We start from the raw sequence: 109,733 nt of genomic DNA on the forward strand, positions 1-109,733 counted from the left end.
GGAACGGCGAAAGTGCCGAGCCGCGTGCCCGCCGCCAGCAGATCCCGCGACTGGTAAATCATCACCGGGTTGGTGTGGCCCTGCGGCTCCCTGAAGCGATCCGAATCGATCGGCTTGTCCGACCAGGTGCGCACGTACTTGTAGGTCGTGGTGCGCTCCTCGCCGCCGCCCAGCCGGGTGCGGCTCTCGCTGTGGGTCTCCTCCTTCCACTGATACACCTCGACATGCCGCTCGAGGCGCACGCCACGGACCCGGACGGCGAAGTCGGGATCGTCCACGGGGCCGGCGGTCGAGAGCATGCCGCTGACATGGATCAGCCTGCCGTCGTTCGCGGGATCGACCTTGTCGGCCGAAACGCTGCGCACGATGCTCGCACCCTCGGTCAGTCCCTGCGCCGTGCGGATCGCCCGGCCCTCGTTCCAGAACAACAGGCCGATCGATACGACGACCAACACAAAGCCCATCAGCACGCCGACGACCGCCTGCCCGAGGCGGGCGAACCACGATGTGTTGGTGACCTGTGTCACCTGATCGATGCCGGGTTGTTCCATTGAAGCTGCCCTCGAATTGGGCGGGGAGACTAGAATCACCATCCTCCCCATTCAAATGCAGGCTATCGCATATGAGACAAAGGTCCCTCGCTTACGCTCGGGATGACACCGTTTGTTTGATCGGCGTACTGCGCAAATCCCAACAAAATTGTCATCGCGGGCGGGGTAACCCCCGCCCTGGAGCGTAAGCGAGGGACCTTTCGCCTTATTCAAATGGGGAGTTGCCGGGCTGAGATTCGCTCAGCCCTAACGCCGCGGCCAGACTCTCGGGAAGAGGTCGCAGGTCATCGGGGCGCCGGCGGCGAGGTCGGGCGTGTGGGGGAACTGGAAGGTGCCGGGGCGCGGGTCGTAGCGCGCGTCGTCGCCGGTGTAGCGCAACGACAGGCCGCGCCGGCGGGCGCCCGGCGTGTCGTTGCCCGGTGCGCCGTGCACGATCATGGCGTGGAAGACGAGGCAGTCGCCGGGTTCCATCTGCCACGAGCGGATGTCGTATTTGCTACGGTCGGCGTCGATGTCGGGGATCTGCACGAGGTCGCTCGACGTGAACTTGACCTCATGGCCCTTGCGAAACGGCGTCGGCCGGTAGTTGACGCCCCAGCGATGCGAACCGGCGATGAACTCGACGGCACCGTTGCTGAGGTCGATGTCGTCGAGGGCGATCCAGACCGAGGCGATCTGCCGGCCGGTGACGGGCCAATAGGGCTGGTCCTGGTGCCACGGCGTCGGATGGGCCGTGCCGGGCTCCTTCACGAAGAGCTGGTCGTAGAAGAAGTCGGCGCCTTCGGAGCGCATCAACGCGGCGGCGATCTCCCCGGCGGGAGACGTGAGCGCGGCGAGGCGGAAATCGTTGTCCCGCCGCCACATGAACATGTCGCCGAAGAATTTGCCCGCGGTGCTGCCTTCCGCGAAGTTGGTCGCGTTGGGGCCGGGCTTCAGGAGGTCGCGTTCGACCGCCTCGCACAGGATTCCGACCCACACGGCATCGAAGGCGCCGCGCAGGCAGACGACGCCGTCGCGTTCGTACGCGGCGACGTCGGCTTCAGTGACGGAGATCAAGCGTTCTGCAGGACGTGGACGGCGCGATCGGCGAGCAGGTCCTTGTTCTTGGTGGCATAGGCCTTCATGTGCTCCGACGCGCCGTGGGCCTTGAGGTCGTCCATGGTTTCCCACTTCTCGATGACGACGAACGTGTCGGCGCCGAACTTGGCGAACGGGCCGCCGTCGGTGTCGACGGTCGCACCGTACTCGATGCAGCCCTTCTCGGCGTGCACGGCCGGGACGTTGGCCTTGAAGTTCTTGAGGACTTCGTCGCGCTTGCCGGGCTTGGCGGTGATGATCGCGATGACGTGGATCACTGGTCTCTCTCCCTGGAAATATACGCTTAAGCGGCGCGGCCGTGTCTTAGCAGACGACCGGGCAGCTTGTCGTTGGCCGCGACGGTGTCTTTGTTGTCCTGGCGGATGAGTTTGCCGTTGACGATGACGGCCTCGATGCCGTTCGCCTCGGACACCAGACGGTCGGCGCCGGCCGGCATGTCGTGGACGCGCTTCAGCGGACCGGGAGCCACGGTCTTCGGATCGAAGACGACGACGTCGGCGGGACGGCCCTCGGCCAGCACGCCGCGGTCGGTGATGCCGAACATCTCGGCCGGGCGCTGCGTGAGATTGTGCACGGCTTCCTCGATCGTGAAGACCTTGCGGTCGCGCACCCAGTGGCCGAGCAGGTGGGTCGAGTAGCAGGCGTCGCAGAGCTGGCTGGCATGGGCACCGGCGTCCGACAGTGCGATGATCGTGTTCGGATCGGTGATCAGCTCGGCCACTTCCTTCTCGTCGAAGTTCATGACGGCCATGCGGAAGCGGGTCTGCAGGTCGTCGGCCAGCGAGATGTCGAGGGCGAGGTCGACCGGATCCTTGCCGAGCTTGGCGGCGGCCACGGCGAGCGGCATCTCCTCCAGCTCACGATGCGACGGCGACCAGGCGATGACGACGCGGTCCCACCACTTCTGGAACAGCGGCGTCACCTCGCTGCGCAGCTTCTCGCGCCAGGCCGGATCGGCATAGGCGCGGCGCCGGGCGCCGGGTTCCCTGGCGTCGGCTTTCGCCAGCTCGTTCATGAACGGCATCACGTCGAAGATGAACGGCTCGGCGAAGGTGACCTCGAAGTTCAGCGGCCGGCAGCTCACCTGCGGGATCACCATGGCGCCCGACTTGCGCTGCTCGGCGGCGAGGTCGAGCTGCTTGCGATGGCCGCCCGGGCCGTAGAGGTGGGAGAGCAGGGCGGTCCAGGTCACGGGGATGTTGTACTTGCGGCTGACCTCGGCCATGTGGCGGGTCGAGAAATCGCGGCCGATGGTGATCTGCATCAGGCCGCGCTTCAGCTCGCCCATCACCGAGACCAGCGAGTCCATCTCCTCGGGCGTCGCCTGGCGGCTGGGCACCGGCTTGCCGCCGTAGCCGCTGTGGCTGACCGAGACCGAGGTGCCGAAGCCGATCGCGCCGGCGTCCATCGCCTCGCGCACCAGCACCTTCATCTTGCCGATCTCGTCGGCCGTGGCGGCGCGCTCGGTCGATTCCTCGCCCATCACGTAGAGGCGCAGCGGCGTATGGCCGAACAGGGCGGCGACGTTGATGGCGGAGCCGCGCTTCTCCAGCGTGTCGAGATATTGCGGGAAGGTCTCGAACGGCCACGCCGTGCCGAGGCCGGCTTCCAGCGCCTCCAGGCTCATGCCTTCGACCTTTTCCAGGGTCTGCATGATGATCTTGCGGTGGATTTCCTTGGTCGGCGCGACGCCGAAGCCGCAATTGCCGATCACCGTGGTGGTGACGCCGTGCCACGGCGAGATGGTGAGCATGCGATCCCACAGGATCTGGGCGTCGTAGTGCGTGTGCACGTCGACGAAGCCCGGCGAGACGACCTTGCCCGTGGCGTCGATCGTCTGCGTGGCGGGGCCGTCGGCCTTGCCGATCGCAACGACCTTGCCGTCCTTGATCCCGAGATCGCCGACGAAGCCGGGTTTGCCGGTGCCGTCGACGATGGTGCCGCCGGTAATCTTGAGGTCGAACGTCATGGCCACTCCGGGGTAAACGTCCGTTCATATTGGCGTGAGCGTTCGCCACGGGCAATGCCGCGCTTGCATGGCTAAGGCGCGCTGCTACGTTCCGCCCGGTTCGGGAGGATTTTTGAATGGCCAAGCACAAGATCGCATCAATTCCGGGTGACGGAATCGGTAAGGAAGTTCTGCCGGAAGGCGTGAAGGTTCTGGAGGCCGCCGCGCGGCGCTTCAACTTCGAGCTCGAGTTCACCGATTTCGACTGGTCGTGCGATCGGCTGGTGAAGACCGGCAAGATGATGCCGGACGACGGCATGGAAACCCTGAAGGGGTTCGAGAGCATCTTCTTGGGCGCCGTGGGCTGGCCGGGCGTACCCGACCACGTGTCGCTGTGGGGGCTGCTGATCCCGATCCGTCGCGACTTCGACGAATACGTGAACCTGCGTCCCGTGCGCCTGTTCGAGGGCGTGCCCAGCCCGCTTGCCAACCGCAAGCCGGGCGACATCGATTTCTGGGTCGTGCGCGAGAACACCGAGGGCGAGTACAGCTCGATCGGCGGCCGCATGTTCCAGGGCACCGACGACGAGATGGCCATTCAGCAGTCGATCTTCACCCGCAAGGGCGTCGACCGCATCCTCAAATTCGCCTTCGACTTCGCCAGCACGACGAAGAAGAAGCACGTGACCTCGGCCACCAAGTCGAACGGTATCATCCACACGATGCCGTTCTGGGACGAGCGCTTCGCCGAGATGTGCAAGAAGTACCCGAACATCAAGGCGGACCAGTATCACATCGACATCCTGACGGCGCATTTCGTGCGCAACCCGGACTGGTTCGACGTGGTGGTCGGCTCCAACCTTTTCGGCGACATCCTGTCCGACCTCGGCCCCGCCCTGACCGGTTCGATTGGCGTGGCGCCGTCGGGCAACATCAACCCGGAGCGCAAGTACCCGTCGATGTTCGAGCCGGTGCACGGTTCGGCACCTGACATTGCGGGCAAGGGCATCGCCAATCCGATCGGCCAGATCTGGTCGGGCGCCATGATGGTCCGCCATCTGGGCTATCCCGAGGCCGCCGAGGCGATCGAGCGGGCCATCGCGGCCTCGCTGGTCGAGGGCGGTCCCCGGACCAAGGATCTGGGCGGCAACGGCGACACTAAGACCGTGGGCGCTGCCATTGCAGAGCTGGTGCGGACAGTGTAGCAGCCGCGTTACACAGTTCTGCTTGGGAGGATCCCGATGAAGAGACGCAACCTGCTGGCAGCCGCGGCGGCCGCCACCCTGGCTGCCGCGCCGCTCGGCGCGATGGCCCAGGCGCCGTATCCCAACAAGCCGATCACGGTCGTCGTGCCGTTCGCGGCCGGCGGCCCGACCGATGCGCTGGCCCGCGTGCTGACCGCCCGCATGGGCGAGGCGCTCGGCCAGACCATGATCGTGGACAATGTCGGCGGCGCCGGCGGCACGATCGGCGTCAACAAGGCGGCCAAGGCGACGCCGGACGGCTACACGATCCTGTTCACGCACATGGGCACCCTCGCGGTGAACATCGCGCTCTACAAGACGCTGCCCTACGACAGCCAGAAGGACCTCGAGCCGGTCGGCCTCGGCGGCACCAACCCGATGGTGCTGGTCACCAAGAAGGACCTGCCGGCCAAGGACTTCAAGGAGTTCGAGGCCTATGTGAAGGCCAACCAGAAGAAGGCGCAGTACGGCATGGCCGGCATCGGCGCCGCCTCGCATCTGGGCGGCCTGATGCTGAACAGCATGATGAAGGTCGACGTGCTGGAGATTCCCTACAAGGGCACCGGTCCGGCGCTGAACGACCTCGTCAGCGGCCAGTTCGACTACATGGTCGACCAGGCCGTGAACGTGCTGCCGCAGATCAAGGGCGGCAACATCAAGGCGCTGGGCGTCAGCACGCTGAAGCGCCTGCCGCAGCTTCCCGACGTCCCGACGATCGACGAGGCCGGCCTCAAGGGCTACGAGGTCACGATCTGGAACGGCTTCTTCGTCGCCAAGGGCACGCCGAAGGATGTCGTCACCAAGCTCAACCAGGCGCTGGTCACCGCGCTCGGCGACGAGAAGGTGCGTGCGCGCCTGATCGAGCAGGCCGTCGATCTGCCGGAAGCCAAGGACGCGACGCCCGAAGCGCTTGCCGCCCAGCTCAAGGCGTCGATCGACAAGTGGGTGCCCGCCATCAAGGCCGCCGGCGTCGAGCCGCAGTAACAACGACCCCTGACATCCGACCTCGTGTCGGGAAACGGGCCGCCTCTTCAGGCGGCCCTTTTTCTTTTGGGGGTAGGCGTCGAGGGTGCGCTGGCCAATTCGGGCAAGCTCCGCAACAGGCTCTCCGTGCGTTCGAGCGGCTCCATCGCGAGATGCGGGAGGATGATCGGGTCGCCGGACAGGATGTCCGCCTCGATGGCCTTGCGAACCTCGGCTGGCTTGTTCGCCCGCAGCGCCTCGATCACCGCGCGATGCGCGTGGCGCGGCTTGCCGAGCTTGCGCACCGGCATGTCGAAGATGTGCTGCTTCGGATCGGCGAAGATGTGGCGGTGATAGGGGCCGGTCCGCAGCCAGATGTTCTCGATCATGCCGCGCAGCGCGGGCAGTCCGGCCGCGTCGTAGAGGCGGAAATGGAAGGCGCGATTCTGGATCGTGGCCTGGCGCGGATCGCGCGCGATCTTGGCCTTGTCGAGCAGGTGATGAATCTCTTCCAGCTCATCGGCCAAGGCCACACCGGCCTGCCGGGCCGCGGCTTCGGCCGCCATGCCTTCGAGCGTCATGCGGATGGCCCGCAGTTCCAGGAACTCGGCGCAGGTGAGGAGGGGGACGGTGATGGTGCGGCCGGGGCCCACACTCAACACGCGCTCGGCGACGAGCTGCAGCAAGGCTTCGCGCACCGGCGTGACGCTGGCGTTCAGGCGCTGCGCCACGTCCCGGAAGGTGAGGCGCGCGCCCGGCGCGAGATCGCCCAGCACGATGGCGGAGCGGATTTCACGCAGCACCTGGGTGGAAAGACTGACGTGTTCGACGTGCTGCAAGGCGGCACCGCTTCCCTGGTTTGCTTTGACATCGGCGGCGACGCCGATCCAAACTGTTACATGTTATAACAAGATGCGCTCCAGCCGGCCGTTGAACAAGTCGGAGTTTCTGGCGAATAAACGAAACAAACGAAATAAACGAATCAGACGAATCGGGGGAGGCGTCCCCCCTGAATCAGGTGTTCTGGCGATCATCGACGGATCAATGCTGTTCGGCGGCGCTTGTCAAAAGCCCATTTCAACAGCCTTTTAGGGAAAGGAACGGCCTCATGACCGTCGCCATCAAGCAAATCCACCCTGTGTTCGTGGGCGAAGTGTCCGGCGTCGACCTGACCAAGCCGCTCAGCCGGGAGGAAGCGGTGACCATCGAGGAGGGCATGAACCGCTACGGCGTACTCGTCTTCCGCGACCAGAACATCACCGACGAACAACAGATCACCTTCACGAAGAATTTCGGCGAGCTCGAGGTCAAGGCCAGGCCGGGCAACATCCGCAAGGCGTCGGAAAACCGGCTCGGCGCCGGCATCGGCGATCTCTCCAACCTGACCAAGGACGGCAAGATCATCGAGGCCACCGATCGTCAGTGGTTCTTCAAGCTGGGCGACCGGCTCTGGCATTCCGACAGTTCCTACGCGGTGATCCCGGCCAAGTTCTCGGCCCTGTCGGCGCGCGCCATCCCGACCTGGGGCGGCAACACCGACTTCGCCGACATGCGCGCCGCCTACGACGCGCTGGACGAGCGCACGAAGGGCGAGGTCGAAGACCTGATCTGCGAGCACTCGCTGATCTACTCGCGCGCCGCCGTGGGCTTCACCGATCTCACGCCCGAGGAAATCGCCAGCTTCAAGCCGGTGCTGCAGCGCCTCGTGCGAACGCATCAGGCGACGGGCCGCAAGTCGTTGTTCCTGTCGTCGCATGCCGGCGCCATCGTCGGCTGGACGATCCCGGAAGCGCGCTCCTACCTGCGTGAGCTGACCGAGCACGCGACGCAGCGCGAGTTCGTCTACTCGCACCAGTGGCGGCAGTACGATCTCGTCATGTGGGACAATCGCGCGACCATGCATCGCGCCAAGCGTTTCGACCGCAACGAGGTGCGCGACATGCGCCGCACGACTTTGGGCGGCGATCGTCCGACCGTGGAGCAGCAGGCCGAAGCGGCCTGACCTCGGCGAGAGCCAAGACAATCACAAGGCCGGCCAACGAAGCCGGCCGTATGGGAGGAATGAAATGCATCGCCGGAGCTTGCTCGCGGCCGCCCTCGGGGGCGTGCCTTTTGCGGCCGCCTGGGCCCAGGACTATCCGTCACGCCCTGTCAAAGTCGTCGTCGGTTTCCCGCCGGGCGGCGGCACTGACCTCGTCGCGCGACCGCTGGCGGCGAAGGTCCAGTCGCTGCTCGGCCAGTCCTTCGTGATCGACAACAAGGGTGGCGCCAATGGCGGCGTCGGCCTGGAGATCGTCGCGAAGAGCCCGCCCGACGGCTACACGATCGGCCATGTGAACAGCAGCGTCGTTCTCACCAATCCGCTGCTCTATCGCAGCCTGACGACCAACGTGGAACGCGACCTTGCGCCGATCTGCACCTGCGCCGATTCGGCCGTGGTGCTTGCGATCCCGGCCGACCTGCCGGTGAAGAACCTCAAGGAATTCGTGGCGCTCGCGAAGGAGCAGCCCGGCAAGCTCAACTTCGGCTCGGGTGGTCTCGGCAGCGTCGATCATCTCAGCTTCGAGGTGGTGAAGCGCCAGACCGGCATCGACTTCCTGCACGTGCCTTATCGCGGCGGTGGGCCGGCCTTGGCCGACATGCTGGGCGGCCGGGTGCAGCTCATGATCTCGAGCTTCGGCATGTACAAGGGCCAGGTGGATGCCGGCAAGGTCCGCATCATCGCCGTGCTCTCGCGCGAGCGTCATCCGGCGCTGCCGGACGTGCCGACCGCCGTGGAGCAGGGGTGGCCCAATCTTGTCGTGTCCGTATGGCAAGGCGTCGTCGCACCGGCGCAGACTCCGGTTGCGATCCTCGATCGGCTAGAGGGAGCTTACCGTCAGGCCGTCGCCGATCCGGAAGTCAGCGCGCTGCTCGTGAGCCTGGGCTACTTCCCGATCTTCCGCGGCCGCAAGGAAACCGCGACGCTAATTCGTGAAGAGACCGCGCGCTGGTCGGCGATCATCAAGGAGCTGGGCATCCAGCTCGACTAGGCAGGAATGCCCAGCGTATCGAAGCCGATCTCGACGGAGCGGCGGGTATTGCCGCCGTCGTCGCGCAGGGCCAGCAGCAGCTTGCGCTCCCACCAGTCGATGTCGACCACGCCGAAGTTGGTGGCGGCATAGATCGCACCGAGGCGGTTGGGACCGGGTTCCTTGGCCGCCCAGTAGACCATGTTGAGGCCGCTCGATGTGGCCTCGTACAGCGGATAGAGCCCGTCGGGCGTCTCGCGATAGAGCGCGCCGATGTGGCGGTCGCCCGACAGCAGCACGACGCCCTTGGCGCCGCTGGCGCGGATCGTGTCGATCAGCTTCTGTTTCTCCAGCGGGAAGTTGCCCCAGCGCTCCCAGCCATGGCCTTCGGCCAGGACCTGTGTGCTCGACACGATCAGGCGCAGTTCCGCTGGCTTGCGCAGCTCCTCGGCCAGCCACGCCCATTGGTCGGCGCCGAGCATTGTCTTGGCGGGATCGGAGTCGGGAACGTACCGCTCCTTGCCCGGCGCCCCGCGCTGGTCGGTGGGTTTGAGGGCCGAACGGAACCAGCGCACGTCGAGAAGGATGACCTGCACGCGCATGCCCTGCGGCCCAATGATCCGGGAATCGTAGATGCCGGGACGGGTGCGACGGATGTCGGTCTCGGAAACCTTCCAGAAGTCGAGGAACAGGTCCTTCGCCAGCCCCTTGTGGGCGAACTCGACGCCGCCGTCGTTGAGGCCGTAATCGTGATCGTCCCAGACGGCGAGGTGGCTGACCGTGCCGCGCAGCTTCGCATAGCCTGAGATCTGCGACGCCTCGTCGTAGGCCCGCTTCAGATTGTCTGCACCCGAGGAGTTGAAGTCGCCATAGACATTGTCGCCGGCGAAGATGAACAGGTCGGGCCGGTAGGCGAGAATGGGATCCCAGATCGCCTGCGGCATGGTCTGGTTGGCGCAGGAGCCGAAGGCGATGCGCGACAGGGGCGGTTGGCCCTGCGACAATGCGGTCGCGGGCGCCAGGGACGCTGCGGCGAGAAGTTTGGAAAGGGTGCGTCGCGTGAACATGTCAGCCACCGAAAAGCCAGTATCCGATACCTAGTTTGCAGCTCGATGAAACGCCATCTGAAACGCGCCCTCGAACTCCTGTTCGTCCCGATCGCCGCGGCGATCGTGTTCTTCGAGGAGGTGCTTCTCCACTCTCTCGGCGTGGCGATGGCGGCCATCGCGCGGCTGCCCTGGATCGCCCGGCTGGAAGCCTGGTTGGCGCGCCTGCCGCCCTGGGCTGCCCTGATCACCTTCGTCGCGCCCTCGACGCTGGTCCTGCCCGTGAAGCTTGCGGCCGTCTGGTTCGCGCTGCACGGCAAGTTTGCGCTGGCAACGGTCTCGATCGTGGTCGGCAAGATGGTCGCGACCGCTCTGGTCGCCCGGCTCTACAAGGTGCTGCGGCCGACCTTGATGCGCCTCTCCTGGTATCTGGGAGCTGAGACCTGGCTGTTCACCTGGCGCGACCGCATCTACGGCTTCGTCCGCGCCCTGCCGCTGTGGCAGCGGACGGCTGCCATGATCCATCGCATGCGTGCCTGGCTGTCGGGTCTTATTGCGAGCCTCTTCGCACGCCAGTAGTCCCGAACTGCCTTGCTTCGCGGCGCAGGCAATCGAGGAACTGCTCGACTGAACGCGACGCGGGCATCAGGGCCGGCAGGAGCACCCCGACGTGGAACAATGTCCGGGGCTGCCAGGGCACCACGGCCAGCTTTCCGGCGCCAAGGGCCGCCGGCGTCAGCGGATCGGAGATGGTCACACCGGCACCCTGAGCGACGAGGCGGCAGGCGAATTCAAGCGAATCGACCACGATCCTCGGCTGGAGGGTGATGCCCTCTGCCGCGAACATGGTCTCGACGTCGTGGCGCAACTGGGTGCCTGGGCCCAGCACCACCACGGTCTCGGTGGCGAGGTCACGGGCCCCGAGGGACTTGCGGCGGGCGAGGGGATGTCCGGCCGGCAGGGCGACGACCGCCGGCAGGCTGAGCAACGGCTGGGCATCGATCCCGGGATTGTTCAGCGGCAGGGCGCCGATCCCGAGATCGAAGGATTGGTTGGCCACCGCTAGTTCGAGTTCGCGGCGATGAACGATCGCCACGTCGACCTCGACCTCGGGATGCTGGCGCTGGAAGCGCGCCACCGCCGGCGCCAGCAGGCTGGCGGCGAAGCGCGGCATGCTCACGATCCGCAGACGGACCCGGCTGCCGCCTGCCACGCGCCGGGCGACCTGGGGCAGGTCGTCGATCGCCACCAGGACGCGCCGCACCTCGGCGAAGAAGGTCGTACCCTCCGCGGTCGGCACCAGGCGCATGCGGTCGCGGTGGAAGAGCGTCAGCCCAGTCTCATGCTCCAGCCCCGAGAGCAGGCGGCTTGCGGCGGACTGGCTCATGTTCAGCGACTTGGCGGCGGCGGCGAGGCTTCCCTGTTCCATCACGCGCAGGAAAAGGCGGAGCGCCTGCAGCTTCACGTCTGACCTCTTGCGGAAATCACAACAACCCGTCGTCGATTTGCATTTTATACATGCATGGGTCGCTGTCACTCTTCGCAGGTCATCTGCATGGAGGAGTGTGACCCATGACCGTTCGCCCGCCCAACATCGTTCTGATCCTTGCCGACAATCTCGGATGGGGCGAACTCGGCTGCTACGGCGGCGGTGTCCTGCGCGGCGCACCGACGCCGCGGATCGACGCGCTGGCTGCGGAAGGTCTCACCTGCCTCAACTTCAATGTCGAGAGCGACTGCGTGCCGACCCGCTCGGCGCTGATGACGGGCCGCCATCCGATCCGCACCGGGGCCATGCAGTCGGTGCCGGCCGGCCTGCCGCAGGGGCTGATCCCCTGGGAGATCACGATCGGACAACTCCTGCAGGACGCCGGCTACGCGACGGCCTGCTTCGGCAAGTGGCATCTGGGCGATCGCGAGGGGCGGCTGCCCAAGGATCGCGGCTTCGACGAATGGTACGGAATTCCGCGCACCTCGAACGAGGCCATGTTCACCGCGGCACCGGGCTTCGATTCCACGATCGTGCCGATGCCCTATGTGATGGAAGGCGTCAAAGGCGAACCGACGCGCGATCTCGCAGTCTACGATCTCGAGCAGCGGCGCCTGATCGACGGCGAGCTCACGCGGCGGACGATCGACTTCATGCAGCGCCAGTCGCAAGCGGGGCGCCCGTTCTTCGCCTATGTGCCGCTGACGCAACTGCACTTTCCGACCCTGCCGCATCCGGACTTCGCCGGCCGCACCGGCGCCGGCGACTTTGCCGATGCAATGGCCGAGATGGACCATCGGGTGGGCGAGATCGTGGATGCGATCGATCGCCTGGGCCGGCGTGAGGACACGCTGGTGTTGTTCGGCAGTGACAACGGCCCGGAGTTCCGGCGACCGTGGCGCGGCACGGCGGGGCCGTGGCGTGGCACCTATCACACCGCCATGGAAGGCGGGCTCCGCGTGCCGTTCATTATGCGATGGCCGGGCCGCATCGCGCCGCGCCGTTCAACGGACGTGCTGCACATCACCGATCTCTATCCGACCCTGGCGAAGCTCGGCGGCGCCAGCCTGCCGACCGACCGTGCCATCGACGGCATCGACCAACTCGATTTCTTCCTGGGCGAGCGGCCGACGTCGGCGCGCGAAGGGTTTCCCTACTACATCAAGACCGAACTCCGGGCCGTCAAATGGCGCGACTGGAAGATGCATCTCATGTGGGAGGTCGAGCCCAACGAGGGGCCGATCAAGCTGGAGACGCCCTATCTCTTCAATCTCGTGAAGGATCCCAAGGAGGAGACCGACGCGAACATGGACGAGGGCTGGGTGCGTGGTCCGATCCGGCGCCTGATCGAGGCGTTCCAGTCGAGCCTCAAGATCCATCCGCCGATTCCGCCGGGTGCGCCGGACGATTTCGTGCCGGGTGGGAGGGCGTGAGCATGAGACGCGCGCTCCTTCCGCTCCTTGCCGGCTGCCTAGCGCTTTCGGCCTTCGCAGCGGCGGCGCAGGATTGGCCAAGCAAGCCGATCCGCATCGTCGTGCCCTTTCCCTCGGGCGGGACCACCGACACGGCGGTACGGCCGCTGGCGGACCGGCTGTCGCAGCAATTGGGCGTCTCCGTCGTCGTCGACAACAAGCCGGGGGCGGCTGGCCGTATCGGCTACGAGTTCGCGGCCAAGGCGGCGCCCGACGGTTACACGCTGCTCGCGGGGACCGACAGTCTCGGGCTGCAGCCGCATCTCGAGCCGCCGCCGAACTACGACCCGATCCGCGACTTCGCGCCGATCGCCCAGCTGTCGTCGCAGCCGCTGGTGATCGCCGTGCATCCCTCGCTCGGCGTGACCACGCTGCAGCAGCTCGTCGAACTCGGCCGTACGAAGCGCGACGCCATCGGCTACGCCACGTCCGGGATCGGCTCGTCGCAGAACTTCGCCGGCGAATGGTTCGCGCGTGTCTCGGGCCTCAAGATGCTGCATGTGCCGTATCGCGGCGGCGGCCAGGCGGTGAACGATCTTCTTGCGGGCCAGGTCCAGCTCGCGGTCCTCGGGATCGCGCCGCTGATCCCCCATCAGAAGACGGGCAGGCTCCGGATCCTCGCGGTGACCACGGCGGAGAGGTCGCCTGCACTGCCCGATGTGCCGACGCTGCGGGAGCTGGGTTACGACGTCGTCGTCGACCAGTGGATGGCCCTGCTGGCGCCGGCGAAGGTGCCGCCCACGATCCTGGCCCGACTCAATGCCGAGGTGAATACGGCGCTGGCTGATGCCCGGCTGCGCGCGACCTACGAGGGAGCGGCGATGCGGCCTGTCGGCGGCAGCGCGGCGGACCTCGGCAAGCTGCTCCAGGGCGACTATCAGCGCTTCGGCAAGCTCACCAAGGAATTGAACTTCAAGGCAGAGTAGGGCGGCCTTTCGCTCCTCGGCTCGTGACTTTTGAGGCTGAGTGCTGCGCCCTCTTGGGCTAGGCTTTGGGCCATGACCGAAATCATCCCCCTGAAAGCACCGTTGGGCGCCCGCATCGAGGGCGTGGACCGGGCTCGCGCCGCCGAACCCGAGACAGCAGCGTTGCTCGGCCGCGCCCTTGCCGAGCATCTGCTGGTCGTCATTCCCGGTAAGCCCATGACGCCAGAAGAGACGCGCGATTTCTCGAAGGCCTTCGGTGAACCGCAGAGGCAATTGCTGCGCTACAAGCGCAGCGGCGCCGTGCCCGACGTGTCGGTCATGGTGAGCACGTTGATGGCCGACGGCACGACCGACAAGACGGCCATCCGCGCCGAGGACTGGCATACCGACGATTCGTACTTCGCGGTGCCGGCCAAGGCGACCTTGCTGCACAGTATCGAGATCCCGAGCCATGGCGGCGCGACTTGGTTCTGCAACATGCATTCGGTGTTCGAGGCGCTCCCCGAGGCGACGCGCAAGCGCATCGTCGGCATGAAGGCGATCCACGGCTACGACACGGTGCGCGCCCGCAACCGGCCGTCGGCACGCACGCCGGAGGAGATCGCCGAAACGCCGGATGTCGAGCATCCGCTGGTGCGCACGCATCCCGAAACGGGCCGCAAGTCGCTCTATCTCAATCCCAACCGGCTGGACCGCATCGTCGGGCTGGAGCGCGCCGAAAGCGATGCGCTGCTCGACGAGCTGGCCGACGAGGCGCGCAAGCCGCAGCATCATCACGGCCATGTCTGGACCGCCGGCGACATCGTGGTCTGGGACAATCGTGCCACGATGCATCGTGTCGTCATCGACTATCCGATGGGCGAGAAGCGGATCATGCACCGCGTGCTGATCGAGGGCGACCGGCCCTACTGATGAACCTGCCGGCTCCGTCGCGCCGGCCCTCGCTGGCGGGCGGTCTGGTGCTCGCCTTCTTCACGGTCATGATTTGCCTGCTGGCGGCGGAGATGGCGCTGCGGTGGCGCACGTCGGCCGACCTTCTCTGGCACTTTCCGAACTTCATCCACCTCGACCTGCAGTCGGACGAATCGGAACGGCCGCAGCTTCGCTACGACCGCGAGCTGGGCTGGGACCTGCGGCCCGGCGCCTCCGGTCTTCTGGCCGGCAAGCCGATCTCGATCTCGGCCGACGGCCTGCGCAACCATGCATCCGGCGTCAGAGCCGGCAGCGGCCCGACCATGCTTGCGATAGGCGATTCCTATACCGAAGGCTACGCGGTGGCGGACGACGAGAGCTGGCCCGCCCATCTCGAACGCGACACCGGTCGTCGCGTTCTGGCCGCCGGCGTGCGCGATTATGGGCTGGATCAGATGGTCCTCAAGGCGGAGCGCCTGATCCCCATCGTGAAACCCGGCGCCGTCGTGCTTGCCTTCATCGCTTCCGATATCGACCGCGCCGGGCGCTCGGTCCACAACATGCGGCACAAGCCCTATTTCGGGACGGCCGGCACAGGGCTCGAGCTGCGCAACGTGCCGGTGCCGACCACGCCGGTTGCCGGTCCCGATACGCTGGTGCGCCGCGTGCTCGGCCATTCCTATCTGCTTCACTTCTTCATGAACCGGGTGGGCGCCTATGAACTCTGGCATGGCGACGCCGTCGAAACAGGGGAGGACAGCGATCTCGTTTCGTGCCGGCTGATGGACCGGTTCGCGGCTCTGGTGCGGCGCGAGAAAGTCGACGCATTGGTCGTCGCGTTTCGCCGCTACGAGGACTGGGCCTGGCCGGGCAATGGAAAGATGCAGGACCGGCGTGTTGCCGCCGTCCTCGACTGTGCAAACAAGGCGGGTCTCAAAACGCTCGATACCCGGGAAGCCTTCGAGAAGGCCGGAGTCGCACAGGATCCCGAAGCCTTCTTCACCGAATGGCACTTCAACGACAGGGCCAATGCCCTGGCCGCACGGTTGATTGCGGCCGCTCTCTAGCGGCGCAGCTTGGCGAGAAAATCCATCATCTCGACCGCCGCATCGTGGCGACTTTCGGAAGAAATCAGCGCGTGGTCCATTCGCGGCACAACGCGTATTTCGGCACCGCGATAGTGCGCCAGCGCGTCGGGCTCCAGGGTGAACTCGCGCCGGAACATTTCGAGGTCCACCTTCGCCGGCGAGAACAGGAACAGCGTCCTGACGCCGCGCGCGGAAAGATCCGAAAGGGCCGACTGGGCGAAAGACATCTTGCGGATGAGGCCAAGGACCCGACCCAGGCGGCGGGTTCCCAGCCGCAGGGAGCGCAGGCCGCGGACCCAGAGCGAATGCAGCGTCCTGCGAATATTGACCCGCCCATGAAGCAGGGTGCTCCAGCTCTGCGGACTCGCCACCTTGCGGAGATAGAACAGGGGCGTCCGCTGGCGGTGGTGCAGGTAGGTGATCTCGTTCGGCCGGCTCGGCAGGGAGAAGAGCGGCTGATTGACCAGCATCAGGGCGCCGATCCGGCGCTCGACCAGCGCCGCGTGGAAGGCATGATAGGCGCCCGAGCAGATGCCCTGGACGGTGAATTTGCGGAACCCGCGGGCATGGAGCACGTCGATCATCGCGCGAATGTCGGACGTGCGGTCCGCGAAGGCATGGCTGATGATGTTTTCCCGGCTGCGTGAGCCGAGACTGTCCCCCAGGCCGGCGAAATCGGCCCTGAAGGTGGAGAAACCGGAGCGGGCGAGGCGGCGTGCGAATTCGACGCCCTGCCGGGCCGCGCCATAGCGCGGATCCCGCCCGCCATTGACGATGATCACGATGTCCCTGGAAGGCCCGCTCTCCGGATCGCAGACGATGCCGAACAGGCGCTGGCGCGAACCGAAACGCAGGGTCGTCTCCAGGCAGCCGCCCGGCCGCAGCCTGGCCGTGACCGGTATGGCGGGTGGTGGCTGAAGCCTTGCCGTGGATACCGGCAAGGCGGGGAAAGCCCCGGTCACCCAGTCGATCACGTCCCGAAAGGAGGGGAGCTGCACGGCATCGAAAGTGGGATGTCCGACCAGGGAATCGAGATCGTTGCTCCAGCCGCCTGTCGTCACCTCGACATCGGCGCGTCGCCAGGTTTCCAGGCACTCTTCGATCAGCCTGGTTTCCGCGCGCGCGAACACCGCCACTTTGTGACCGGCGGCCGGGGGCGTTCTGCGAAGGTCGGTGGCGGAGATCTGTTCGATCGTGGCGCTGTTGAAGCTGAACTCACCGACCTCGATCCCGCCCGACGGCAGGACGTGACCGCCATGCAGCTCGGCATCGAGCGTCAGTTCACGGATGTAGGAACGTCCGCTCACCGTCGGTTCGAAGAACAGGAGGCCGGCGATGTCATCGCGGCGTGAGGCCGTCAGTGTCGCCAGCATGGCGCCGACGCGCATGCCGCAGATCACGAGTTTCCGCGCGCCGCTCTTCGACTTCAGCCAGTCGGCCGCCGCGTCGACGCTCTCCCGCCAGGCCATCCAATGGCCGCCCGCACGCTCGACGGGCTGGTCGCAGGAATCGCCGGTGCCGGGATACGCCAGGCGAACGGTCCAGTAGCCGGCCCGTGCCAGTTCGTCGGCAAGCACCCGGAGGGCGCAATAGGCCACCAGCTCGTCCCCGAGCAAGCCGGGGCAGATCAGAACTGCAACGTCACTGCGACGAGCATCGACAGGCGTGTGTAGCCATCCGAAGCAGTCGTTAACCGCAATCGGCGTCATACCTTCCCTTTACAGCCCACGCGCAACTTCCGGGTAAGTCCCACCAAACCCCGAAGTGCCTGCAAATTGATTTTTCCCCAAGGCAAGAATATCCTAAACCGCAGGAATTGCTTGCGAATTTTCGATTCGAAAAGGTGGGAGTTGTCGGTGTCCTCGCCGCTGAAGGTTCGCGTGAGATTGGTCCTGAAAACTGCCGGATCCCTGCAAAAAGGGATCGAGAGCCTCCGGGACGATGCCGACCTCCATGCGGCCGGGCTGACCTCGCACGCCACCGTAAACCTCATGCTGGCCCTCGAGGAGGCTTTCGACATCGAGTTTCCCGACCGGCTGCTGCGTCGAAAAACCTTTTCCAGTATCGAAGCCATCGCCGGGGCGCTTGCCGAGATCGGTGTGCGAGACGAGGCGGCATGAGCCCGCGGCTCGCCGCGGCGCGCGCGGTGGGAATCGAAATCGCCGCCCGGCATGCCGACGACGTCGATCTGCGGGCCCGTTTTCCGGTCGAAGCCCTGGCGGCGCTGAAGGACCGCAAGCTGCTCGGCATCCAGGTGCCCAAGAGCGACGGAGGGCCCGGCGCCGGGATCGCCGAGGTCGTGTCGATCTGCCACGAACTCGGGCAGCACTGCGCCTCCACGGCCATGATCTACGCGATGCACCAGATCCAGGTCGCGTGCATCGTCCGCCATGCCGGTGACAATCCCTGGCAGCACGCTTTCCTGAAGCGGCTGGCCGGCGAGCAACTGCTTCTCGCGTCGGCGACGTCGGAAGCGGGCACCGGCGGCGACGTCCGGTCGAGCCTCTGCGCGCTGGACGAGACGCGGGGGCGCTTCACGCTGATCAAGCAGGCGCCCGTGATCTCGTATGGCGAGGACAGCGATGCGATCCTGGTGACGGCGCGCCGCACGCTGCAGGCGCCGGCGTCGGATCAGGTGATCGTCGTGGTGCCGCGGGCTGGCGTCGAACTGCAGCCGCAGGAGACCTGGGACACGCTGGGCATGCGCGGCACCTGCTCCAGGGGCTATCGCCTGACGGCGGAAGGCGAGAGGGCCCAAGTGATCCCGGCGCCCTACGCCGATGTGTCGGCGCAAACGATGCTGCCGACCTCGCATCTCGTGTGGAGCTCCCTGTGGCTTGGTATTGCCACCGATGCGCTGGCGCGTGCGCGGGCTTTCGTGCGCGCGGAAGCCAAAAGGAAGCCGGGCGTGACGCCGCTCGGTGCAGCGAGGTTGGCGGAAGCGCTGGTTGACTTGCAATCCATGAAGAACGATCTCGTGACCTGTCTCCGTCGATACGAAGCGGCCCTCGGGTCGGATGACATTCTGTCGGCGCTGCCGTTCGCCGTCGCGATGAACAATCTCAAGATCGCAAGCTCGCAGGCGGCGGTGAAGATCGTCGGACACGCGCTGCAGATCTGCGGTCTCGCGGGGTACCGCAACGATTCGGCCCACAGCGTGAGCCGCCATCTGCGCGATGTGCATTCGTCGATCGTCATGGTGAGCAACGACCGCATCGCCGCGAACAATGCCAACCTGTCGCTGGCGCTGCGGGACGAACCGGAGCTTCTGGCATGACGGACCCCGTCTCCGTTGCCTACAGGGCCTTCCGGGATGAGTTGCTGGCCCATGGTCTGCTGATCTCCATGGGGGTCGACGGGCTGTTTGGGCGGGGTAGGACCTTCGAGCATGTCGTGGAGCGCCTGAACGCCGCGATCGGCGCCGTCGGCGATCCGGACGGGCCCGAGATCATGCGGTTCCCGCCAGGTATCGGCCGCCTGCAGCTCGAGAAGAGCGGCTATGTCGGGAATTTTCCGCATCTGGCCGGCACCGTGGCAAGCTTCTCGGGCACCGACCGCGATCACGCGGTGCTCCTGGACAGGCTGTCGAAAGGCGAGGACTGGACGGAGGCCCAGCGGCCGACCGATGTCGCGCTCACACCGGCGGCCTGCTACGGCGTCTATCCCGCGATTGCCGCGCGGGGACGGCTTCCCGCCGAGGGCGCCCTGGTCGACGTCTACACCTGGTGCTTCCGCCACGAGCCGTCCATCGATCCGGCGCGCCTGCAGATGTTCCGACAGCGCGAGCATGTCCGCATCGGCACGCCGCAGCAGGTCGCCTCGTTCCGCATGCTGTGGCTCGAGCGGGCGCGTGCCCTCATGGAGTCGTTCGGGCTGCCGGGAGAAATCGAGGTGGCGAACGATCCTTTCTTCGGCAGGGCGGGCAGGCTCCTTGCCTCCAGCCAACGCGAGGCGAATCTCAAGTTCGAGCTTCTGGTGCCGATCGTGGCGGAGGGTCCGCCGACGGCCTGTGTCAGCTTCAACGACCATCGCGACCTGTTCGGCCGTGCGTGGACCATCGAGACGGCGACAGGAGATAGGGCGCACACGGCCTGTGTCGGCTTCGGCGTCGAGCGCCTGACGCTCGCTTTGTTTCGTCACCATGGCTTCGCGGTCGCGGATTGGCCGAATAGCGTGCGCGATGTCCTCGGACTCTGACGCGGTCGATCTTCTCGGCCTCGATCCCGCGACCTGGCGGCCGAGCGCGCTCCATGGCGGCGACCGGATCTGGCCCGAGACCAACTGCTATATCGACGTTTGGGTCGAATTGCTGCCGGCGCTCGGCCATCCGGTCGAGGCCGCGCTGTCCTTTACGGTGCTGCAGGACTTCGAGGGCGACCAGTTCACCTTCTTCAAGTTTCCCCTGGAAGATATGCAGACCCTGTTCGGCCTCTCCGTGCAGGAACTGGCCATCTACGAATCGGTCGAGGCCCAGGCGATGGCGCAGCTCCGCCGCGGCCGCCCGGTGCTGGTCGAGGTCGATGCCTTCTGGCTCCCCGACGCGGGCGAGGCCTATCGCAAGGGGCATGTGAAGACGAGCGTGGCGGTGATCGCGCTCGATCCGGGAAAGCGGCACCTCGGATACTTCCACGGCACCGGATACTACGAACTGGCAGGCGAGAATTATGACGGCCTGTTCCGCAAGCCGACGGTCCTGTTTCCCTATGCCGAGTTCGTGAAGCGCGACGGCAGGGCGCTCGATGGCGCGGCGCTTGTCGACGCATCGCTCGCGCTCCTGCGCGGCCATCTGAAGCGTCGCCCGCGCGCCAATCCGGTGAAGGCATGGCAGGCGGCGCTGCCGTCGCATCTCGACCGATTGGCCACCCGCGACATGGCCTATTTCCACCTTTACGCCTTTAACCTGCCGCGCCAACTCGGCGCCAATTTCGAGATGCTCGGCACCTATCTCCAGTGGCTCGGTACAAACGGAATCGGTGGTCTGGCCGAGGCCGCGGCGGCGAGTCGGCGTATTGCCGAAGCCGCCAAGGCCGTACAGTTCCAGCTCGCACGCATGGCCCATCGCCGGAAGTTCGATGCGGAGGCCGTCGGGCTGCAGCCGCTCGCGGATGATTACGACCTCATCTTCGCCGTACTCGAGGCGCGGTTCGACTGATGGAGGGCTGGCAACTCGCCTGTACGACACCCGGGTTGGTGCAAATGCCGGCGGACCTGCCTTCGTCGCTGGAGTGGATCGCCGCTCCGGTGCCGGGCACGGCGGCCCAGGCCCTGCGCAATGCGGGCCGCTGGACCTTGGAGAAACCGGCGCCGCTGCACGACCAGGATATCTGGTATCGCACCCGCTTCAGCGGGATCGGGCGCCGGTCGCTGCGCTTCCACGGCCTCGCGACCCTGGCGGAGGTCTGGCTGAATGGCCGGTCGATCCTCCTATCCGACAACATGTTCCTCGCTCACGAGGTCGAGGTCGACCTGGCTGGCGACAACGAACTCGCCATCGTTTTCCGTTCGCTGGACGCCGAACTCGCGCGGCGCAAGGGCAGAGCGCGATGGCGCACCATGCTGGTGGAGAACAACGCTCTGCGCCAGGTCCGCACGACGCTGCTGGGCCACATGACCGGCTGGCAGCCGCCCGTGCATGCCGTGGGACCGTGGCGCGCCATCGAGCTGGTCGAGCGAACGGGTGCGCCGCGCGTGACGGCGAAACGGATTCGCTCCACGCTCGATCGTGACGACGGCCTGCTCGACGTGTCGCTCGACGTCGATTGCGATGGCGCGCGACCGGAGGCCCGGCTGACCGTTGCCGGCATCGATGCACCGCTCGAATGGGCCGGCGAGGGGCGGCTTCAGGGCCGGATGCGCCTCCCGGACGTCGAGAAGTGGTGGCCGCACACGCGTGGCACACCCTCGCTTCATCGTGTTCGCGTCGCCATCGGCGATGTCGGGATCGATCTCGGCCAGGTTGGCTTCCGGACGATCGATATCGACCGAGGCAGCGACGGTCGGGGCTTCGCGCTTCGCGTCAACGGTGAGGCGATCTTCGCCCGCGGGGCCTGCTGGAGCACCGCGGACCTCGTCACCCTGGGAGGCGATCGCGAGACGTTGGAGCCATGGCTGCTTCAGGCGCGCGATGCGCACATGAATATGATCCGCGTCGGCGGGACGATGGTCTACGAGAGCGACGATTTCTTCGCCCTGTGCGACGAGCTCGGCATCCTCGTCTGGCACGATTTCATGTTCGCCAGCATGGATTATCCGATCGCCGACGCCGCCTTCCGCGCAAGTGTGGAGCAGGAAGCCGATCAGTTCCTGGCGCGAGCGCAGCCGCATCCGTCGCTTGCCGTCCTGTGCGGTGGCAGCGAGATTGCCCAGCAGGCATCCATGCTCGGCTTGCCGCCGTCACTGTGGAGCAGTCCGCTCTTCGACGAGATTCTGCCAGGCATCGCCAAGGCCCGTTGCCCGAACGTCGTCTTCATCGCGCAATCGCCCTGGGGTGGAGACTTGCCTTTCCAAGCCGATACGGGCGTGTCGCATTACTATGGCGTCGGTGCCTACAGGCGGCCTCTCGAGGATGCACGACGGGCCGATGTCCGGTTCGCCGCCGAATGCCTCGCCTTCGCGAACACGCCTTCCTCGGTAGCGCCTTCCCGAGCTTCGGATATCGTTCCGCGCGACCGCGGCGCCGACTGGGATTTCGGCACGGTGCGCGATCACTATCTGGGACAGCTCTACGGTGTCGAGGCCGCGACGCTGCAGGCCGAAGATCCGGTTCACTATCTCAGGCTGTCACGCGCGCTGTCGGCGGATGTGATGGAAACCGTCATCACCGAATGGCGGCGCCCGGCATCGCGCTGCGCCGGCGCACTGGTTTGGATGCTGAAAGACCTGAGCCCGGGACCGGGCTGGGGCGTGATCGAGTCCGAGGGGATCCCCAAGCTCGCCTGGCACGGACTGCGCCGCGCCTTTCGACCGATACAGGTCGCACTAACCGACGAGGGTTTGAACGGCCTTGGCGTTCACCTGATCAACGAAACCGCCGCGCCGGTATCGGCGAAACTCTCATTGCTCTGCCTGCAGACGGGCGACGTGGTCGTGATGCGACGGGAGTGCGAGGTCGAGATGCCGCCCCGCAGCGCCCGAACGATGACCTCGGCCGAGATCGTCGGCTCGTTCTTCGACATCACCTATGCCTACCGCTTCGGCCCGCCGCCGCTCGACGTTGCGGTCGTGACCCTCGACGACGCCACGACGGGCGTGCGTTTCAGCGAAGCCGCGCACTTCCCGCTGGGGCGAGCCGCGATGGCGCACGATCCGGGCCTGTCGGCAAAGCTGGAACGGGACGGGGCAGGTTGGGCTGTCGCAATCCAGGCGGAGAGCTTTGCTCCCTGCATCCAGATCGAAGCGTCACATCATTACCCCCAGTACGAGGGCTTCCATCTGCTGCCCGGCGAACAGCGGCGCGTGAAGCTGCTGCCCGTCGGCGAGGCAGGCGGTGGGCCGCCGGCCGGCGAGGTTCTTTCCGTGACGCCGAAGCGGGTCACGGCCTGCCGCTTCGGCTAACGCACCGCGCCTGACTTGCGAAGCGCATCGATCTCCGCGTCGCTGTATCCGGCACCGGCAAGGACGGCGTTCGTATGCTCGCCGAGCGTCGGCGCATGCGTTTCCACTTCGCGCTCGCCGCCCGAGAACTTGTTCGCCCGCCTGGAGCGGCGGATGCGCCCTTCGCTGGGATGATCCTCGGGCTGAAAGAAGCCGACGTCGCCGAGATGCGGGTCGGTCAGCAGGTCGTCGATCGTGTTGTAGCGCGCGGCCGGCACGTCGAGCTTGTCGAAGATGACCAGCCATTCCGCCGTCGTCTTCTGCGCAAGGCCATCCTTGCGGACGATGAAGTACTCGGCAGCATTCTTCGTGCGCGAGGCGGCGCTGTCGAAGCGCGGATCGGTCTTGAGTTCGGGCCGGCCGATCGCGTCGAAGAAGGCAAAGGCCTGCTGGTTGGTATTAGGACCGACCGTGATGTAGCCGTCCCTGGTCGGCAGCGGCCGGTAGTCCGGGCTCAGCAGGCGATTGTCGCCGCTCGGGCCGACCGGCGGATCGAAGGTCGCGGCGCCGAGATGCTCGCTGGAGACGAAGGACGCCATGTTCTCGAGCATGGGCACGTCGATCGCCTCGCCGCGGCCCGTCTTCTCGCGCCGATAGAGGGCGAAGCCGATGCACTGGGCGGCGATGAGCCCGGTCGTGTGGTCGCTCATAACCATCGGCACGAAGCGCGGCTCGCCGGTGGCGCGCTCCAGCGTGCCGGCGACGCCGGACAGGCTCTGCACGATGGGATCGTAGGCGGGGCGATTGTAGTAACGGCCGCCGCGACCGAAGGCGAGGATCGAACAGTGGATCAGCTTCGGATTCTTCGCCGCCAAGCTCGCATGATCGAGACCCGCACGGGCCAATCCCTCGGGCCGTACGTTGCTCACGAACACGTCGGCCTTTTCGATGAGGCGATGGAGCGCCGCCAGCCCGTCCGGCTTCTTGATGTCGAGTACGATCGACCGCTTGTTGCGGTTGAAGTTGATGAACTTGCCCGACATGCCGGGATTGCGGCTGCCCTGCGCCATGGTGCGCAGGAGATCGCCGCCCGGCGCCTCGACCTTGATGACCTCGGCGCCGTAGTCGGCCAGGGTGCGCGTGCAGATCGGACCGACGACCACCGTCGTCATGTCGACGACGGTCACGCCGGAGAGGGGACCTCCGCTCACGCCGCGAACTCCAGGTCCATCTCGCCGCAGAGCACGCCGTTCTTGTCGGCGGCCCAGAGCTTCAGCTTGCCGTCTTTCTGCTCCTCGCCGCGCACCTCGATGAGGTCGCCGACCCAGAGCGGATGGACGAGGCGGGCGGTGTAGCCGGTCAGGTTGCCCTTGGCATGCTTCAGTGCGGCGTCGACCATGAGGTGCATCGACAGGCCGCCGTTGGAGACGATCGCCGGATAGCCTTCCTCGCTGCGCGTGTAGTCGCCGTCATAGTGGATGCGGTGCGCGTTCCAGGTGATGCCGCCGTAGCGGAAATTGAGCGTGTTGGTGAGCTGCGTCGTCTCGGTCCAGGCCTGGTCCTTGCGCGCCTGCGCGGCCACCGTGGCGGTGGTCTTCTGACCCGGCGGCACGGCGGGACGGTAGATCGCGTCGAACGTGTCGGTGGCGATGGTCTTGCCGCCCTGTTCGATCGTGTGGCGCATCGTCAGCACGAAGATGTCGCCCGAGCGGCCCGTCTTCGGAATGATGTCGGCGACCTCGGCCTTCTTGATCGCCGGTTCGCCGGCTTTCAGCAGGCCCGTGATCTGCACGCGGCGGCCGGCGCCCATGCGGCGCGGCATCGGGATCGGCGGCAGGACGATGCCCTTGTTGGGATGGCCGTCGGGGCCGAGTTCGCCCTGGCGGACGATCTCGGCGAAGAAGACGGTGAACCAGTGCGGCGGCAGTTCCTGGCCGCGCTTGATGCTGTCGGGATCGACATCGAAGGTCGCGGCGACGCGGCGGACGGCCATCATGCCGATATCGTCCTCGACCGTGCGCACCCGCCCGATCCAGGGCCGCAGTGTCTCCATCGCTTCGTCCATCCAGCCCATGTCAGTTCCCTCAGAGGTTTCGCGGCGCATCCTCTAACAAAAAAAGAAGGGCCCGCAACAGCGGGCCCTTCCGTGATCCGAAAGCTCGGAGAAGATCAGATCGAGTAGTACATCTTGTATTCGATCGGGGCCGGCTGGTGTTCCCAGTTGTAGACCTCTTCCCACTTGAGTTCCATGTAGGCGTCGATCTGGTCGTCGGTGAACACGCCGCCCTTGGTGAGGAACGAGCGATCGGCGTCGAGGGCGTTGAGGGCCTCGCGCAGCGAGCCGGCGACGGTCGGAACCTTGGAAAGTTCTTCCGGCGGCAGGTCGTACAGGTTCTTGTCCATCGGGTCGCCCGGATGGATCTTGTTGTTGATGCCGTCGATGCCGGCCATCAGCATCGCCGCGAAGGCGAGGTACGGGTTGGCCGACGGGTCGGGGAAGCGGACCTCGACGCGCTTGCCCTTCGGCGAGGACGCGTAGGGGATGCGGCACGAGGCCGAGCGGTTGCGCGACGAGTAGGCCAGCAGCACGGGCGCCTCGAAGCCCGGGATGACGCGCTTGTAGGAGTTGGTGCTGGCGTTGGTGAAGGCGTTCAGCGCCTTGGCGTGCTTGATGATGCCGCCGATGTAGTACAGCGCCGTCTCCGACAGGTCGGCATAGCCCGAACCCGCGAACAGCGGCTTGCCGTCCTTCCAGATCGACTGATGGGTGTGCATGCCCGAGCCATTGTCGCCATAGAGCGGCTTCGGCATGAAGGTCAGCGACTTGCCGTAGCTGTGGGCGACGTTGTGCAGCGTGTACTTGTACTTCTGCACGTTGTCGGCGGTCTTCACGAGCGTGTCGAAGCGGAAGCCGAGTTCGTTCTGGGCCGGGGCCACCTCGTGATGGTGGATTTCCATGACGATGCCCATGTCGGTGCAGACCGACATCATCTCGGCGCGCAGGTCGTTGTGCGTGTCGACCGGCTGCACCGGGAAATAGCCGCCCTTGACGCCCGGACGATGGGCCAGGTTGCCACCCTCGACGGCGATGCCGGTGTTCCACGGCGATTCGTTCGAGGAGATGCTGTAGAAGCTGCCCTGCATCTGGACGTCATAGCGGACGTCGTCGAACACGAAGAACTCGAGCTCGGGGCCGAACACGGCGGTGTCGCCGATGCCCGACGACTTCATGAAGGCTTCGGCGCGCTTGGCGGTCGAGCGCGGGCAGCGCGCGTAGAGCTGGCCGGTCGAGGGCTCGACGACGTCGCAGTTCACGATCAGCGTGGTCTGGGCCGAGAAGGGGTCGAGCACGGCGGTCGAGGGATCCGGCATCAGGATCATGTCGGACTCGTTGATCGCCTTCCAGCCGGCGATCGAGGAGCCGTCGAACATCACGCCGTCCTCGAAGGTGCCTTCGTCGGTGGCGGACGCCATGCGGGCCGTGTGCTGCCACTTGCCGCGAGGATCGGTGAAGCGGAAGTCAACGAACTTGACGTCCTTTTCCTTGATCAGCGCGAGAACCTGTTTGGCATCCATTGTCGATCGTCCCTCTACTTGTGGTTTACTGCTTCAGCCCCCAAAGGCCGGGTCCTCATACGGCTGCGTCACCACGCTCACCAGTACGAATTCGAATCGCGTCGTCGATGCTCGACACGAAAATCTTGCCGTCGCCGATGCGACCGGTATGCGCGGAACTGCGGATCGCCTCGACTGCCTTTTCCACCATCTCATCCTCGATGATGAGTTCGAGCTTCACCTTCGGCAGGAAGTCGACGACATATTCGGCGCCGCGATAGAGTTCGGTGTGGCCTTTCTGCCGGCCGAAGCCCTTGGCCTCGAGCACAGTGATGCCCTTGAGGCCGATCTGGTTGAGGGCGTCCTTCACCTCATCGAGCTTGAAGGGCTTGATGATCGCTTCGATCTTCTTCATTTGGCTTGAGACACTCCGGACGCAGACACCGGGCCCCTCCCGGTGGGACGGCCCGTATGACACACAGGGAAGCACATTCCATGCCAAGATTTTCCACAGGTTGGCGCGGGAAATCTGAATTCACTCTGTCTGTTTAACGGGCGGATTGATCGAATAATCATCAAATGAATGAACAATCGTTAGGCAAAAGAGAATTCTCCATGAAACCCGCAAATTCGACCATGTCCGGCCTTGGGACGACGGTGTTCGAAGTCATGTCGGCGCTCGCGCGCGAGCATAATTCCGTCAACCTCGGCCAGGGCTTCCCCGACGACAAGGGACCGGACGAGGTGAGGGCGGCGGCGGCGGACTACCTGCTGAACGGGCACAACCAGTATCCTCCGATGATGGGCATCCCCGAGCTGCGCCAGGCCGTGGCGGAACATGCCAAGCGGTTCCAGGGGCTCGACATCGACTGGCAGAACGAGGTGCTGGTCACCTCCGGCGCCACCGAGGCTTTGGGCGATTGCCTGTTCGGCCTGATCGAGCCGGGCGACGAGGTCGTGCTGATCGAGCCGCTCTATGATTCCTATCTGCCGATCGTGCGGCGGGCAGGGGGTGTGCCTAAATTGGTCCGCCTGGAGCCGCCGACATGGCGGTTGCCCAAGGAGGAGCTGGCGGCGGCGTTTGGGCCGAAGACCAAGCTCATCCTTTTCAACACGCCGATGAATCCCTGCTCGAAGGTCTTCGACCGCGAGGAACTCTCCTTCATTGCCGAGCTTTGCCTCAAGCACGATGTCTACGCGGTCTGCGACGAGGTCTACGAGCACATCATCTTCGACGATCTGCGGCACATCTCGCTGATGACCTTGCCGGGCATGCGCGACCGTACGGTGCGGATCGGCTCCGCCGGCAAGAGTTTCAGCCTCACGGGCTGGAAGGTGGGCTACATCACGGCGGCTCCGGAACTGATGAAGGCGATCGCCAGGACGCACCAGTTCATGACCTTTACGACACCGCCCAACCTTCAATGGGGCGCCGCGACGGGGCTGCGGCTGAAGGACGGCTACTTCTCCACTCTGGCGGCCGACATGCAGCGCAAGCGCGATCGGCTGGGCAGTGCCCTGGCAAAAATCGGCTTCGATGTACTACCGGCGCACGGGACTTATTTCGTCACCACCGACTTCAGGCCGCTTGGGTTCAACGGCTCGGATGAGGATTTCTGCCGTCACATCACCGTAAAGGCCGGGGTGACCGCGGTTCCGGTCAGTGCCTTCTATCAATCCCAAGCCGCACCGCGGTACTTCGCGCGCTTTTGCTTCTGTAAGCACGACGCCACGCTGGACAGCGCCATCGAGCGTCTGGGTGCCCATTTTGGGGGGTAACCTCTGGTATTTGCAGTTTACCGACCTTAGGATGCAATTGTCGCCCTATTTTGGGATGTGGTTCCCTCTTTTGGGGTAGATGAGCGCGCGAAGGTATAGAGTTACTGCATTGGCATTGCCAATATCCAGATATCCGATCCTTATCGGCCCCGCATGGAATCCCAGCGCGAGTTCGCTGCCGACATGAGCCCGATTGACGACCCTGTGTCCGAACGGCCGGCTCCCAAGGCGATCCGGATCGATGGTCGTCGTCTGCGCAGCGAACGGACAAAACAGCTCATCATCGAGGCCTATCTGGCCCTCCTGCGGGAGAATCCGCTGACACCGTTGCCCACGGCGACCGAGATCGCGGCCCGGGCAGGCTATTCGGTTCGGTCCGTCTTCGAGCGTTTCCCCGACCTGCATGCGCTGAGAGTGGCGGCGGCGGATTATGGCCTCGCGCATGCGGCGGCGCTTGCGCCGGCGCGCGACATCGACGGCGACCGTGCCACTCGGATCAAGTCCCAGGTCGAGACCCGGGCTGGCACCTGCGAGCGCGGCGTCGCCTTGTGGCGGGCGCTGCTGTTCAACCTCGATGAGAACGACGCCCTCAAGATGCGGATAAGGATGGCGCGTGAACGTACGATCGAGCGCCTGGAAATCATGTATCGGCCGGAATTGTCCGTGCTCTCCGCGATCGAGCGCCGGAATCTCCTGATCGCCCTTGAAGCCGTGACGGACATCGAAAGCTGGTCGCGCCTGCGCGACATGTACGGCCTCTCGTTCGCAGAGGGCTGCGCCGTGTGGATCCGGGCTATTGACCGGATCCTGCCGCCGACGCCGAAGGACGCGTCTTGATGAGTTCCCGGCCCATCAAGATCGATGGTCGCCGCCTGCGCAGCGAGCGGACCAAGCAGCTGATCATCGAGGCCTACCTCGCGTTGGCCCAGGATCTGTCGCCGCGTGTTCCGACGGCTGCCGAGATTGCCGAGAAGGCGGGCTATTCGGTGCGGTCGATCTTCGAACGGTTTCCCGATATCCGCGCCCTCCAGGTGGCGGCGGTCGACTATTCGATTGCACAGATATCGGCCCTGGCGCCGCCATGGGGGGCCGACGGCGACCGCAAGACCAGGATCGAGGCGCATGTCCAGACGCGCGGCCAGACCTGCGAGCGCTGGCTGCCGCTATGGCGGTCGCTGATCGTCAATCAGGGTGACTCGCCGGAATTGAAGTCACGCATCCGTCTGGCCCGCGACCGCGTAACAGCCCGCATGGAGCTGATGTTCGCGCCCGAGTTCGCCATGATGCCGCCGGAAGAGAAGCGGCAGATGCTGATCGCGCTCGAAGCGTTGACCGACGTCGAAAGCTGGGCCCGCATGCGCGAATTCTTCGGCCTGTCCGTGGACGAAGCCTACCTTGTGTGGACGCAGACGATCGACCGGCTGCTGCCCAAGAGTTCGAGCGGGGCAACGTGATGGAGCGGGGCGGGCGGACTTCTGCCGTCTCCGCCAGGCCCGGGCCCGTGGATGGGCGGCGGCTGCGCAGTGCGAGGACGCGGCAGCTCATCATCGAAGCCTATCTCGCGCTGCTGCGGGAAAGCCCGCAGATCCCGACCGCTGCCTCGATCGCCCAAAGGGCCGGATACTCGGTCCGCTCGGTCTTCGAGCGCTTTCCCGACCTGCATGCGCTGCGCGTCGCTGCGACCGACGAGGCGCTGCTGAAGGCATCCACCCAGGTCGCGACCCGGCCTGCCGTCGGCAATCGGCAGGATCGGCTGAGAACGCATGTGGAGACGCGCGGCAGGGTCTGCGACGAATGGCTTCCGCTGTGGCGTGCGCTCATCGCCAATCAAGGCGATTCACAGGATCTCAAGGCGCGGATACGCCTGATCCGAGAGAGGGTCATCCTGCGCCTCGAGGAGATGTATGCGCCGGAACTCTCGACGCTCCACGAGCGTGAGCGGCGCTACTCGGTCCTTGCCATGGAAGCGCTGGTCGATTTCGAGAGCTGGGCGCGCATGCGTGAGCAGTTCGGATTGTCGTTCGAGGAAGCCTGCGACGTCTGGATCAGGGCCATCGATAGACTTCTTCCGCCGACGCCGCCTGTTTCTTGACGCTCCGTCCGCTGGAGCGTAGGAAGGCGCGCTCTTCGGGAGCGATCCTCGATGGCGGCCGTAGCTCAGTTGGTTAGAGCGCCAGATTGTGATTCTGGATGTCGCCGGTTCAAATCCGGTCGGCCGCCCCAATCGCCCGCACAAGATGCCGTTCAGGCCTGAATTGCGCGATCTTTTTCCCCGCGACGAACTTGCTCTCCTGACCTGCGCCGAAATGGCGAAGGCCGATGCCTTTGCCATCGCCGGCGGCGTGCCCGGGCGGGAGCTCATGGAGGCCGCGGGCAGGGCCGTCGCCGCCGCTGTGATGGAACGCCATGCGCGGTGTCCCGCTCTCGTTTTATGCGGACCGGGCAACAATGGCGGCGACGGCTTCGTGGCCGCGCGGCGCCTGCTGGAGGCCGGATGGCCCGTCCGTCTCGCTCTTTTCGGGAAGGCCGAGAACCTCAAGGGTGACGCCGCCTGGGCCGCGGGGACCTGGACCGGAAAGGTCGAGCGCTGGTCGCAAGTCCTGCTCGACGAGGCGCCTCTCGTGATCGATGCCATCTTCGGTGCCGGCTTGAGCCGGCCGGTCGACGGCGAGATCACTGCAGCCATCGATCTCGTGAGCAGCCGGAAGCTCCCTGTCGTCGCCGTCGATGTGCCGACGGGACTCCACGGCGATACCGGCGAAATCCTCGGCCGAGCCTTTCACGCGGAGACGACCGTGTCGTTCTTCCGGGCAAAACCCGGCCACTACTCGGTCGAGGGGTTGCGCCGCTGCGGCCGGCTGCGGATCGTCGACATCGGGATTCCGGCGTCCGCCGTGAGCGCTATCGCACCGCAGGCCTGGCTGAATGCGCCGGCCCTGTGGGCGCATCTGCTGCGGCGCGACGATATCGCTGACCACAAGTACGCGCGGGGACATCTCACGATCCTTGGGGGACCTCATGCCACGGGGGCGGCTCGCCTTGCCGCGCTGGCCGGCCGCCGCGTGGGCGCGGGGCTGGTCACCATCGCGGCCTTTCGGTCGACAATGCCGGCGCTGCAGGCCGCCGAGCCCGGTAACCTCATCGTCGAAGCCGACGATGGCGCGATGTTCGCCCATCTGCTGGCCGACGAGCGGCGCAATGCCATCCTGATCGGGCCCGGCTCGGGCGTGATCGACCGGACGAGGGACGCGGTCCTCTCGGCCCTGGGCGCCCGGCGTCGTGTCGCTCTGGATGCCGATGCCATCACCGTCTTCGCGACGGATCCGCAGCTTCTCTTCGGCAGCATTTCAGGTCCGACATTGCTCACGCCGCATGAAGGAGAGTTTCGCCGGCTTTTTCCCGATCTCGCCGGCAAGGAAGACAAGCTGGAGCGGGTGAGGCGGGCGGCGGCGCGCAGCGGTGCGACGATCCTGCTGAAGGGGCCCGACACGGTGATCGCGGAGCCGGGCGGGCGCGCCGTCATCAACGTCCATGCCTCGCCGGCTCTTGCCACGGCCGGGTCGGGCGACGTGTTGGCAGGGCTGATCGGGGGGCTGCTGGCGCAAGGTCTGACGCCCTTCGCGGCGGCTTCCGCCGCGGCCTGGCTCCACGGCGAATGTGCCCTGCAGTTCGGCCGGCCGGGGCTGATTGCCGAGGATTTGCCGGCTCTGTTGCCTTATGCACTTCAGTCGGTGTCGTCCTTTAATTGACCGCCCGACAGGCGCGGGCTAAGAGCGGCGCGATTCGGCCTTCGCGGCGCGCCCCGACGGCTCTGGATGTTGTTTGGGCAGGCTTCGGGCGGGCGTGGTGGAATTGGTAGACACGCGAGATTTAGGTTCTCGTGCCGCAAGGCGTGGGGGTTCAAGTCCCTCCGCCCGCACCAGGAAATGGAAGTGAGACAATGCAAGTTACGGAACTCTCGACTGAAGGCCTGAAGCACCAGTTCAAGATCGTGGTCCCTGTCGGCGACCTCACGTCGAAGATCGACGAGCGTCTTGCCGAGATGGCGAAGACCGCGGCCCTGCCGGGCTTCCGTCCGGGCAAGGTGCCGGTGAGCCTTCTGAAGAAGCAGTATGGCCAGGCGCTGTTCGGCGAGGCGGTCGAGGCGGCCGTCAACACCAGCACGGCGAAGGCCATCGAGGATCGCGGCCTGAAGCCCGCGCTGCAGCCGCGCGTCGACCTGAAGCAGCTCGAAGAGGGCAAGGACGTCGAATTCGAGGTCGTGGTCGAGGTGCTGCCGGAGATCGGCAAGCTCGACTTCTCGGGCATCGAACTGGAGCGTCTGAAGGCCGAGGTTCCCGAGAAGGACATCGACGAGGCGCTGGAGCGCATCGCCAAGGCGAACCGCGAGCAGAAGCCGGTCGATCCGCCGCGCCCGGCGCAGAAGGGCGACGCGATCAAGCTCGACTTCGTGGGCTCGGTCGATGGTGTCGAGTTCCCCGGCGGCGCGGCCCAGGACTATGTGCTGGAGCTCGGCTCGGGCTCGTTCATCCCGGGTTTCGAGGATCAGCTGCTGGGCGCCGAGGTCGGCAAGCCTGTCGACGTGAAGGTGACCTTCCCGGCCGAGTACGGCGCGCCCGAACTCGCCGGCAAGGACGCCGTGTTCAAGTGCACGCTCAAGGAAGTGCTTGAGTACGTCGACAAGCCGGCGGACGACGAGCTGGCGAAGAAGAACAACTTCGAGAACCTGGAAGCCATGCGCAAGGCGATCGGCGAGCGGATCGGCCAGGATTACACGCAGATCTCGCGCACCATGATCAAGCGCCAGCTCCTCGACAAGCTGGCCGAGGCCCACAAGTTCGCAGTGCCGGAAGGCCTCGTCGAGGGTGAGTTCGACGCCATCTGGCAGCGCGTCGAGGAAGCCAAGAAGAAGGGCGAGAAGCTCGAGGGCGACGAGGAGAAGATGCGCAAGGAGTACCGCGAAATCGCGGAACGCCGGGTGCGCCTTGGCCTGCTGCTGGCCGACATCGGCCGCTCCAACAGCATCGACGTGACGCCGGAAGAGCTGAACCAGGCCGTGATGCGCGAAGCCATGCGCTACCAGGGCCAGGAGCGCCAGGTCCTGGAATTCTTCAGCAAGAATGCCGAAGCGAAGGACCAGCTCCGCGCGCCGATCTTCGAGGAGAAGACGGTCGATTTCATCCTGGAACTGGCCAAGGTTTCGGAGAAGTCGGTTACCCCCGAGGAACTACTCAAGGCCGCCCGCGAAGCGGACGAGGAAGAGCCGGCGGAGACAGCGGCAAGCTGATCTGTTGACCTGATCTCGAGCCGGTGGCCTTGAACAGGGGCACCGGCGCTGCCACTTTCTACAGGATTGTTACTCATGGGGGCTACGCGATGATTCGCGACCGCGATCCGCTGGAAGTTCATAACAACTACTACGTGCCGATGGTGGTCGAGCAATCGGCGCGCGGCGAGCGTGGCTACGACATCTGGTCGAGGCTGCTGAAGGAGCGGATCATCTTTCTGAACGGTCCGGTCGAGGACCATGTGGCGGGCGTGCTCTGCGCCCAGCTGCTTTACCTCGAGGCCGAGAACCCGACGAAGGATATCTCGTTCTACATCAACTCGCCCGGTGGCGTGGTGACGTCGGGCATGGCGATCTACGACACCATGCGCTACATCCGCCCGCACATTTCGACCCTGGTCTATGGCCAGGCGGCATCGATGGGCTCGCTTCTGCTGACGGCCGGCGAAAAGGGCAAGCGCTTCGCCCTGCCGAACGCCCGGATCATGATCCACCAGCCGTCGGGCGGCGCCCAGGGCCAGGCCACGGACATCGAGATCCACGCAAGGGAGATCCTTGCGACGCGGTCACGTCTTAACCAGATGTATGTGGAACATACCGGCAAGCCGATCGAGGTCATCGAGCATGCCATGGAGCGCGACAAGTTCTTCGCACCCCTGGAAGCCAAGGAATTCGGCCTTATCGACGACGTGCTCGAGAAGCGGCCGACCCCGACAACCATCCAGGCTGCTGCCTCCTAAAACAGCAGTCGCGACCAATTGTTTCCTGTTCGCACGGCGACACACCATATTTTGATGTTGTCGCCGTCCGGGCGGCGCGTTTAACATAGGCTTGTGAGCGGGCCCTCAGGTCGCGGGGCCCCCCAAGCGGAGGTACGTTACCGACATGCCAGCCGCCAAGTCCGGGGGTGATTCCCGTAACACCCTGTATTGCAGCTTCTGCGGCAAGAGCCAGCACGAAGTCCGCAAGCTCATTGCCGGGCCGACCGTGTTCATCTGCGATGAATGCGTCGAGCTCTGCATGGACATCATCCGGGAAGAGAGCAAGACAACCCTCGTCAAGTCCAAGGACGGCGTGCCGTCTCCCAAGGAGATCCGCCAGATCCTCGACGACTATGTCATCGGGCAGGATAAGGCCAAGCGCATCCTGGCTGTCGCCGTGCACAATCACTACAAGCGGTTGAGCCACGGCGGGAAGTCGAACGAAGTCGAGATCGCCAAGTCCAACATCATGCTGATCGGCCCGACGGGCTGCGGCAAGACCCTGCTGGCCCAGACGCTGGCCCGCATGCTGGACGTGCCGTTCACCATGGCCGACGCCACGACCCTGACCGAAGCCGGTTACGTCGGCGAGGACGTCGAGAACATCATCCTGAAGCTGCTGCAGGCTGCCGACTACAACGTCGAGCGGGCGCAGCGCGGCATCGTCTACATCGACGAGGTCGACAAGATCAGCCGCAAGTCCGACAACCCGTCGATCACGCGCGACGTGTCGGGCGAGGGCGTGCAGCAGGCGCTGCTGAAGATCATGGAAGGCACCGTCGCCTCCGTGCCGCCGCAGGGCGGGCGCAAACATCCGCAGCAGGAGTTCCTGCAGGTCGACACGACCAACATCCTGTTCATCTGCGGCGGCGCCTTCGCGGGCCTCGACAAGATCATCTCGATGCGCCGCCAAGGCACCTCGATCGGCTTCGGTGCAGAAGTGCGCGGGCCCGAGGATCGCCGCACTGGTGAGATCCTGAAGGACCTGGAGCCGGAAGATCTGCTGCGTTACGGCCTCATCCCCGAATTCGTGGGCCGCCTGCCGGTGGTCGCCACGCTCGAGGACCTCGACGAGGTCGCGCTGATCGAGATCCTGACGCGTCCGAAGAACGCGCTGATCAAGCAGTACCAGCGGCTGTTCGACATGGAGAGCGTGAAGCTCAAATTCTCCGATGACGCCCTGCGTGCGGTCGCCCAGAAGGCGATCCTGCGCAAGACCGGTGCCCGCGGCCTGCGCTCCATCATGGAGACGGTCCTGCTCGACACCATGTACGACCTGCCGTCGCTCGACGGGGTCGAGGAAGTGGTGATCAACCGGGAAGTGATCGAAGGACGTGCGCAACCGCTTTACGTGCACGGTGAGCGCAAGGAAGGCATTGCTGCCGCTCCGGCCTGAGTTTTGCTGCGTTGGCGATAACCGTCGCCGGCGGTCTTCCCGACGGGTCTTGAACAACCCTCTGTTCAGGCCAATCTCTGATAACGAGTGCGCGCGTTCGCGGGCCGTGGATTGCCCACAGGGGATCCCCGGCCACGGCGCGGGTAGCTCTAACAGTGTACGTTGCGAGGCATCATGAACGCCCCCACTCAAGGAACCGTCTACCCCGTCCTGCCGCTGCGCGACATCGTCGTGTTCCCCGGCATGATCGTTCCCCTCTTTGTCGGCCGCGAGAAGAGCGTCAAGGCGCTCGAAGAGGTCATGAAGGACGACAAGCAGATTCTGCTGATCGCCCAGAAGAACGCCAGCCAGGACGATCCCGGCCCCGAGGACATCTACACGATCGGCACGCTCGGCACCGTGCTGCAGCTCCTGAAGCTGCCCGACGACACCGTCAAGGTGCTGGTCGAGGGCGGTCGCCGCGTGAAGATCACCGGCTACAACGACCGCGCCGATTTTTTCGAGGCGCGCGCCGTCGACATGGAAGAGTCGGCCGGCGAGAGCGCCGAGCTGCAGGCGGCGGCCCGCACCGTGGTCTCGGAATTCGAGAACTATGTGAAGCTGAACAAGAAGGTGCCGCCGGAAGTCGTCGTCTCGATCAACAAGATCGAGGAGCCGGCGAAGCTTGCCGACACGATCTCGGCCCACCTGGCACTCAAGGTCGCCGAGAAGCAGCAGCTCCTCGAGCTCGACTCCGTGTCGAAGCGGCTGGAGCGCATCCTCGGCCTGATGGAAGGCGAGATCGGCGTCCTGCAGGTCGAGAAGAAGATTCGTAATCGCGTGAAGCGTCAGATGGAGAAGACGCAGCGCGAGTACTATCTGAACGAACAGATGAAGGCGATCCAGAAGGAGCTTGGCGAGACCGAGGACGGTCGCGACGAGGTCTCCGAGCTGGAGAAGCGCATCAAGAAGACCCGCCTCAGCAAGGAGGCGCGGGAGAAGGCCAACGCCGAGCTGAAGAAGCTCCGGACGATGAGCCCGATGTCGGCCGAGGCGACGGTGGTGCGCAACTACCTCGACTGGCTGCTGTCGATTCCGTGGCGCAAGCCCACGAAGATCATCAAGGACCTGAAGTACGCCGAGGAGATTCTCAACGCCGATCATCACGGCCTCGAGAAGGTGAAGGAGCGCATCCTCGAGTATCTCGCGGTCCAACAGAGGGTCGACAAGATGAAGGGCCCGATCCTGTGCCTGGTCGGCCCTCCGGGTGTCGGCAAGACCTCGCTGGGCAAGTCGATCGCCAAGGCCACGGGCCGCAACTTCGTGCGCATGTCGCTGGGCGGCGTGCGGGACGAGGCGGAAATTCGCGGCCATCGCCGGACCTACATCGGCTCGCTGCCGGGCAAGGTCATCCAGTCGATGAAGAAGGCGAAGTCGTCGAACCCGCTCTTCCTGCTCGACGAGATCGACAAGCTCGGCGCGGATTTCCGCGGCGACCCGTCGTCGGCGCTGCTCGAGGTCCTCGACCCCGAGCAGAACACGTCGTTCAACGATCATTATCTCGAGATCGACTACGACCTGTCGAACGTGATGTTCATCACCACGGCCAACTCGCTGCGCATGGCGCAGCCGTTGATGGACCGCATGGAGATCATCCGTCTCGCCGGTTACACCGAGGACGAGAAGGTCGCGATCACGCGCAAGCATCTGATTCCCAAGCAGGTCGAGGCGAACGGTCTCAAGGAGAACGAGATCGAGATCCACGACGACGCAGTGCGCGACCTCGTGCGCTACTACACGCGCGAGGCGGGCGTCCGTAACCTGGAGCGCGAAATCGCCAACCTGGCGCGCAAGGCCACCAAGGAAATCCTCATGAAGGGGACGACCAAGGTGAAGATCGGCCGCAAGAATCTCGACAAGTATGCCGGCGTCCGGCGCTTCCGCTTCGGCGAGGCCGAGCTCGAGGATCTGGTCGGCATCACGACGGGCCTGGCCTGGACCGAGGTCGGCGGCGAGCTGCTGCAGATCGAGGCCGTGCTGGTTCCGGGACGTGGCCGCATGAGCGTCACCGGCAAGCTGGGCGACGTGATGCAGGAGTCGGTGCAGGCGGCCAACGCCTATGTCCGCTCGCGGGCCCATGTGTTCGGCATTAAATCGAGCATCTTCGAAAAGCGCGACATCCACATCCACGTGCCGGAAGGCGCGACGCCGAAGGACGGTCCGTCCGCCGGCGTGGGCATGGTCACCTCGATCGTGTCGGCGCTGACCGGCATCGCGGTGCGCAAGGAAGTGGCGATGACCGGCGAGATCAGCCTGCGCGGGCGGGTCATGCCGATCGGCGGTCTCAAGGAGAAACTGCTGGCCGCGCTGCGCGGCGGTCTCAAGACCGTGCTCATCCCCAAGGAGAATGAGCGCGATCTGCCGGAGATCCCGGACAACGTGAAGAAGGGCCTGGAGATCGTGCCGGTTTCGACGGTGGACGAAGTCCTCGCCCGTGCCCTGGTGAAGCCGCTGGCGCCGATCGAATGGGTGAACGACCTCGACGCGGTCGCCGCCAAGCCGGTCGAGCCGACAGAGGCCGCCCGGGCGCACTGATCGTCCTCGACCGAACGAAAACGCGAAGCCCCGGAGCAATCCGGGGCTTCGTCATTTTTGGCCCAGATTGTGCCTTCGGGCCTGTCAAACTACAAAATATGGTATTGGCCGTTGACGCCGTTTTCCGCGGGACCTTACACTTGGACTCGCCCGATCACGTAGAGGCTCGCCCGTGAACAAGCACGATTTGATTGCCGCCGTCGCCGCGTCGACGAACCTTTCCAAGGTCGATGCCGCGAATGCCGTCGATTCGATCCTCACGGTGATCACCAAGTCGCTCAAGAAGAAGGAAAAGGTCCTTCTGGTCGGCTTCGGGACGTTCCAGGTGTCCAAGCGCAAGGCGGGCGAGGGGCGCAATCCCCAGACCGGCGAGAAGATCAAGATTCCGGCCGCGAACGTGCCGCGCTTCAAGGCCAGCAAGGCCCTGAAGGATGCGATCAACTAGGCTTTTCACACATCGCTGTGCTACTACCCACGATGGGCGATTAGCTCAGCGGTAGAGCATTCCCTTTACACGGGAGCGGCCGGCGGTTCGATCCCGTCATCGCCCACCAACTGCCATGGCCGAGCGGGGGGAGCAGCGGCGTGACGCAGATCGAGAGCGCGCTTGGGGCGACCCAGGTCGCGGTGCGTTGCGGGCCGCCGCCTGCCTGGGTCGAACATGCGCCGCACGCCGTGCCGCCGGATACGAGCGCCGCGCGGTTCGTCGACAACGGCCTCTGCCGGCTTCTGTCCGAGAGCCAGGTCAATCTCTGCCTGCCCGAGCGGCAATGGCACTTCCGGCGCGTCCAGAAGGTGCTGACCCGCGCCGGCGCCGAACGTGTCTCGCACTTCGGGGTTGAGTTCGATCCTGCCTACGAGCAGGTCGAGGTTCATCAGGTGCGCATTGTGCGCGACGGGCAGGCTATCGAGCATGCCCGTGCCGACGCGTTCCAGACGTTCCGGCGCGAGACGAACCTCGAAATGCTGATGCTCAACGGACGGCTGACGGCGTCGCTGCTGATTCCCGACGTGCGTGTTGGCGATATCGTGGAGACCGCGCTGACGATCACCGGCAGCAATCCGGCGCTGAAGGACAAGTTTGCCGGCTGGGTGGTGTTCGGCGACGTCGAGCCATTTTATCAGTACCGCCACCGTCAGCTGCGTCCGGTCGATCGCCACGTTGCCTGCAAGCCGTTCAACGGACCGCCGGCGGCAACGACCACGCTCACGAACGGCATCGAGGAGGCGCGCTGGGCCCTGGAAAATCCGGCAGAGCGTGAGATCGAGGAGTATGCCGTGCCGTGGCAGCTCCATGTTCCGATCCTGCAGTTCACCGAGTTTTCGGCGTGGTCGGACGTGTCGCGCCTGTACGCCCCCTACTATGAATCCGCCGACATTCCCGAGGGGCTCGCCGGCGAGATCGACCGACTGGCCGCACAATATCCGGAGCCGGCAGATCGCGCCGTCGAATGGCTGCGCTTCGTGCAGCGGGAACTGCGCTATTTCGCGTTGTCCTTCGGCGAGGGCGGACTGGTGCCGCGTGGCCTGGCAATCATCTGGTCCAGCCGGTTCGGCGACTGCAAGGATGCGGCCCAACTCTATGTCGCCGGCGCCCGCCGCCTGGGATTGGAGGCCTGCGCCGCGCTCACCTCGACAGCGTACGGCATCGGCCTGCCGGATTTCCTGCCGGCGTCTGACCTGTTCAACCACTGCATCGTGCGGCTGCGACTGAAGGGGGGGAGCTATTGGCTCGATCCGACCTGCCCCGAACAGGCCGGCCGGCTGGAAATGCTGACTCAGGTCCATTCCGGATGGGCATTGCCGCTTTCGGGTGAGGCCGATGAGCTCGAGCCGATCGGCTCCGACGAGCCGGTGCTGCAGGTCAATATCGAGGACGAGGTCGAGTTCGGCCCCAAGCCCGACTCGCCCGCGAAGCTGACACGGCAGGTCGAGTTCTATTCCGGATCGGCCGATGGCATGCGCCACAGGTTCGCGAATGGCGGCTCCGGTGACTACGAGAACGCCCAATTGAAGGATCTGCAGGCGATCTGGCCGCGTATCCATCGAACTGGCGACATAGACGTGCGCGAGGGCCGACCGGTCAATTGTCTGACCGTGATCCTGCGCTATGAGATTCCCGATTGCTGGAAGGCGGAAGGGAAGCTGCTGGGGTTCCAGATCCACGACTTCGTGGTGGCAGGTGCGCTGGGTACGCTCAAGTCGGTCGAGCGAAAGGGCGATATCCTCCTGGGGGGACCGCGGAAGTTCAGCCATCGCATCACCCTGAGAATGCCGCGCAAGTGGAGCGGCGAGGGGTGGAGCCGTGGTGAAGAGGCGGAGGGCCTTTCCTTCTTCAACCGTCTGCGGCTCGAGGGGCGTACGCTCATCAATGAGCGGGCCATCACCGTGTCGAAGTGGTCGATGCCCGCCGCCGGCGCCAGCGACTACATGCGTGTCGTCGAGGCGATGCACACCAACGTACTGAGTATCATGGCGCGCAAGCGCTTCGGCCGGATCGTCTCGGCGGCGTCAGGCGGCTTCAGCCTCAACTTCGGCAGGCTGTGGCTGGTCTGGGTCGGCATCATGGTCGTGGCGACGATCCTGAAGGCCATGGGCTCCAAGTAAGCCAGCGCCGCAATGCCGCATCGGGGTGGGTGGTCTGCCGCCGTCGCCTGCAGGATGGGCAGGATGGTCCCGCAGCAGGCGGTCGGAAAGAGCGGACAGAATCGCATGAAAGTCAGGCGGGCCAGCGTTTTACGTTTCCCTTGAATGTAGAAATTCGAGGGAGGTTGGCGAGGCGAAATTGGTGCGAACGACTCGCAACATTGGCCTCGCCAATGCGAACCAGGCAGTCGTCATATGCTACGCGAAAATTCTCTGAAAAATCCGGCACTTACGGACAACTTAGCAGCTGCGGTATGCTTGACACCCAATAGGGTGTCCTTTATCTCTCCGCGCGCCGTTTGGGGCTGAAAGCGGGCGTAGTTCAGTTGGTTAGAATGCCGGCCTGTCACGCCGGAGGTCGCGGGTTCGAGTCCCGTCGCTCGCGCCAGCCCAAACACTGGCAGCCCAAAAAAACAGGGCGCAAGGGGTGGCGATGGAAGCTCTTCTGCGGGAATACCTGCCAATCCTGATCTTCCTCGGATTAGCCTTCGGGCTAGTCTGCGCCATGCTCGGCGGGTCGTATCTGATCGCCCGCCAGAATCCGAATTCGGAGAAGCTGTCGCCGTTCGAATGCGGCTTCGCGCCGTTCGACGATGCGCGCGGCCAGTTCGACGTTCGCTTCTATCTCGTCGCGATCCTCTTCATCATCTTCGACCTCGAAGTCGCGTTCCTGTTCCCGTGGGCGGTGGCGCTGGGTGATATCGGCGTCTTCGGCTTCTGGTCGATGATGCTGTTCCTCGGCGTGCTGACGGTGGGCTTCATCTACGAATGGCGTAAGGGAGCCCTGGAATGGGAGTGATCACCCCGACCAAGCCCAATACGGCCGCCGAGGCGGCGCTGTCGCGGGCGCTGAACGACGAACTGGCCGACAAGGGCTTCGTCGTCGCCCAGCTCGACAAGCTCGTGACCTGGGCGCGCACCGGATCGATGTGGGGCCTGACCTTCGGCCTCGCCTGCTGCGGCGTCGAGATGATCCACTGCTGGATGAGCCGCTACGATCTCGACCGGTTCGGTTTCGCGCCGATGCCCAGCCCTCGTTCGGCCGACGTGATGATCGTGGCCGGCACGCTGACCAACAAGATGGCGCCGGCCCTGCGCAAGGTCTACGACCAGATGGCCGAGCCGCGCTACGTGATCTCGATGGGCTCCTGCGCCAACGGCGGCGGCTACTATCACTACAGCTACTCCGTCGTGCGCGGCTGCGACCGCATCGTGCCGGTCGACGTCTACGTGCCGGGCTGTCCGCCCACGGCCGAGGCGCTGCTCTACGGTGTGTTGCAGCTCCAGAAGAAGGTCCGTCGCACGGGCACATTGGTGCGCTGATGAGCGAGACCCTCAAGGAACTCGCAGACCATATCGCCCAGGCACAAGCGGGTGTGGTGTCGAAGACGGAAGTACGTCTTGGCGAGCTGATGCTCGAGGCTGCGCCGGACAAGGTGATCGCGCTGCTGACCTACCTGCGTGACGATCCGAAGTGCCTGTTCAAGCAGCTGATCGACATTTGCGGCGTCGACTGGCCCGAGCGCGAGAAACGCTTCGACGTCGTCTACAATCTGCTCAGCCTGAAGAACAACCAGCGCATCCGCGTGAAGGTGGCGACCGACGAGACGACGCCTGTGCCGTCGGCCGCCTCGGTCTACAGCTCGGCCGGCTGGTTCGAGCGCGAGACCTACGATCTTTATGGTGTCTGGTTCTCTGACCACCCCGATCTGCGCCGCATCTTGACGGACTATGGTTTCGAAGGTCATCCGCTGCGCAAGGACTTTCCGCTGACCGGCTTCGTAGAGCTGCGCTGGGACGATGTGCAGAAGCGCGTCATCTACGAGCCGGTGAAGCTCGCCCAGGAATTCCGCCGCTTCGACTTTCTCAGTCCTTGGGAAGGCGCGCCGCAGGTCTTGCCGGGTGACGAGAAGGCCCAGGAACAGGCCGCTGCGCCGCCATCCGCACCGGCCTCTGCGCCGGCACCTCCGCCGGCCAAGGCGAACTGACATGTCCGACGTCGAAATCAAGACACTGACGATGAACTTCGGGCCGCAGCACCCGGCGGCCCACGGCGTGTTGCGTCTCGTCGTCGAGATGGACGGCGAGATCGTCGAGCGTTGCGATCCGCATATCGGCCTGCTGCATCGCGGCACCGAGAAGCTGATCGAGTACAAGAGCTACCTGCAGGCGGTGCCGTACTTCGACCGGCTCGACTACGTGTCGCCGATGAACCAGGAGCATGCTTACGCCCTGGCCGTCGAGAAGCTGCTGGGCATCGAGGCGCCGGAGCGCGGCCAGTACATCCGTGTGCTGTTCTCCGAGATCACGCGCATCCTGAACCATCTGCTGAACGTCACGACCTTCGCGATGGACGTGGGCGCGCTTACGCCGCCGCTGTGGGGCTTCGAGCAGCGCGAGCTGCTGATGGAATATTACGAGCAGGTGAGCGGCTCGCGCATGCATGCGGCCTATTTCCGGCCGGGCGGAGTCCACCAGGACCTGCCGGCGGGCATGCTCGATTCGATGGATGGATGGATCAAGCAGTTCTATCCGTTCATGAAGGACATCGAGTACCTGCTGAACGAGAACCGCATCTTCCGCCAGCGCACCGTCGACATCGGCGTCGTGTCGGCGGAGCAGGCGCTCGACTGGGGCTTCTCGGGCCCGCTGATCCGCGCTTCGGGCCTGCCGTGGGACCTGCGCAAGTCGCAGCCCTACGACGTCTACGACCGCATGGATTTCGACATCCCGGTCGGCAAGACCGGTGACTGCTTCGCCCGCTACCTGGTGCGCATCGAGGAGATGTACCAAAGCGTCCGCATCATGGAGCAGTGCATTGCCGCGCTGCGCAAGGTCGGCGGTCCGGTACGCGTCGACGATCGCAAGATCTCGCCGCCGCGCCGGGGCGAGATGAAGGGTTCGATGGAAGCGCTGATCCATCACTTCAAGCTCTACACAGAAGGCTACAAGGTGCCGGCGGGCGAGACCTACACGGCAGTCGAGGCACCGAAGGGCGAGTTCGGCGTCTATCTCGTATCGGACGGCACCAACAAGCCGTACCGCTGCAAGATCCGCGCTCCCGGGTTCCCGCACCTGCAGGCGCTCGACATGATGACCAAGGGACACCAGCTCGCCGACATGTCGGCGAACATCGGTTCGCTCGACATCGTGTTCGGCGAGATCGACCGCTAGGAGACGATGCGATGGCGATGATCACCGCCGACCCCAAGGACGTGCCGCAGATCGCGCACTTTGCCTTCACGCCCGAATACATGGCGAAGGTCGAGGAGCAGATCGCCCATTATCCGCCGGGCCGTCAGGCCAGCGCCGTGATCGCCGTGCTCGACCTGGCGCAGCGACAGCAGGGCTGGCTGCCGCGCGCGGCGATGAACGAGGTGGCGCGCATCCTCGATATGGCGCCGATCCGCGTCTACGAGATCGCGACCTTCTATACGATGTTCCAGCTTCGCCCGAAGGGTAAGTACCTGCTGCAGGTCTGCACCACGACGCCGTGCTGGCTGCGCGGTTCCGAGGCTGTAATGAAAGCCTGCCAACATGCCGCCGATGGCGAGATGTTCAGCGTGCAGGAAGTGGAATGCCTCGGCGGCTGCGTCAACGCGCCGGTCGTGCAGATCAACGACGATTTCTACGAAGATCTCGACGAGGCCTCGATGAACAAGGTGCTCGACGCGTTCCGGCGCGGCGAGACGCCGAAGCCCGGTCCGCAGGTGGATCGCCAGACGTCGGCGCCCGAAGGCGGCCTGACAACGTTGAAGGGCGAGTAGACGATGCTCGGCGACAAGGACCGCATCTTCACCAATCTTTACGGCGTCCACGATTGGCGCCTGGCCGGTGCCCGTGCGCGCGGCGCCTGGGACAATACAAAGGCGCTGATCGAGAAGGGCCAGGACTGGATCATCGACGAGATGAAAAAGTCCGGCCTGCGCGGCCGTGGCGGCGCCGGCTTCCCGACCGGCATGAAGTGGTCCTTCATGCCCAAGGAAGTGAAGGATCGTCCGCACTATCTCGTCGTGAACGCCGACGAGTCAGAGCCGGGCACCTGCAAGGATCGCGACATCATGCGTCACGATCCGCACCTGCTGATCGAGGGCTGCCTGATCGCGGGCTTTGCGATGCGCGCCCATGCCGGCTACATCTACGTGCGCGGCGAGTTCTACAACGAGGCGCAGCACCTGATCGCCGCCATCAAGGAGGCCTATGACGCGGGCCTGCTCGGCAAGAACGCCTGCGGCTCGGGCTGGGATTTCGACCTCTACGTCCATCGCGGCGCCGGCGCCTATATCTGCGGCGAGGAGACCGCGCTGCTCGAGAGCCTCGAGGGCAAGAAGGGTATGCCGCGCCTGAAGCCGCCGTTCCCGGCCGGCGCCGGCCTCTATGGCTGCCCGACCACGGTGAACAACGTCGAGTCGATCGCCGTCGCGCCGACCATCCTGCGCCGTGGTGCGGCCTGGTTCGCGGGCATCGGCCGTCCGAACAACACAGGCACCAAGCTCTTCTGCATTTCCGGCCACGTGAACAAGCCGTGCAACGTGGAAGAGGAGATGGGCATTCCCCTCCGCGAGCTGATCGACCGCCACTGCGGCGGCGTGCGCGGCGGCTGGGACAATCTCCTGGCGGTGATCCCGGGCGGCGCCTCGGTGCCGCTGCTGCCGAAGGCGATCTGCGACACGCAGCTGATGGATTTCGACTCGCTGCGCGACCAGCGCTCGGGCCTCGGCACGGCAGCGGTCATCGTCATGGACAAGTCGACGGACGTCGTGAAGGCGATCGCGCGGCTCAGCTACTTCTACAAGCACGAGAGCTGCGGCCAGTGCACGCCGTGTCGCGAGGGCACCGGCTGGATGTGGCGCGTGATGGAGCGGATGGTGACGGGCAATGCGCGAATCGAGGAGATCGATGCGCTCGAGGACGTCACCAAGCAGGTGGAAGGCCACACGATCTGCGCGTTGGGCGATGCGGCGGCCTGGCCGATCCAGGGCCTGATCCGGCATTTCCGGCCTGAGATGGAGCGCCGCATCCGCGCGCGCACCGAAAAACTGGCGGCCGAGTAGGGCGGGGAGCAGTCAATGCCCAAGGTCAAGATCGACGGCGTCGAACTGGAGGTACCGGCCGGCCTCACGGTGTTGCAGGCCTGTGAGCTGGCCGGCGTCGAGATCCCGCGCTTCTGCTACCACGACCGTCTGTCCATCGCCGGTAACTGCCGCATGTGCCTGGTCGAGGTGAAGCCCGGCCCGCCCAAGCCGCAGGCGAGCTGCGCGCTGCCCGTGGCCGACAAGCAGGAGATCTTCACCCAGACGCCGACCGTCAAGAAGGCGCGCAAGGGCGTGATGGAGTTCTTGCTGATCAACCATCCGCTCGACTGTCCGATCTGCGACCAGGGCGGCGAATGCGATCTGCAGGACCAGGCGATGGCCTACGGTTTCGACCGCAGCCGCTATCACGAGAACAAGCGTGCGGTGCCGGACAAGGAGCTGGGCCCGCTGGTCAAGACCTCGATGAACCGCTGCATCCACTGCACGCGCTGCATCCGCTTCGCGACCGAGGTCGCGGGCGTTGAGGAACTCGGCGCCACGGGGCGCGGCGAGAGCATGGAAGTCACGACCTATGTCGAGCATGCCCTGTCCACCGAGCTGTCCGGCAACTTGGTCGATCTCTGCCCGGTCGGTGCGCTGACCTCCAAGCCCTATGCTTTCGAGGCGCGGTCGTGGGAATTGACCAAGACCGAGTCGGTTGACGCACTGGACGCGCTGGGTTCCAACATCCGCATCGACACGCGCGGTGCGCAGGTCATGCGCATCCTGCCGCGCCTGAACGACGACGTGAACGAGGAGTGGATCTCCGACAAGACGCGCCACGCGCTCGACGGCCTGCGGCACCAGCGTCTGGACCGGCCCTATGTCCGCAAGGGCAACAAGCTGGTCGAGGCGACCTGGGACGAGGCGTTCGGCGCCATCGCCGCCAAGCTGAATGGCCTGGACGGCTCGAAGATCGCCGCCATCGCCGGCGACCAGTGCGACGCCGAATCGATGGTGGCGCTCAAGGATCTCATGGCGTCGCTGGGTTCGCCGAACGTCGACTGCCGCCAGGACGGCGCCAAGCTCGACGGTCCGCGCGGCAGCTACATCTTCAATGCCGGTGTGCGTGGCATCGATCAGGCGGATGCCATCCTGCTGATCGGCACCAATCCGCGTGCCGAGTCGCCGGTGCTGAACGCGCGCATCCGCAAGCGCTACGTCCACGGCCACGTCGCCATCGCGAGCATCGGCCCGGTCGAGGACCTGACCTATCCGGTCGAGCGCCTGGGCGCGGGACCCGCGACGCTGCGTGAACTGGTCGACGGCAAGCTCGGCTTCTTCGAGAAGCTCAAGGGCGCCAAGCATCCGCTGATCGTCGTCGGCATGGGTGCACTCGCCCGCGAGGACGGTGCCGCGGTACTGGCGCTGGCACGCGATTTGGCCGAGAAGCTGAACGCGGTCCGCGAGGACTGGAACGGCTTTGCCGTGCTGCATACGGCTGCAGCGCGTGTCGGCGGTCTCGACCTCGGCCTGGTGCCGGGCGAGGGCGGCCGCGATGTCGCCGGCATCCTGGAAGGCTGCCAGAAGAAGGAGATCGAGGCGGTCTACCTGCTGGCGGCCGACGAGATCGACACGACCAAGCTCGGCAAGGCCTTCGTGATCTACCAGGGCCATCATGGCGATGCCGGCGCCCATCGCGCCGACGTCATCCTGCCCGGCGCGGCCTATACCGAGAAGCCCGGCGTCTACGTGAACACCGAAGGCCGCGTGCAGATCGGCCGTCGTGCCGGCTATCCGCCGGGCGATGCCCGTGAGGACTGGGCGATCCTGCGTGCGCTCTCGGAGCGGCTGGGCAAGACGCTGCCCTACGATTCGCTCCAGCAGGTTCGTGCGCGGCTCGTGGCCGTTAACCGTACGTTCGCCGCCATCGACCAGCAGGCGCCCGCCGCCTGGGGGCCGTTCGGCACGCCCGGGGCGACGAGCGACGCGCCGTTCAAGTCGACGGTGCCGAATTTCTACATGACCTGCCCGATCAGCCGCGCCTCGAAGACCATGGCCGACTGCATGGCTTCGCGGGCGCATCTCATGGCGGCGGAGTAGGGCATGTACGCCGATCTGATCAGCTTTTTCACGACCAACTGGCTCGGCATCGCGATCCTGATCCTGCTGCAGTGCCTTGCAGTGACCGTGCCGCTGCTGGTGGCCGTGGCCTACATGACCTATGCCGACCGCAAGATCTGGGCGTCGATCCAGCTTCGCCGCGGTCCCAACGTGGTCGGCCCCTTCGGCCTGCTGCAGCCGATGGCCGATGGACTGAAGCTCGTCCTCAAGGAGACGATCGTCCCGTCGAGCGCCAACGGCGTGCTGTTCGTCATTGCGCCGATGATCGCCTTCATGACGGCGCTGATCGCCTGGGCGGTAGTGCCGTTCGACGATGGCTGGGTCATTGCCGACATCAATGTCGGCATCCTTTACCTTTTCGCCATCTCCTCGCTGGGCGTCTACGGCGTCATCATCGCCGGCTGGGCGTCGAACTCGAAATACGCCTTCCTGGGCGCCCTGCGCTCGGCGGCGCAGATGGTGTCCTACGAAGTCTCCATCGGCTTCGTGCTGATCACCGTTCTTCTCTGTGTCGGCTCGCTCAACCTCAGCCAGGTCGTGCTGGCCCAGTCCGGCTGGTTCTGGAACTGGTTCTGGCTGCCGCTGCTGCCGATGTTCGTCATCTTCTTCATCTCGGCGCTGGCTGAGACCAACCGCACGCCGTTCGACCTGCCGATGTCGGAAGCTGAACTGGTGCAGGGTTTCCAGACCGAATATTCGGCGATGACCTTCGGCCTGTTCTTCCTCGGCGAATACGCCAACATGATCCTGCTTTCGGCCCTGGGTGCGATCCTGTTCCTGGGCGGCTGGCATTCGCCGATTCCCTATGCGCCGTTCACCTGGGTGCCGGGTCTTGTCTGGTTCGCCTTCAAGATCGCCTTCCTGCTGTTCGTGTTCAGCTGGACCAAGGGCACGCTGCCTCGCTACCGCTACGACCAGCTGATGCGGCTGGGCTGGAAGGTGTTCCTGCCCGTGTCGCTGGCCTGGGTCGTCCTCACCGCCGCCGTGCTGCAGTTCGGCGGCTGGCTGCCGAAGCCTTAGGAGAGTTTACCAATGGCTTCCCTCGACCGTACCGCGCGCGCCTTCCTGCTCTCCGAACTGGTGGCGGGCTTTGCCCTCACCCTGAAGTACATGTTCAAGCCCAAGGTGACGGTGAACTATCCCTACGAGAAGGGCCCGCTCAGCCCGCGCTTCCGCGGCGAGCATGCGCTGCGCCGCTATCCGAACGGCGAAGAGCGTTGCATCGCCTGCAAGCTCTGCGAGGCGATCTGCCCGGCCCAGGCCATCACCATTGAGGCCGAGCCACGCGACGACGGCAGCCGCCGCACGACGCGCTACGACATCGACATGACGAAGTGCATCTATTGCGGCTTCTGCCAGGAAGCCTGCCCGGTCGATGCGATCGTCGAGGGTCCGAACTTCGAGTTCTCGACCGAGACGCGCGAGGAGCTCATGTACAACAAGGACAAGCTGCTCGCGAACGGCGACCGCTGGGAAACACTGATCGCGGCGAACCTCCACTCCGAAGCGGCGTATCGCTGAGCCGGGCGGGGGAGAGACAGATCATGATACTCCAGGCTCTGGCCTTTTATGCTTTCGCCGCGATCACGGTGGCCTCCGCCGCCATGGTCGTGGTCTCGCGCAATCCCGTCTATTCGGTGCTGTTCCTGATCCTGGCGTTCTTCAACGCGGCGGCCCTCTTCCTGCTGATCGGCGCCGAGTTCATCGCGATGATCCTGATCATCGTCTATGTCGGCGCGGTGGCGGTGCTCTTCCTCTTCGTGGTCATGATGCTCGACATCAACCTCACGGAGCTGAAGGAAGGCTTTCTTGCGTATTTCCCGGTGGGCGCGCTGATCGGCGCCGTGCTGTTCGCCGAGCTCCTGCTCGGCGTCGGCATCATCGGCAGCGGCTCGACAACCATTGCGGGCCTCAACACCCACGGTGCCCAGGTGATGGCGATCGACAATACGCGGGCGATCGGCCGGGTGCTCTACACTCAGTACTTCTACCTGTTCCAGGTGGCCGGGCTGGTGCTGCTGGTCGCCATGATCGGCGCCATCGTGCTCACCTTGCGCAGCCGGCCGGGCGTCCGCCGCCAGAAGGCGAGCGAGCAGGTCAACCGCACGAAGGAACAGGCCATCACCGTCGTCAAGGTTCCGACGCGGGGAGGCGTCTGATGATCATCGGACTGGGCCATTACCTCGCCGTTGCCGCCGTGCTGTTCACGATGGGCATCCTCGGCATCTTCCTGAACCGCAAGAACGTCATCGTCATCCTGATGTGCGTCGAGCTGATGCTGCTGGCGGTGAATATCAACCTGGTGGCCTTCTCGGTCTTCCAGGGCAATGTCGTGGGACAGATCTTCGCCATGCTGGTCCTGACCGTGGCCGCCGCGGAGGCGGCGATCGGCCTGGCGATCCTAGTGGTCTACTTCCGTAACCGCGGAACGATCGCCGTCGAAGACATCAATGCGATGAAGGGCTAGGGGCGCGCTCACCATGGATCTCGCCATCAAGCTCATCGTCTTCCTGCCGCTGGTCGCGGCAGCGATTGCCGGTCTCTTCTGCCGCGTGATCGGCGCCCGCCCGGCGCAGATCGTGACCTGCGCGGCGCTGCTGATCGCGGCTGCCCTGTCGGTCTTCGTCTTCGTCAAGATCGGCTTCGGCACCGAAAAGCTGATCGTCGTGAAGCTCTTCTCCTGGATGGAGTCGGGCACGCTCGACATTTCCTGGGCGCTGCGGGTCGACACGCTGACGGCGGTCATGCTGATCGTGGTCACCGGCGTGTCGTCGATGGTCCACGTCTACTCCATCGGCTACATGGAGGACGATCCCAGCATCCCGCGCTTCATGGCGTATCTCAGCCTGTTCACCTTCTTCATGCTGATGCTGGTGACGGCCGACAACCTGGTGCAGCTCTTCTTCGGCTGGGAAGGGGTGGGCCTCGCTTCCTACCTGCTGATCGGCTTCTGGTACGACAAGCCCTCGGCCAACGCTGCGGCGATGAAGGCCTTCATCGTCAATCGCGTCGGCGACTTCGGCTTTGCCCTAGGTATCGCCGCCGTCTGGCTGCTGTCGGGCTCGGTCGGCTTCGAGGAGATCTTCGGTAAGGCGCCGCAGATGGCGCAGATGCGCATCCAGTTCCTGGGCATGGACCTGCCGGCGCTCGAGACCGCCTGCCTGCTGCTGTTCGTCGGCGCCATGGGCAAGTCGGCCCAGCTCGGCCTGCACACCTGGCTGCCGGACGCCATGGAAGGCCCGACCCCGGTGTCGGCACTGATCCATGCCGCGACGATGGTCACGGCCGGCGTCTTCATGGTCTGCCGCCTGTCGCCGCTGTTCGAACTGGCCCCGACCGCCTCCATGGTCGTGACCATCATCGGCGCGCTGACCGCGTTCTTTGCCGCGACCGTCGGCCTGACCCAGTTCGACATCAAGCGGGTCGTCGCCTATTCGACCTGCAGCCAGCTCGGCTACATGTTCTTCGCCTGCGGCGTCGGCGGCTACTCGGCCGCCATGTTCCACCTCACGACCCACGCCTTCTTCAAGGCGCTGCTGTTCCTCGGGTCGGGCTCGGTGATCCACTGCCTCCACCATGAGCAGGACATGCGCAAGATGGGCGGCGTGCGCGAGAAGGCGCCGCAGACCTTCATCCTGATGTGGGTCGGCACCCTGGCGCTGTCGGGCATCGGCGTTCCGTTCCTGTTCGGCGACGGCCTGGGCTTCGCGGGCTTCTACTCCAAGGACATCATGCTGGAGGCGGCCTACGGCGTGCACACGACCGTCGGCGTCTTCGCCTACTGGCTGGGCGTGATCGCGGCCTTCATGACGGCGTTCTATTCGACCCGCCTGATGTTCATGACCTTCTACGGCAAGTATCGCGGCGACCATCACACCTGGGACCACGCCCACGAATCGCCGATCGTCATGATGATCCCGCTCTATGTGCTGGGCATCGGTGCGGCTTTCTCGGGCCTGGTCGGCTACGCCTGGTTCGTCGGCCACGACTGGCATGCCTTCTGGGGCCATTCGCTGGCCGTGAAGGCCACGGAAGAGGTGCTGCATCACGCGCATGAAGTGCCGCTGTGGGTGAAGCTGCTGCCGCTGGTGATGGCGATCTCGGGTATCGCACTCAGCTACTACTACTACGTCGTGCGCACCGACATGCCGGAGCGCACGGTGAAGCGCTTCCCCGGGCTGCACACCTTCTTCTACAACAAGTGGTACTTCGACGAGCTCTACGATGCGGTGTTCGTGAAGCCCTCGCTAGCCATCGGGCGCTTCCTCTGGAAGAAGGGCGACGGCGCCACCATCGACGGGCTCGGTCCCGACAATGTCGCCGCGCGGGCGCAGGACATGGCGGGCGTGCTGATGCGTTTCCAGAGCGGCTATCTCTATCACTACGCGTTCGTGATGCTGGTCGGCGTTGCCGGCCTGGTCACCTACTTCATGCTTTCGGCGAGGTAAGGCCCCGATGTCGAGCTGGCCTATCCTTTCCCTGGTCACGTTCCTGCCGCTGGTGGGCGCGCTGTTCTGCCTGATCGTCAGCGGCCCCAAGGAGGCCGTCGACCGCAACTGCCGCAGCGTGGCGATCGTCACGACGACGGTGACCTTCCTGATCTCGCTACTGCTCTGGATACGCTTCGACCCGACCAAGGCCGGCTTCCAGTTCGAGGAGAAGGTCGCCTGGGTGCCGGCGCTCAATATCGGCTATCACGCCGGTATCGACGGCATCTCGCTGTTCTTCGTGCTGCTGTCGACGCTGCTGACGCCGATCTGCATCCTCGCGAGCTGGGACTCGGTGAAGGTGCGCGTCAAGGAATACATGATCGCGTTCCTCGTGCTCGAGACCTTCATGGTCGGCATGTTCTGCGCGCTCGACCTGGCGCTGTTCTACGTCTTCTTCGAGGGCGTCCTGATCCCGATGTTCCTGATCATCGGCGTGTGGGGCGGCAAGCGGCGCGTCTACGCGGCCTTCAAGTTCTTCCTCTACACGCTGCTCGGCTCGGTGCTGATGCTGCTGGCCATCATCGCCGTCTACTGGCAGGTCGGCACGACGGACCTGCCGACGGCGATGGAGAAGCTTGACCTGCCGTTCGCCTGGCAGTGCTGGCTGTGGCTGGCCTTCTTCGCCTCCTTCGCGGTGAAGGTGCCGATGTGGCCGGTCCATACCTGGCTGCCCGACGCCCACGTCGAGGCGCCGACGGCGGGCTCGGTCATCCTGGCCGGCGTGCTGCTGAAGATGGGCGGGTACGGCTTCCTGCGCTTCTCGATCCCGCTGTTCCCCGAGGCGACGCAGTACTTCGCGCCGCTGGTCTACGGCCTGTCGATCGTGGCGGTGATCTACACCTCCCTGGTCGCGCTGGTGCAGGAGGACATGAAGAAGCTGATCGCCTATTCGTCGGTCGCCCACATGGGCTTCGTGACGATCGGCGCCTTCGTCATGAACATGCAGGGCGTGCAGGGCTCGATCTTCCAGATGCTGAGCCACGGCATCGTATCGGCCGCGCTCTTCCTCTGCGTCGGCGTGGTCTACGACCGCATGCACACGCGCGAGATCGCGGCCTATGGCGGCCTCGTGCACCGCATGCCGCTCTACGCCTTCACCTTCCTGTTCTTCACCCTGGCCAGCGTCGGACTGCCCGGCCTGTCGGGCTTCGTCGGCGAGTTCCTGGTCCTGCTGGGTGCGTTCAAGGCGAATACCTGGGTGGCCTTCCTGGCCGCGACAAGCCTGATCCTGGGCGCCGCCTATGCCCTGTGGCTCTATCGCAAGATCGTCTTCGGCGAGCTCACGAAGGACTCGCTGAAGGGCATCCTCGACATGAACAAGCGCGAGATCGCGATCTTCCTGCCGCTGGTGCTGCTGACGATCTGGATGGGCGTCTATCCCAATTCCTTCCTCGATCCGATGGCGCCGGCGGTGGACAAGCTGATCGGCGATTATCAGGCGGCTTTGAAGCTCGCCCGTACCGCGGCGTTGGCGCCGTGAGCGGCCGGGAGTAGTGAACATGATTGTCGGTCTCGAAAACTGGACCCTGGCCCGGCCCGAACTCTTCCTCGCGGCGGCCACGGCTCTGCTGCTGGTCTACGGCGTTGTGCGCGGCGAGATCGCCACGCCCTTCGTCTCGGTTGCGACCTCGGGGGCCCTGCTGGTGACGGCGGCGCTGCTGTTCCTGCCGTATCGCGAGGGCACGGCTTTCTCCTCGCTGTTCATCGTCGACCGGCTGACCGCGACCATGAAGGCGCTGGTGCTGGTGGGCTCCGCGCTCGCGATCCTGATGTCGCGCGCCTATTTCGAGCAGGCCAAGGCCTGGCGCTTCGAGTATCCGTTGGTCGTGGCGCTGGCCACGCTCGGCATGATGCTGATGATCTCGGCCAACGACCTGATGGCCCTCTATGTCGGCCTCGAACTGCAGTCGCTGGCGCTCTATGTCATCGCCGCCTTCCAGCGCGACAGCATCCGCTCGACCGAGGCCGGTGTTAAGTATTTCGTCCTGGGCTCGGTCGCCTCGGGCATGCTGCTGTTCGGCTCGTCGCTGATTTACGGCTTCTGCGGTGGCACGGCCTTCGTCCAGATCTCCGGCGCGCTGACCGACGGACGGGCGACGGAGATCGGCACGATCATCGGCCTCGTGTTCGTTGTCGCCGGCCTCGCCTTCAAGGTCTCGGCCGTGCCGTTCCACATGTGGACGCCGGACGTCTACGAGGGCGCGCCGACTCCCGTCACCGCCCTGTTCGCCGTGGCGCCCAAGATCGCCGCCATGTCGCTGCTGGTCTCGGTCCTGATGGGCCCGTTCAAGCCGCTGTTCGCGCAGTGGCAGCAGATCATTGTCGTCGCTTCGGTGCTGTCGATGGCGTTGGGCGCCTTCGCGGCGCTGCGCCAGCAGAACATCAAGCGACTGATGGCCTATTCCTCGATCGGCAATGTCGGCTACGTGCTGCTGGGCGTCGCCAGCGGCAGCGAGAAGGGCATCCAGTCGGTGGTCTTCTATCTGGCCATCTACATGGTCATGACCTTGGGCGTGTTCGCGACCATCCTGATGATGAAGCGCCGCAACATCATGGTCGAGGAAGTCTCGGACCTTGCCGGCCTGGCGCGCAGCCAGCCGATGATGGCGCTGGGCATGCTGATCTTCATGTTCTCGCTGGCCGGCATCCCGCCGCTCGCGGGCTTCTGGGGCAAGCTCTACATCTTCATGGCCGCCGTCGAGGCCAAGCTCTTCGTCCCGGCGGTGCTGGGCGTGCTGGCCTCGGTCGTGGCGTCCTACTACTACCTGCGGATCGTCAAGGTGATGTACTTCGACGAGCCCGCGGGCGAGGCGATCGACCGGCCGGCCTTCGGCGTCAATCGCGCCGTCGCCCTGGTCGCGGCGTTCCTCATTGCCGTGTTCTCGCTGGTTCCCCAGCCCCTCAGCCTGATCGCCGAAGCCGCCGCCAAGGGCCTGTTCCCGTGATCTCGATGCCCGTCCTCCCGGACGGGTGGACGCTGGTCGCGCTCGACAGCGTCGGCAGCACCAACGACGAGGCGATCCGCCTGGCCGACGGCGGCGCCCCCGAAGGCACCGTCGTCTGGGCCCGCGAGCAGTCGGGCGGCCGCGGCCGACGGGGCCGCAACTGGGCTTCGCCCGTCGGCAATCTCTACAGCACCACGATCCTGCGGCCGGCTTGCGCCGCGCAGCGGGCGGCCGAGCTGGGCTTTGTCGCCGCTCTTGCCGTGGGTGATCTCATCCCGCCGGACCGTGCCGTGCGCCTGAAATGGCCCAACGACGTGCTGGTCGACGGCGGCAAGATCGCCGGCATCCTGCTGGAAAGCGCCATCGGCCAGGACGGTCTGGTCGAGCATGTCGTGGCCGGCATCGGCGTGAACGTGAGCTTCGCGCCTCAGCTTCCCGAGATGCGCTATCCGGGGGCTGCGCTGGGCGGCACCACCGTCGAGGCGGCCCTGGAAGGGCTCACGCGGGCGCTGGCGGCGCGGCTGGCGCAATGGCGCCGCGACGGCTTCGATGTCGTGCGCGCTGAATGGCTGGCGAACGCAGGGCCTCTCGGCGCCGAGGTCGACGTCCGGCTGGGCGAGGGGTTGGTGCGCGGCCGCTTCGCCGGGCTGGACCACGAGGGCGCGTTGCTGCTGGATACGGATGCCGGCCGGCGCAAGATCGTGTCGGGTGAATTGCTGGGCCGGGCGGCCTGAGGAGAAGGCGGGATGCTGCTTGCCATCGATGTCGGCAACACCAACTCGAAGTTCGTCGTCTTCGACAAGGACAGGATCGTGGCGGCCTGGCGCCTGCGTACCGAGGCCAAGCGCACGGCCGACGAATACGCCGCCTGGGTGACGCAGCTCATGCACCTGCAGGGCTTCGACCCGAAGTCGATCAAGGGCGCCATCCTGGCCAGCGTCGTGCCGGCGGTGAACACGCACCTGCGGCGCCTCTGCGAGACCTACTTCCACAGCAAGCTGCTGATCGTCGGCGAACCCGACTGCGATCTCGGCATCAAGGTGCTGATCGACCGGCCGGCCGAGGCGGGCGCCGACCGCCTGGTCGGCGTGATCGCCGGCCACAAGAAGTATGGCGGGCCGCTGATCACGATCGACTTCGGCAGCGCCACGACCTTCGACCTTGCGGACAAGGACGGCAACTTCATCGGCGGCGTCTTCGCGCCGGGCGTCGAGCTGACGATCGAGGCCTTCTACCTGATGACCGCGCGCCTGCCGCGCATCCGGGTCGAGAAGCCGGCCAAGGTGATCGGCAAGAACACCGTGGCCAACATGCAGTCCGGCATCTTCTGGGGCTATGTCGGGCTGATCGAGAGCCTGATCAAGCGCATCCGCGAGGAATACGGCGAGCCCATGAAGGTGATCGCGACCGGCGGCCTGGCCAATGTCTTCAAGGACGAGATCGGTTTGTTCGACTTCATTGAACCCGACCTGATGTCGCTCGGCCTGCTGGAGATCTGGCGGCGTAACCGCGGATGACGGTTCCGTCGAACGACGAGCTGCTGTTCCTGGCCCTCGGAGGGGCCGGCGAGATCGGCATGAACCTCAACCTCTACGGCACCGCCGGCAAATGGTTGATGGTCGATCTCGGCATCGGCTTCGCCGACAGTTCGATGGCCGGCGTCGAAGTGGTGATGCCGGATCCCGAGTTCATCGTGGAGCGCCGCGAGGACCTTGTCGGCATCGTGCTGACCCACGCCCATGAGGATCATCTCGGCGCCGTCGCCGACCTGTGGCCGCGGCTGAAGGCGCCCGTCTATGCCACGCCGTTCGCCGCCTCGGTCCTGAAGCGCAAGCTCATCGACGCGGGCCTGCGCGACGTGGTGCCGGTCACCGAGATCCCGCTCGGCGGCAAGTTCAGTCTCAAGCCGTTCGAGCTCGAGATGATCACCATGACGCATTCGATCCTCGAGCCGAACGCGATGGCGATCCGCACGAAGTTCGGCACGGTGTTCCATACCGGCGACTGGAAGATCGATCCCGAGCCGCTGCTGGGCGACCTGACCGACGAGGCCATCCTGAAGCGCATCGGCGACGAGGGCGCGCTCGCCATGGTCTGCGACAGCACCAACGTCTTCGTCGAGGGCGAGGCAGGATCGGAATCGAAGGTCCGGAAAAACCTCGAAAAGCTCGTGCGGGGACACAAGGGCAGGGTGGCCGTGACCTGCTTCGCTTCCAACCTCGCCCGGGTCGAGAGCGTGGCGCTGGCGGCGGTCGCGGCCGGCCGTCATCCCGTCCTGTCGGGGCGCGCCCTGCAGCGCATGCTCGAATCGGCACAGGAGTGCGGCTACCTCCTTGATTTCCCCGAATGCGTGCCCGAGCAGCAGGCGGGCTACCTGCCGCGAGACAAGGTGCTGTTCATCTGCACCGGCAGCCAGGGCGAGCCGCGGGCCGCCATGTCCAAGCTGGCCGGCGGCGAGCACCGCGACCTGGTCCTGGAGAGCGGCGATACCGCGATCTTCTCGTCGCGGGTCATCCCGGGGAACGAGCACTCGGTCGGCCGCCTGCAGAACGCGCTCATGTCGCGTGGCGTGAAGGTCATCACCGACCGCGAAGCCGACATCCACGTATCGGGCCATCCGGCGCGGGACGAACTGGTGCGGGTCTACCAGTGGGTCAGGCCGAAGATCGCGCTACCGGTCCATGGCGAGGTCCGCCACATGATCGAGCATGCAGCGCTGGCGCGGACCTGCCAGGTGCCGGAGACGATCGTGGCGCCCAACGGGACCTTGGTGCGGCTGGCGCCCGGCCCGGCCGAGATCATCGACCATGTGTTTTCCGGCCGGCTGGCCCGCGACGGCGACGGGCTGATACCGCTCGATGGCGCATCGCTGCGCGAACGGCGCAAGCTCCTGTGGAACGGCGCCGCAGCGGCGACGCTGGTGGTGGACAGGCGCGGCAAGCCCCTGGCGCCTCCCAAGGTCTCGCTGCGCGGCATCGATGACGAGGACGGCGAGCTGGAGGAGGCCATCGTGGACGCGCTGTCCGAGATGCTGGCCGACCTCAACACGGCCGAGCGCTCGGACGACCGGCGCATCGAGGAGGCGGCCCGCCAGGCCGTGCGGCGCGTCGTGCGGGCGCACCTCGGCAAGAAGCCGTTGACGGACGTGCACATCGTCCGCATCTAAAAGGCGCGCAGCCGCTGGAGAAGACGATGATCGGACGCCTCAACCACATCGCGATTGCCGTTCCCGACCTCGCCAAGGCAACGGAACTCTACCGCACCGTGATGGGCGCCAAGGTGAGCGCTCCCAAGGAGCAGCCCGCGCATGGCGTGACGGTGGTGTTCGTCGAACTGCCCAACACCAAGATCGAGCTGCTGCATCCGCTCGGCGAGAAGTCGCCGATCGCCAATTTCCTGGCCCGCAATGCCGACGGCGGCATCCATCACGTCTGCTACGAGGTCGAGGATATCTACGCCGCCCGCGACCAGCTGAAGGCGCAGGGCGCGCGCGTGCTGGGCGACGGTGAGCCCAAGATCGGCGCCCACGACAAGCCCGTGCTGTTCCTGCATCCCAAGGACTTCACCGGCACGCTGATCGAACTCGAACAGGTCTGAGGAGCGCCGCCATGGGCTGGGCCACCGGCATCATGGTCTACCTCGTGATCTGGTGGATCGCGCTGTTCATGGTGCTGCCGCTGGGTGTCCGGCGGGTCGAGAATCCCGGAAAGGGCGAGGAGCGAGGCGCGCCGGAGCGGCCGGACCTCGTTCGCAAGGCGATCATCACGACGGTGCTCGCGGCGGTGCTGTGGCTCGTTTTCTACGGGTTCTATCAGGCGGACATACTGAGCTTCAGGCGTCTCGAAGGCTCCTGATCCGAGCGTCTCCAGGTCGCCGACGCCAAAAGGAAACGGCGGATCAATGATCCGCCGTCCTCTACCCCCGAAACTCGTCGTAGGCGGCTTCCGCCGCTCTCCTCCCTAAACTCGGGCTGTGCCCAAGGCTCAGGCTGTTTAGCGTGCCGCCAGCCGGTTGCCAAGACCTTTTCTTTCGATCCGAGGGTTTTCAGCAGAAGAATCTTTATGGGCAAGGCGGTCCGGCGACAAACTAATGTCCGCACCATTTCGCTGTTCATCGAATGATCACATATTTGATCACGAACAGGACAGCGAGAATTCCTACCATCGGATGTACATCGCGATACCGGCCTGCGGCAATCTTGATTCCGGCATACGAGATGAACCCAAATGCAATGCCGTCGGCGATCGAGAAGGTGAAGGGCATCGATATCGCAGTGATCACCGCGGGCGCCGCTTCGGTGATGTCGTTCCATTCGATTTCGCTGAGGCTGCGCGCCATCAGACAGGCGACGTAGAGCAGGGCCGGGGCCGTCGCGTAGGCGGGAATCGATGCGGCCAGTGGCGAGAAGAAGAGCGCCAGCAGGAACAGCATGCCGACCGCCGCTGCCGTGAGGCCCGTGCGGCCACCGGCATTGATGCCCGACGCGCTCTCGATATAGCTGGTCGTCGTCGAGGTACCGACCGCGGCCCCGATCATGGCCGCGGCGCTGTCGGAGATCAGCGCGCCGCGCAGGCGCGGCACCGTGCCGTCCGGCCGCATGAAGCCGCCGCGATGGGCAAGCGCGATCAGCGTGCCGGTATTGTCGAACAGGTCGACGAACAGGAAGGCGAACACGACGGTCAAAAGCCCTGCATGCAAGGCCCCCGAGAGATCCATCTGCAGGAACACAGGCGCGATCGAGGGCGGAACGTCGAAGATATGCGTGAATTTCTGATGTCCGCTCAGGACCGAGATCGCGGTCACGACGAGGATGCCGATGATCACGCCGCCCATGATGCGGCGATATTCGAGCACGATGATGATGGCGAAGCCCAGGACCGCCATCATGACCGGCCAGCTCGTCATGTCGCCATGGGCGACGAGGGTCGCGGGATTGCCGATGACGATGCCGGCATTCTTCATGGCGATCAGCGCCAGGAACAAGCCGATGCCGGCGGCGATCGCCATCTTGAGGGACCTGGGGATCGCATTGACGATCCATTCGCGGATCGGCAGCACGCTGATCACGAAGAAGATGATGCCCGAGATGAAGACGCAGCCCAGCGCCACCTGCCAGGTGAATCCCAGGCCGCCGACCACCCCGAAGGCGAAGTAGGCGTTGAGGCCCATGCCGGGGGCCAGCGCGATCGGGTAGTTGGCGAGGAAGGCCATCAGGAAGCAGCCGACCGCCGCCGCCACGCAGGTCGCAGTGAAGACCGCGCCGAACGGCATCTTGGCTTCGGCCAGGATCGAGGGATTGACGAAGATGATGTAGGCCATCGTCAGGAAGGTCGTGAGCCCTGCCACGAGTTCGGTCCGGACGTTCGTTCCATTCTCGCTCAGCTTGAAGATGCGCTCGAGCATCCGTCCTCCCGCGGTTGTCGCGCCCACTGTGCGGGCATCGTGCTGTGAAAAGCCAGTCGAAGCCGCGCGGTTTGCCTTTGGCCGACCCGTTCCCTACAGTCCGCCGCCACCCCGATACCCCGGACCGAGGACCGATTCCGCATGCGCATGAGCCAGTACTTTCTGCCGACGATGAAGGAGACTCCGTCGGAAGCGCAGATCGTTTCGCATCGGTTGATGCTGCGGGCCGGCCTCGTCCGTCAGACCAGCGCCGGCATCTATGCCTGGCTGCCGCTCGGCCTGAAGGTGCTGCGGAACATCGAGCGCGTCGTCCGCGAGGAGCAGGATGCGGCGGGCGCCCAGGAAGTGCTGATGCCGACCATCCAGTCGGCCGACCTGTGGCGCGAGAGCGGCCGTTACGATGCCTACGGGCCCGAGATGCTGCGCATCAAGGACCGGCACGACCGCGAGATGCTCTTCGGCCCGACCAACGAGGAGATGATCACGGTGCTGTTCCGCGATGGCGTGAAGAGCTATCGCGACCTGCCGAAGAACCTTTATCACATCCAATGGAAATTCCGGGACGAGGTCCGCCCGCGCTTCGGCGTGATGCGCGGCCGCGAGTTCCTGATGAAAGACAACTACTCGTTCGACATCGACAAGGCCGGCGCCATCCACTCCTACAACCGGATGTTCGTCGCCTACCTGCGAACCTTCGCCCGCATGGGCCTGAAGGCGATCCCGATGCGTGCCGACACCGGCCCGATCGGCGGCGACCTCAGCCACGAATTCATCATCCTGGCCGAGACCGGCGAGAGCGCCGTGTTCTGCCACAAGGGCCTGGTCGACAAGGACATCCTGAGCCGCAAGATCGACTACGCGTCGGATCTGCAGGGCATCGTGAAAGAATGGACGTCGCTCTACGCGGCGACCGACGAGATGCACGACGCGAAGGCCTTCGAGGCGCTGCCCGAGGGCGAGCGGCTGGCCGCGCGCGGCATCGAGGTCGGCCACATCTTCTATTTCGGCACCAAGTATTCCAAGCCGATGAACGCCGTCGTCGCCGGTCCCGGCGGCGAGCAGATCACGGTCGAGATGGGGTCCTACGGGATCGGCGTCTCGCGCCTGGTCGGCGGCATCATCGAGGCGAGCCATGACGATGCCGGCATCGTCTGGCCGGAGGAGGTCGCGCCCTTCAAGGTGGCGATCGTCAACCTGAAGCCCGATGACGGCGCAGTCGGCGGCGCCTGCCAGAAGCTCTACGACGAACTGGGCGCCAAGGGTGTTTCCGTGCTGCACGACGACCGCGACATCCGGCCGGGCGGCAAGTTCGCCGACATGGACCTGATCGGCATCCCCTGGCAGGTCATCGTCGGTCCGAAGGGATTGGCGGCCGGCAAGGTCGAGGTCAAGAACCGCAAGACCGGCGCGCGCGAGGAAATGACGCCCGAGCAGGTTCTCGCGCGGTTCGGCTGAACGGGAGCAGGGCTCTTCCATGGCTTTCGCCGTCGAGCGCCTGATCGCCTTCCGCTACCTGCGGGCCCGTCGTGACGAGGGCTTCATATCGGTGATCGCCGGCTTCTCGCTGATCGGCATCACCCTGGGCGTGGGCACGTTGATCGTCGTCATGTCCGTGATGAACGGCTTTCGCGTCGAGATGCTCGCGCAGATGTCGAGCATCAGCGGCCAGCTCGGCGTCCAGTCCAACCGCGGCGGCCTCGAGCCGACACCAGATCTCCTGAGGCGCATGGCGGCCGTACCCGGCGTCGAGTCGGCAACACCGACGGCCGAGGGCAACCTCATGGCCGTTGCCGACGATCGTGTGCGCGGCGTCGTGCTGCGCGGCATGCGGCCGGACGACATCCTCAACCGCGCGCCACTGGCATCGGCGATCGAGGGAACGCCGGAAAGCCGCGAGCGCTATCGCGCGCTCTGCAAGGCCGATGACGACAAGCCGATCGACTGGGGTACCCTCAAGGGGTTCGGCGACGATTTCACGGTGATCGTCGGCCGGCGCTTCGCCGATCTCATGAACCTGAAGGTCGGAGACAAGCTCCAGCTCGTATCGCCGGTGTCGGTTGCGACGCCGCTCGGCGTGATGCCGCGCTCCGCCGCCGTGACGGTCGCGGCGATCTTCTGCACCGGCATGTACGATTACGATTCGAATTTCGTCTATGCGCCGCTGCAGGACGCCCAGCACATGTTGAATCTCGGACCCAATGTCACGGGCATCGAGGTATTCGTGTCCAACAAGGCCTCGACCGCGGCGACACGCCACCTGCTAATGCAGGCCGTGGGCACGGAAGGCTGGGTCTTCGATTGGTTCCAGGCCAATGCCGGCTTCTTCTCGGCCGTCCTCGCCCAGACCAACATGATCTTCCTGGTCCTGACGATGATCGTGATCGTCGCGGCCTTCAACATCGTGTCCAGCCTGGTCATGCTCGTGCGGACCAAGACCGCCGACATCGCCATCCTGCGCACGATGGGCGCCAGCCGGGCCGCCATCATGCGCATCTTCCTGCTGGACGGGCTGGCGATCGGCGGGGCCGGCACGGCCCTGGGCGTCGTGCTCGGCCTGGCCTTTGCCCGCAACATCGAGGCGATCCGGCAGTGGCTGCAGAGTACCTTCGACATCGTGCTGTTCGACCAGACCCTCTACCTGCTGGCGGAAATGCCGTCGCGGATCGAATGGAGCGAGGTCGCGGGCATCGCGGTCATGGCGATTGTCTTCGCGCTGCTGGCCTCGCTCTATCCTGCGGTGCGCGCGTCGCGCCTCGATCCGGTGGAGGGCCTGCGCCGTGAGTGAGCGGGCGCCCGCCGTCGAACGCTGGCTGGCCTGGCGCTATCTCGCCACGCGACAGCGCGAAGGCTTCGTGTCGTTCATCGCCATGTTCTCGCTGATCGGCGTGGCGCTGGGTGTAGGGACCCTCATCGCCGTGATGTCGGTCATGGGTGGCTTCCGCGAGCAGCTCCTGGGCCGGATCATCGGCATGAACGGCCATGTCATCGTCTCGGCCCGCGGCGGCCTCCTGCAGGCAACGCCGGACCTGCTCGCCAAGCTGAAGGAGGTTCCCGGCGTCGAGGCGGTGCGTCTCACCCTGGAGCGGCAGGCCCTCGTCACGGGGCACGGCCAGACGCGCGGCGCCCAGCTTCGCGGCGTGCGGCGCGAGGATCTGCTGGATCGAGAGATCGTCGCGCGGAACATCATCTTCGGCGACCTCAAGGAATTCGGTTCCAAGCCGGGCGTGGTGATCGGCGAACGGCTGCGGCAGCAGATGCAGGTGAGGGTGGGCGAGCCGCTGACGGTGGTGACCCACCAGTTGAACGAGGGCGGGACGATCGCGCCGCGCTACACCGACTACGATATCCTGGCGAGCTTCCTGACCCGACGTTACGAATTCGACAGCAGCCTGGTGTTCATCCCGCTGGAGGCGCTGCAGGAGAACCTCGAGTACGGCAAGGAGACCGTGAGCTCGATCGACCTGTTCCTGAAGGATCCGCAGGCCGCGCCGCGCGTGGCGCAGGAGCTGCGTCAGTCGCTCGGCCGCGAGGATCTCCGTGTCTCGCACTGGCTGGGCCTCAACGCCCGCTTCGTCGGTGCCCTGCAGGTCGAGCGGGTCATGATGTTCATCATCCTGACCCTGATCGTCGTGGTGGCTGCCATGAACGTGGTGGCGAGCTTCACCATGCTGGTGCGGGTGAAGCGCGGCAGCATCGCCATCCTGCGGACCATGGGCGCGGGACCGGGTACGATCATCCGTGCCTTCTTCATGTCCGCCGCGGCGGTCGGCGTCGTCGGCACGGCGATCGGCACCGCGCTGGGCCTGCTTCTCTGCGCCAACATGCCCGCGATCGGTCGCGCCCTGGCAAATGTCACCGGCGGTGCCGGCACGGCAGGCGCCGAGGTCGACTTCATTACTTCCATGCCCGTGCGGGTGGATCCCACCGAGGTGGCGTTCATCATCGTCGTCGCGATCGCGCTTTCGCTGGTTGCGGCGGCTTATCCGGCATGGCGAGCCACCCGGGTCGAACCGGTCGAAGGATTGCGACATGAGTGACACGACCAAGCCGCTCTCGTTGCAGGACATCCGCCGCACCTTCGTCCAGGGCGACCGCCGCCTCGACGTGCTGCGCGGCGTGTCGGTCGACCTGCATCCCGGCGAGATCGTGGCCATGGTCGGCCAGTCGGGCAGCGGCAAGTCCACCTTGCTGCACATCGCGGGCCTGCTGGAACGGCCGGACGAGGGCGAGGTGGTCGTCGACGGCAAGCCGACGGTCCGCATGGCCGACAGGGAGCGCACGGGCCTTCGCCGCAAGTTCCTGGGCTTCGTCTACCAGTACCACCACCTCCTGCCGGAATTCTCAGCCGTCGAGAACGTGATGCTGCCGCAGATGCTGAACGGTGTCGGGCGTGCCGCTGCGCACAAGCGGGCGGTCGAGCTTCTCGGGATGGTGAAGCTCGGCGACCGTCTGGATCACCGGCCCGGGCGCCTGTCGGGCGGCGAGCAGCAGAGGGTCGCGATCGCCCGCGCCGTCGCCAACGCGCCCCGGGTCCTGCTGGCCGACGAGCCGACCGGAAACCTCGATTCCTCGACCGCCGAGACGGTGTTCCAGCAATTGCTGGCCCTGGTCCGTGAGACCGGCATGGCCGCGCTGGTCGCCACGCACAATCCCGAACTCGCCGCCCGCATGGACCGCACGGTCAGCCTGCGGGACGGCGTCATCCATTCCTAGGCCGGCGTGTAGATCACCAGCTTCAACGCTGGATCGTCATTGCACTGGAACGAGGCATGCTGGAAGCGAAGCGTGCCCTTCTTCGGATGCATGAACTCCTTGATGCCGGCAGTACCGTCGCGAACGTCGTGCGCCTTCCACCAGCCGGCGAACTCGGCACTACCCTCGTGAAGCCGGTCGAGCAGCTCGACGAAAGCGGGATCGCCGGCCCACAGGTCGTGCGTCTTGCGGAACTGCGCCACCATGCGCCGTGCCTCGTCCTCCCAGCCGCTGCCGAACAGGCGTCGTACGGCCGGGTTGGTCAGCACACAGAGCAGGGTGTTGCGGCTGCCCTCGGGAATGCGTCCCCAGGCGAAGATCTGCTCAGCCGCCTCGTTCCAGGCCAGGACGTCCCAGCGCCGGCCGATGACATAGGTCGGATGCGGCAGGCTCTCGACCACCCGCTGGACGGCCTGCGGCACCGTTTCCTTGGCGAAGGCGCGGCGGTCGCCGTGGCGGGCGAGGGAGCGCAGGTGATTGTGCTCGCTCTCGCCGAGCTTCAGCGCGCGGGCAATGGCGTCGATCGTCATCAGTGACGGATTGACGTCGCGGCCTTGTTCGAGCCGCATGTACCAGTCGACACCGATCCCTGCGAGCTCCGCCACTTCCTCGCGTCGCAAGCCGGGCGTGCGCCGCCGCCGTGTCGTGGGCAGGCCGACCGTTTCGGGTCGAAGCCGCTGCCGCCGCGAGCGAAGGAAATCGCCGAGTTCGCTGCGTCGTCCATCCATGGGCTTCTCCAATCCCAGGATAATACCAGGTCTGAATGACCGTAAGCCAGCTCGTCACAGTTTGCCATCCCAGGAACGAGGTGATCCATGAAAGCAGCCGTCCTCAAGACGCTCGGCACGCCGCTCAGTGTCGAGGCCGTGCCCGGTCCCGTGCTGGGCACCGGCGAGGTGATCGTCGATGTCGCTGCCGCCGGCGTCCTCGCCTATGCGCGCGATGTGTTCAGCGGAAAGCGGAACTACCTGTTGGAGCTTCCGATCGTGCCGGGTTCGGGCGGCATCGGGCGCGTCCGGGCCATTGGACCGGATGCGACGCGGCTCGCCATTGGCGACTGGGTATTCGTCGATCCGACCGTGCGAGGGCGTGACGACGCCGTGGCGCCCGACATCATCCTCCAAGGACTGACGGCCGGCAGCGAAGCGGCGTATCGCCTGCAGCGCTATTACCATGACGGCGCCTTCGCCGAGCAGGTGCGCGTGCCGACCGAGAATGCCGTGCCGATTGGCGCCATCGAGCCGGCCGAGGCTGGCCGCTGGCTCGGGTTGGGCCGGCTGCTGGTGCCTTATGGGGGGCTGCTGGCCGGGCGGCTGCTGCCGGGCGAGACCTTGCTGGTCAACGGGGCGACCGGCGCCTTCGGCAGTGGAGGCGTGGCGATGGGTGTCGCGATGGGCGCGGCACGCATCGTCGCCACCGGCCGAAACGAAGAGGTGCTGGCCGACCTCGAGCGTCGCCTGGGCGACCGAGTCCGGACCGTGAAGATGCGCGGGGACGAGGAGGAGGATCGCAGGCGGATGCAGCAGGCGGCAGGCGGTCCGATCGACGTTGTGCTGGACCTGTTGCCGCCGGAGGCGAGCCCGAGCTGGGTCCGCGCGGCCGCCCTGGCCGTCCGGCCCTACGGGCGCGTCGTCCTGATGGGCGGCCTCCGCGAAGATGTGGCGCTGCCTTACGCGTGGATGATGCGATATGGTATCGAAGTGCGCGGGCAATGGATGTACCCGCGCGACGCGGTCCGTCGTCTGGCCGGCATGGTCCGCTCGGGTCAGATCCGGCTAGACGGCCTTGCGGTGACCGAATTCCCGCTCGATCGGATCAACGAGGCAGTGGCGCACGCAGCGGCGAACGCCGGCCCGTTCAAGATGACGGTGGTCTGCCCCTGATTCTCGCCTCGTTTTCCACAAGATATGGGAGCCATAGTGGGGCGTGCCCCTCGCTGATTTCATCCATCTCAAGGTTCGTTCCGCCTATTCGCTCACCGAAGGCGCGAACAAGGTCGACAAGATCGTCGCGCTGGCGAAGGACGCCAGGATGCCGGCGGTCGCCGTCACCGACCGCAACAACCTGTTCGGCGCGCTCGAATTCTCGCAGTACGCGGCCAAGGCCGGTATCCAGCCGATCGTGGGCGTCGACCTCGCCATCCGGCGCGAGGAGGAGGGCGGTGTTGCCACCGCCAGCAAGCTGCTGACGGTCGATTGGCTGACCCTGCTTGCTCAGAACGAGGACGGCTACAAGAACCTGATGCGGCTGGTGAGCCGCGCCCATCTCGACTTCAAGGTCGGTTCGACCGCGGCCCTGCCGTTCGACGAGCTGGTCGGCCAGACCGAAGGCCTGCTCGCCTTCACCGGCAGCCCGGCCAGTGCGTTGGGCCGCCTGCTGGGCGCCGGCCAGGGCCCGGCAGCCGAGCACCAGCTCGAGCGCCTCGCCAAGCTGTTCGACGGCCGGCTCTATCTCGAGATCCAGCGCCATGGCGAGGACAATGAGCGCCGGATCGAAGAGCCGTTGATCGACCTGGCCTACGCCAAGGGCCTGCCGCTGATCGGCACCAACGACGTGCATTATCCCAAGGCGGCGATGCACGCGGCGCACGACGTGCTGCTCTGCATCGAGCAGGGCGCGCATATCGACGATCCCAACCGCCGCCGCCTGACCGGCGAGCACTATTTCAAGTCGGCAGAGCAGATGCGCGAGGTCTTCGCCGACCTGCCCGAGGCTTGCGATAACACCCTGGTCGTGGCGCAGCGCTGCGCCTACATGCCCGAGCCGCGCAAGCCGATCCTGCCGAGCTACACCAAGCTCAAGGGCCGCTCGGAGGGCGAGGCGCTACGCGACCTGGCGCGCGGCGGCCTCGAGGAGCTGCGCACACTAGGCCGCTTGGCCGCCGACATCGAGTTCGTGAAGTACGAGGAGCGCCTCGCCTACGAACTCAACATGATCGAGAAGATGGGCTTTGCCGGCTACTTCCTGATCGTTGCGGACTTCATCCAATGGGCGAAGGACCATGACGTGCCGGTCGGTCCGGGCCGCGGTTCCGGCGCCGGCTCGCTGGTCGCCTGGTCGCTCAAGATCACTGATCTCGATCCGCTGCGCTGGGGGCTGCTGTTCGAGCGCTTCCTCAATCCCGAGCGCGTGTCGATGCCCGACTTCGACATCGACTTCTGCCAGGACAAGCGCGACCGCGTGATCCGCTACGTGCGCGACGAATACGGCCACGACCGGGTCGCCGCGATCATCACCTTCGGCAAGCTGCAGGCCCGCGCCGTGCTGCGCGACGTCGGGCGCGTCTTGGGCATGCCCTACGGACAGGTCGACCGGATCTGCAAGCTGGTGCCCAACAATCCGGCCAATCCGGTGACCCTGGCCAAGGCGCTGGAGACCGAGGATCTGCTGAAGGAGCAGTACAACGCCGACGAAGAGATCAAGCGCCTGATCGACCTCGCGCTGCAGCTCGAGGGCCTGTTCCGCAACGCCTCGACGCACGCCGCCGGCGTCGTGATCGGCGACCGCCCGCTCGACCAGCTGGTGCCGCTGTTCCGCGATACCGACAACAAGGAAACCCTGCCGGCCACGCAGTTCAACATGAAATGGGTCGAGCCGGCGGGCCTGGTGAAGTTCGACTTCCTCGGCCTCAAGACCCTGACGGTGATCGAGAAGGCCCGCGACCTGATCGGCCACGACAAGATCGATATCGCCAAGCTGCCGCTCGACGACAGGAAAACCTTCGAGCTGCTCGCCCGCGGCGACGGTTCGGGAGTGTTTCAGCTCGAAGGCAACGGCATGCGTGACGTGCTGCGCAAGATGAAGCCGGACCGCTTCGAGGACATCATCGCCGTGGTGGCGCTCTACCGGCCGGGCCCGATGGAGAACATCCCGAGCTACATCAAGCGCAAGCATGGCGAGGAGGAGCCGGACTACCTGCATCCGCTGCTGGAAGGGATCCTTAAGGAGACCTACGGCATCATGATCTACCAGGAGCAGGTCATGCAGATCGCCCAGGTGCTCAGCGGCTATTCGCTGGGTGGCGCAGACCTTCTGCGTCGTGCCATGGGCAAGAAGATCCAGGCGGAGATGGATGCCCAGCGGGTGAGCTTCGTCGAGGGCGCCGAGAAGAACAATGTGAAGCCGGACAAGGCCTCGTCGATCTTCGACCAGGTCAACAAGTTCGCGGGCTACGGCTTCAACAAGTCTCACGCCGCAGCCTATGCGCTGGTCTGCTACCAGACGGCCTATCTCAAGGCCAACCACCCGGTCGAGTTCTTCGCTGCCACGATGACCCTCGACATGGGCAACGTGGAAAAGCTCAACGGCTATCGCCGCGACCTCGACAAGATCGGCGTCGAGCTGCTGCCGCCGGACGTGAATAGGTCGACGGCCGAGTTCACCGTCGAGAAGACCGAGGACGGCAAGAAGGCGATCCGCTACGCGCTGGCCGCCATCAAGGGCGTCGGCAAGGACGCGATGAACCGGCTCGTCGAGGAGCGCGCGGAGAAGGGGCCCTTCAAGGATCTGTTCGACTTCGCCGAGCGCCTCGACCAGCGCGTGCTCAACAAGCGCCTGCTTGAAAGCCTGGTGAAAGCGGGCGCCTTCGATACGCTGAACAAGAACCGCGCCCAGACCTTCGCCGCCGTCGAGGCGCTGACCCGCCATTCGCAGGCGACGCACGAATCGCGCGGCAGCAACCAGAACAACCTGTTCGGCGACGACACCGCCCAGCGCCGCCCGCAACTGCCCAAGGTGCCGGACTGGGCGCCGATGGAGCGGCTGCAGAACGAGTTCGCCGCCATCGGCTTCTATCTCTCGTCGCATCCGCTGGCTTCCTACGAGAAGAGCCTGCAGCGATTGGGCGTCAGCCGCGCGGCCGACCTGCCGGCCCTGCTGGCGCGCGGCACGCCCGGCCGGATCAAGCTCGCCGGCACGGTCATCGACCGGATGGAGCGCACCTCGGCGAAGGGCAATCGCTTCGCCTTCCTGCAATGCTCGGATCAGTCCGGTGCCTTCGAATGCGTCATGTTCAGCGAGCTGCTGAGCTCCAAGCGCAACCTTCTTGAAGTGGGGCAGGCGATCCTGATCTCAGTCGACGGCCGCCTGGACGGCGAGCAGGTGAAGCTCACGGCCCAATCCGTCGAAAAGATAGAAGATGCGGTCGCGAACTCGGCGGCGGGGCTGCGCATCGTCATCACCGATCCCATGGCGCTCGAGGCCCTGCGCAAGGCGCTGGAAGGCAAGCGCGGGCGCGGCAAGGTCACGATCATCGTGCCGATGCCGGAAGAGGCCGAGGCCGAGATCACCTTGCCCGGCACCTATTCGATCGCCGGCGGCCTGCGCGACACGATCGGCATGCTGCAGGGCGTCGAACAGGTCGAGGAAATTTGAGCCGCCAGCCGGGGCTCTTCGAAACCGAAACGCCCGTGCCGTCCAGGCGGCGGGCTTCAGGGGCGGGCGATGTCAGGCCGGCGCGGGATTCGCCGCTGCTCGAGGCGCCGGTGCTCCCGATCGATATCCGGCTCGGCACTTCGTCGTGGTTTTTCCCGGGCTGGCGCGGCCTCGTCTACGACGGCGTCCATCCGCAGGTAACGCTCAGCCGCAAGGGACTCGAAGCCTATGGCCAGATCCCGCTGCTGCGGACGGTCAGCCTCGACCGCACCTTCTATGCGCCGATCTCGGTTGTGGATTACGCACGCTACGCCAGCCAGGTGCCGGAGCATTTCAGCTTCGTCGTGAAGGCGCCGGCGATCGTCTGTGATGCGGTGATGCGTGACGAGGAGGGCAGGGGCAAGGTGCCCAACCCGCACTTCCTCGACGCCGCGGTGGCCACCCGTGAGTTTGTCCTGCCCTGTCTGGAAGGACTCAAGGCAAAGGCAGGGCCGCTGGTCTTCCAAGTGTCGCCGCTGCCGCGTAGCCTCGTCGAGGATTCGTCGCTGCTCATCGAGCGGCTGGAGGCGTTCTTCGCGGCTCTGCCGTCGGAGTTGGGCGGACGGGAGCCGCTTTATGCGCTGGAGCTGCGCAATCCCGAGCTGCTGACGCCACGCCTGATGCGCATGCTGGGACGGGCTGGCGTTCGCTACTGCGTCGGCCTGCATGGCCGGATGCCCGAGGTCGAGCGGCAGGAAACCGCGCTGAAGGCCCTGGACGGCGAGGCGCTGGGGCCGCTGGTGGTCCGCTGGAATCTGCACCGCGGCTTCCTCTACCAGGCGGCCAAGCAGCGCTACGAGCCGTTCGACAGGATCGTGGACGAAGACAGCGAGACCCGCCGCATCCTGGCCCGGATGGCGGCGACGGCCTTCAAGGCCGGCCGCAAGGTCTGGATCACGGCCAACAACAAGGCCGAGGGCAGCGCGCCCCTTTCGCTCCTCGAACTGGCGCGGGAAATCGCCAAACTGCTCGCTTAAGGCATTGATTTCATGGGCGCTTGCAATTTAGAGCCCAAACCACTAGAAACGCGCCACTTCGCACGCGGGTTTGCGGTCGACGGGGAGACATCCCGCCGCTCGCTCCGGTGTTCCCATTGTGGGGACGACGCCCGCGGAGGTTCAACCGGAAAAGGAGAACGGCATGACCATGCCGACATTCACGATGCGCCAGCTGCTGGAAGCCGGCGTCCACTTCGGCCATCACACGCGCCGCTGGAACCCCAAGATGAAGCCGTACCTGTTCGGGGTGCGCAATGGGGTCCATATCATCGATCTCACCAAGACCGTGCCGCTGCTCGAGCAGGCGCTGCGCCAGGTGCGCGACGTCGTTGCCGCCGGTGGCCGTGTCCTGTTCGTCGGCACCAAGCCGGCGGCCGCCGAGCGCGTCGCCGACGCGGCCAAGCGCTGCGGCCAGTATTACGTGAACCACCGCTGGCTGGGCGGCATGATCACGAACTGGAACACGATCTCGGCCTCCATCAAGCGTTTGCGCGAGCTCGACGAGCGCCTGAAGGGCGATGTCGTCGGCCTCACCAAGAAGGAACAGCTCGACCTGACGCGCGAGCGCGACAAGCTCGAGCGGTCGCTGGGCGGCATCAAGGAAATGGGCGGCACGCCCGACATGCTGTTCATCATCGACACCAACAAGGAGTCGATCGCGGTCCTGGAAGCCCGCAAGCGTGGCATTCCGATCGTTGCGGTCGTCGACAGCAACTCCGATCCCGACGGCATCGACTTCCCGATCCCGGGCAACGACGACGCGATCCGCGCCGTGTCGCTCTACTGCGACCTGCTGGCGGGCTCGGTGCTCGACGGCATCCGCGCCGAAATCTCCGCCGCCGGCGGTGACGTCGGCGAGCTGAGTGAACAGCCGGACGAGGAAATCCCGGCGGCCGAGGAACAGTCTGCAGAGGCAACGGCGGCCGAGTAAGCCCGGCCCCTTCATGGAAGAGTAACAGACGGGGCCGGTCGGAAGACCGGCCCTTGTTGCACTAAACGGAGCAAGAAATGGCTGAGATCACTGCATCGCTCGTCAAGGAACTGCGCGAGAAGACTGGCGCGGGCATGATGGATTGCAAGAAGGCGCTGGGTGAAGTTGCCGGCGACGTCGAAAAGGCGGTCGACTGGCTGCGTACCAAGGGCCTGTCGGCGGCCTCGAAGAAGGCCGGCCGCGTCGCCGCGGAAGGCCTCGTCGGCGTGGCTGCGAACGGCACGCGCGGCGCCGTCCTCGAGGTCAATGCCGAGACCGACTTCGTCGGCCGTAACGACCAGTTCCAGAAGTTCGTTAGCGAAGCGACCAAGCTCGCACTCGAGAATGCTGGCGACCTCGCCAAGGTGGCGGCGGCGCCGTTCCCCGGCACCGGCCGTGACGTCCAGGGCGAACTCACCAACCTGATCGCCACGATCGGCGAGAATATGAGCCTGCGCCGCGCCGCCTCGCTGTCCGTGTCGGACGGCGTGGTCGTGGCCTACACCCACAATGCCGTCGCACCGGACCTCGGCAAGATCGGCGTGCTGGTGGCCCTTGAGTCGAACGGCGACAAGGCCAAGCTGGGCGCTCTCGCCAAGCAGCTGGCCATGCACGTGGCCGCGACCAATCCGCAGTCGCTGACGGTTGCCGACCTCGACCAGGCGGCGATCGAGCGCGAGCGCGCGGTTCTGGCCGAGAAGGCCGGCCAGCAGGGCAAGACCGCGGAGATCGTCGCCAAGATGGTCGAAGGCGGCCTGCGCAAGTTCCACCAGGAAGTCGTGCTGCTCGAGCAGGCCTTCGTGATGGACGGCAAGACCAAGGTCTCGAAGGTCGTCGAGGACGCGGCCAAGCAGGTCGGCGGCCCGGTCCGGCTGGTGGGCTTCCTGCGCTTCGCGCTGGGCGAGGGCATCGAGAAGAAGTCCGAGGATTTTGCAGCCGAGGTGGCTGCCCAGCTCAAGAAGTAGTATTACATTCCACCGGCGCGCGGACATGTGGTCTGCGCGCCCAAGACAAACGTAATCAGAGGCATCTGATGCCGTCCGGTCCCCAATATCGCCGCGTCCTTCTCAAGCTCTCTGGCGAGGGGCTCATGGGCAATCGGGAATACGGTCTCGATCCTGCCATGGTCGCCATGGTCGCACAGGAAGTGAAGACCGTGGTCGACATGGGCGTGCAGGTCTGCCTGGTGATCGGCGGCGGCAACATCTTCCGCGGCGTGTCGGCGGCAGCGTCGGGCATGGACCGCGCCAGCGGCGACTACATGGGCATGCTGGCAACCGTCATCAATTCACTGGCGATGCAGAGCGCGCTCGAGCGGCAGGGGCTGCAGACCCGCGTCCAGTCGGCGATCCCGATGACCACGGTGTGCGAGCCCTACATCCGCCGCCGCGCCGTCCGCCACATGGAGAAGGGCAGGGTCGTCATCTTCGCCGCCGGCACCGGCAACCCGTTCTTCACGACCGACACCGCGGCAGCGCTTCGCGCCGCCGAGATGGGCGTCAATGCGATGCTCAAGGGCACGCAGGTCGACGGCGTCTATTCCGCCGATCCTCTCAAGGACAAGACCGCCGAGCGCTACGACACGCTCAACTACATGGAAGTGCTGTCCCGCGACCTGCAGGTCATGGACGCGTCGGCGATCTCGCTTGCGCGCGAGAACCGCATCCCCATCATTGTCTTCGACATCCACAAGCCCGGCGCCTTCGCGGAAACGATGCGCGGCGAGGGGACTTTCACGATCATCAAGGACGAGGCCTGAACATGTCTGCCGATCTCAACGAGCTCGAGAAGCGCATGCACGGCGCGATGGATGCCCTCAAGAAGGAATTCGCCGGTCTGCGCACTGGCCGCGCCTCCGTCAACCTGCTCGATCCGGTGATGGTCGAGGCCTACGGCCAGCGCATGCCGCTGAACCAGGTCGGCACGGTGAGCGCGCCGGAGCCGCGTCTGCTCACTGTCAACGTCTGGGACAAGGGTCTCGTGACGCCGACCGCCAAGGCGATCCGCGAGGCCGGCCTCGGCCTCAACCCGTCGCCGGACGGCCAGATCATCCGCATCCCGATTCCCGAACTCACGACCGAGCGCCGCAACGAGCTTGCCAAGCTGGCGCACAAGTATGCCGAGCAGGGCAAGGTGGCGGTCCGCAACGTGCGCCGCGACGGCATGGAATCGCTCAAGAAGGCCGAGAAGGATCACAAGATCTCGGAAGACGAGCATCGCCAGAAGTCCGACGAGGTGCAGAAGCTTACCGACCGCTATGTGAAGCAGGTCGACGACGTGCTGGCCACCAAGGAAAAAGAGATCAAGACGGTCTGATGTCCACCGCGCCGCTGCCCGCCAATCCCGACACGGGGTCGGGACCTCAGCATGTCGCCATCATCATGGATGGCAACGGCCGGTGGGCGAAGGCGCGTGGTCTGCCGCGCGTTGCGGGGCATCGCCGCGGCGCCGACGCGGTGCGGAAGGTCGTGCGCGGCGCCGGTGAGCTGGGCATTCCCGTCCTGACGCTGTTCGCCTTCTCGACCGAGAACTGGACGCGGCCGGCGGACGAGGTGGCCGACCTGATGGGTTTGCTGCGGCACTATCTGCGCAGCGAACTCGACGAGCTGCGCAAGAACGGCGCGCGGCTTCGGGTCATCGGCAATCGCGACGGGCTAGCGGCCGACATCGTGCGCGACATCGCCGATGCCGAGACCATGACGGTCGGCAACACCCGCATCGACGTCAATATCTGCATCAACTACGGCTCGCGCGACGAGATCCTGCGGGCGACACGCAGCCTGGCGCAGCGGGTCGCGACGGGAGAGATCACCGCCAGCGGCATCGATCAGAAGAGCTTCGAGCGTGAACTCCTGACGGCAGGCCTGCCGGATCCCGACCTCCTGATCCGGACCAGCGGCGAGCAGAGGATCAGCAATTTCCTGCTCTGGCAGTGTGCCTACTCGGAGCTGGTTTTCGTCGACACGCTGTGGCCGGACTTCGGCAAGGAACACCTGGAACAGGCCATCATGGAGTTCCGCAAGCGTGAGCGGCGTTATGGCGGCGTCGGAAGCTAACAGCGCCCCGGTGGCGCGTGGCGGGCGATTCGCCGGGCTGTTGGTGCGGGTGCTGTCGGCTGTCGTGTTGGCGCCGCTGCTGCTCGCGGCCGTCTGGTACGGCTTCCCCTGGATCGACCTGGTTGCGGCGGTGGCTGCGCCGATCATGATCTTCGAATGGTCGCGCCTCACGCGCGGTGCCCCCGTGTTGCGCGTTCTTGCCTGGGTGTACGGCCTTGCGGCTCTCGTGGCGCTGCTGTGGCTGCGCCATCAGCCGGCCTTCGGCCGCGAGACGATCCTCTGGGTGCTGGTCTGCATCTTCGCCACCGATATCGGGGCCTATTTCGTGGGACGTACCGCCGGCGGAGCCAAGCTTGCGCCGCGCATCAGCCCCGGCAAGACCTGGTCGGGACTGGTCGGCGGCATGGCATGGGCCGCCGTCGCGAGCGCCGCGATCGGCTATGCCTTCGGCCTGGGCGAGACCGTGCATCTTGCGGTCGCCGGTGCCGTCCTTGCCGTGGTCGGGCAGGCGGGCGACCTGCTGGAATCGGCGGCCAAGCGGCGGGCCGGCGTGAAGGACAGCGGGCGTCTCATTCCGGGTCATGGCGGCTTGCTGGACCGGATCGACGGCTTGATGGCCGTGCTGGTCGCCGTGGGCATCGCCCGCCTGGTTGCAGGCAATTCGTGGCCCTGGACATGACGAAGTGGATCGCCCCGTCGGCGGATAGTCCGCGCGGCATCACCATCCTGGGCTCGACCGGCTCCGTCGGCCAGAGCACGGTCGATCTCATTGCGCGCGACCCGGCGCGCTATCGCGTCGAAGCCCTGGTGGCCCGCAGTTCGGTGGAATTGCTGGCGGACCAGGCGAGACGCCTAAATGCAAGGCTGGCCGTCGTTGCCGATCCCGGCCAATTTCGCGCCCTCAAGGCGGCATTGGCCGGCACGTCGACCGAAGTGGCGGCCGGCCCTGAGGCGGTCATCGAAGCGGCGGAGCGGCCCGCCGAGTGGGTGATGGCGGCCGTCGTCGGGTTCGCGGGCCTCGCGCCGACGATCGCGGCGGCGCGGCGGGGAGCGATGGTGGCGCTCGCCAACAAGGAAGCCCTGGTCTGCGCCGGGCGTCTGCTGATGGACGCCGTCGAGCAGTCGGGCGGCGTCCTCCTGCCGGTGGATTCCGAGCACAACGCCATCTTCCAGGTCTTCGAGCCCGACCAGCATCGGGCGGTCGACCGCCTCATCCTGACGGCGTCGGGCGGGCCGTTCCGCAACTGGTCGCTCGCCGACATGGCCGACGTGACGCCGGAGCAAGCCCTGGCCCATCCCAACTGGGACATGGGCGACAAGATCTCCATCGATTCGGCAACGATGATGAACAAGGGCCTCGAGCTGATCGAGGCCCAGCTCCTGTTCGGGTTGCCGGAGGCGCAGGTCGACATCGTCGTGCATCCGCAGTCGGTCATCCACTCGATGGTCGCCTATTGCGATGGGTCCGTGCTGGCCCAGCTCGGTACGGCGGACATGCGGATCCCGATCAGCCACGCGCTCGGCTGGCCGGCCCGGATCAACGGGCCGGCGGCCAAGCTCGATTTCATGGGTATTCCGGCTTTGACGTTCGAGCGGCCCGATTCCGGCCGTTTTCCCGCTCTACGTTTGGCCCGAGAGGCTCTGGTGACGGGCGGCTACGCTCCCATCGTGCTGAATGCGGCGAACGAGGCGGCCGTGGCGGCTTTCCTGGCGCGCCGGATCCGCTTCCTCGACATCGCCCGTATCGTCGAGGATGTGATGTCCGGCTGGAACGGCCTCTCGGATGCGGTGGACGCCCTGCAGCAGGTCGAAGCGGCCGATCTGGAGGCGCGCAGGCTGGCTGAGGATATCTGTCAGGCCCGAGTCCTAAGCGTTTGAAGTAGAACAAGATCCATGGTCGAGTAGGGCATGCAAAGCATCGTCAGCCTGTTTACGACTTATCTGCCGTACTTTGTTCTGGTCCTCACGCTTCTCGTGTTCGTTCACGAGTTCGGCCATTACTGGGTCGGGCGGCGCTTCGGCATCCATGCCGAGGTCTTCTCGATCGGTTTCGGGCCGGAAATCTTCGGCTGGACCGACCGCAACGGCACGCGCTGGAAAGTCTCGATGATCCCGCTCGGGGGCTATGTGAAGTTCCTGGGCGACAGCGATGCGACCAGCGCCACGCCGACCGATGAGCCCCTGTCGGCCAGCGACCGCAAGCGCGCCTTCTTCAGCCAGCCGCTCTACGCCCGCGCCGCCGTGGTCCTGGGCGGGCCGGCTGCCAATCTCATCTTCGCCTTCCTGCTGCTGACCGGCGTCTTCTTCTTCGCCGGCGAGCCCTATACGCCGAGCACGGTGGCCGTGCAGATGGACGGACCGGCCGCCAAGGCGGGCCTGCGCACCGGCGACGAGATCGTTCGCCTCGCGGACAAGCGCATCGACCGCTACGAGGATATCCAGGAGGCGCAGTTCCTCTATTGGGCCAAGCCGATGTCGGTCGAGTATCGTCGCGGCAACCAGCTCCTGCGCGGCGAGATCCAGCCCCAGTATTGCGAGCGGACCGATCGCTACAACAACACGCTGCGCTACGGCGACCTCGGCATCGATCAGTTCATTCGCCCTGTCGTCGGCGGCTTCACGGCAAACAGTCCGGCCGAGGCCGCGGGCCTCAAGGTCGGTGACCTTTTGGTGGCGATCGACGGCAAGCCTGTCGATTATTTCTCGCGGATCCCGGAGCTGATCGGCGCCCGTGGCGGTCAACCTCTTACCGTGAAATACGAGCGCGACGGCCGCTTCGAGGATACGACCGTCGTGCCGATCGTCGACAAGACGACTGATTGCGCGGGCAAGGAACAGATCGTCGGGCGTCTGCGTGTCCGTCCGGCGGCCGTGACGGAACTGCGCGATCACGGCGTCATCGGTGCGATGGGCGCGGGCGTCCGGGCGGTATGGGGGATGACCTCGATGTTCTATACGTCGATGGGGCAGATCCTGACCGCGACGCGGCCTGTGGATGAATTGGGCGGGCCGATCCGCATCGCCAAGGCGGCGGGCGAGGCTTCGTATGCGGGCTGGGCCGGAATCCTCAATCTCGTCATCGCGCTTTCGGTGGTGCTGGGAGTTTTCAACCTCCTTCCCGTGCCGATGCTCGACGGCGGCCATCTGGCGATGTACGCCTATGAGGCTGTGCGCGGTAAGCCGCTCAGCCTTCGGGCCCAGGAGGTGGGACTGAAGCTCGGATTCGCGCTCGTGATCGGCATGGCGCTGATCGCAACATTCAATGACATCAGGCTTTTGCTGCGCTGAATTCATGCGTCGTAACGATGAAAGAGCGGGGGACAAAAGGGGTGGCCTACGCCCCTTTGCCGGTCTAGAAAGCTGCGTTCACGTTATTGACCATCGGCAGGTCTGACTGGCGCCGGGGGTGAGTTTGATCGTTCGTTGGGCCGTACTGGCCATTGTAGCAATCCTGGCCTTCGCTGCTCCGGCACACGCCCAGCGTGGCGTCGCGGCTGGCGGTGGCACGATTGCCGGTATCCAGATTCAAGGTAATGTCCGTTCCGAAGCGGAGACGATTCGCTCTTACCTGCAGTTGAAGGTCGGCGAGCCGTTCGATTCGGCCGCCGCCGACCGCTCGCTGAAGGCGCTGTTCGCGACGGGACTTTTCTCCGACGTCGTGATCGAGATGCAGGGCTCGACCCTGGTCGTGAAGGTCACGGAAAATCCGATCATCAATCGCGTCGCTTTCGAAGGTAACAAGAAGATCGACGACGACAAGCTGCGCGACGAAGTGCAGTCCAAGCCGCGCCAGGTCTATACGCGCGCCCGTGTCCAGGCCGACGTCGATCGTATCCTGACGATCTACCGGCGCGGCGGTCGCTACAACGCCTCCGTCGAGCCCAAGGTCATCAACCTGGAGCAGGGTCGCGTCGATCTCGTTTTCGAGATCAACGAAGGCGACGTTACCGGCGTGAAGCGTATCAGCTTCGTCGGCAACGAGGCTTTCGGCGACGGTACGCTGCGCGGCAAGATTCGCACCTCGGAGAGCGCTTGGTGGCGTTTCCTGTCGTCGGACGACCGCTTCGATCCGGATCGGCTGAACCTCGACCGCGAGCTTCTGCGCAAATTCTACCTCTCGGAAGGCTATGCCGACTTCCGCGTGGTGTCGGCCGTCGCCGAACTTGCGCCCAATCGCGAAGGCTTCTTCATTACCTTCACGATCAGTGAGGGCAATCGCTACCGGTTCGGCAAGGTCGATGTCACCAGCCGATTCCAGGGCCTCGACGTCGACGTGCTCAAGAGCTTCCTGACGATCGCCGAAGGCGAATGGTACGACGCCGACGAAGTCGAGAAGTCGGTCTCGAACATCTCCGAAGCGGTCGGCTCGCTCGGCTACGCCTTCGTGGACGTCCGGCCCAATATCCGGCGCAACAAGGACAACGACACGGTCGACGTGACCTTCGACGTGCAGGAAGGCCCGCGCGTCTACGTCGAGCGCATCAATATTTCGGGCAACACGCGCACGCTCGACAAGGTGATCCGGCGCGAATTCCGCCTGGCCGAGGGCGATGCCTTCAGCACGGCGAAGGTCCGTCGCAGCCAGCAGCGCTTGCGGAACCTGGGCTTCTTCGAGAAGGTCGACGTCTCGGCAGCGCCCGGCTCGGCGCCGGACAAGACCAACCTCGAGGTGCAGGTCGTCGAGCAAAGCACCGGCGAAATCTCCTTCGGCGCCGGCTACTCGACGACGGCGGGCATCGTCGGCGACATCTCGGTCAAGGAGCGCAACCTGCTCGGCAAGGGCCAGGAAGCGCGCATCGGCCTGTCGCTCGGCACGCTGAGCACCTCGATCGACCTGGGCTTTACCGAACCTTACTTCATGGATCGGCAGATCTCGGCCGGTTTCGACATATTCCGGACATCGAACGATCGCCAGTCGGTCGCCAGCTACAGCGATCGCAGCCTCGGCTTTGCCCTGCGCGGCGGTTGGGCCTACTCCGAGGACATTCGCCAGATCGTCCGCTACACGCTGCGGCAGACCGACATCTACAACGTCCAGCCCTGGGCTTCGTACGTCATCCAGCAGAATCAAGGCACGCAGGTCGTCTCCGAACTGTCCGAGACGGTCATGTGGGACACCCGCGACCAGCGTCTGAATACGACCAAGGGCTGGCTGGTCCGCAACTCGATCGCCGCTGCCGGCCTGATCGGCACCGAGCAGTACATCCGCACCACGGCCGACGCGGTTTATTTCAGGTCATTGTTCGAGGATGTCGTCCTGTCGGTCGGTGCCTCGGGTGGTATCATTCTTCCGTACAACGGCTCCTATGTCCGACTGAACAACCTGTTCTTCATCGGCGGTGACACGATGCGCGGCTTCGCCGTCGGCGGTATCGGCCCTCGCGATGCCAACACCACCGACTCGCTGGGCGGCCAGTTCTACTACACGGGCACGACGGAGCTCTCCTATCCGCTGCCGCTCGTGCCGAAGGAAGTGGGACTCCTCGGCAAGGCGTTCGTCGATGTCGGTTCGCTCTGGGGCGTGCAGTCGCAGAGTTACGGCCTGGCGTCGGTGCTGACCAGCCAGCTCATGCGCGTGTCGACCGGCATCGGCATCCAGTGGATCTCGCCGTTCGGACCGATCCGCATCGACTATGCGATACCGCTTCAGTATGAGCCGTGGGACAAGCAGCAGGCCGTGCGCTTCAGCTTCGGCACGCGCTTCTAAGTGACGAGGCCACGGTCATGAACGCCCACACCGAGAATGCCGGCGCCGTCGTGGCGACGTCCGTCGACATCAAGCGGATCCTGGAAATGATCCCGCACCGTTACCCGATGCTCATGGTCGATCGGGTGATCGATATGAAGCTCGACCAGAGTGCGGTCGGCATCAAGAACGTCACCATCAACGAGCCGTTCTTCCAGGGGCACTTTCCGTCCGAACCGGTCATGCCGGGCGTTCTCGTCGTCGAGGCGATGGCCCAGACGGCGTGCGTTCTCGTGGTCTCGACGTTCGGCGCCGAGTCCGAGGGCAAGCTGGTCTACTTCATGTCGATCGACGGCGTACGGTTCCGCCGGCCGGTCCTGCCGGGCGACCGCCTGGAATTGCATGTCCAGAAGGTGCAGGCCCGCGCCAATGTCTGGAAGTTCTCGGGCAAGGCGATCGTCGACGGCAAGGTAGCCGCCGAGGCGACATTTGCCGCCATGATCCGAGACCGGTAATCCGCGAAAACCAGGGAGGGGATGATGCCCGATACCCAGTCCAATTTCCGCATGCTGCACACGATGATCCGCGTCATGGATCTCGACAAGTCGCTCGCCTTCTACACCGGCCCCATGGGCATGAAGCTACTGCGCAAGCGCGACGTGCCGGACGGCAAGTACAGCCTGGCCTTCGTCGGGTACGGCGACGAGCCGGAGCATTGCGTCGTCGAGCTCACCCACAATTGGGACCAGGCGAAGCCGTACGAGCTGGGGACCGGCTTCGGTCACCTCGCGATCGGCGTGCCCGATGTCTACAAGCTCTGCGAGGACGTGACGAAGGCCGGCGGCAAGGTCACGCGCGCGGCAGGCCCCGTGAAGTTCGGGACGACCGTCATCGCCTTCGTGGAAGATCCGGACGGCTACAAGATCGAGCTGATCGAGCGGAAGTAGGGCTGAGCGAAGCTCAGCCCCATGAGCGACAGGACATTGCCTCCGGCAATGTCCGAGAGCGCCGAAGGAAGAAAGACCACACGAAGCTCGAACCACCTCGAACCGACAAAAGAAGAGGCCCGCATCGCGGGCCTTTAAATCGTTCGAGACTAACCGGTGGTCCTTAGAAGAATCGCCAGTTCTCGGCCACCAGGGCCAGCGCCGCGCCGGCAATACCGGCCATCGCGACGAACAACCATGCCCGCAGGCGCGGACGACGGAAATTGTCGTTGGCCGGCCGGCCCAGCCGCACGATGCGCGGCATGACCATCGGCTTTTGGGTGGCCGCCCAGGATGTATCCCCCCGGTGCGGCCCGAACGATGATCTCTGCATGTGCTTCTCGCTTGCCTCCCGGACAGCGAATTAGCCCTTAGCCCCGCATATGGAGCGGCTTGTACGGACGCTCGGTCTGGCCGTTGTAGAGCTGACGCGGACGGCCGATCTTCTGGTCGGGATCCTCGATCATCTCGTTCCACTGCGAAATCCAGCCGACCGTACGGGCCACCGCGAAGAGAACGGTGAACATCGAGGTCGGGATGCCGATCGCGCGGAAAATGATGCCCGAGTAGAAGTCGACGTTCGGGTAGAGCTTCTTCGAGACGAAGTAGTCGTCCTTCAGCGCGATCTGCTCCATCTCCATGGCCAGCTCGAGCAGCGGGTCGTGGGCGACGCCGAGCGAGGTCAGGACCTCGTGGCAGGTCTGGCGCATCACCTTGGCGCGCGGATCGTAGTTCTTGTAGACGCGATGGCCGAAGCCCATCAGGCGGGTGTGATCCGACTTGTCCTTCACGCGGGACAGGAAGCCCGGGATGTTCTGCTTGCCGCCGATCTCGTTCAGCATGTTGATGACGGCTTCGTTGGCGCCGCCGTGGCTCGGGCCCCACAGCGAGGCGATGCCGGCGGCGATGCAGGCGAACGGGTTGGCGCCAGAAGATCCAGCGAGGCGGACGGTCGAGGTCGAGGCGTTCTGCTCATGGTCGGCGTGGAGCATGAGGATGCGGTCCATCGCCTTCTCGACGATCGGGTTCACCTCGTACTCCTCGGCCGGGACCGAGAACATCATGCGCAGGAAGTTGGCGGCGTAGGAGAGGTCGTTGCGCGGATACACGAACGGCTGGCCGACCGAGTACTTGTAGGCCATCGCCGCGATCGTCGGCATCTTCGCGACCAGGCGGTACGAAGCAACCATGCGCTGGTGCGGATCGTGGATGTCGAGCGAGTCGTGATAAAAGGCGGAGAGGGCGCCGACGACGCCGCAGCAGATCGCCATCGGATGGGCGTCGCGGCGGAAGCCGCGATAGAACTGGCTGAGCTGCTCATGAACCATCGTGTGGTTCGTGATGTCCTTTACGAACTTGTCCTTCTGCGCCTTGTTCGGCAGCTCGCCCTTCATCAGCAGGTACGAGACTTCCATGAAGTCGCTCTGCTCGGCGAGCTCTGCGATATTGTAGCCGCGATGGAGGAGGATGCCTTCGTCGCCATCGATGTAGGTGATCTTCGAGCCGCACGAGCCGGTCGAGGTGAAGCCGGGGTCGTAGGTGAACATCCCCGACTCGCCGTAGAACTTGCGGATATCGGCCAGACGCGGCCCGAGGGTGCCGTGAATGATCGGCATCTCATAGGTCTTGCCGGTTTCGTTGTCGGTCAGCGTCACGGTCGATTTGGCCATTGGATGAACTCTTTCGCAGGCTCGATTCAGGCAAGGCGCGCGCATCCCGCGGGATGCCGTTCGCCGGTTCGGCGGCACCCTAACAAGCCAGCAAAGATGGCGCAATTGTGCAGCCGAACCGCTATTTCGCGAGGCGTAGAAAGCGCAGCATGCGGCCGTCGAGCAAAGCGAGCGCGAGGCCAATCAGCAGTATGCCGGCGAACTGTCGCGGCTGCAGTCGCTCGTCCAGGATCAGGGCGCCCAGCAGGATCGCGGTGACCGGTATCAGAAATGTAACCAGCAGGAGATTGGTTGGACCCGCCACTGCAAGAATTCGGAAATACAGGACATATGCGAGTGCAGTCGAAAGCAACGCGAGGCCCGCGAGCGCGGCCCATGTGATTGCCGATGGAAACGCTGCCAACTCCCAGGGCCGATCGACGATCAGCATGATCGGCAGAATCAACATGGCGCTCGCTGTGACCTGACCGGCCGCCGCATCGAGCGGTGCCACGCCCATTCGCTTGAAGCGCCGCCCATAGATACCGGCGAAAGCGTAGGATAGGGCGGCGCCGAGGCAGGCGATCTGGCCCGCAATGCCCTGCGCGGTCGATAGCAGCGATGGTCCCGTCAGGACCGCGACGCCGGTCATCCCGATCAGCAGCGCGCCGAGCTTGAGCCCGCCGATCCGTTCGTCCTGCGTAAGGAAATGCGCGACGACCAGGGTGAAGAGAGGTGTCGTCGCATTGAGGATCGAAGCGAGGCCCGACGTGATTTGCGTCTGGCCCCAAAAGATCAGTCCGAAGGGCACGAGATTGTTGAGCAGGCCCATCGCCACAAAGCTGCGCCACGGCGTGCCGGTCCGGAAGAGGGGACGGCCGACAACGGCGAGTACGAGGTTGAGCGCGAGCGCTGCAAAGGCCACACGGCAGAACACGACCGTGAGTGGCTGCAGTTCAGCCAGCGCCACCTTGGCGAAGAAGAACGAGCCGCCCCACAGGACGGACAACGATAGCAACCAGATCCAGACGCGTGTGCTCATTGCCGCAGCGTGATGGCCGCGCGCGGCGTGATCTATCCGGCAGCCGCCGGCAATCGCGCCTCGTCTCGGGGCACCGCTACTCCTAACTCTGGACCTGCACCTTTGCCCAAGTGTCCCGCAGATCGATCGTGCGGTTGAACACCAGAGCCTTTGGCCGGCTTGCGAGGTCTGGGCAGAAATAGCCCAGTCGCTCGAACTGCACGGCTTCCCCTCCAGGTACTTGTGCCAATGAGGGCTCCAGCAGTGCGCCCGACAGGACTTCGAGCGAGCCTGGATTCAGGTCGGCGTCGAGATCGCCACCGGCGCCCGGGTCAGGGCGGTTAAAGAGCGTGCTGTACAATCGGACTTCGGCGGGAAGCGCATCCTGGGCGGACACCCAGTGCAGGGTGGCCTTTACCTTTCGACCGTCCGGCGCGTTGCCGCCGCGGCTCGCTGGATCGTAGGTGCAGCGCAGTTCGACCACGTTGCCGTCGGCGTCCTTGACCACCTCGCGGCAGGTGACGAGATAGGCGTAGCGCAACCTGACTTCTCGCCCCACCGCCAGCCGGAAGAATTTGTTCGTCGGATTCTCCATGAAGTCGTCGCGCTCGACGAAGACTTCCCTGCGGAATCGAAGCGTACGAGTGCCGGCGCCCGGATCCCCCGGATGGTTGACGGCCTCCAGCTCTTCGACGTGGTCTTCGGGAAAGTTCTCGATCACGAGCTTGAGCGGCCGCAGGACCGCCATGCGCCGATGCGCCACCTGATTGAGATGCTCGCGGATCGCGTGATCGAACATGGCGAGATCGACGACGCTGTTAGCCTTGGACATGCCGATGCGCCGAACGAAATCGCGGATCGCCTTTGGCGGCACGCCGCGGCGGCGCAGGCCTGCCAGGGTCGGCATGCGCGGATCGTCCCAGCCGCTCACGATGCCGCGCCGCACCAGATCCGTCAGGTGGCGCTTGGAAAGGACGGTGTAGCCGATATTGAGGCGGGCGAATTCGGTCTGGCGCGGCCGCGCCGGCACCGGCAAGTGGTCGAGGAACCAGTCGTAGAGGGGACGATGGTCCGCGAACTCCAGGGTGCAAAGCGAGTGCGTGACATGTTCCAGCGCGTCGGACTGGCCATGTGCGAAATCATAGTTCGGATATATGCACCACTGCGTGCCGGTGCGCGGGTGAGCCACGTGCAGGATGCGATACAGGACAGGGTCGCGCAGGTTCATGTTGCCGGACGCAAGGTCGATCTTTGCGCGCAGCACGCAGGCGCCGTTGGGAAACTTGCCGGCGCGCATGTCGCGAAACAGGCTGAGATTGGTTTCCATCGAGCGGTCGCGGTACGGCGAAGCGCGGCCCGGTTCGGTCAGCGTACCGCGCATTGCCCGCATCTCGTCGGGCGGGGTGTCGTCGACATAGGCGAGGCCGGCGCGAATGAGATGCTCGGCCCAGTCGTACAACGTCTGGAAATAGTCCGACGCATGGTACAGATGCTCGCCCCAGTCGAAGCCGAGCCAATGGACGTCCCGCTTGATGGCGTCGATATATTCCTGCTCCTCCTTCGCGGGGTTCGTGTCGTCGAAGCGAAGGTGGCAGCGGCCGCCATATTCGGTCGCAACTCCGAAATTCAAGCAGATGGACTTTGCGTGGCCGAGATGCAGATAGCCGTTCGGTTCCGGCGGAAAGCGCGTAACAATGCTTTGCACTTTTCCGCTGGCGAGATCCGACTGAACCAGGTCGCGAATGAAATCCCGCGCCTCTTCGTTCGCAGCGGCCTCCGGCATCGGCTTCTTGTCATCCATTACCTGTCTCCCGTTCAAGCGGCGGCCGCCAGCAAACGAACCTTGCTCTCGGCGGGCCCCAGCACGGCCAGCACTTCGAAGATGCCGGGCGAGGCGGTCGAGCCAGTCAGCGCGACGCGGAGCGGCTGGGCGACCTGGCCGAGCTTCAGGCCGTTTGCCTCGGCGAACTCGCGCACGGCTTCTTCAAGCGCCTTTTCGCTCCAGTCGCTGGCCTGCGGCTCCAGCGCCGGCGCGAGCTTCGCCATCACGGCACGGGCGTCGGGTGTAAGCAGCGCGCGGGCCTTGTCGTCGGCGATCGGCGGCGCGCCAGCGCGGGCGTAGAAGGCAAGACTGTCCGCGAGTTCGATCAGGGTGCGCGCGCGCTGCTTCACGCCGGAGAGGCCGCGCACGATGCGCTCGCGGCCAGCGGCGTCGACGGTGCCGAGCTTCTCCTCGATGCGCGGCAGCACCAGCGGCAGGAGCTGAGCGTCTGGCGTCTCGCGAAGGTAATGCGCGTTGAGATTGGTCAGCTTGGCCATGTCGAAGCGCGAGGCCGAGCGGCCGACGCCGTCGAGGTCGAACCACTCGATCGCCTGCGCCGTCGAGATGATTTCGTCGTCGCCATGGCCCCAGCCCAGCCGCAGCAGGTAGTTGCGCAGCGCCGCCGGCAGGAAGCCCATGTCGCGATAGGCATCGACGCCCAGCGCGCCGTGACGCTTGCTGAGCTTGGCGCCGTCGGGACCATGGATCAGCGGGATGTGGGCATAGACCGGCTCGGGCCAGCCCATGGCGCGGATGATCTGCAACTGGCGGAAGGCGTTGTTCAGGTGATCGTCGCCGCGGATCACGTGCGTCACGTCCATGTCGTGATCGTCGACGACGACGGCCAGCATGTAGGTCGGCGTGCCGTCGGCGCGCAGCAGGATCATGTCGTCGAGCTGGGCATTCTCGACCGTGACCTCGCCCTGCACGGCGTCCTTGATGACCGTCTGGCCGGTCTGCGGCGCCTTCAGGCGTACGACCGGCTTCACGCCGGCGGGCGCCTCCTTCGGGTCGCGGTCGCGCCAGCGGCCGTCGTAGCGCATCGGCTTGCCAGCGGCCTTCTGTGCCGCGCGCATCTCGTCGAGCTCCTGCGGCGAGGCATAGCAATGATAGGCATGGCCCTTGGCCAGCATCTCCAGCGCGACCTCGGCATGACGCGCGGCGCGCGAGAACTGGTAGGTGACCTCGCCGTCCCACGGCAGGCCGAGCCACGACAGCCCGTCGAGGATCGCGGCGATCGCGGGCTCCGTGGAGCGGGCGCGGTCGGTATCCTCGATGCGCAGCAGGTACTTGCCGCCGTGATGCCTGGCGAACAGCCAGTTGAACAGGGCAGTACGGGCGCCGCCGATATGGAGGTAGCCGGTGGGCGAGGGAGCGAAGCGGGTTACGACGGTCATCGGCCTGGGAACTTGTGCTCGGTAAGCGCGGGTTTTGCCGCAATTCGGGCTAAAAAGCGCGCCGTAGGTAGGGGAGCGTCCGGGTAGTGTCAAACCCGCGCGCCTGGATCCTTGAGCAGCTGGACGCCGAGCGCGGCCGCTGGATGCTATGGCTGCCCGTGGCGCTGGGGCTGGGCATCGCCGTCTACTATGAATTGCCGAGCGAACCCGCGCTCTGGGTCGGGCCGGCGTTGGCGGCCGGCTCTTTTGTCATCGCCTTCCTCGCACCATCGGGCAGCTTTGCGCGCGCGCTTGCCATCGGCGCCGTCGCGGCCTCCACGGGCTTCGGCCTCGTCGCCTGGCGCACCGCGAGTCTTGCGGCGCCGACGCTCAGCCGGCCGCTGTTCAGCCTTAACGTCGAGGGGCGGGTGGCCGACATCCAGCGCCTGCCCGACGGCGTGCGCGTCGTACTCGAGGCGGTGCGGCTCCGGGGCACTGGCGTGCCGCCGCCCGAGATGATGCCGGCCAAGGTCCGCGTGACGTTGAGCCGGGGCGCGCCGCCGCTGGTGATCGGCGACCGGCTGCTGGTGCTCGCCAATCTCTCGCCGCCCGCCGGACCGGCCTCGCCCGGTGCCTTCGATTTCCAGCGGGTCGCCTGGTACCAGCAACTCGGCGCCGTCGGTTATGCGCTGGCGCCGGCCGCGGTGATCGAGCGCGGCAAGCCCGACGGCTTCGTGCGCACCCTAGACGCGCTGCGCGCCGATCTGGCCGCTCGCATCCTCAAGGTCTTGCCCGGGCCGGAAGGCGGCGTGGTCGCCTCGTTGCTGGTCGGCGAGCAGACCGCCGTCGACAAGGACGTGGCGCAGGCGATGCGCGATTCCGGCCTCGCGCACATCCTGTCGATCTCCGGCCTGCACATCGTCTTCGTCGTCGGCCTGGTGATGGGCCTCGTGCGCTACGGCATCGCGCTGGTTCCGGCGCTGGCGCTGCGCATCGACGCCAAGAAAGTGGCGGCCGTCCTCGCGCTGATGGCCGCGCTCTTCTACACCGCGCTCGCCGGCGCGCCGGTGCCGGCGCAGCGCGCCTGCGCGATGGCGGCCTTCGCGCTGTTGGCGATCCTGCTCGACCGCACGGCGCTGTCGCTGCGCCTCGTCGCCTGGTCGGCCGTCATCGTGCTCGTCATCGCACCGGAGTCGCTGACCGGTGCCTCCTTCCAGATGTCGTTCGCGGCCGTGGTCGCCCTGATCGCGGGCTGGGAATCGGCGGCGCCCCTGCGTCGTCGCCTGCATGAGCGGGCCGAGCTCTCGCGCCACCGCTGGGCATGGCGGATCGGCGCTGCCCTGGCCGTGAGCCTGCTCACGACCCTGATCGCCTCGATCGCGACCGGCGCCTTCGCGGCCTACCACTTCAATCGCCTGTCGCTGCTCGGCGTTGTCGCCAACCTGCTGGGCGTGCCGCTCACCGGCTTCTGGATCATGCCCTGGGGCCTGCTCGCCATGTTGCTGATGCCGTTCGGGCTGGAGGCGATTGCGCTGGTGCCGATGGGCTGGGGCGTCGATTGGCTGAACGCCATCGCCTTCCATGTCGCGGCCTGGCCCGACGCCGCCATGCTCGTGCCGTCGCTGCCCGGCGCCAGCCTGTGGCTGCTGACCGCGGGCGGCCTGTGGCTCTGCCTGTGGCGACGACGCTGGCGCTACGCCGGCCTGCCTGTGGTGGCGATCGGCTTGATGCTCGGCCCGCCGCCGGCGCCCGATCTGCTGATGAGCGAGGACGGCCGCGTGCTCGGCCTGCGCGACGAGAAGGGCGTGGTCCATGTCGCCTCGGCACGCACCGACCGGTTCGTGAGCGATTCGTGGGCACGCCGGCAGGGGCAGGAAGGCGCCAAGCGCTGGACCGTGAGCGCCGACCAGGAGGCGGCCGGCCTCGGCTGCAACACCGGGCTCTGTCGCTGGCGCAAGGGGCCGTGGCGCATCGCCATGGTAAGCGACGACCGGCGCCTCGCCGAAGCCTGCGGTTCGGCCGACATCGTCCTGTCGACCGTCGATGCGCAGGCACGCTGTCGCGGCCCGCGTCTCGTCATCGACCGGCGCGATGCCTGGAAGGATGGCGCGCATGCGCTGTGGCTCGACGATCTCAATGTGCGCCGCGAGACCGCCAACGGCCGTCGTGGCGACCGGCCCTGGGTGCCCAACAGTTCGATGCGCCAGACCGCGCCGGTGAAGGCGCCGGGTGCCTGACGAACCTGCCTCAGTGATAGCGGCGATAGAGGCCGGCGAGGCGGCCCTGGATCTTGACCCGGTCGGGTCCGAAGATGCGGGTCTCGTAGGCGGCGTTGGCGGGCTCCAGCGCGATCGACGCGCCCTTCTTGCGCAGGCGCTTCAAGGTCGCCTCGGTATCGTCGATCAGCGCCACGACGATCTCGCCGCTCTCGGCGGTGTCGGCGCTCTTGATGATGGCGATATCACCGTTCTGGATGCCGGCCTCGACCATCGAGTCGCCCTGGACTTCGAGGCAGTAGTGGGCGCCCGAGCCCAGCAGGGAGACGGGGACGTCGACGGTCGTCGAATTGTCGCGCAGCGCCTCGATCGGCGTACCGGCGGCGATCCGGCCATAGAGGGGCAGGCTCAGCGCCTGCGCCTCGTTGGCGGCCTGGATGGCGCCGGCCAACGGCACCCGGTCGGCGCGCACGATCTGCGGCACGAAGCCTTCGCGGCCTTCGGAGAAACCGGCGCGGCGAGCCTCGGCGAGCAGCGGCGTGACGTTCGGCGCCGGCAGAGCGGCGCTGTCCGGCAGCTTCATGACCTGCAGCGCGCGGGCGCGATGCGGCAGGCGGCGCAGGAAGCCACGCTCCTCGAGGCCGGTGATCAGGCGATGGATGCCGGACTTGGACTTGAGCCGCAGCGCTTCCTTCATCTCGTCGAAGGAGGGCGACACGCCGTCGTCGTTGAGCCGCTTGTTGATGAACAGAAGCAGTTCGTTTTGCTTGCGGGTGAGCACCGTCTTCTCCCCAGAACGCCTACCGGATTTAGGAACAAATCCTGAAACCCGGCACATGTTCTAGTTTAGTTCCGCCAAAAGGTCAACTTATCCCGAGGACAACGGGGATTGCGATGCTTCGAGAGGTCTCCCAAACCGAGCGCTTCACTGACTTGAAGGTACTATGCTGACGGATGCGAAAGCTGGAGTTTTGGATGCTGCGCTGGAGTCTCGGAAGTCTTCTTGTCTTGCTCGCGCTCCAATCGACGGATGCGGCGGCTTGCTGGATTGCGCGCGTCGAACGAACGGCAAACGGCGTCGACGTCTATTTTTCGGGCATTCGCCGTGTCGATGTGAACGGCCCGGGTTCGAAGGCCCGCAGGTACATCGCTTTTCCGGCCAACGCCGACCGAGTTGTTTTATACGACAATGAGCCGCCTGCCATGGCTGTGGCCGCTGTCCCGGCGGTCCTCGGCGACAGGCTGTTTTCCGCAAATTCTCATCATGATTTTTGCAGTCTCGTCGTCGTGGTCAAGGATGGAGCGATAGGGCTGGAGGCGGACGCCAACACACATTTGCCAGGGCTGCCTCCGGTTTCATCCAAGACATTCATTCCGGCGAAGTAGGCCGGGACACCTACGCCTTCAGTAGCCGCCCGGAAGCCCCGTCAGATCGACGACCTGCACGGTGTCGCCCGTCTTGCGCGCCGGATCATGGGCGGGCCGGATCATCAGCCCGTCGCAGGCCGCCAGCACCGACAGCATCGAGCTGTCCTGCACGGGATGCGGGTCGACGGTGAGCGATCCGTCGGCGGCACGGACGAGACGCGAGCGGACATAGTCCTCGCGCTGGTCGTTTTGCTTCACGTCGACCGCGAGACGCGCGGGCTGGGTCCGCACGAGGTCGCCGGACTGGCCCAGCATCCGCTCCAGCGCGGGCTTCATGAACAGGAGCGAGCAGACCATGGTCGAGACGGGATTGCCCGGCAGCCCAAGCACGCGCGCGCGGTCGCGGGCGGCGAACATCAGCGGCTTGCCCGGACGCATGGCGATCTTCCAGAAATCCATGTCGAAGCCCTGCGCCTTCAGCGCGCCCTGCACGAGATCGTGGTCGCCCACCGAGGCGCCACCCAGGGTGATGAGCAGGTCGTGCTGCGCGCCGGCCTCGATGCAGCTCTCGATCAGCTTCGCGTCGTCACGCGCGATGTCGAACAGCGTCGGCTCGCCGCCCCAGCCGCGCACGAGGGCCGCGACCGCGATGCCGGAGGAGGAGACGATCTGGTTCCGGCCGACCGGCTCGCCCGGCATCACGAGTTCGTCGCCGGTGGAGAGGATGGCGACCCTCGGCTTGCGATGGACCGAGACCCAGGGGTGGTTCATGGCGGCGATCAACGCCACGTCGCGCGTGGTGAGGGTTCGGCCCGCCTTCAGTGGCGTGTCGCCGCCGGAGAAATCGAGCCCGGCCTTGCGGATGTGACGCCCGAGGCGCGGCGGGTCGAGGATGGTGATCTTCGGCCCGTCTGCCGTGGTGTCTTCCTGGATCACGATGGAATCGGCGCCCATCGGCAGCGGGCCGCCGGTGAAGATGCGCACGGCCTCGCCGGGCTGCAGGGCGTGATCGTAGGAGCCACCGGCCGGCGCCTGTCCTACAAGGTTGAGGGTCGTCGGCACCGCGGGCACATCGGCCGCGCGCACGGCATAGCCATCCATCGCCGAGAGATCCGCCGGCGGTTGTGTCAGGCGTGCCTGGGGCGGTGTCGCGAGAACGCGGCCGGCGGCATCGGCGACGGACACGATCTCCGACGGAAGCGGCTCGAAGGTCGCAATTATTCGGGCGTGAGCGTCACGAACGGAGAGCATTTATCGCCTCATTGGAGCGCGCCACTCCAGTGGCGCTCAAGCATCGTCGTGGGGCCAAGACATGAGCGCAACTGGAGTTGCGCGCTCCAATGATCAGGCATCCCATGTTCCCGACTTGCCGCCGGACTTGTGCAGGAGCTTCACCTCGGAGATCACCATGCCGCGATCGACCGCCTTGCACATGTCGTAGACGGTGAGGGCGGCAACGGACGCGGCCGTCAGTGCTTCCATCTCGACGCCGGTCTTGCCCTTCAGCTTGCAGGTCGCCTCGATGTCGACCGCCTTGCGCTTCGGGTCGAGCGACAGTTTCACGTCGACCGAGGAGAGGGCGAGGGGATGACAGAGCGGGATGAGGTCGGGCGTCTTCTTCGCGGCCATGATGCCGGCGAGCTGCGCCACCGCCAGCACGTCGCCCTTCTTCGCTTTCTTGTCGCGGATCAGCTTCAGCGTCGCGGCCTGCATGGTGACGCTGGCGCGCGCGACCGCGACGCGCTCGGTGATCTCCTTGTCGCCGACATCGACCATGCGGGCGTTGCCGCCTTCGTCGAAATGGGTGAGTGCGGCCTTCCGCTTCATGCCGCCTCGCGCACCAGCATCTCGCGCACGGCCGCCTCGACGTCGGGCTTGCGCATGAAGCTCTCGCCGATCAGGAACGCCGAGGCACCGACCTTGGCCATGCGCGCGAGATCGGCCGGGGAGCCCAGGCCGCTTTCGGCCACCAGCACGCGGTCCTTCGGCACCAGCGGTGCGAGCTTCTCGGTCGTCGCGAGATCGACGGCAAGCGTCTTCAAGTTGCGGTTGTTGACGCCAATGAGATCGGCATCGACCTGGAGTGCACGTTCCAGTTCGGGCGCGTCATGCACCTCGACCAGCACGTCCATGCCCCATTTGTGCGCGAGCTTCGCCAGCTCGGCTGCCATCGCATCGTCGAGGCAGGCCATAATCAGCAGGATGCAGTCGGCGCCGAGCGCGCGGGCTTCCGGCACCTGATAGGGATCGATCATGAAGTCCTTGCGCAGTACCGGCAGCTTCACCGCGGCGCGCGCCTGGGTCAGGAACTCGTCCTTGCCCTGGAAGTAGGGCTGGTCGGTCAGGATCGACAGGCAGGTCGCGCCGCCACGCTCATAGGACCGGGCGAGGGACGGCGGGTCGAAATCTTCGCGGATCAGCCCCTTGCTAGGTGACGCCTTCTTGATCTCGGCGATCAGGCCGTAGCGGCCGTCAGCGATCGTGGCCTTGAGCGCCTTCGCGAAGCCACGTGGCGAATCGGTGTCACGGGCCAGGTTCTCGACGACCCTGAGCGATCGCTGCGACATGCGCCCGGCTACATGGCGCTTCTTGTCGGCAACGATCCTGTCGAGCGTGTCGCTCATGCGCAAATCCTCTTCAATATCGCCAGCGCTTCGCGGGCCTTGCCGCTGTCGATCGACTGGGCCGCCATGGCGGCGCCTTCCTTCAGGTCACGCGCCTTGCCCGCGACCATGATCGCGGCGGCGCTGTTCAGCAGCACGATATCGCGGAAGGCGTTCTTTTCGCCGCCCAGCAGCGCGTGGATCGCCTCGGCATTGTGCGCCGCGTCGCCGCCCTTGAGTTCGTCGAGCGTGGCGCGTCTGACGCCGATCTCCTCCGGCGCGATCTCGATCTCGGTCACCTTGCCGTTCTCGAGCGAGGCGGCCCAGCTCGCGGTCGTCGTGGTCAGCTCGTCCATGCCGTCCTGCCCGTTCACGACCAAAGCGCGCTCGAGGCCGAGCTGGCCCAGCGCCTCGGCGACCGGCTTCAGCCAGCGGCGGTCGAACACGCCCACGAGCTGGCGCGTCACCAAAGCGGGGTTCGACATGGGGCCCAGCAGGTTGAAGATGGTGCGCGAGGGCGCCAGCTCGACGCGGGGGCCGGCGACGTTGCGCATCGCGCTGTGATGGCGGGGGGCCATCAGGAAGCAGACTTTCGCCTCGACCAGCGCCTTCTCCAGCGCCTCGATCGGCACTTCGAGACCGATGCCGAGGGCCGACAGGACGTCGGCCGCGCCGGACTTCGAGGTGAAGGCGCGATTGCCGTGCTTGGCGACCGGGATGCCGGCGCCCGCCACGACGAAGGCCGAGCAGGAGGAGACGTTGTAGGTGCCGTGATGGTCGCCGCCGGTGCCGACGATGTCGATCGTGCCCTCGGGCGCTTTCACACGCAGCACCTTGGCCCTGAGCGCCCGCGAGCCGCCGGCCAGTTCCTCGGCCGTCTCGCCGCGGACCTTGAGGCCCATCAGGAAGGCGCCCATCTGGGCCGGCGTGGCGTCGCCCGACGTCATGATGCCGAAGGCACGCTCAGCCTCGTCGATGCCGAGGGTCTCGCCGTTGCCCACCTTGGCCAGAAGGCCGCGAAAATCGTCGATGTCGCCGCTCACCCAGAACCCCGTACTTTTGCCTCTTGCCGGTTCGGCCGGCGGGCGCGAAGCTATATCACATGGCACAAGAACTCATCCTCAAGGTCACCGGCATGGATTGCGACGGCTGCGTAAAGGCCGTCACCCGCGCCGCCACTGGCGCCGGCACTGCGCCTCTCTCGGTTGATCTCAAGAGCGGGGAGATGCGTCTTCCCGAGGGCGCGGACATCCCCGCCATCAGCAAGGCGATCCAGCGCGCTGGCTTCGGTGTCGCGCCCTAAGGCGCTGATCTAAAAGAGATTTTCGGCGATTTAAATCTGTCGCCATAAGCCCTTGTCAAAATAATAAGCAAGCTTATCTTAAGCTGACTTAAGAGAAACCCATGGAACTCCCTGAACGCAATCTCGGCTTTCTGCTGCACGACGTGGCCCGGCTGATGCGCAAGCGCTTCGAGCAGAATGCGCGCGGCCTCGGCCTGACGCGCTCGCAGTGCTCGGTCTTGGCACATCTCGCGCGCAACGAGGGCATCCAGCAGAGCGGGCTGGCCGACATCCTGGAAGTCGAGCCGATCACGCTGACGCGGCTGCTCGACCGGCTGGAGGAGGGCGACCTCGTCGAACGACGCGCCCATCCGACCGACCGGCGCATCCGCCAGCTCTACCTGACCGACAAGGCCCATCCGCTGCTGGCCGACATTTTCACCATTGGAGCCGCGACCCGCGGCGAAGCGTTGGAAGGCGTGGCCGAGGAAGATCGCGACCGGTTGTTTGCCCTGCTGTCGAGCATGAAGGCCAATCTCCTGGCCAAGGCTGCGCCGGCGGTGGCCGAGAGGAGTACGAGTAATGGCTAACAGGAGCTCATTCCGGCAGAGCGAGCTTGCAGACGAGGTGACCGCGCCCGTTCCCGGGCCCGCCGCCAACGATGCCGACCAGGCCGCGGCCGAGAAGCTGCTGCAGCGCTTCGAGGTTTCCGCGCCCCCGAAGGCGAAGCTGATCAAGGCGCGGCAGAGGCCCGGCAACCTGCGTCGCATCCTGCTGATGCTCGGTCCGGCCGTCGTGCTGGCCGGCAGCCTGTATGCCTACATGGCGGGCGGCCGCTACGTTTCGACCGACAATGCCTATGTCCATGCCGGCAAGCTCACCGTCGCGACCGACGTGTCCGGCATCGTTGCCAATGTCGCCGTGCACGAGAGCCAGGCGGTCGAGAAGGGGCAGGTCCTGTTCACCCTCGACCAGGAGCCGTTCAGGATCGCGCTGGCCGGCGCCGAGGCCAATCTCGGCGCGGTGCGCAACCAGATCGTGACGCAGCAGGCGACCTATCGCCAGAAGCTGGCGCAGATCGAGCAGGCCAAGACCGATATCGGTTTCTTCGAGACCACCACACAGCGCCAGCAGGACCTGCTAAAGCGCGGCGTCGCGGCCCAGGCGACCTTCGACCAGGCCAAGCGCGACCTCGATACCGCGCGCGAGCGGCTGCTCATGGCGCAGCACGATGCCGACGCGGCGCTGGCGCAGCTCGGCGGCCGTGCCGACGCGCCGATCGAGCAGAACCCGAATTTCCTCTCCGCGCAGGCGCAGGTCGACAAGGCGAAGCGTGACCTCACGCGCACCACCGTGCTGGCGCCGATTCCCGGTATCGTGACCAACGTCGATGCGCTGCAGGTCGGCGAATACCTGCCGGCGGCGCAGGCGGCGTTCAGCCTCGTCTCGACGGCCGACGTCTGGGTCGAGGCGAACCCCAAGGAGTCCGACCTCACGAACCTGAAGCCGGGCGACAAGGCGACCGTGTCGATCGACGCCTATCCCGGCCGCGAATGGAAGGCGACGGTGACCAGTCTCGCCCCGGCGACAGGCGCGGAGTTTTCCGTGCTGCCGGCGCAGAATGCGACGGGCAACTGGGTGAAGGTCGTCCAGCGCGTGCCGATCCGCCTCAAGGTCGAGATGCCCGAAGACGCGCCGCCGCTGCGCACCGGCATGAGCGCCTATGTCGAAATCGACACCGGCCATCATCGCCAGCTCGCGGACCTGTTCAGCGGATTTTGATTCGCTGGGGGCGCGCCACTCCAGTGGCGCGATCTTCCCTTGAACCAGGAGAATGACGCGCCACTGGAGTGGCGCGCCCCCAGCACATGACCACCTCATCTAACTCCGTCCCCAAAGCCATCGTCCCGCTGACGCTCTGCGTCATGCTGGCGACGATCATGCAGGCGCTGGACACGACCATCGCCAACGTGGCGCTGCCCTACATGCAGGGCTCGCTGTCGGCGACGACCGACCAGATCAACTGGGTGCTGACCTCATACATCGTGGCCGCGGCCATCGCGACACCGGTGACGGGCTTCCTCGAAGCGCGCCTCGGTCGCAAGCGGCTGTTCCAGATCGCTGTCGCAGGCTTTACCGGCGCGTCCGTCCTGTGCGGCATCGCCGTGTCGCTGCCGGAGATGGTGTTGTTCCGCCTGCTGCAGGGCCTGTTCGGCGCCTCGCTGGTACCGCTGTCGCAGGCGGTATTGCTCGATTCCTATCCGAAGGAGAAGCACGGCTCGGCGATGGCGCTGTGGGGCATGGGCGTCATGGTGGGCCCCATCCTGGGCCCGACGCTCGGCGGCTGGCTGACCGAGGTCTATAACTGGCGCTGGGTCTTCTACATCAACGTGCCGATCGGCATCGTCACCTTCCTCGGCCTCTCGGCCTATCTGGAGGAGACGAAGACCCGCCGCGATTCGTTCGACTGGTTCGGTTTCGCGATGCTCAGCGTCGCCATCGGCTCGTTCCAGATGATGCTCGATCGCGGCGAGCAGATCGACTGGTTCTCCTCGACCGAGATCGTGATCGAGGCGGTGCTGGCCGCGCTCGCCTTCTACCTGTTCCTCGTCCAGACCTTCACGGTGAAGAAGCCGTTCATCGATCCCAGCATCTTCAAGGACCGCAATTTCTCGGTCGGCCTCTGCTTCATCTTCGTGGTCGGCATCATCCTGCTGGCCTCGCTGGCGCTGATCACGCCCTACCTGCAGAACTTGATGGGCTATCCGGTCGTTACCGCCGGCCTCATCCTGGCACCGCGCGGCATGGGCACGATGCTGGCCATGATGATCGTCGGCCGCATCATCAACCGGGTAGACCCGCGCATCCTGCTCGGAGCCGGTCTGCTGATCACCGCCCAGGTCCTGTGGGAGATGACAGGCTTCACGCCCAACGTCTCGGAGTGGACCTTGATCCGCACCGGCGTCCTGCAGGGCATGGGGCTGGGCTTCATGTTCGTGCCGCTCTCGACCATCACCTTCGCGACCCTGCCGGGCCACCTGCGCACGCAGGGCACCGCGCTCTACAGCCTGATGCGCAACATCGGCTCCAGCATCGGCATCTCGATGGTGATCTTCCTGCTGACCCGCAACACGCAGCTTGTCCATGCCGAGCTGGCGGGCCACGTGACGCCGTTCAACGACGCGCTGGGCCAGGCTGGCGCAGCGCAGTTCTGGAACATGGCGACCACCGTCGGCCGCGCCGCACTCAACGCCGAGGTGACCAAGCAGGCCGCCGTCATCGCCTACGCCAACGACTTCAAGCTGATGATGCTGGTGGCCCTGCTGGCGCTGCCGCTGATCCTGCTGCTGCGCAAGGCCAAGGGGCAGGTTGGTGCGGGCCACGCCGTGCTGGAGTAGGGCTGGGGGCGCGCCACTCCAGTGGCGCGATCATATCTGGGATCAGCAAAGACGCGCGACTGGAGTCGCGCGCCCCCAGCATCACTCGATCTTCACGCCTGCATCCTGGATGATCTTGCGCCATTTGGTGTTCTCGATGGCGATATAGGCTTCGAACTCCTGGCGCGATTCCTTGGCCGGGACGAAGGACAGGCCCTTCATCTTTTCCAGCACTTCGGGATCCTTGAGGATGCGCATGACCTCGGCACTGATCTTGTCGAGGATCGGCTCGGGCGTCTTCGCGGGCGCCGAGAGGCCGATCCAGCCCACGGCAACGACGCCCTGGATGCCTTGCTCGGCGACGGTCGGCAGGTCGGGTAGGAAGGGCGAGCGGCGCTCGTCGGCGATGCCGATGGCCTTCACCTTGCCGGACCTCACGGGACCGACCGCGCCGGGCACGGCGTCGGACAGGAGCTGGATATCGCCGCTCTGCAGCGCAAGCTGCGCCTCGGCATTGCCCTTGAACGGCACGTGCGTGAGCTTGATGCCGGCCGCGCTCTTCAGCATCTCGACCGCGAGGTGGCTGGCCGAGCCGTTGCCCGAGGAGCCGTAGTTGAGATCGGCGCCGGCCTTCGCCTTGGCGACGAGATCAGGGACCGAGTTGATGCCGCTCTTGAGGCTGGTCATCAGCACCTGCGGCGTCAGCCCGATATTGGCGATCGGCGCGAAGTCCTTCTGCGGGTCGTAGGGCAGCTTCGGATAGAGCGCCGGGCCGATCCCGTGCGTGGAGATCGTCACCATCAGCAGCGTGTAGCCATCCGGCGGCGCCTTGGCCGCGACATCGGCGCCGATCTGCCCGCCCGCGCCGGGTCGGTTCTCCGCGATTACTTGCTGCCCCAGCGCCTTGGTGAGCTGGTCGGCCATCATACGGGCCAGGATGTCGGTCGCCTGGCCGGCCGGGAACGGCACGATGATGCGGATCGGCTTGGCGGGCCATGCCTGCGCGAAGGCGGAAGGAGCCGCGGCGGTCGCCGCAAGCGAGAGAAAAAGCGTGCGGCGATCGATCATGACGTTTCCTTTGTTTGGCGGGCTAGGCCGCCTTTTTCTTGTTCTGCTGGCTGGGATGGTCCCCGGCGATCTTCAGGAAGTTCTCGAGGATCTTGTGGCCGTGCTCCGAGGCGATGCTCTCGGGATGGAACTGCACGCCGTGGATCGGCAGCGTCTTGTGGCGCAGACCCATGATGATGTCGCCGGTCTCGGCGGTGACCTCGAGGTCCTTGGGGAAATCCTTCCGGTCGACGATCAGCGAATGGTAGCGCGTCGCCTGGAAGGGCGAGGGCACGTCCTCGAAGACACTTTGGTTCTTGTGGGCGACGCCCGACAGCTTGCCGTGCATCGGCTCGGGCGCGCGCACGACATGGCCGCCGAACACTTGGCCGATCGCCTGGTGGCCGAGGCAGACGCCGAACAGCGGCACCTGTTCCTTCGCGGCGGCGCGGATCAGGTCCATGCAGATGCCGGCCTCGTTGGGCGTGCAGGGACCGGGCGAGAGCACGATGCCGGCCGGCTTCAGCGCCAGCGCCTCGTCGACCGTGATCTGGTCGTTGCGATGCACGACGCAGCGCGCGCCGAGGTCGCCCAGGAAGTGGACGAGGTTGTAGGTGAAGCTGTCGTAGTTATCGATCAGGAGGAGCATGGCAGGATAATAGCGGTTCGGCGTACGTTCTCATAGGGCTCTGGCTTCACTGCGTATTGGTCGGCGATCCCTCTTCGAACCTCTGGGTGCCCTTGTTCCAGATCAGCGGAACCTGACACGTCTTCGTCGGCGCGGAGGGCGCGGCGGCGGAGCCGCGGCATTGGTCGCCACTGCTTCCCAGCCAGACCGTGCTGCCGCGGATCTCCACTCCGAGCGCGTAGCGCGCAAAGACCTTGCGAGCGTGGCCGTTCGGCAGCCCGATGAAAATCTCGACCATGGAGCCGCCCCCGCCGCCACCGGTCAATCCCGCGCAGGCGATACCGCCTGTATTGATCAGCCAGTCGTCGATGCCGCTCCCCGTCAGCCCGATACGGGTGACGTAGTCACCGATTGGCGGCGGCGTCTTGTTCATTACCTGACAATTGCTCTGCAGGCTGGAGACTTCCTGCGTGACCTCGGGCGGCATCCCGCCCGCTGTGGGCGTTGCCGCGGGAGTCGCAGGCACCGCCGGCGGCTGCGACGCGGCCTGTGTCGATGGGGGCGGTGTTACAGGCGGCGCAGCGCTCGCGGCATACCCCTGCTGGCACAAGGCGGCCGCATTGATCGCGGCCGCGCTGCCGTCGAGAGAGAAGGTCGTATACACGGCGCCGAGCTGAAGGCTGAGCATGTTTCCCTGGCGCAAGGCGTCGACCAGCGTGGTGTCTGGCAGCGGCGTCGAGAACGTCGTGGGGCTCGAGGTGCGGAGCACGAGCGGATAGGGCACGCGATCGATGAACAGCGTGACCGTGACATCCTGCCCGACGGTGAACTGCCAGCTGGTATTGGTAAAGCCGATCTGCCAGCTGCCCGACGCGGACTGGCCGATATGAACCAGGGCGCCGCCTCCGTCGCGGGTCGCGTCGCAATAGGCGAACTTGCCGCCGGCGTCGTTGTCCGCCTGCACGATCCAGCTCCCCAATATCTGAACCGATCCGGGAATGGGCGCGGCGTTTGCTGCCCATCCGATCAGCGCCAACACTGCGGCACCCAGCCCGATCCGTCCCAACATCCTGGCCCCTCTCGCAGTAGCCGCCACACCCAATCCTACTTCGCCAGCTCCGGGAAATCCTCCTCCCGGAATTCGCCTGCGCCGCGCTGGTTCTCGGACGCCCGCTTTTCCTCGTCGCGGCGCAGTTCGACGCGGCGGATCTTGCCGGAGATGGTCTTGGGCAGCTCGGCGAATTCGAGGCGCCGAACGCGCTTGAAAGGCGCCAACCGTCCGCGCAGATGCTGGAAGATCGATAGCGCGGTGGCGCGGTCGGCCTTGCCGCTCGCCGTGAGGGTTATGTAGGCCTTCGGCACGGCGAGCCGCATCGCGTCGGGCGCGGGCACCACGGCGGCCTCGGCCACGGCGGGATGCTCGATCAGCACGCTCTCCAGCTCGAAGGGGCTGATCCGGTAGTCGGACGCCTTGAACACGTCGTCGGCGCGGCCGACATAGGTGAGGTATCCGTCGGCATCGCGCGAGGCGACGTCGCCGGTGCGATAGACGGCGCCGGTCAGCGGTGCGATCGAGCCGTCATCCTGTTGGTAGCCCTGCATCAGGGCGGCGGGGCGGTGCGCGAGGTCGATGCAGATCTCGCCTTCCTCGGCGTCCTTTTCCTCGGCATCGAGTAGGCGGATCTTGTAGCCGGGCAGGGGCCGGCCCATCGAACCGGGCTTGATCGGCTGGCCGGGCGGATTGCCGACCTGTGTTGTGGTCTCGGTCTGGCCGTAGAAGTCGCGGATGGTGAGGCCCCAGGCCTTCTCGACCTGCTCGATGACCTCGGGGTTCAGCGGCTCGCCGGCCGCCAGCACCTCGCGCAAGGAGGTCTTGCACGACTTCAGGTCTTCCTGGATCAGCATGCGCCACACGGTCGGCGGCGCGCAGAGCGTGGTCACCTTGTTGGCGACGACGGCGTCCAGAAGATAGCGCGCGTTGAAGCGCGGCTGGTTGGCGATGAAGATCGTGGCGCCCGCGATCCACGGCGCGAAGAAGCAACTCCAGGCATGCTTGGCCCAGCCCGGCGAGGAGATGTTGAGATGCACGTCGCCCGGCCGCAGGCCCAGCACGAAGATCGTGGTGAGATGGCCCACCGGATAGCTGCGATGGGAATGCAGCACGAGCTTGGGCTTCGCCGTCGTGCCCGAGGTGAAATAGAGCAGCATCGGATCGTCGGCCAAGGTCGCGCCGTCCGGCGTGAACTCGGCCGGGTGATCGAGCAGCTTCGCATAGGCGTGCCAGCCGGCCGGCGCATCACCGACGGCGATGCGCGTCAGGCTCTTGTCGAAGCCGTCGAACTTGGCGGCCTCGCCGGCGGCGGCCACGACATGCTTTGCACGGCCGCGCTCGAAGCGGTCGGCGAGGTCGACCGGCGTCAGCAGGGTCGTTGCCGGAATGACGACGGCGCCGAGCTTCATGGCGGCCAGCATCACTTCCCAGAGCGGCGCCACGTTGCCTAGCATCAACAGCATGCGGTCGCCGCGCTTGACGCCCAGCGCGCGCAGGCCGTTGGCGACGCGGTTGGAGCGCTCCGACAGTTCGGCGAAGGTCAGGCTCGCGGCGCCGTCGCCGACGATCGTGAGCGCGGCTTGGTTGGCCAGCGACCCGCGCGCCAGCTCCGCGTCGAACCAGTCGATTGCCCAGTTGAAACGTTCCATCTCGGGCCAGCGGAAATCGCGGTAGGCCGTCTCGTAGTCGCCGCGATGGGCCAGCAGGAATTCACGCGCCGCCTTGTACGCCCCGATCGTGTACGCTCCGCCCGTCATCGCATGCCTCGCATCTTGTTTCCGCCCTTTCATGATCTTGGGCACGGGCGTAGGTTCCGGGCAACAAGAAGAAAGTCGCCCCCTTGGTCGTCGAGCCCCTGATCGTCGCGCTGCTGCTCGCTGCGGCGCTGATGCATGCCACGTGGAATGCCATCCTGAAGGCCGATCAGTCGGACCGGCTGGCGACGTTCGGGCTGATCATGACGACCGGCACCGTGATGGGCCTCTGCATCGTGCCCTTCGTGCCGATGATCGAGCCGGGCGCCTGGAAGTACCTGATCCTCTCGGTCGCGATCCATGTCGCGTATTATTTCTTCCTGCTGAAGGCCTATTCCTACGGCGATCTCAGCCACACCTATCCGATCGCGCGCGGCCTCGGTCCGCTGCTGGTGGCGCTCGTCTCGGGCCGGGTGATCGGCGAGCATCTGCGGACGCAGGATATCGTCGGCGTGTTCCTGCTGAGCTTCGGCCTGGTGGCGCTGGCGATCCCGTTGAAAAACGTCGTGCCGCGACCGGGCAGCCGTCACGGGCTTGCCACGCTGTTCGCGGTGCTGACCGGCATCACCATCGCGGGCTACATCATCTCCGACGGCATGGGCGTACGGGCCGCCGGGGAGACGCTGGAGCATCGCATCTCCTACATCGCCTGGCTCGCCGTGCTCGAAGGGCCGTGGCTGCTGGTGCTGGCCTTCTGGAAGCGGCCGGCTACCGTCTGGGCGCACATGAAGAAGACCTGGTATCGCGGCGTCGGCGGCGGCGTGATCGCCAATACCGGCTACGGCATCGCGATCTACGCGCTGGCGCTGGGACCGATGGCCCATATCGCCGCCCTTCGTGAGACCTCGGTGCTGTTCGGCGCGCTGATCGGCACCCTGCTGCTGGGCGAGCCGTTCGGCGGCCGGCGCGTGGCTGCGGCGTTCGTGATCGTTTCAGGGCTTGTGCTGATGAACGGTCCGGCGCTCTTCTAGCGCCCATGTCGACCCGCAATCTCGAAAGGCTGATGGCGCCGCGTTCGGTCGTCGCGATCGGCGCCAGCGAACGTCCCGGCTCGATCGGCACGGCGGTCACGCACAATCTGCTGGCCGGCGGCTTCCAGGGCGACATCCACCTGGTGAACCTGAAGGGCGGCACCATCGCGGGCCGCACGGTCTTCAAGAAAGTCTCCGATCTGCCGGCGCCGGCCGATCTCGCCGTGATCATGACACCGGCCGAGACGATCCCCGGCCTGGTCGTGGCGCTGGGCGAGGCGGGCACGCCGGCGGCGGTGGTGATCAGCGCCGGCCCGGGGCACGGTCCCGACGCGGCCTCGGTGAATGCGCGCTGGCGGCAACGGCTCCTGCGCGCGGCGCAACCCTATCTGCTGCGCATCATCGGGCCGAACTGCATCGGCTACGCCGCCCCACGGCTTGGCCTCAACGCGAGCTTCGGGCCGACCCGCCTCAAGGGCGGGCGCATCGCGGCAATCGCGCAGTCCGGCGCCGTGCTGGCCGGCCTCGCCGACTGGGGCGTGGCGCAGGGCATCGGCTTCTCGCACCTGATCTCCATGGGCGACATGGCCGACGTCGATTTCGGCGACGTGCTCGACATTCTGGCGCGCGACTACGACACGCGCGCCGTGCTGATGTATGTCGAAGGCATCACCCAGGCGCGCAAGTTCATGTCGGCGGCGCGCGGTGCCGCCCGCATCAAGCCCGTCATCGTCCTGAAAGGCGGTCGTCATGCCGCCGCCGCGCAGGCGACGGCGTCGCATACGGGCTCCATGGCGGGCTCGGCCGCGGTCTATGACGCGGCCTTTGCACGCGCAGGGCTGGTGCGCGTGACGGGACTCGGCGAGTTGTTCGACGCGGCCGAGACGCTGGGCCACAGCATCGCGCCGCGCAACGAACGGCTGGCGATCCTGACCAACGGCGGCGGCGCCGGCATCGTGGCGACCGACCTGCTGATCGACGAAGGCGGCGAGATGGCCACGCTGCTGCCGCGCACGATCGCCCAGCTCGACAAGAAGCTGTCGCGCGGGTGGTCGCGGGCCAACCCGGTCGACATCGTGGGCGATGCCGACGGCGCGCGCTATGCCGCCGCCCTCGACGGGCTGGCCGACGATCGCGGTGTCGGCGCGGTGCTGGCGATGAACGTGCCGACCGCGCTCACCTCGTCGGTCGAGGCGGCGCGCGCCATCGCCGGCGCCGCCGGCGCCAAGGTCGTGCCGGTGATCGGCTGCTGGGTCGGCGGACCCGAGGCGCAGGCCGGCCGCCACGTTCTGCACGAGGCCGGCATCCCGGCCTACGACACGCCATTGCGGGCCGTGCGCGGCTTCATGCACATCGTCGAGTATCGCCGCGGCCAGCGCGCGCTCCAGCGCACGCCGCCGTCGGTGCCCGATGCGCGCTCCGATACCAATCTCGTGCGGTCCATCGTGCTGGGCGCGCTCGCCGAGAAGCGCGCTGTGCTGACCGAGCCCGAGGCCAAGCGCGTGCTGGCGGCCTACGGCATTCCCGTCGTGCCGACCGAGGTCGTGCTCGACGCCACCGAGGCCGCGGCCGCTGCGGTGCGCATCGGCTTCCCGGTCGCCGTAAAGGTCCTGTCACGCGACATCACGCACAAGACCGACGTGGGCGGCGTGGCACTCGACCTCGTGTCCGAGCAGGCCGTGCTCGATGCCGTGCGCGAAATGACCGGCAAGTTCCTGGTCATGGCCAATAAGGCCAGGATCGACGGCTTCGTCGTGCAGCCGATGATCCGCCGCCCGCATGCCGTCGAGCTGATCCTGGGCGCCACCGAGGATCCCGTGTTTGGACCCGTCATCCTGGTGGGCCATGGTGGCGTGGCGGCCGAGGTGATCGACGACAAGGCACTGGCACTGCCGCCGCTCGATCCCGTGCTGGCCGAGGATGCGCTCAGCCGCACGCGCGTCGACCGCCTGCTGCGCGGCTATCGCGACCGCGCGCCGGCCGATCGCGGCGCCGTGGGCGAGGCGATGGTGCGCCTGTCGCAGCTGATCGCCGATGTCGGCGAGATCGCCGAGCTCGACATCAATCCGCTGCTGGCCGATGCCGACGGCGTGATCGCGCTCGATGCGCGCATCGTCGTGCATCAACCGAAGAAGGGGCAGGAGAGGGCGGCGCGCTTCGCCATCCGGCCGTACCCGGTCGAACTCGAAACAGAGATCGAGCATCGCGGCGAAAGGCTGCGGCTGCGTCCGATCCGTCCCGACGACGAGCCGATGCTGCTGGCTTTCACGCGCCGCATGACTCCCGAGGATGTGCGCATGCGCTTCTTCGGGCCCATCCGCGAGATGAGTCACGAGCTGGCCGCGCGCCTGACGCAGATCGACTACGACCGCGAGATGGCGTTCCTGCTGCTCGAAGGCGGCAACGACCTGGTCGGCGTCGGTCGCCTGGTTGCCGATCCCGATTTCCAGCAGGCCGAATTCGCGTTGACCGTTGCGTCCGATCGCCAGGGACGCGGCTACGGCGAGCTGCTGCTGCGGCACGTGCTGCAATACGGCAAGGCGCGCGGCGTGAAGCGCGTGATCGGCCATGTGCTGCGCGAGAATCGCAAGATGCTCGACCTCGCCAAGCATGTCGGCTTCCGCCGCGAGAGCGGCCGCTCGGGCGAGCCCGACATTCGGGTGGTTAAGTCGCTTGCCGGCCTGTAAATTTGTTCGGCAGGCCAAGAGCTTAGGACGAAACGCTTAGATGGCGTCTAGGAAGAACAGAAGCGGGAAGACGAACAGAAGGAGTCCGAAGCGACCGGCCGGCTTCGTCGACCGCCTGTATGCCCGCTACGACGCGCTCGTTGCATGGATCGCGGCGCATCGCTGGCACTCGATCGTCATCGGCGTGATCGCCCTGTTCGTCGGGAGCGTGCTCGGTGGTTACTGGATCGCCGAGCGATTCGATCTGCGAAGCAGTGATCAGGTAGCGCGCGACACGATCGAGGACATGAAGCGCAGTGCCGCTTCGTCGTCGGGCCCGGCCGTCGCGCCGAAATACTCGCGCATCGAGGAGCTGCCGGACTTTCCGAAATATTCCGAGGCTGATCCCGGCAAGCCGACGCCGAACGTGGAGGAGAAGCCGCGGCCGAAGCAAGTTGCGGCGGCGTTTTCGGCGGAACAGACATGGCGCCGCAACGCGCTGCCGTTCCGTGATCTCAAGAGCAAGCCGCTGGTCGCCATCGTGATCGACGATGTCGGCCTCGACCGCGCGCGCTCGAAACGCGCTTGGGAGCTGCCGGGACCGATGACCATGTCGTTCCTGCCCTATGCCAAGGATTTGCCCGAGCAGGCGCGCGCCGCGCGGGCGCGGGGGCATGAGCTGATGCTGCACATGCCGATGGAGCCCAACGGCCGCAACGATCCCGGGCCGGGTGCCCTGCTGGTGTCGATGTCGGATGCCGAGCTGCGCCAGAAGCTGCTGATCGCGCTGGAGAGTTTCGGCGGTTATGTCGGCATCAACAATCACATGGGCAGCCGCTTCACCGCGAACCGCAACGACATGGAGCTGGTGATGCGCCAGCTCAAGCCGCGCGGCCTGATGTTCCTCGATTCGCGCACCAGCCCGCAATCGGTGGGCGACCAGACGGCGCAGGAGATGGGCGTGCCGTCGATCGTGCGCCACGTCTTCCTCGACGACGAGGAGACGTTGGACGCCGTGCGGCGCAAGCTCGCCGAGACCGAGGCGGTGGCGCGGCGACAGGGCTTCGTGGTGGCCATCGGCCATCCGCACGACAGCACCCTGCAGGCGCTGGCCGAATGGCTGCCGACGGTCCAGGGCAAGGGCCTCGCGCTGGCACCGTCGACCGCCATCTTGCGCAAGCGCAACGGTTGGGACTGATCCGCCGTCAGGGTTCGAGGCCAGGATGAAACGGCGAACCTGGTCCTCCCGGCTGGCGGAATACCTGCTGCCGCATGCGCGGGTTGAAGCTGATGTGGACGCAGCGGTTCTTTTCGTAGATGAGCTGGTCGAACTTCAGATCGCTGTCCCGGATCTTCTTTGCCGCATCGAGGTCGCTAAGGCCGTCGACATGGAAATCTGCGGCATGGCCCAACGCATGATCGGAGTCCGACACGCCGCCGACGGCCGCGTTCACGACCGGGTTGCGATAACCGCTCGTGATCTCGATCGGGCAGTTGAACAGGGCCCGGACGAGTTCCATCTGCTGCGCCAGGTTGCGCAGATTGACCATGTGCTCCTCGGTCGGCGTATTCTCGACGCCCATCGACAGTGCCTTGCTGGAAATCGTGAATTCGGCCAGGAGGAAATGCGCACTGAGTTGCATGAATACCCCCGCATTCAATCGATGCAGGGATGATACACGGCGCGGACGGCGCGGCAAGGCCGGGAGGCGGCAGTGGGGGGGGGGGGGGGGGGGGGGGGGGGGGGGGGGGGGGGGGGGGGGGGGGGGGGGGGGGGGGGGGGCGT

At 65.8% G+C, this 109,733-nt stretch carries 100 protein-coding genes and 4 tRNA genes (1 of these 104 cut by a window edge); 75 read left to right on the forward strand and 29 right to left on the reverse strand.

Annotation, left to right across the window (positions count from 1 at the left end; all coding sequences use genetic code 11):
- The 4 genes from AC1ROX_RS07225 to AC1ROX_RS07240 all read right to left on the reverse strand — a co-directional run.
- A protein-coding gene (locus AC1ROX_RS07225; protein WP_493123896.1) for a TMEM43 family protein crosses the window boundary here: on the reverse strand, nucleotides 1–551 show its 5' end (the start). It extends 649 nt beyond the left edge of the window; 551 of the gene's 1,200 nt are visible here — the first part of the coding sequence; it begins with the start codon at nucleotides 549–551; its stop codon lies off the left edge, out of view.
- A gap of 246 nt (nucleotides 552–797) precedes the next feature.
- Nucleotides 798–1,607: a phytanoyl-CoA dioxygenase family protein gene (locus tag AC1ROX_RS07230; protein WP_493123898.1), complete on the reverse strand. Its 810-nt coding sequence runs from the start codon at nucleotides 1,605–1,607 to the stop codon at nucleotides 798–800.
- Nucleotides 1,604–1,906: a putative quinol monooxygenase gene (locus AC1ROX_RS07235; RefSeq protein WP_493123900.1), complete on the reverse strand. Its 303-nt coding sequence runs from the start codon at nucleotides 1,904–1,906 to the stop codon at nucleotides 1,604–1,606. The genes AC1ROX_RS07230 and AC1ROX_RS07235 overlap by 4 nt, the downstream gene beginning before the upstream one ends.
- Nucleotides 1,907–1,932: 26 nt before the next feature.
- Nucleotides 1,933–3,618, reverse strand: coding sequence for an N-acyl-D-amino-acid deacylase family protein (locus AC1ROX_RS07240; protein ID WP_493123902.1), 1,686 nt, complete (start codon nucleotides 3,616–3,618; stop codon nucleotides 1,933–1,935).
- Nucleotides 3,619–3,734: 116 nt separating this feature from the next.
- Here AC1ROX_RS07240 and AC1ROX_RS07245 point away from each other — a divergent pair, with 116 nt between their 5' ends.
- Nucleotides 3,735–4,802 (forward strand): tartrate dehydrogenase, encoded by a 1,068-nt coding sequence (locus AC1ROX_RS07245; protein ID WP_493123904.1) that lies wholly within the window; start codon nucleotides 3,735–3,737, stop codon nucleotides 4,800–4,802.
- Between the two features lie 36 nt (nucleotides 4,803–4,838).
- Entirely contained in the window at nucleotides 4,839–5,825 is a 987-nt protein-coding gene (locus AC1ROX_RS07250; RefSeq protein WP_493123906.1) for a tripartite tricarboxylate transporter substrate-binding protein, read from the forward strand.
- Nucleotides 5,826–5,872: 47 nt separating this feature from the next.
- Here the strand turns inward: AC1ROX_RS07250 and AC1ROX_RS07255 are convergent, their stop codons facing one another.
- Entirely contained in the window at nucleotides 5,873–6,643 is a 771-nt protein-coding gene (locus AC1ROX_RS07255; RefSeq protein ID WP_493123908.1) for a GntR family transcriptional regulator, read from the reverse strand.
- A gap of 269 nt (nucleotides 6,644–6,912) precedes the next feature.
- Here AC1ROX_RS07255 and AC1ROX_RS07260 point away from each other — a divergent pair, with 269 nt between their 5' ends.
- Nucleotides 6,913–7,806, forward strand: a complete 894-nt coding sequence (locus AC1ROX_RS07260) for a TauD/TfdA dioxygenase family protein (RefSeq protein WP_493123910.1) — start codon at nucleotides 6,913–6,915, stop codon at nucleotides 7,804–7,806.
- A 64-nt stretch (nucleotides 7,807–7,870) separates the two neighbouring features.
- The gene (locus tag AC1ROX_RS07265; RefSeq protein WP_493123912.1) at nucleotides 7,871–8,836 is read left to right on the forward strand and encodes a Bug family tripartite tricarboxylate transporter substrate binding protein; all 966 of its coding nucleotides are present in this window, start codon (nucleotides 7,871–7,873) and stop codon (nucleotides 8,834–8,836) included.
- On the opposite strand, the gene AC1ROX_RS07270 is transcribed toward AC1ROX_RS07265, so the two are convergent.
- A complete protein-coding gene (locus tag AC1ROX_RS07270; protein WP_493123914.1) occupies nucleotides 8,833–9,882 on the reverse strand; it encodes an alkaline phosphatase D family protein in 1,050 nt (349 codons plus the stop codon). The two genes, AC1ROX_RS07265 and AC1ROX_RS07270, sit on opposite strands and share 4 nt — an antisense overlap.
- A 45-nt stretch (nucleotides 9,883–9,927) precedes the next feature.
- Here AC1ROX_RS07270 and AC1ROX_RS07275 point away from each other — a divergent pair, with 45 nt between their 5' ends.
- Nucleotides 9,928–10,440, forward strand: a complete 513-nt coding sequence (locus AC1ROX_RS07275; protein ID WP_493123916.1) for a hypothetical protein — start codon at nucleotides 9,928–9,930, stop codon at nucleotides 10,438–10,440.
- On the opposite strand, the gene AC1ROX_RS07280 is transcribed toward AC1ROX_RS07275, so the two are convergent.
- Entirely contained in the window at nucleotides 10,412–11,326 is a 915-nt protein-coding gene (locus AC1ROX_RS07280; protein WP_493123918.1) for a LysR family transcriptional regulator, read from the reverse strand. The genes AC1ROX_RS07275 and AC1ROX_RS07280 overlap by 29 nt on opposite strands.
- 107 nt (nucleotides 11,327–11,433) lie before the next feature.
- On the opposite strand from AC1ROX_RS07280, the gene AC1ROX_RS07285 reads away from it, so the two are divergent.
- The 4 genes from AC1ROX_RS07285 to AC1ROX_RS07300 all read left to right on the forward strand — a co-directional run bounded on the left by AC1ROX_RS07285 (nucleotide 11,434) and on the right by AC1ROX_RS07300 (nucleotide 15,727).
- Complete coding sequence (locus tag AC1ROX_RS07285) at nucleotides 11,434–12,783, forward strand: arylsulfatase (RefSeq protein WP_493123920.1); 1,350 nt, start codon at nucleotides 11,434–11,436, stop codon at nucleotides 12,781–12,783.
- A gap of 2 nt (nucleotides 12,784–12,785) precedes the next feature.
- Nucleotides 12,786–13,748: a Bug family tripartite tricarboxylate transporter substrate binding protein gene (locus AC1ROX_RS07290; RefSeq protein ID WP_493123922.1), complete on the forward strand. Its 963-nt coding sequence runs from the start codon at nucleotides 12,786–12,788 to the stop codon at nucleotides 13,746–13,748.
- Nucleotides 13,749–13,820: 72 nt separating this feature from the next.
- On the forward strand, nucleotides 13,821–14,660 hold the full coding sequence (locus tag AC1ROX_RS07295) for a TauD/TfdA dioxygenase family protein (RefSeq protein ID WP_493123924.1): 840 nt from the start codon (nucleotides 13,821–13,823) through the stop codon (nucleotides 14,658–14,660).
- Nucleotides 14,660–15,727 carry an SGNH/GDSL hydrolase family protein gene (locus AC1ROX_RS07300; RefSeq protein WP_493123926.1) on the forward strand — a complete coding sequence of 356 codons (1,068 nt, stop codon included), beginning with the start codon at nucleotides 14,660–14,662 and terminating at the stop codon, nucleotides 15,725–15,727. The genes AC1ROX_RS07295 and AC1ROX_RS07300 overlap by 1 nt, the downstream gene beginning before the upstream one ends.
- On the opposite strand, the gene AC1ROX_RS07305 is transcribed toward AC1ROX_RS07300, so the two are convergent.
- A complete protein-coding gene (locus AC1ROX_RS07305) occupies nucleotides 15,724–17,457 on the reverse strand; it encodes a serine aminopeptidase domain-containing protein (RefSeq protein WP_493123928.1) in 1,734 nt (577 codons plus the stop codon). The two genes, AC1ROX_RS07300 and AC1ROX_RS07305, sit on opposite strands and share 4 nt — an antisense overlap.
- Nucleotides 17,458–17,628: 171 nt before the next feature.
- Between AC1ROX_RS07305 and AC1ROX_RS07310 the strand changes: the two genes are divergently transcribed.
- From AC1ROX_RS07310 to AC1ROX_RS07330, 5 genes are read left to right on the forward strand one after another with little or no spacing between them, the layout of a single operon-like run.
- Nucleotides 17,629–17,868 (forward strand): acyl carrier protein, encoded by a 240-nt coding sequence (locus AC1ROX_RS07310; RefSeq protein ID WP_493124503.1) that lies wholly within the window; start codon nucleotides 17,629–17,631, stop codon nucleotides 17,866–17,868.
- On the forward strand, nucleotides 17,865–19,025 hold the full coding sequence (locus AC1ROX_RS07315) for an acyl-CoA dehydrogenase family protein (RefSeq protein WP_493123930.1): 1,161 nt from the start codon (nucleotides 17,865–17,867) through the stop codon (nucleotides 19,023–19,025). Before AC1ROX_RS07310 ends, AC1ROX_RS07315 begins: the two co-directional genes overlap by 4 nt.
- Nucleotides 19,022–19,945, forward strand: coding sequence for an amino acid--[acyl-carrier-protein] ligase (locus AC1ROX_RS07320; protein ID WP_493123932.1), 924 nt, complete (start codon nucleotides 19,022–19,024; stop codon nucleotides 19,943–19,945). Before AC1ROX_RS07315 ends, AC1ROX_RS07320 begins: the two co-directional genes overlap by 4 nt.
- The gene (locus AC1ROX_RS07325) at nucleotides 19,929–20,900 is read left to right on the forward strand and encodes a DUF1839 family protein (RefSeq protein ID WP_493123934.1); all 972 of its coding nucleotides are present in this window, start codon (nucleotides 19,929–19,931) and stop codon (nucleotides 20,898–20,900) included. The genes AC1ROX_RS07320 and AC1ROX_RS07325 overlap by 17 nt, the downstream gene beginning before the upstream one ends.
- 44 nt (nucleotides 20,901–20,944) lie before the next feature.
- A complete protein-coding gene (locus tag AC1ROX_RS07330; RefSeq protein WP_493123936.1) occupies nucleotides 20,945–23,302 on the forward strand; it encodes a glycoside hydrolase family 2 protein in 2,358 nt (785 codons plus the stop codon).
- Here AC1ROX_RS07330 and AC1ROX_RS07335 read toward each other — a convergent pair.
- The 4 genes from AC1ROX_RS07335 to AC1ROX_RS07350 form a co-directional block, all read right to left on the reverse strand.
- A complete protein-coding gene (locus AC1ROX_RS07335; protein ID WP_493123938.1) occupies nucleotides 23,299–24,492 on the reverse strand; it encodes a CaiB/BaiF CoA transferase family protein in 1,194 nt (397 codons plus the stop codon). The genes AC1ROX_RS07330 and AC1ROX_RS07335 overlap by 4 nt on opposite strands.
- On the reverse strand, nucleotides 24,489–25,355 hold the full coding sequence (locus AC1ROX_RS07340; RefSeq protein ID WP_493123940.1) for an HTD2 family dehydratase: 867 nt from the start codon (nucleotides 25,353–25,355) through the stop codon (nucleotides 24,489–24,491). Before AC1ROX_RS07340 ends, AC1ROX_RS07335 begins: the two co-directional genes overlap by 4 nt.
- 95 nt (nucleotides 25,356–25,450) lie before the next feature.
- Complete coding sequence (gene glnA / locus AC1ROX_RS07345; protein WP_493110608.1) at nucleotides 25,451–26,857, reverse strand: type I glutamate--ammonia ligase; 1,407 nt, start codon at nucleotides 26,855–26,857, stop codon at nucleotides 25,451–25,453.
- Between the two features lie 55 nt (nucleotides 26,858–26,912).
- Complete coding sequence (locus AC1ROX_RS07350) at nucleotides 26,913–27,251, reverse strand: P-II family nitrogen regulator (RefSeq protein ID WP_092828392.1); 339 nt, start codon at nucleotides 27,249–27,251, stop codon at nucleotides 26,913–26,915.
- A gap of 200 nt (nucleotides 27,252–27,451) precedes the next feature.
- Here AC1ROX_RS07350 and AC1ROX_RS07355 point away from each other — a divergent pair, with 200 nt between their 5' ends.
- The 34 genes from AC1ROX_RS07355 (at nucleotide 27,452) to AC1ROX_RS07520 (ending at nucleotide 59,707) form a co-directional block, all read left to right on the forward strand.
- The gene (locus AC1ROX_RS07355; protein WP_493123942.1) at nucleotides 27,452–28,615 is read left to right on the forward strand and encodes an aminotransferase; all 1,164 of its coding nucleotides are present in this window, start codon (nucleotides 27,452–27,454) and stop codon (nucleotides 28,613–28,615) included.
- Between the two features lie 153 nt (nucleotides 28,616–28,768).
- Nucleotides 28,769–29,452: a TetR/AcrR family transcriptional regulator gene (locus tag AC1ROX_RS07360; RefSeq protein ID WP_493123944.1), complete on the forward strand. Its 684-nt coding sequence runs from the start codon at nucleotides 28,769–28,771 to the stop codon at nucleotides 29,450–29,452.
- Nucleotides 29,452–30,069, forward strand: coding sequence for a TetR/AcrR family transcriptional regulator (locus tag AC1ROX_RS07365; RefSeq protein WP_493123946.1), 618 nt, complete (start codon nucleotides 29,452–29,454; stop codon nucleotides 30,067–30,069). The genes AC1ROX_RS07360 and AC1ROX_RS07365 overlap by 1 nt, the downstream gene beginning before the upstream one ends.
- Before the next feature lie 47 nt (nucleotides 30,070–30,116).
- Nucleotides 30,117–30,707, forward strand: a complete 591-nt coding sequence (locus AC1ROX_RS07370) for a TetR/AcrR family transcriptional regulator (protein WP_493123948.1) — start codon at nucleotides 30,117–30,119, stop codon at nucleotides 30,705–30,707.
- A 54-nt stretch (nucleotides 30,708–30,761) separates the two neighbouring features.
- Nucleotides 30,762–30,838, forward strand: a tRNA-His gene (locus AC1ROX_RS07375).
- Between the two features lie 14 nt (nucleotides 30,839–30,852).
- Entirely contained in the window at nucleotides 30,853–32,364 is a 1,512-nt protein-coding gene (locus AC1ROX_RS07380; RefSeq protein ID WP_493123950.1) for an NAD(P)H-hydrate dehydratase, read from the forward strand.
- Nucleotides 32,365–32,452: 88 nt separating this feature from the next.
- Nucleotides 32,453–32,537 (forward strand) — tRNA-Leu (locus tag AC1ROX_RS07385).
- A gap of 18 nt (nucleotides 32,538–32,555) precedes the next feature.
- Nucleotides 32,556–33,902 carry a trigger factor gene (gene tig / locus AC1ROX_RS07390; protein ID WP_493123952.1) on the forward strand — a complete coding sequence of 449 codons (1,347 nt, stop codon included), beginning with the start codon at nucleotides 32,556–32,558 and terminating at the stop codon, nucleotides 33,900–33,902.
- An 89-nt stretch (nucleotides 33,903–33,991) separates the two neighbouring features.
- Complete coding sequence (locus tag AC1ROX_RS07395) at nucleotides 33,992–34,642, forward strand: ATP-dependent Clp protease proteolytic subunit (protein WP_493123955.1); 651 nt, start codon at nucleotides 33,992–33,994, stop codon at nucleotides 34,640–34,642.
- Between the two features lie 145 nt (nucleotides 34,643–34,787).
- On the forward strand, nucleotides 34,788–36,059 hold the full coding sequence (gene clpX / locus AC1ROX_RS07400; protein WP_493123957.1) for an ATP-dependent Clp protease ATP-binding subunit ClpX: 1,272 nt from the start codon (nucleotides 34,788–34,790) through the stop codon (nucleotides 36,057–36,059).
- Between the two features lie 174 nt (nucleotides 36,060–36,233).
- Nucleotides 36,234–38,633 carry an endopeptidase La gene (lon, locus tag AC1ROX_RS07405; RefSeq protein WP_493123959.1) on the forward strand — a complete coding sequence of 800 codons (2,400 nt, stop codon included), beginning with the start codon at nucleotides 36,234–36,236 and terminating at the stop codon, nucleotides 38,631–38,633.
- A gap of 172 nt (nucleotides 38,634–38,805) precedes the next feature.
- The gene (locus tag AC1ROX_RS07410; RefSeq protein WP_493123961.1) at nucleotides 38,806–39,078 is read left to right on the forward strand and encodes an HU family DNA-binding protein; all 273 of its coding nucleotides are present in this window, start codon (nucleotides 38,806–38,808) and stop codon (nucleotides 39,076–39,078) included.
- 34 nt (nucleotides 39,079–39,112) lie between these two features.
- Nucleotides 39,113–39,187: transfer RNA gene (locus tag AC1ROX_RS07415), tRNA-Val, on the forward strand.
- A 31-nt stretch (nucleotides 39,188–39,218) separates the two neighbouring features.
- Entirely contained in the window at nucleotides 39,219–41,240 is a 2,022-nt protein-coding gene (locus tag AC1ROX_RS07420) for a DUF3857 domain-containing protein (RefSeq protein ID WP_493123963.1), read from the forward strand.
- Between the two features lie 350 nt (nucleotides 41,241–41,590).
- Nucleotides 41,591–41,667, forward strand: a tRNA-Asp gene (locus AC1ROX_RS07425).
- A gap of 45 nt (nucleotides 41,668–41,712) precedes the next feature.
- Nucleotides 41,713–42,078, forward strand: a complete 366-nt coding sequence (locus AC1ROX_RS07430; protein WP_295136840.1) for an NADH-quinone oxidoreductase subunit A — start codon at nucleotides 41,713–41,715, stop codon at nucleotides 42,076–42,078.
- The gene (locus tag AC1ROX_RS07435) at nucleotides 42,069–42,602 is read left to right on the forward strand and encodes a NuoB/complex I 20 kDa subunit family protein (RefSeq protein WP_493123965.1); all 534 of its coding nucleotides are present in this window, start codon (nucleotides 42,069–42,071) and stop codon (nucleotides 42,600–42,602) included. The genes AC1ROX_RS07430 and AC1ROX_RS07435 overlap by 10 nt, the downstream gene beginning before the upstream one ends.
- Nucleotides 42,602–43,267: an NADH-quinone oxidoreductase subunit C gene (locus AC1ROX_RS07440; RefSeq protein ID WP_493123967.1), complete on the forward strand. Its 666-nt coding sequence runs from the start codon at nucleotides 42,602–42,604 to the stop codon at nucleotides 43,265–43,267. Before AC1ROX_RS07435 ends, AC1ROX_RS07440 begins: the two co-directional genes overlap by 1 nt.
- Before the next feature lies 1 nt (nucleotide 43,268).
- Nucleotides 43,269–44,453, forward strand: coding sequence for an NADH-quinone oxidoreductase subunit D (locus AC1ROX_RS07445; RefSeq protein ID WP_493123969.1), 1,185 nt, complete (start codon nucleotides 43,269–43,271; stop codon nucleotides 44,451–44,453).
- Between the two features lie 11 nt (nucleotides 44,454–44,464).
- Nucleotides 44,465–45,046: an NADH-quinone oxidoreductase subunit NuoE gene (nuoE, locus tag AC1ROX_RS07450; RefSeq protein ID WP_493123971.1), complete on the forward strand. Its 582-nt coding sequence runs from the start codon at nucleotides 44,465–44,467 to the stop codon at nucleotides 45,044–45,046.
- Between the two features lie 3 nt (nucleotides 45,047–45,049).
- Entirely contained in the window at nucleotides 45,050–46,333 is a 1,284-nt protein-coding gene (gene nuoF, locus AC1ROX_RS07455; protein WP_493123973.1) for an NADH-quinone oxidoreductase subunit NuoF, read from the forward strand.
- Between the two features lie 15 nt (nucleotides 46,334–46,348).
- Complete coding sequence (nuoG, locus tag AC1ROX_RS07460; protein WP_493123975.1) at nucleotides 46,349–48,397, forward strand: NADH-quinone oxidoreductase subunit NuoG; 2,049 nt, start codon at nucleotides 46,349–46,351, stop codon at nucleotides 48,395–48,397.
- Between the two features lie 15 nt (nucleotides 48,398–48,412).
- Nucleotides 48,413–49,438, forward strand: coding sequence for an NADH-quinone oxidoreductase subunit NuoH (gene nuoH / locus AC1ROX_RS07465; protein ID WP_493124505.1), 1,026 nt, complete (start codon nucleotides 48,413–48,415; stop codon nucleotides 49,436–49,438).
- A gap of 12 nt (nucleotides 49,439–49,450) precedes the next feature.
- Entirely contained in the window at nucleotides 49,451–49,939 is a 489-nt protein-coding gene (nuoI, locus tag AC1ROX_RS07470; RefSeq protein ID WP_295136846.1) for an NADH-quinone oxidoreductase subunit NuoI, read from the forward strand.
- Nucleotides 49,940–49,962: 23 nt separating this feature from the next.
- Nucleotides 49,963–50,577 (forward strand): NADH-quinone oxidoreductase subunit J, encoded by a 615-nt coding sequence (locus AC1ROX_RS07475; RefSeq protein WP_493123977.1) that lies wholly within the window; start codon nucleotides 49,963–49,965, stop codon nucleotides 50,575–50,577.
- Nucleotides 50,577–50,885, forward strand: coding sequence for an NADH-quinone oxidoreductase subunit NuoK (gene nuoK / locus AC1ROX_RS07480; protein ID WP_493123979.1), 309 nt, complete (start codon nucleotides 50,577–50,579; stop codon nucleotides 50,883–50,885). Before AC1ROX_RS07475 ends, nuoK begins: the two co-directional genes overlap by 1 nt.
- A gap of 13 nt (nucleotides 50,886–50,898) precedes the next feature.
- Nucleotides 50,899–52,866 carry an NADH-quinone oxidoreductase subunit L gene (nuoL, locus tag AC1ROX_RS07485; RefSeq protein WP_493123981.1) on the forward strand — a complete coding sequence of 656 codons (1,968 nt, stop codon included), beginning with the start codon at nucleotides 50,899–50,901 and terminating at the stop codon, nucleotides 52,864–52,866.
- Nucleotides 52,867–52,873: 7 nt separating this feature from the next.
- Nucleotides 52,874–54,388 carry an NADH-quinone oxidoreductase subunit M gene (locus tag AC1ROX_RS07490; RefSeq protein ID WP_493123983.1) on the forward strand — a complete coding sequence of 505 codons (1,515 nt, stop codon included), beginning with the start codon at nucleotides 52,874–52,876 and terminating at the stop codon, nucleotides 54,386–54,388.
- Nucleotides 54,389–54,407: 19 nt separating this feature from the next.
- Nucleotides 54,408–55,853 (forward strand): NADH-quinone oxidoreductase subunit NuoN, encoded by a 1,446-nt coding sequence (gene nuoN / locus AC1ROX_RS07495; RefSeq protein WP_493123985.1) that lies wholly within the window; start codon nucleotides 54,408–54,410, stop codon nucleotides 55,851–55,853.
- A gap of 5 nt (nucleotides 55,854–55,858) precedes the next feature.
- The gene (locus AC1ROX_RS07500; RefSeq protein ID WP_493123987.1) at nucleotides 55,859–56,587 is read left to right on the forward strand and encodes a biotin--[acetyl-CoA-carboxylase] ligase; all 729 of its coding nucleotides are present in this window, start codon (nucleotides 55,859–55,861) and stop codon (nucleotides 56,585–56,587) included.
- Between the two features lie 12 nt (nucleotides 56,588–56,599).
- Complete coding sequence (locus AC1ROX_RS07505) at nucleotides 56,600–57,370, forward strand: type III pantothenate kinase (protein WP_493123989.1); 771 nt, start codon at nucleotides 56,600–56,602, stop codon at nucleotides 57,368–57,370.
- A complete protein-coding gene (locus tag AC1ROX_RS07510) occupies nucleotides 57,367–59,019 on the forward strand; it encodes a ribonuclease J (protein WP_493123991.1) in 1,653 nt (550 codons plus the stop codon). Before AC1ROX_RS07505 ends, AC1ROX_RS07510 begins: the two co-directional genes overlap by 4 nt.
- Before the next feature lie 26 nt (nucleotides 59,020–59,045).
- On the forward strand, nucleotides 59,046–59,450 hold the full coding sequence (gene mce / locus AC1ROX_RS07515; protein ID WP_493123993.1) for a methylmalonyl-CoA epimerase: 405 nt from the start codon (nucleotides 59,046–59,048) through the stop codon (nucleotides 59,448–59,450).
- Between the two features lie 11 nt (nucleotides 59,451–59,461).
- Nucleotides 59,462–59,707, forward strand: coding sequence for a DUF1467 family protein (locus AC1ROX_RS07520; RefSeq protein WP_493123995.1), 246 nt, complete (start codon nucleotides 59,462–59,464; stop codon nucleotides 59,705–59,707).
- Between the two features lie 256 nt (nucleotides 59,708–59,963).
- Here the strand turns inward: AC1ROX_RS07520 and AC1ROX_RS07525 are convergent, their stop codons facing one another.
- Nucleotides 59,964–61,256 carry an NCS2 family permease gene (locus AC1ROX_RS07525; RefSeq protein ID WP_493123997.1) on the reverse strand — a complete coding sequence of 431 codons (1,293 nt, stop codon included), beginning with the start codon at nucleotides 61,254–61,256 and terminating at the stop codon, nucleotides 59,964–59,966.
- A gap of 141 nt (nucleotides 61,257–61,397) precedes the next feature.
- On the opposite strand from AC1ROX_RS07525, the gene proS reads away from it, so the two are divergent.
- From proS to AC1ROX_RS07545, 4 genes are read left to right on the forward strand one after another with little or no spacing between them, the layout of a single operon-like run.
- Complete coding sequence (gene proS, locus AC1ROX_RS07530; RefSeq protein ID WP_493123999.1) at nucleotides 61,398–62,711, forward strand: proline--tRNA ligase; 1,314 nt, start codon at nucleotides 61,398–61,400, stop codon at nucleotides 62,709–62,711.
- 19 nt (nucleotides 62,712–62,730) lie between these two features.
- Complete coding sequence (locus tag AC1ROX_RS07535; protein WP_493124001.1) at nucleotides 62,731–64,041, forward strand: FtsX-like permease family protein; 1,311 nt, start codon at nucleotides 62,731–62,733, stop codon at nucleotides 64,039–64,041.
- Complete coding sequence (locus AC1ROX_RS07540; protein ID WP_493124003.1) at nucleotides 64,034–65,293, forward strand: lipoprotein-releasing ABC transporter permease subunit; 1,260 nt, start codon at nucleotides 64,034–64,036, stop codon at nucleotides 65,291–65,293. The genes AC1ROX_RS07535 and AC1ROX_RS07540 overlap by 8 nt, the downstream gene beginning before the upstream one ends.
- Nucleotides 65,286–65,969: an ABC transporter ATP-binding protein gene (locus AC1ROX_RS07545; RefSeq protein WP_493124004.1), complete on the forward strand. Its 684-nt coding sequence runs from the start codon at nucleotides 65,286–65,288 to the stop codon at nucleotides 65,967–65,969. The genes AC1ROX_RS07540 and AC1ROX_RS07545 overlap by 8 nt, the downstream gene beginning before the upstream one ends.
- Here the strand turns inward: AC1ROX_RS07545 and AC1ROX_RS07550 are convergent.
- Nucleotides 65,966–66,736 carry a helix-turn-helix transcriptional regulator gene (locus tag AC1ROX_RS07550; protein WP_493124006.1) on the reverse strand — a complete coding sequence of 257 codons (771 nt, stop codon included), beginning with the start codon at nucleotides 66,734–66,736 and terminating at the stop codon, nucleotides 65,966–65,968. The two genes, AC1ROX_RS07545 and AC1ROX_RS07550, sit on opposite strands and share 4 nt — an antisense overlap.
- A gap of 87 nt (nucleotides 66,737–66,823) precedes the next feature.
- Here AC1ROX_RS07550 and AC1ROX_RS07555 point away from each other — a divergent pair, with 87 nt between their 5' ends.
- From AC1ROX_RS07555 to gloA, 14 genes are all read left to right on the forward strand, one after another.
- Nucleotides 66,824–67,891 carry an alcohol dehydrogenase catalytic domain-containing protein gene (locus AC1ROX_RS07555; protein ID WP_493124008.1) on the forward strand — a complete coding sequence of 356 codons (1,068 nt, stop codon included), beginning with the start codon at nucleotides 66,824–66,826 and terminating at the stop codon, nucleotides 67,889–67,891.
- Nucleotides 67,892–67,934: 43 nt separating this feature from the next.
- Nucleotides 67,935–71,381, forward strand: a complete 3,447-nt coding sequence (dnaE, locus tag AC1ROX_RS07560) for a DNA polymerase III subunit alpha (protein ID WP_493124010.1) — start codon at nucleotides 67,935–67,937, stop codon at nucleotides 71,379–71,381.
- Between the two features lie 110 nt (nucleotides 71,382–71,491).
- On the forward strand, nucleotides 71,492–72,397 hold the full coding sequence (locus AC1ROX_RS07565) for a DUF72 domain-containing protein (RefSeq protein WP_493124012.1): 906 nt from the start codon (nucleotides 71,492–71,494) through the stop codon (nucleotides 72,395–72,397).
- A gap of 163 nt (nucleotides 72,398–72,560) precedes the next feature.
- Nucleotides 72,561–73,349 carry a 30S ribosomal protein S2 gene (rpsB, locus tag AC1ROX_RS07570; RefSeq protein ID WP_493124014.1) on the forward strand — a complete coding sequence of 263 codons (789 nt, stop codon included), beginning with the start codon at nucleotides 72,561–72,563 and terminating at the stop codon, nucleotides 73,347–73,349.
- A gap of 77 nt (nucleotides 73,350–73,426) precedes the next feature.
- Complete coding sequence (tsf, locus tag AC1ROX_RS07575; RefSeq protein WP_493124016.1) at nucleotides 73,427–74,353, forward strand: translation elongation factor Ts; 927 nt, start codon at nucleotides 73,427–73,429, stop codon at nucleotides 74,351–74,353.
- A gap of 65 nt (nucleotides 74,354–74,418) precedes the next feature.
- Nucleotides 74,419–75,147, forward strand: coding sequence for a UMP kinase (gene pyrH, locus AC1ROX_RS07580; RefSeq protein WP_493124507.1), 729 nt, complete (start codon nucleotides 74,419–74,421; stop codon nucleotides 75,145–75,147).
- A 2-nt stretch (nucleotides 75,148–75,149) separates the two neighbouring features.
- The gene (gene frr / locus AC1ROX_RS07585; protein WP_493124018.1) at nucleotides 75,150–75,704 is read left to right on the forward strand and encodes a ribosome recycling factor; all 555 of its coding nucleotides are present in this window, start codon (nucleotides 75,150–75,152) and stop codon (nucleotides 75,702–75,704) included.
- Nucleotides 75,704–76,444: an isoprenyl transferase gene (locus AC1ROX_RS07590; protein WP_493124020.1), complete on the forward strand. Its 741-nt coding sequence runs from the start codon at nucleotides 75,704–75,706 to the stop codon at nucleotides 76,442–76,444. The genes frr and AC1ROX_RS07590 overlap by 1 nt, the downstream gene beginning before the upstream one ends.
- Entirely contained in the window at nucleotides 76,413–77,123 is a 711-nt protein-coding gene (locus AC1ROX_RS07595; RefSeq protein WP_493124022.1) for a phosphatidate cytidylyltransferase, read from the forward strand. Before AC1ROX_RS07590 ends, AC1ROX_RS07595 begins: the two co-directional genes overlap by 32 nt.
- Nucleotides 77,120–78,322: a 1-deoxy-D-xylulose-5-phosphate reductoisomerase gene (locus tag AC1ROX_RS07600; RefSeq protein WP_493124509.1), complete on the forward strand. Its 1,203-nt coding sequence runs from the start codon at nucleotides 77,120–77,122 to the stop codon at nucleotides 78,320–78,322. Before AC1ROX_RS07595 ends, AC1ROX_RS07600 begins: the two co-directional genes overlap by 4 nt.
- A 30-nt stretch (nucleotides 78,323–78,352) precedes the next feature.
- A complete protein-coding gene (gene rseP, locus AC1ROX_RS07605; protein WP_493124024.1) occupies nucleotides 78,353–79,732 on the forward strand; it encodes an RIP metalloprotease RseP in 1,380 nt (459 codons plus the stop codon).
- 118 nt (nucleotides 79,733–79,850) lie between these two features.
- On the forward strand, nucleotides 79,851–82,151 hold the full coding sequence (gene bamA / locus AC1ROX_RS07610) for an outer membrane protein assembly factor BamA (RefSeq protein ID WP_493124026.1): 2,301 nt from the start codon (nucleotides 79,851–79,853) through the stop codon (nucleotides 82,149–82,151).
- A 17-nt stretch (nucleotides 82,152–82,168) separates the two neighbouring features.
- Nucleotides 82,169–82,645 (forward strand): 3-hydroxyacyl-ACP dehydratase FabZ, encoded by a 477-nt coding sequence (gene fabZ / locus AC1ROX_RS07615; RefSeq protein ID WP_493124028.1) that lies wholly within the window; start codon nucleotides 82,169–82,171, stop codon nucleotides 82,643–82,645.
- A gap of 24 nt (nucleotides 82,646–82,669) precedes the next feature.
- Nucleotides 82,670–83,077: a lactoylglutathione lyase gene (gloA, locus tag AC1ROX_RS07620; protein WP_493124030.1), complete on the forward strand. Its 408-nt coding sequence runs from the start codon at nucleotides 82,670–82,672 to the stop codon at nucleotides 83,075–83,077.
- 163 nt (nucleotides 83,078–83,240) lie between these two features.
- Here gloA and AC1ROX_RS07625 read toward each other — a convergent pair whose 3' ends face one another.
- The 5 genes from AC1ROX_RS07625 to gltX all read right to left on the reverse strand — a co-directional run bounded on the left by AC1ROX_RS07625 (nucleotide 83,241) and on the right by gltX (nucleotide 89,005).
- Nucleotides 83,241–83,450 (reverse strand): hypothetical protein, encoded by a 210-nt coding sequence (locus AC1ROX_RS07625; RefSeq protein ID WP_493124032.1) that lies wholly within the window; start codon nucleotides 83,448–83,450, stop codon nucleotides 83,241–83,243.
- Nucleotides 83,451–83,487: 37 nt separating this feature from the next.
- The gene (locus AC1ROX_RS07630; RefSeq protein WP_493124034.1) at nucleotides 83,488–84,786 is read right to left on the reverse strand and encodes a citrate synthase; all 1,299 of its coding nucleotides are present in this window, start codon (nucleotides 84,784–84,786) and stop codon (nucleotides 83,488–83,490) included.
- A gap of 121 nt (nucleotides 84,787–84,907) precedes the next feature.
- On the reverse strand, nucleotides 84,908–85,807 hold the full coding sequence (locus AC1ROX_RS07635; protein WP_493124036.1) for a DMT family transporter: 900 nt from the start codon (nucleotides 85,805–85,807) through the stop codon (nucleotides 84,908–84,910).
- An 82-nt stretch (nucleotides 85,808–85,889) separates the two neighbouring features.
- Nucleotides 85,890–87,587, reverse strand: coding sequence for a glutamine--tRNA ligase/YqeY domain fusion protein (locus AC1ROX_RS07640; RefSeq protein ID WP_493124038.1), 1,698 nt, complete (start codon nucleotides 87,585–87,587; stop codon nucleotides 85,890–85,892).
- A gap of 14 nt (nucleotides 87,588–87,601) precedes the next feature.
- Entirely contained in the window at nucleotides 87,602–89,005 is a 1,404-nt protein-coding gene (gene gltX / locus AC1ROX_RS07645) for a glutamate--tRNA ligase (RefSeq protein ID WP_493124040.1), read from the reverse strand.
- A gap of 86 nt (nucleotides 89,006–89,091) precedes the next feature.
- Between gltX and AC1ROX_RS07650 the strand changes: the two genes are divergently transcribed.
- Complete coding sequence (locus tag AC1ROX_RS07650; RefSeq protein WP_493124042.1) at nucleotides 89,092–91,221, forward strand: ComEC/Rec2 family competence protein; 2,130 nt, start codon at nucleotides 89,092–89,094, stop codon at nucleotides 91,219–91,221.
- A gap of 10 nt (nucleotides 91,222–91,231) precedes the next feature.
- On the opposite strand, the gene lexA is transcribed toward AC1ROX_RS07650, so the two are convergent.
- On the reverse strand, nucleotides 91,232–91,981 hold the full coding sequence (gene lexA / locus AC1ROX_RS07655; RefSeq protein WP_493124044.1) for a transcriptional repressor LexA: 750 nt from the start codon (nucleotides 91,979–91,981) through the stop codon (nucleotides 91,232–91,234).
- 194 nt (nucleotides 91,982–92,175) lie between these two features.
- Between lexA and AC1ROX_RS07660 the strand changes: the two genes are divergently transcribed.
- Entirely contained in the window at nucleotides 92,176–92,586 is a 411-nt protein-coding gene (locus AC1ROX_RS07660; RefSeq protein WP_493124046.1) for a hypothetical protein, read from the forward strand.
- A gap of 18 nt (nucleotides 92,587–92,604) precedes the next feature.
- On the opposite strand, the gene AC1ROX_RS07665 is transcribed toward AC1ROX_RS07660, so the two are convergent.
- From AC1ROX_RS07665 to trpD, 4 genes are all read right to left on the reverse strand, one after another.
- Nucleotides 92,605–93,819 (reverse strand): molybdopterin molybdotransferase MoeA, encoded by a 1,215-nt coding sequence (locus AC1ROX_RS07665; RefSeq protein ID WP_493124048.1) that lies wholly within the window; start codon nucleotides 93,817–93,819, stop codon nucleotides 92,605–92,607.
- Nucleotides 93,820–93,912: 93 nt separating this feature from the next.
- Complete coding sequence (moaC, locus tag AC1ROX_RS07670; protein WP_493124050.1) at nucleotides 93,913–94,395, reverse strand: cyclic pyranopterin monophosphate synthase MoaC; 483 nt, start codon at nucleotides 94,393–94,395, stop codon at nucleotides 93,913–93,915.
- Nucleotides 94,392–95,135: an indole-3-glycerol phosphate synthase TrpC gene (gene trpC / locus AC1ROX_RS07675; RefSeq protein ID WP_493124511.1), complete on the reverse strand. Its 744-nt coding sequence runs from the start codon at nucleotides 95,133–95,135 to the stop codon at nucleotides 94,392–94,394. Before trpC ends, moaC begins: the two co-directional genes overlap by 4 nt.
- A gap of 53 nt (nucleotides 95,136–95,188) precedes the next feature.
- The gene (gene trpD, locus AC1ROX_RS07680; RefSeq protein ID WP_493124513.1) at nucleotides 95,189–96,202 is read right to left on the reverse strand and encodes an anthranilate phosphoribosyltransferase; all 1,014 of its coding nucleotides are present in this window, start codon (nucleotides 96,200–96,202) and stop codon (nucleotides 95,189–95,191) included.
- 71 nt (nucleotides 96,203–96,273) lie between these two features.
- Between trpD and AC1ROX_RS07685 the strand changes: the two genes are divergently transcribed.
- The 4 genes from AC1ROX_RS07685 to AC1ROX_RS07700 all read left to right on the forward strand — a co-directional run bounded on the left by AC1ROX_RS07685 (nucleotide 96,274) and on the right by AC1ROX_RS07700 (nucleotide 99,851).
- Entirely contained in the window at nucleotides 96,274–96,474 is a 201-nt protein-coding gene (locus AC1ROX_RS07685; protein WP_493124052.1) for a heavy-metal-associated domain-containing protein, read from the forward strand.
- Nucleotides 96,475–96,575: 101 nt separating this feature from the next.
- A complete protein-coding gene (locus AC1ROX_RS07690; protein ID WP_493124054.1) occupies nucleotides 96,576–97,043 on the forward strand; it encodes a MarR family winged helix-turn-helix transcriptional regulator in 468 nt (155 codons plus the stop codon).
- Nucleotides 97,036–98,235, forward strand: a complete 1,200-nt coding sequence (locus tag AC1ROX_RS07695) for an HlyD family secretion protein (protein ID WP_493124056.1) — start codon at nucleotides 97,036–97,038, stop codon at nucleotides 98,233–98,235. The genes AC1ROX_RS07690 and AC1ROX_RS07695 overlap by 8 nt, the downstream gene beginning before the upstream one ends.
- 86 nt (nucleotides 98,236–98,321) lie before the next feature.
- Nucleotides 98,322–99,851 (forward strand): DHA2 family efflux MFS transporter permease subunit, encoded by a 1,530-nt coding sequence (locus AC1ROX_RS07700; protein WP_493124058.1) that lies wholly within the window; start codon nucleotides 98,322–98,324, stop codon nucleotides 99,849–99,851.
- A gap of 81 nt (nucleotides 99,852–99,932) precedes the next feature.
- On the opposite strand, the gene AC1ROX_RS07705 is transcribed toward AC1ROX_RS07700, so the two are convergent.
- The 4 genes from AC1ROX_RS07705 to AC1ROX_RS07720 are packed head-to-tail and all read right to left on the reverse strand — an operon-like array spanning nucleotide 99,933 to nucleotide 104,292.
- Nucleotides 99,933–100,898, reverse strand: coding sequence for a Bug family tripartite tricarboxylate transporter substrate binding protein (locus AC1ROX_RS07705; RefSeq protein WP_493124060.1), 966 nt, complete (start codon nucleotides 100,896–100,898; stop codon nucleotides 99,933–99,935).
- 22 nt (nucleotides 100,899–100,920) lie between these two features.
- Complete coding sequence (locus AC1ROX_RS07710; RefSeq protein WP_493124062.1) at nucleotides 100,921–101,526, reverse strand: anthranilate synthase component II; 606 nt, start codon at nucleotides 101,524–101,526, stop codon at nucleotides 100,921–100,923.
- Nucleotides 101,527–101,572: 46 nt separating this feature from the next.
- Entirely contained in the window at nucleotides 101,573–102,574 is a 1,002-nt protein-coding gene (locus tag AC1ROX_RS07715) for a hypothetical protein (RefSeq protein WP_493124064.1), read from the reverse strand.
- Nucleotides 102,575–102,609: 35 nt separating this feature from the next.
- On the reverse strand, nucleotides 102,610–104,292 hold the full coding sequence (locus AC1ROX_RS07720; protein WP_493124515.1) for an AMP-binding protein: 1,683 nt from the start codon (nucleotides 104,290–104,292) through the stop codon (nucleotides 102,610–102,612).
- 104 nt (nucleotides 104,293–104,396) lie between these two features.
- Between AC1ROX_RS07720 and AC1ROX_RS07725 the strand changes: the two genes are divergently transcribed.
- The 3 genes from AC1ROX_RS07725 to AC1ROX_RS07735 are packed head-to-tail and all read left to right on the forward strand — an operon-like array spanning nucleotide 104,397 to nucleotide 109,145.
- Nucleotides 104,397–105,281 (forward strand): EamA family transporter, encoded by an 885-nt coding sequence (locus tag AC1ROX_RS07725; RefSeq protein ID WP_493124065.1) that lies wholly within the window; start codon nucleotides 104,397–104,399, stop codon nucleotides 105,279–105,281.
- A gap of 5 nt (nucleotides 105,282–105,286) precedes the next feature.
- Nucleotides 105,287–107,968 (forward strand): bifunctional acetate--CoA ligase family protein/GNAT family N-acetyltransferase, encoded by a 2,682-nt coding sequence (locus tag AC1ROX_RS07730; RefSeq protein ID WP_493124067.1) that lies wholly within the window; start codon nucleotides 105,287–105,289, stop codon nucleotides 107,966–107,968.
- 40 nt (nucleotides 107,969–108,008) lie between these two features.
- Nucleotides 108,009–109,145, forward strand: coding sequence for a divergent polysaccharide deacetylase family protein (locus AC1ROX_RS07735; protein WP_493124069.1), 1,137 nt, complete (start codon nucleotides 108,009–108,011; stop codon nucleotides 109,143–109,145).
- 7 nt (nucleotides 109,146–109,152) lie between these two features.
- Here AC1ROX_RS07735 and AC1ROX_RS07740 read toward each other — a convergent pair whose 3' ends face one another.
- Nucleotides 109,153–109,590, reverse strand: coding sequence for a D-Ala-D-Ala carboxypeptidase family metallohydrolase (locus tag AC1ROX_RS07740; protein ID WP_493124071.1), 438 nt, complete (start codon nucleotides 109,588–109,590; stop codon nucleotides 109,153–109,155).
- Nucleotides 109,591–109,733: the final 143 nt, after the last annotated feature.

Source organism: Reyranella sp. GW821-FHT14A01 (genome assembly GCF_058803965.1).

Excerpts from the sequence above, each read along its gene's own strand:
- nuoE (WP_493123971.1), top strand. The coding sequence starts at position 44,465 with ATGGCGATGATCACCGCCGACCCCAAGGACGTGCCGCAGATCGCGCAC.
- AC1ROX_RS07710 (WP_493124062.1), bottom strand. The coding sequence starts at position 101,526 with ATGCTCCTCCTGATCGATAACTACGACAGCTTCACCTACAACCTCGTC.
- AC1ROX_RS07730 (WP_493124067.1), top strand. The coding sequence starts at position 105,287 with ATGTCGACCCGCAATCTCGAAAGGCTGATGGCGCCGCGTTCGGTCGTC.
- trpC (WP_493124511.1), bottom strand. The coding sequence starts at position 95,135 with ATGTCGCAGCGATCGCTCAGGGTCGTCGAGAACCTGGCCCGTGACACC.
- AC1ROX_RS07320 (WP_493123932.1), top strand. The coding sequence starts at position 19,022 with ATGACGGACCCCGTCTCCGTTGCCTACAGGGCCTTCCGGGATGAGTTG.
- proS (WP_493123999.1), top strand. The coding sequence starts at position 61,398 with ATGCGCATGAGCCAGTACTTTCTGCCGACGATGAAGGAGACTCCGTCG.
- AC1ROX_RS07715 (WP_493124064.1), bottom strand. The coding sequence starts at position 102,574 with ATGTTGGGACGGATCGGGCTGGGTGCCGCAGTGTTGGCGCTGATCGGA.
- mce (WP_493123993.1), top strand. The coding sequence starts at position 59,046 with ATGATCGGACGCCTCAACCACATCGCGATTGCCGTTCCCGACCTCGCC.
- AC1ROX_RS07690 (WP_493124054.1), top strand. The coding sequence starts at position 96,576 with ATGGAACTCCCTGAACGCAATCTCGGCTTTCTGCTGCACGACGTGGCC.
- AC1ROX_RS07290 (WP_493123922.1), top strand. The coding sequence starts at position 12,786 with ATGAGACGCGCGCTCCTTCCGCTCCTTGCCGGCTGCCTAGCGCTTTCG.
- AC1ROX_RS07305 (WP_493123928.1), bottom strand. The coding sequence starts at position 17,457 with ATGACGCCGATTGCGGTTAACGACTGCTTCGGATGGCTACACACGCCT.
- rseP (WP_493124024.1), top strand. The coding sequence starts at position 78,353 with ATGCAAAGCATCGTCAGCCTGTTTACGACTTATCTGCCGTACTTTGTT.
- AC1ROX_RS07340 (WP_493123940.1), bottom strand. The coding sequence starts at position 25,355 with ATGGGCTGGATGGACGAAGCGATGGAGACACTGCGGCCCTGGATCGGG.
- AC1ROX_RS07250 (WP_493123906.1), top strand. The coding sequence starts at position 4,839 with ATGAAGAGACGCAACCTGCTGGCAGCCGCGGCGGCCGCCACCCTGGCT.
- AC1ROX_RS07550 (WP_493124006.1), bottom strand. The coding sequence starts at position 66,736 with ATGGATGGACGACGCAGCGAACTCGGCGATTTCCTTCGCTCGCGGCGG.
- AC1ROX_RS07270 (WP_493123914.1), bottom strand. The coding sequence starts at position 9,882 with ATGTTCACGCGACGCACCCTTTCCAAACTTCTCGCCGCAGCGTCCCTG.
- AC1ROX_RS07260 (WP_493123910.1), top strand. The coding sequence starts at position 6,913 with ATGACCGTCGCCATCAAGCAAATCCACCCTGTGTTCGTGGGCGAAGTG.
- tsf (WP_493124016.1), top strand. The coding sequence starts at position 73,427 with ATGGCTGAGATCACTGCATCGCTCGTCAAGGAACTGCGCGAGAAGACT.
- glnA (WP_493110608.1), bottom strand. The coding sequence starts at position 26,857 with ATGGATGCCAAACAGGTTCTCGCGCTGATCAAGGAAAAGGACGTCAAG.
- AC1ROX_RS07315 (WP_493123930.1), top strand. The coding sequence starts at position 17,865 with ATGAGCCCGCGGCTCGCCGCGGCGCGCGCGGTGGGAATCGAAATCGCC.
- AC1ROX_RS07330 (WP_493123936.1), top strand. The coding sequence starts at position 20,945 with ATGCCGGCGGACCTGCCTTCGTCGCTGGAGTGGATCGCCGCTCCGGTG.
- nuoF (WP_493123973.1), top strand. The coding sequence starts at position 45,050 with ATGCTCGGCGACAAGGACCGCATCTTCACCAATCTTTACGGCGTCCAC.
- AC1ROX_RS07360 (WP_493123944.1), top strand. The coding sequence starts at position 28,769 with ATGGAATCCCAGCGCGAGTTCGCTGCCGACATGAGCCCGATTGACGAC.
- AC1ROX_RS07435 (WP_493123965.1), top strand. The coding sequence starts at position 42,069 with ATGGGAGTGATCACCCCGACCAAGCCCAATACGGCCGCCGAGGCGGCG.
- AC1ROX_RS07705 (WP_493124060.1), bottom strand. The coding sequence starts at position 100,898 with ATGATCGATCGCCGCACGCTTTTTCTCTCGCTTGCGGCGACCGCCGCG.
- AC1ROX_RS07735 (WP_493124069.1), top strand. The coding sequence starts at position 108,009 with ATGGCGTCTAGGAAGAACAGAAGCGGGAAGACGAACAGAAGGAGTCCG.
- nuoG (WP_493123975.1), top strand. The coding sequence starts at position 46,349 with ATGCCCAAGGTCAAGATCGACGGCGTCGAACTGGAGGTACCGGCCGGC.
- nuoL (WP_493123981.1), top strand. The coding sequence starts at position 50,899 with ATGGATCTCGCCATCAAGCTCATCGTCTTCCTGCCGCTGGTCGCGGCA.
- AC1ROX_RS07265 (WP_493123912.1), top strand. The coding sequence starts at position 7,871 with ATGCATCGCCGGAGCTTGCTCGCGGCCGCCCTCGGGGGCGTGCCTTTT.
- AC1ROX_RS07700 (WP_493124058.1), top strand. The coding sequence starts at position 98,322 with ATGACCACCTCATCTAACTCCGTCCCCAAAGCCATCGTCCCGCTGACG.
- AC1ROX_RS07355 (WP_493123942.1), top strand. The coding sequence starts at position 27,452 with ATGAAACCCGCAAATTCGACCATGTCCGGCCTTGGGACGACGGTGTTC.
- AC1ROX_RS07740 (WP_493124071.1), bottom strand. The coding sequence starts at position 109,590 with ATGCAACTCAGTGCGCATTTCCTCCTGGCCGAATTCACGATTTCCAGC.
- nuoK (WP_493123979.1), top strand. The coding sequence starts at position 50,577 with ATGATCATCGGACTGGGCCATTACCTCGCCGTTGCCGCCGTGCTGTTC.
- AC1ROX_RS07555 (WP_493124008.1), top strand. The coding sequence starts at position 66,824 with ATGAAAGCAGCCGTCCTCAAGACGCTCGGCACGCCGCTCAGTGTCGAG.
- AC1ROX_RS07685 (WP_493124052.1), top strand. The coding sequence starts at position 96,274 with ATGGCACAAGAACTCATCCTCAAGGTCACCGGCATGGATTGCGACGGC.
- AC1ROX_RS07630 (WP_493124034.1), bottom strand. The coding sequence starts at position 84,786 with ATGGCCAAATCGACCGTGACGCTGACCGACAACGAAACCGGCAAGACC.
- AC1ROX_RS07660 (WP_493124046.1), top strand. The coding sequence starts at position 92,176 with ATGCTGCGCTGGAGTCTCGGAAGTCTTCTTGTCTTGCTCGCGCTCCAA.
- AC1ROX_RS07635 (WP_493124036.1), bottom strand. The coding sequence starts at position 85,807 with ATGAGCACACGCGTCTGGATCTGGTTGCTATCGTTGTCCGTCCTGTGG.
- nuoI (WP_295136846.1), top strand. The coding sequence starts at position 49,451 with ATGGCTTCCCTCGACCGTACCGCGCGCGCCTTCCTGCTCTCCGAACTG.
- rpsB (WP_493124014.1), top strand. The coding sequence starts at position 72,561 with ATGACCATGCCGACATTCACGATGCGCCAGCTGCTGGAAGCCGGCGTC.
- AC1ROX_RS07665 (WP_493124048.1), bottom strand. The coding sequence starts at position 93,819 with ATGCTCTCCGTTCGTGACGCTCACGCCCGAATAATTGCGACCTTCGAG.
- AC1ROX_RS07445 (WP_493123969.1), top strand. The coding sequence starts at position 43,269 with ATGTCCGACGTCGAAATCAAGACACTGACGATGAACTTCGGGCCGCAG.
- gltX (WP_493124040.1), bottom strand. The coding sequence starts at position 89,005 with ATGACCGTCGTAACCCGCTTCGCTCCCTCGCCCACCGGCTACCTCCAT.
- AC1ROX_RS07350 (WP_092828392.1), bottom strand. The coding sequence starts at position 27,251 with ATGAAGAAGATCGAAGCGATCATCAAGCCCTTCAAGCTCGATGAGGTG.
- lon (WP_493123959.1), top strand. The coding sequence starts at position 36,234 with ATGAACGCCCCCACTCAAGGAACCGTCTACCCCGTCCTGCCGCTGCGC.
- AC1ROX_RS07520 (WP_493123995.1), top strand. The coding sequence starts at position 59,462 with ATGGGCTGGGCCACCGGCATCATGGTCTACCTCGTGATCTGGTGGATC.
- AC1ROX_RS07295 (WP_493123924.1), top strand. The coding sequence starts at position 13,821 with ATGACCGAAATCATCCCCCTGAAAGCACCGTTGGGCGCCCGCATCGAG.
- AC1ROX_RS07695 (WP_493124056.1), top strand. The coding sequence starts at position 97,036 with ATGGCTAACAGGAGCTCATTCCGGCAGAGCGAGCTTGCAGACGAGGTG.
- AC1ROX_RS07245 (WP_493123904.1), top strand. The coding sequence starts at position 3,735 with ATGGCCAAGCACAAGATCGCATCAATTCCGGGTGACGGAATCGGTAAG.
- clpX (WP_493123957.1), top strand. The coding sequence starts at position 34,788 with ATGCCAGCCGCCAAGTCCGGGGGTGATTCCCGTAACACCCTGTATTGC.
- AC1ROX_RS07440 (WP_493123967.1), top strand. The coding sequence starts at position 42,602 with ATGAGCGAGACCCTCAAGGAACTCGCAGACCATATCGCCCAGGCACAA.
- AC1ROX_RS07275 (WP_493123916.1), top strand. The coding sequence starts at position 9,928 with ATGAAACGCCATCTGAAACGCGCCCTCGAACTCCTGTTCGTCCCGATC.
- AC1ROX_RS07500 (WP_493123987.1), top strand. The coding sequence starts at position 55,859 with ATGCCCGTCCTCCCGGACGGGTGGACGCTGGTCGCGCTCGACAGCGTC.
- nuoN (WP_493123985.1), top strand. The coding sequence starts at position 54,408 with ATGATTGTCGGTCTCGAAAACTGGACCCTGGCCCGGCCCGAACTCTTC.
- AC1ROX_RS07300 (WP_493123926.1), top strand. The coding sequence starts at position 14,660 with ATGAACCTGCCGGCTCCGTCGCGCCGGCCCTCGCTGGCGGGCGGTCTG.
- AC1ROX_RS07490 (WP_493123983.1), top strand. The coding sequence starts at position 52,874 with ATGTCGAGCTGGCCTATCCTTTCCCTGGTCACGTTCCTGCCGCTGGTG.
- AC1ROX_RS07525 (WP_493123997.1), bottom strand. The coding sequence starts at position 61,256 with ATGCTCGAGCGCATCTTCAAGCTGAGCGAGAATGGAACGAACGTCCGG.
- AC1ROX_RS07640 (WP_493124038.1), bottom strand. The coding sequence starts at position 87,587 with ATGGATGACAAGAAGCCGATGCCGGAGGCCGCTGCGAACGAAGAGGCG.
- gloA (WP_493124030.1), top strand. The coding sequence starts at position 82,670 with ATGCCCGATACCCAGTCCAATTTCCGCATGCTGCACACGATGATCCGC.
- AC1ROX_RS07240 (WP_493123902.1), bottom strand. The coding sequence starts at position 3,618 with ATGACGTTCGACCTCAAGATTACCGGCGGCACCATCGTCGACGGCACC.
- AC1ROX_RS07380 (WP_493123950.1), top strand. The coding sequence starts at position 30,853 with ATGCCGTTCAGGCCTGAATTGCGCGATCTTTTTCCCCGCGACGAACTT.
- AC1ROX_RS07510 (WP_493123991.1), top strand. The coding sequence starts at position 57,367 with ATGACGGTTCCGTCGAACGACGAGCTGCTGTTCCTGGCCCTCGGAGGG.
- AC1ROX_RS07545 (WP_493124004.1), top strand. The coding sequence starts at position 65,286 with ATGAGTGACACGACCAAGCCGCTCTCGTTGCAGGACATCCGCCGCACC.
- tig (WP_493123952.1), top strand. The coding sequence starts at position 32,556 with ATGCAAGTTACGGAACTCTCGACTGAAGGCCTGAAGCACCAGTTCAAG.
- AC1ROX_RS07325 (WP_493123934.1), top strand. The coding sequence starts at position 19,929 with ATGTCCTCGGACTCTGACGCGGTCGATCTTCTCGGCCTCGATCCCGCG.
- AC1ROX_RS07505 (WP_493123989.1), top strand. The coding sequence starts at position 56,600 with ATGCTGCTTGCCATCGATGTCGGCAACACCAACTCGAAGTTCGTCGTC.
- AC1ROX_RS07590 (WP_493124020.1), top strand. The coding sequence starts at position 75,704 with ATGTCCACCGCGCCGCTGCCCGCCAATCCCGACACGGGGTCGGGACCT.
- AC1ROX_RS07535 (WP_493124001.1), top strand. The coding sequence starts at position 62,731 with ATGGCTTTCGCCGTCGAGCGCCTGATCGCCTTCCGCTACCTGCGGGCC.
- moaC (WP_493124050.1), bottom strand. The coding sequence starts at position 94,395 with ATGAAGCGGAAGGCCGCACTCACCCATTTCGACGAAGGCGGCAACGCC.
- AC1ROX_RS07365 (WP_493123946.1), top strand. The coding sequence starts at position 29,452 with ATGAGTTCCCGGCCCATCAAGATCGATGGTCGCCGCCTGCGCAGCGAG.
- AC1ROX_RS07600 (WP_493124509.1), top strand. The coding sequence starts at position 77,120 with ATGACGAAGTGGATCGCCCCGTCGGCGGATAGTCCGCGCGGCATCACC.
- AC1ROX_RS07475 (WP_493123977.1), top strand. The coding sequence starts at position 49,963 with ATGATACTCCAGGCTCTGGCCTTTTATGCTTTCGCCGCGATCACGGTG.
- fabZ (WP_493124028.1), top strand. The coding sequence starts at position 82,169 with ATGAACGCCCACACCGAGAATGCCGGCGCCGTCGTGGCGACGTCCGTC.
- AC1ROX_RS07285 (WP_493123920.1), top strand. The coding sequence starts at position 11,434 with ATGACCGTTCGCCCGCCCAACATCGTTCTGATCCTTGCCGACAATCTC.
- AC1ROX_RS07430 (WP_295136840.1), top strand. The coding sequence starts at position 41,713 with ATGGAAGCTCTTCTGCGGGAATACCTGCCAATCCTGATCTTCCTCGGA.
- AC1ROX_RS07395 (WP_493123955.1), top strand. The coding sequence starts at position 33,992 with ATGATTCGCGACCGCGATCCGCTGGAAGTTCATAACAACTACTACGTG.
- frr (WP_493124018.1), top strand. The coding sequence starts at position 75,150 with ATGTCTGCCGATCTCAACGAGCTCGAGAAGCGCATGCACGGCGCGATG.
- AC1ROX_RS07625 (WP_493124032.1), bottom strand. The coding sequence starts at position 83,450 with ATGCAGAGATCATCGTTCGGGCCGCACCGGGGGGATACATCCTGGGCG.